This window comes from Coxiella endosymbiont of Dermacentor marginatus (assembly GCF_907164955.1).
Classification (GTDB): domain Bacteria; phylum Pseudomonadota; class Gammaproteobacteria; order Coxiellales; family Coxiellaceae; genus Coxiella.
Map to the genome: position 1 here is coordinate 692057 of NZ_OU015521.1, position 115343 is coordinate 807399.

The following is a 115343-nucleotide window of genomic DNA, read 5'->3' on the forward strand; positions in this document are numbered from 1 at the left end:
TGGTATTATTGATGATAATGGTTTATATCGCTTTTTTGTTATTAACATTCTTTACAGTGATTATTTTAGCTATCATGGGGCTTATCGATAGTTTTTATAATTTTCGAAAGCATTACACTTTATTGAAGAATTAACGAGGATTTAAATTGTGAATATGAGGGTTATTTTGCAGGAAAAAATAGAAAATTTAGGTAATATTGGTGATCAAATGTTCGTAAAGCCAGGCTATGCGCGTAATTTTTTATTTCCGTATGGGAAAGCTGTACCTGCGACGCTAGAAAATATCGCGGAATTTGAAAAAAACCGCGCAGAATTAGAGAAGTTAGCAGCAGAACAGTTAGAGAGAACTAAAGCACGTGCGAAAAAATTGGAGGGAAAAACTTTTCGCGTCATAGCAAAAGCCAGTGATGAAGGTAAGCTTTTTGGTTCAGTGGGGGTTCGTGAAATTGCTGCAGCAATTTCTAGCAAGGGTATTAATATTGAAAAACGTGAAATAAGCTTGCCAGAAGGACCTATTCGCCAAATTGGCGAATATGAAGTTCCAATTCATCTTCATGCTAACGTTACTGTTATGTTAAAAGTTGAAGTGGTTTCTGAATAATGAAAATAATTATACGTGAATAATCAGCTTAAGAAAATCATTCAGCCTTACTAAGGCTTGTCAAAGAATCCACTTTATTTTTCTATGTCTATATAATTTTCCATACTTAAATTGGGATACGTATTTAGAGAATATTATTCTAATTTCATTAACAGCTTAGGGTTTTTTTGGAATCGAGCTTTTATTAAGTAATAAGAATCTCTGCTGATCCTCTTAGCACGACCAGCAATTTCAATAATTTATAACGCATTAATCTGCACCGCAACAAAATTTACTTATCAGAGAGAAATTACAAACATTATCGTTATTTGGCCTACACTACTTGTTTTCTAGATATAGAAAAACGCGCTTTTTTGAGAAAGGGTCCGGTGGTGCCTTCCTGTTCTAAGGTCAGAATGTTAGACTAGTCCTTATGCCACCACGTCAGAAAGAAAAAGATCTACCCCCTAAAATTCCACCTCATTCACAAGAGGCGGAACAATCTGTACTCGGTGCCTTAATGTTGGATGATCGTGCCTGGGATCGTATTGCTGATCGGATCAGTATGAAAGACTTTTATCGATCCGATCACCGAGTAATTTTTGAAACGATGTCTCGCTTGATTGATCAACATAAACCTTTAGATGTATTGACTATATCAGAAGCTCTTAAAGCAAAGGATCGACTAAATGCGCCTGGAGAAGCCTATATCTATGAGTTGGCTAAAAACACACCTAGTGCTGCAAATATCGTGGCTTATGCAGATATCGTCCGGGAACGAGCTATTTTACGGCAACTAATTGAAGCTGGAACAGATATTGCGCGGGATGGCTTTAATCCTGACGGTCGTGATATTAAAGTATTACTTGATAAAGCAGAACAAAGAGTTTTTAATATTTCTGAAAGCCGTTCTCGAGGAGCTGGTCCTGTACCAATCAGCACCTTGTTGACTAAAGCAACGGATCGCATTGATATGCTCTATCATTCTAGTAAAGTCCTCACTGGGCTTTCTTCAGGTTTCACTGATTTAGATAGATTAACTTCTGGTTTACAACCAGCTGATTTATTCGTAATTGCAGGTCGTCCTTCCATGGGAAAAACCATATTAGCGATTAATATCGCTGAGCATGCAGCAATAAAGAGCAATGTTTTAGTACTCATTTTTAGTATGGAGATGCCTGCTGAAGCATTGGTTATGCGGATGATTTCATCTCTGGGGAGTATCGACCAGCATAAAGTGCGTACAGGTCAACTTAAAGATGATGATTGGCCTCGAATTACACGTGCTGTTGAAATGCTTTCAGAAACTAAATTATTTATTGATGATACTCCTGCTTTAACTCCCGGAGAGATTCGCTCACGGGCAAGGCGTTTAGCTCGTGAGCATGGAGTGCTAGGTTTAATTGCTGTGGATTATCTTCAATTGATGCATATCCCAAACAATCGGGAAAACCGCAGTATAGAAATATCTGAAATTTCTAGTTCTTTAAAAGCACTAGCAAAAGAATTAAATATTCCTATTATCGTCTTATCTCAGCTTAACCGCAGTTTGGAAGCTCGAACCGACAAACGTCCTGTGATGTCGGACTTACGGGAGTCAGGTGCAATTGAACAAGATGCCGATCTGATTGCTTTTATTTATCGTGATGAGGTTTATCATGAAGAATCTCCGGATAAGGGTAAAGCAGAGATTATTATTGCGAAGCATCGGAATGGTCCCATTGGAAAGGTGATACTTACATTTCGTGGACAATATACTCGTTTTGATAATTTCTCTCACGAGAATGTGCTACTACGATCGCCTTTTGGAGTGTGAGCATGGACCGAGCACTAGCTACTATTGATTTAAATGCACTCAAATATAATTTTTCTCGAGTAAAAGAAATTGCTCCTCAATCTTCTGTTTTAGCTATGATTAAAAGCGATGGTTATGGTCATGGATTAGTTCGAGTTGCTAAAGCACTTAAGAATGCATTTGGAGTGGCATGTATTGATGAAGCATTAATTTTACGGGAAAATGGAATTGTAACACCAATTGTGGTTATGCGTGGCTTTAGTAATAAGGCAGAATTAAACAAATTTATTCAACATAATTTGGTAGCAGTAATTCACCATCCTTATCAAGTAAATCTTTTGGAAAAAAATAACACTTCCTTATCCTTACAAGTTTGGTTAAAAGTTGACACTGGAATGCATCGATTAGGTTTTCCTCTAGAAGAGGTGGGCTCTGCTTATGATCGACTGTCCGCTTGCCTGTCTGTACAAAAACCAATTGGATTAATGAGTCATTTAGCTGATGCTGATAATAAAGATCGATCGTTTACTGAATGGCAAATTAAACAATTTATAGAAATTACTAAAAATAGGAATGTTCCTAAAAGTGTAGTAAATTCGGCAGGCTTATTAGCTTATCCTACTGCTTTTTTTGATTGGGTTCGTCCTGGAATTATACTATATGGTGTGTCCCCATTTTCTTATGAAGTTGGTATTAAGCGAAATTTAAAATCGGTAATGACTTTATCTGCGAAGATAATAGCAGTTAAAAATTGTCGTCCTGAAGACATGGTAGGCTATGGGTGTACGTGGCGTTCTTCAGAAAATACACTTATTGGTATTGTTGGTATTGGTTATGGTGATGGATATCCGCGTCACGCACCCAGCGGAACTCCAACACTATTACATGGAAAAATATGCCCGTTAATTGGTCGGGTATCTATGGATATGATAACCATCGACTTGCGCCATGAGCCAGATGCTAAAATTGGGGATGAGGTAATTTTGTGGGGAAATGGCTTGCCTGTCGAAAAAATAGCTGAACAGGCCGGTACTATTGGATACGAATTATTGTGCCAAATAACTCAACGGGTTCAATTTAGAGAGAAGTAAAGATGGATAAGTTTTTAGAGTTAAGAAAAATTAAATGGAAGTGTCGTCGAGGTATGCTGGAATTGGATATCCTTTTAGAGAAGTTTTATGAAAATCAATTTTTGACTTTGACATCTGAAGAAAAAAAATCATTTAATTGCCTTCTTGATGAGCCTGATCCTCTACTTTACGACTGGTTATTTGGTCACAAAATTTCCTCTGATCCTCAATTTCAAAGTTTAATCAAAAAGATATCAACCTCATTATAATCATAAAAAATTTTCAGATTCATTAATTTTTCATCATTCTCCTAATATAATTTAACTAATTAGAAATACTTTTTTGGATTAAAAAAGATTTACTTTTTATCTTTTAATTCTTTTAAAACGTATATAACTACATACATCGAATAACTACTATGAAGAGGCATAAGACTTCACTTTTCAAACTCAATTTTCTTAGTACTCATAGCTTTTTTAGTATAGTCTGGTCAAAATTTAACTGCAATCTGAATATTAAAATGAGTTCTTTTTAAGTAAATATAGTATTAACTGATCGTCTTTATTTCTTTCAATTGTAAACATTTGCTGTGATTGTTAGGGTATTTAAACTACATGACTTTTTTTAATTTTGAAAGAATTGATGGAGAAATGCATGATCTAAGAATCTTAATCTTAATTAATTTTTGGCTCTTTTTCAAAGAGCTATTACTAAATTTTTCCTGATAAGAGTCTTCGGAAGTTTTGCTATTGTCTGATCAAAATCTATAAAGATTAATTATCATGGTGTTATTTTTAACAACTTCTCCATACTTTAAATAAGATAATTAATGCGCCGTATCCACCACACGGCAAACTTATCGGAAAGTTAGATTAAGTAAAAAATCAAAACACTTGAGTTAACGAATGTATTTTGAGACAGTGACTCTTATTATAAATGCGTTATATCCTTTTTTCTAAGTAATCTTGCAAGTAGTTATCTTCATCGGATGATCTTTATCTTTCTAGACACTTTGCTTTATCTGGAATTAAACTATTGCACTTCAATAGTAGCTTTCTGAACATTAATGAAAAGTAGTGGAAAGTAGAAAATAAAATTCCAGCTTTTCCTTCAATATAGACAGATTCAAGTATTAATGCTATTAAAACATAATGTTTGGAAATACCTTTGGCAAACTATTTACTGTCACTACTGCTGGTGAAAGCTATGGTTTAGTATTAGTAGCTATTGTTGATGGTTGTCCACCTGGACTCGCCTTAAGCACAAAAGACATTCAAGCAGATATTGACCGACGTAAAACTGGCCGGTCTCGCTTTACTTCACAACGCCGAGAAGCTGACCAAATCAAAATACTATCGGGAGTTTTCGAGGGCAAAACCACAGGTACGCCCATTACATTATTGATTCAGAATACTGACCAGCGTTCTCGAGATTATTCGAAAATAAAAGCATTATTTCGTCCGGGTCATGGAGATTACACTTATTTTAGGAAATATGGATTTCGAGATTATCGAGGCGGGGGAAGAGCTTCTGCTCGAGAGACTGTTATGCGAGTTGCTGCTGGTGCTATCGCCAAAAAGTATTTGCGAGAAAAATTGCAAATTAACATTCAGGGGTATGTTGCTGCTATAGGACCTATCCGGGCAGAAAAAGTTGATTTTTCTGTTGTAGAACATAATCCTTTTTTCTTTCCTGATGAAAATAAAGTTCCAGAGCTTGAACGATTCATTATGGAATTGCGGCGCCAAGGCGATTCAATTGGTGCCCGAGTTAATGTAGTTGCAACAGGGACCTTTATAGGATTAGGAGAGCCTGTATTCGATAAATTAGATGCTGAAATTGCCTCAGCTATGATGGGGATTAACGCAGTAAAGGGAGTGGAAATTGGCGATGGATTTGCGGTAATTGAACAGAAAGGATCAGCGCATCGCGATGAAATGCAAAAAGAAGGATTTTTATCCAATCATGCTGGGGGAATATTAGCTGGTATTTCCTCAGGTCAAGATATTCTTGTAAGCCTAGCTTTTAAACCTACACCAAGCATTCGAATTCCAGGAAAAACTCTCGACGTGAAGGGAAAAGAAGTAGACGTAATCACTACCGGCCGTCATGATCCTTGCGTGGGGCTTCGTGCTACACCTATCGCCGAAGCTATGTTGGCGTTAGTTTTAATGGACCACTATCTGCGGCACAAGGCCCAAAATTTATAAATATTGTATGAAAGAGGAGGATAAAATGACTGTGGTTTATGATATTGCCGTGGTAGGAGCAACTGGTGTTGTTGGTGGCAAAATTCTCCAACTTCTCTTCGAGCGACAATTTCCCGTTGGGGAGATTTACCCAATTGCAAGCAAAAACTCAGAAGGGCAAAACGTACTTTTTGGCGGGAAACAAAAAAGAGTCCGTAGTTTAGAGAAATTCAATTTTTCCAAAGTCCAGTTTGCTTTTTTTTCAGCTGGAGCTGAACGTTCAGCCGAATATGCACTGTGTGCTGCAGAAGCTGGATGTATTGTAATCGATACTACTTCCTATTTTCGTTATGACGACGATATTCCGTTAGTAGTTCCAGAAGTAAATCCTTCTGCTTTAGAAAATTACTGCAATCATAATATCATTGCTAATCCTAATTGCTCCACTATCCAATTAGTGGTGGCTTTAAAACCTATCTATGATGCAGTAGGAATTACACGAGTAAACGTTGCTACTTATCAGTCCGTTTCAGGGGCAGGTCGGCGAGCTATTCAAGAGTTGGCAGAGCAAACAGCTCATTTATTGAATGGTGAGCCTATTGAAAAATCGACTATTTTTCCTTCGCAAATTGCCTTCAATGCTCTTCCTCATATTGATATTTTTTATGAAAATGGGTATACAAAGGAAGAAATGAAAATGGTTTGGGAGATACAAAAAATAATGGGAGATCCTAACTTATGGATTAATCCGACAGCCGTTCGTATTCCTGTATTTTTTGGTCATTCTGAAGCTGTGCATATCGAAACCCGCCATCCTATTAGTCTTGAAGAGGCAAGAGAATGCCTGTCCCAAGGACCTGGCGTTATTGTGGTGGATGAAAATAATTCTTATCCGACTGCGATTAGCCATGCTGTTAATGCTAACGCGGTTTTTGTTGGACGTATCCGAAAGGATATTTTCCATCCAAATGGATTAAATTTGTGGATAGTAGCCGATAATATTCGTAAAGGCGCTGCGCTTAATGCCATTCAGATAGCAGAGGTATTGATTGACAAAAACTTTTTTGCTGACGGTACATTTCATTAACAGTAAATCTCTTTTGTTCTAAAAAGACGAATGATTTATTACCTTGCAAAGAGGTACTTTTTTCTAATTGAATTGCTTCTTTAAAGATTATTAATAATATTTATGATAGGAAACATCCGAAATATTGCCATTGTTGCTCACGTAGATCATGGGAAAACTACTTTAGTAGACCGGTTACTCCAACAATCTGGGACTCTAAGCGATCGAACAGTGCTCTGTGAGCGGATGATGGATTTTAATGAGTTGGAACGAGAACGAGGTATTACCATTCTTGCGAAAAACACGGCTATTCATTGGAACAATTACCATATTAATATCGTTGATACTCCAGGGCATGCTGATTTTGGTGGTGAAGTGGAACGTATTTTATCAATGGTTGATTCTGTCTTACTACTAGTAGATGCAGTGGAAGGTCCGATGCCACAAACTGAATTTGTGGCTCGCAAATCTTTTGCATGGGGACTAAAACCAATTTTAGTAGTGAATAAAATAGATTGTCTGGAAGCACGTCCTGACTGGGTAGTAGAACGAGTTTTCGATCTATTTGTAAGCCTAAACGCAACTGATGAACAATTGGATTTTCCAGTTGTTTATGCATCAGCTTTAAAAGGTTATGCTACTTTAGATCCCAAACAGACTGCTTCGGATATGAAGCTACTTTTTGAAACAATTTTATCGAAGGTAGAACCGCCTAAGGTTGATTTGAATGGTCCTTTTCAAATGCAAATTTCCTCCTTAGATTATTCAAGTTATGTAGGGTCTATTGGTATTGGGCGGGTTCAACGCGGTACCGTCCTTCGAAATACGCCGGTGATTGTTATTGATCGTGAAGGTAAGAAACGTTCGGGCCGCATTTTGAAGTTGCTGGGTTTTTTAGGCTTACAAAAAATCGATATTGATATAGCTAATGCGGGAAATATTGTGGCCATAATGGGTATTGAAAATTTGAGAATTTCAGACACGCTTTGCGACCCACAATACCCAGAAGCTTTACTTCCTCTTATCGTAGACGAACCAATAGTTAGTATGACTTTTCAAATAAATAATTCACCTTTTACAGGTCGTGAAGGGAAATTTTTAACAAGTCGCCAAATTAAAGAACGACTGGAGAGAGAATTAATCGTTAATATCGCTCTACGAGTCACTTTTGGTTCCGATGTAAACAAATTTGTTGTCTGCGGAAGAGGAGAGCTTCATTTATCAATATTGATTGAAAATATGCGTCGCGAAGGTTACGAGTTTGCAGTTTCACGACCTGAAGTGATTAAAAAATTCGTTGATGGCATATTGTGTGAACCATTTGAAAATTTAATATTGGATATCAAAGAAGAACATCAAGGTAATATCATTCAAAATTTAGTAAAACGTAAAGGTGAGTTAAAAAATATGACTCTGGATGGTAAAGGGAGAGTACGCTTAGATTATTTAATCCCAACGCGGGGTTTAATTGGTTTACATGCTCAATTTTCGACCTTAACATCTGGATCTGGTACTATGTATCACATGTTTGATCATTATGGCCCATTAGTTCAGGAATCTTTGCAAACACGCACTCGCGGAGTGCTAATTTCTAACAGTCAGGGAATTGCTACTGCATATGCCCTCTGGAATTTGCAAGCTTGTGGGGATTTATTTATTAAGCCACGACAACCGGTTTATAAAGGAATGATTATCGGGAAATGTTTACGAGATAATAATCTGTTTGTGAATGCTTGTCGTGAAAAACAGCTTACTAATATTCGAGCTTCGGGTAGTGACGAAAGTATTATTTTAACCCAACCTGTTAAATTCAGTTTAGAACAGGCCCTACAATTTATTGTAGATGATGAATTAGTGGAAGTTACTCCGCAATCCATCCGCCTTCGTAAAAAAGCACTTAAAAAAAGATATAAGCGACATTAATCAGCGAAACAGAGTAAGTGAATTGATACTTTCTCGCTAAAATTTCCTTTTATCAGAGCAAAAAGATAAAGCTCCTTATAGGGGTAGTTTTATCTTCGATATAAAGCCTATTGTTACAAAAAGAAAGTTTTATTAGAAAGCTTTTACAAGCGTTAAAAATTAAATTCGTGTTATTACCAAAGACGAGGCCTCTCTTTTACTCACTAAGAGAATTAAGAAAAAAGGTTTGTTCACTAATTATCTGATCTTTAAGAGGTCGTTTTTTTGAATTAGCAAAACAAAATAACCACAGAGAAAAGAATTTTTCTCTAAACCATTGGATTATTCGATACTTTCTAAATGCATATCATATCCTTTGCAACTTATATATAAGGGCGCTATGATCGATTAGTATAAATTAATACTATATATTTTTTATAGAACTTCAAAGGTAATAAACATATTTGGATATGGCACTAAAATTGATTTGAATCTTTAAAAGTCCAGAAGGAGAAAAATCAAATTCACTAAGAAAAAAATTAGCTTTTTAAAAAGTTGAAATGATCTCAAACCTTGAGGTCTAAAAAACTTCTCCTTAATTAGAAGGATGATTTTCTATCAAAAAAATATCCGCTTTATTAAACAAACCTTGCTTAATAAGATTTTTCAAATGATTAGATTGAAAAGTTTTACATTATTATTAAACAGAGCTTTATGAGTATTTTATTTATCAGAAAGGAAGCTCGATTGAGTTATGAGGGGAGGGTAGGTACTCTCTACCTAAACTTAGATGAAAATACAAATTTATGTAAACATTGATTATGCACTCTTAAATCCTACATCCTCTTTTCAAACTTGCGTTGTATTTAAATTTTTATAGATAAAATTAAATACATAAGGAAATACTATCGTAGTACTCAAGTTTCAATTTCAACTGCTCATCTTAAGGAATATAATAATGTAAAAAATATTGATATTCTATCTACAAAGCAATTCTAAGTACATTAGAATCAACTGAAAGTAATTTCTAATGAAGACGTTGTTTATACCAATTGGTAAGATATATTTAAAAGAACAGACAAAATCTAAATTTAAAGTTAATCAAAAAGAGAAAACTAAAAATCTGTTAGAAATTGAAAAATCTCAGAGGGAGAAGCATTTACAATTTAAGCATGTCTGATTTGGTTTCATAAAGAGAAGAAAAATTAGAAAATCCAGATAAATATAAGTTAAATTAACACTAAGTTAGAAAATGAATAAAAATTATCCCTAAAGCTCTTGATAAATATCAGAGAGCAAGAGTATGCTGTTCCACTATTTATGCTAAGCAATAAAAAAATTCTTCTTGGTATTACAGGTGCTATCGCTGCTTATAAAAGCGTTGAGCTGGTACGTCAATTGAAAAAGCAAGGCGCGTTAGTTCGGGTAGTAATGACACCGGCAGCGAAAGCTTTTATCGCCCCATTAACTTTTCAGGCAGTTTCAGGAGCGCCTGTAGTATGTGAGTTATTTTCTTTAGGAGGAACTTCTGGGATGGAGCATATTGATTTAGCCCATTGGTGTGAGCAAGTCTTAGTTTCTCCCGCCAGTGCTGGCTTTATTGCGCGTTTAGCTTACGGTCAAGCAGATGATCTACTAACAACTCTTTGTTTAGCGACAGAAGCGCCTATCGCGGTGGCTCCTTCTATGAATCAACGAATGTGGTTTAATAAAATAACTCAAGTGAATATTAAGCGATTGCAAAAATACGGAATTGAAATATTTGGCCCCGGAATAGGTATTCAGGTGTGTGGAGATTATGGTCCGGGGCGATTATTGGAGCCTGAAGAATTAGTGAGTTGTTTGGAAAAACATGCTGTTGAAAAAATTCTTATAGGGAAGCGCGTACTTATAACAGCAGGCCCAACACATGAAGCTATCGATCCTGTCCGCTACCTAACCAACCGAAGTTCTGGAAAAATGGGCTACGCTTTAGCAGAAGCAGCTGCTGTAATGGGTGCTGAAGTTACTTTAATTAGTGGACCAACAAACTTATCCCTTTCTAAAAAAATTAATTGTATTAACGTTGTTAATGCACAAGAAATGTTTAAGGCGGTTATACAGAGAATTTCAAATTGTGACGTATTTATCAGTGTGGCAGCCATAAGTGATTATCGTTCTGCAATAGAATCAGCTACAAAGATAAAAAAATCTAAAATTAATTTATCTCTTAATTTAGTTAAAAATCCTGATGTTGTATCAATAGTAAGCGGATTATCTAAAAAACCTTTCATTGTGGGTTTTGCATTGGAAACTGAAAATCATTTGGAAAACGCAAAAATAAAATTACAACAGAAAAATATGGATATGATTATACTTAATTCGGAAAAAGCGTTTGAAAGTGATAAAAGTGCCGTTACTGTAATTAATCGATTAGGAGAAATAAAAGATCTTTCCTTAGATAAGAAATCTTCTCTAGCAATTGACTTGATAAAATTGATTGCTGCAAACTTAATCCGACCTTCGATCGATCAACCATCATAAAATAAAATCTTTGATAAAGAAAAAATAAAAAATCTAAGAGAACTAGTAGTAAGTACATCTAACTATTAACTATTTCTTGATTAAGAAATATTTAGAATAGGAGGAAATGCAGTAGCAATAAAAACCAACCAGGCAAAATACAGATTATAGATTTTCATTTTAATTTCTGTTGTGCATTTCTTTTTTAAAGGTTTGCAATCCTTTCATTGCAATAATAGGCGATAGTAATTGGGATCATGATTTTCTTGTAATGGTTAAAACTGTGATATAAAGTTTTTAAGTATGGTATTGATAAAATGTAGTTGCTGAGCTTTTATAAATTAGTTTAGGAAGATAAATCTCAAGAAAATTAGAGTAATCGAGCACCTCTCTTCTAATCTTTGATTTTTCTGGTTAATTTTGATAAAGGTATATAATAAAGTGAAAAGATAATTTCTATTCTCTTCTTAAGAGAAAGGTGTAGGGCAGTATTTTTTGTTGGAATAGAGCTTGGAAGAAGGAGAACATTCATTTATAGTTAGCGATCCTAATACGGAAGAAGTTTATGTGAAACCAAAGAAAATAAGATATTTGAGGAGGGTTCATTATACTCTTCTACTATTAGCTTGGATAGGGGTGAGTATGATTGTATGAGAAAGTTCAAAGCACCTCTCAGTCAAAATCAATTTGGATTGAACGTATCTTGATATAAGAAGATCATGAAGCGAAATGAAAAGGTTCTAAATAAAGTTATGCAAAACGAAAAAGTAGAGCAACAGAAGGAAATTAATGAGCTTTTGAAAGCCCCGCTTTTGTCAAGATTTAAATTATCATGACTGCCCGTATTGCTTTAGGTATCCGTTACGATGGATCTGCTTATCACGGCTGGCAAGTGCAAAAGGAACTTAGGACAGTTCAAGGAGAAGTAGAAAGAGCTTTATCTGCGGTAGCTGATCATACTGTTTCTGTGTTCTGTGCTGGCCGAACCGACGTTGGAGTACATGCGAGCGGGCAGGTAGTACATTTTGATACAACTTCTTATCGTAGTGAGCACGCATGGGTTTCTGGTACTAACAGCAATCTTCCTTTCGACATCAGTATCTTATGGGCTAAGGAAGTAAATAAGAATTTTCATGCTCGATTTTCTGCTCAAGCTAGACGATATCGCTATATAATTTATAATCATAAAATTCGGCCTGGCATTCTATGTAAGGCAGTGGGTTGGTACTACCAGCCCTTAGATGAAAATCAAATGAGGATTGCTGCACAATATTTCATAGGAGAGCATGATTTTCAGTCGTTTCAAGGAGCGGATTGCCAATCACAAACTTCGGTACGCACTATATTTCTAATTGAAATTTTTCGAATTCAGTGTATGGTAATCGTCGAAGTTCAAGGTAATGCCTTTCTGTTGCATATGGTTCGAAATATTGTCGGTGTGTTGATTGCCATCGGAAGTGGAAAGAAAAATCCGGAATGGGCAGAAATTATCTTGAAAACTAAAGACTACCACAAAAGAGGAGTGACGGCACCGTCGAATGGATTATATTTAGTAGAAGTGACCTATTCTCAAGAATTTAGTTTACCTAAGACCCCGCCGGGACCTTTCCCATAATTAACTAAGGTTAAGGTAGATGAATTGGTTTGCAAAATTATTGCCGCGAATCTCTACACCCACAAAAAAATGGGTTCCGGGAGGAATTTGGGATAAATGCCCTTCTTGTACAGAGGTTCTTTATCGTGCCGAGTTGGAGCGGAATCTAGAAGTTTGTCCTAAGTGTAATCATCATATTCGTATTAATGCTCGAAAACGATTAATGCAATTTTTAGATGAAGAGGGTCAAGAAGAAATAGGAGGAAATATCGCACCGGTAGACTGTCTTAAGTTTCGAGATTCAAAGAAATATAAAGATCGGCTTAATAGTGCTCAAAAGGCAGTAGGAGAAAAGGAAGCTCTTGTCGTGTATAAAGGAAATCTTTATACTATTCCAATTGTTGTTGCTGCGTTTGATTTTTCTTTTATCGGAGGCTCAATGGGAGTTGCTGTTGGGGAACGATTTGTAAGGGGCGCAGAGACAGCAATAGCTAAAGAGCAGCCGTTTGTTTGTTTTTCAGCGAGCGGGGGAGCTCGGATGCAGGAAGGTCTTTTTTCCTTGTTTCAAATGGCTAAGGCAAGCGCTGTGTTAGCACGGTTGGCAAAGCAAAAAATCCCATTTCTTTCGATATTAGCGGATCCTACTATGGGAGGAGTTTCTGCCAGCTTGGCTATGTTAGGTGATATTATCATTGCGGAACCTAATGCACTAATTGGATTTTCTGGTCCACGTGTGATTGAACAAACTATTCGGGAAATACTACCGAAAGGTTTTCAACGTAGTGAATTTTTATTAGAACATGGAGCTATTGATATGGTAGTGGATCGTCGTGAATTAAGAAGAACTGTGGTATCTCTCATCACTCAATTAACTCACCGGCCTCAACCGGATGTAGGACCTGTAAAGACAATTTAATCTAGCTTTCATTGGATTAATTATCAAAACTTATCTCAATCCTGATGGGACGTAATAAGTAGCTGGGATTCCAAAATAGGGGAGGCAAAATGATGGCTCTGCGAGGTATGAACGATTGGTTGGATTATATTAACACACTTCATTGTCGTGAAATTAATTTAGGTTTATCTCGGATTACAAACTTAGTAAAAAAATTAGGGCTGTCTGCTTTTTCGTGTCCCGTCATTACTGTAGCAGGAACAAATGGCAAGGGGTCTGTAGTTAAATCTCTTGAAAGCATTTACCTTTCTGCTGGTTATCAAGTGGCAGCTTATACATCGCCTCACTTATTATTCTTTAATGAGCGATTGTGTTTTAATGGCGAGCTAGTAATTGATAAAGATTTTATTGAAGCTTTTGAGTTTATTGAGAAAAATCGTGATCGGCAACCTCTCAGCTTTTTTGAGTTTACCACTTTAGCATGTCTGTATATTTGCAAAAAATTAGAATTAGATGTTTTACTGTTAGAAGTAGGATTGGGAGGACGTTTAGATGCTGTTAATGTTGTTGATTCAGATGTTTCGGTGATCACCACAATTGATATTGATCACATAGATTGGTTAGGAAACGATCGAGAATCTATTGGACGAGAAAAAGCAGGAATTTTTCGGGCATATCGCCCGGTGATTTGTGGTGATCCTAATCCACCAAAGAGCGTTCTTGAAGCAGCTCAATTACTACAAGCCCCTGTTTTTCAATTTATGAAAGACTTTTCAATAATCGAAAATGGAAAAACATGGAAGTGGCAATATCCTAATATTAATTACGATGCTTTACCTTTGCCTAAATTAAAAATCCAAAATGTAGCTACTAGCCTAATGGTGGTAACTCAGTTGCAAAATCAACTACCTGTAAAGGAATTAGCTATTGTAGCTGGTATCCAAAGAGCTACTTTACCTGGTCGTTTTGAGCAAGTAGAGCAGCCCGTTTCCATTATTTTTGATGTAGCACATAATTCGCAATCCACTCACTATCTGGCAGAGCAGCTTCGCCGTTCACCGTGTTCTGGAAGGACTTTTGCAGTAGTAGGAATGTTAAAAGATAAAGATATTTCAGGTACTTTCTCGCCTATACTTTCTTGTGTTGATCGTTGGTATGTAGGTAATTTGGCAGAAATACGAGGTGCTTTAGGTAGAAAACTAGTAAGTATTTTAAGAACAGAAGGCGTTAAAGATTGTTATAATTTTAGGTCGATTGATGAGGCTTTTGAGAAAGCAATTTCGCAGTGCGAAGCGCAGGATCGCATTTTGGTTTTTGGTTCATTTTATACGGTATCTATAGCTAAACAATTTCTTTTCCGAAATTTAGAGCTACGGAAATTAAAACTAAACAAAGAGTAATTGGAGCAGTAATCATGCTCGCTGTAGGAGCAATTTTTTTCCCGTTGTTTTTGTATAACCCTCATTCAGTCGTTAATTTATCAATGGTAACGACAGTTCCAAAAGCACCAGATAAACCTGAAGTGCAATTGCAATTTTCAGAGCCTTTAGATCTTAAAGAAAAATCTATTCTTTTGATCCCTAATCAGAGTTGATAGTGCAATCTCTTCTGTTCCATCTAGATTCCAGGTAAAAACTCGCCATTTATGCGTGCCCTCTCAAACAACTATTTCATCTACTCAATCGAAGGAGGAATTGAACATTACGAAGAGGGCTTCAGTAATTAAAACCAGTAAAAGTCACATACGTCAGTTAGGTTATTACTATTAATGGCTCCTAAGACTTGGATAATTCAAGTAGCTAGTTTTTTAGATCAAGATAATACAAAATTGTTTCTTAAAAAATTACAAGTGAGTAATTTTAACGCTTAGCTTGTATTTGTTAGATCAAAGAAAGATGATCAGTCGTATTTTTGTAGAAACTGTAGTTGATTACGATAAAATTGTTCAAATTCTTAATGAACCAAAACAAAAATTACATTTAAATGGTATTGTTAAAAGATATTAAATAAGTTAGAAATAGTTTTATAAAATAGGTAGATACAATGAACTTTAACATTGTTTCACATTTTAATTGGGTTGATTTCACTATTATTGGAATTGTTATTTGCTCAATCATTATTAGTTTTTTTCGTGGTTTCGTAAGAGAAGCTGTTTCATTAGTTACATGGATTTCTGCAGTTACTATTGCTTTTAAATTTACAGATCCTATTCAAAGTTATTTGAATATATGGATTAGTTCGGATTTTCTTAGGTATATAGTCGCTTTTAGCATTTTATTTTTAGCTGTTTTTATTTTTGGAATTTTTGTTAATTTGATTACGCGTATTTTAGTAAGAAAAACAGGTCTTACTATTATTGATCGCTTGCTTGGTGTTTTTTTTTGGAGCAGGACGTGGCTTACTTATCGTTGCCATTTTGCTTATGTTTTTTAACGTGTGCAATATAAAGGACGAAAGCGCAGTGGTTCAAGTAACGTGGTTAAATCAATTTTTATCATCACAGATTAGAAATATTTTGCAATGGTTAGCGGAGCCCACCTTAAATCGGGACTAATGGAGGTTAGTATGTAATGTGTGGAATTGTAGGTATTATTGCTCATAACCGTGTAAACCGAGCTATTTATGATGCATTAACCATCTTGCAACATCGTGGACAAGATGCAGCTGGTATCATGACAAGTGATGGTAAGCGAGTTTTTTTACGGAAATCTAGAGGATTAGTGTGTGACGCAATTCGCGAACCTCATATGCTTCGTCTTATGGGTAATATGGGAATAGGACATGTTCGTTATCTCACAACAGGTATAGGAAGTCCTACCGAGTCGCAGCCCTTTTATGTAAATTCTCCTTACGGTTTGAGTTTAGTTCATAATGGTAATTTAGTGAATGTTAAAGAATTAACGAATGATTTAATCCATAAGGATTTGCGCCACTTAAATACTACCTCAGACTCAGAAATTTTACTCAATGTAGTGGCCCGAGAATTAGAGCGTTCTGGGAGTATGCACCTTTCCCCTAAACAATTATTTAAAGCTATGAAGAAAGTGTATGAGCGGGTTGAAGGAGCGTTTTCAGCAGTCATGATTATTAATGGTTATGGTGTGGTGAGCTTTCGTGATCCGCATATCATTCGGCCGTTAGTTTATGGTAAGCGGGATAATGAAAGTGGCCCGGAATTCATGTTGGCTTCAGAAAGTATTGCTTTAGATGCGTTGGGTTTTGAGCTTTTGGGTGACGTTGGTCCCGGTGAAGTAATCTATTTTGATCGAGAGGGACAAATTTATCGAGAGCAATGCGCTAAAAAAGTTAGTCGCTCTCCGTGTATTTTTGAGTACACTTACTTAGCGCGTCCTGACTCTATCATGGATAACGTACCTGTATATCAGGCAAGGGCTGGTATGGGTAGAAGCTTGGCTGAAAAGATTTTACGAGAACGACCTGATCATGATATCGATGTGGTTATTCCAATTCCTGATACGAGTCGTAATGCTGCCCATGCTTTATCTCAGGTTTTAAGCATCCCTTATTCGGAAGGATTTATAAAAAATCGCTATATTGGGCGAACGTTTATTATGCAGGGACAAGCTCTACGTCAGAGTTCCGTTCGTTTAAAGTTGAATGCAATTAAATCTGAATTTGCTAGTAAAACTGTTTTATTAGTGGATGATTCAATAGTCAGAGGAACCACCTCAAAAGAGATTATTCAAATGGCTCGTGATGCAGGAGCAAAAAAAGTATATTTTGCTTCAGCAACTCCTGAAATTCGTTATCCTAATGTGTACGGAATTGATATGCCTATAGCGGCAGAATTAATTGCGTACGAAAGATCAGTTGACGATATTAGAAAATCAATTGGGGCAGACTGGTTAATATATCAAGATCTTACCGATGTTTATCGGGCAGTAAACAATGCAGTAATTTCAGGGAAGCCAAAAATTGAACGATTCGAAGATTCTGTTTTTACTGGTGACTATATCGCTGGTAAAGTTACTAGAGCGTATTTAGACGAATTAGCTAATTTACGACGTAATGCTATCGTGAAACAAAAAAATTTTTTATCAAACAATACGTTATGAAAGAATGACTGTATTCTGATATGAATGATTCTTATTCTTGAGTTTTTAATGTATTTATTAAATATTACGATTTTATGTATTCAAAAGGAAGATTCTTATTTTTATGTTTATAAAAATTTATTATCGAAAACGTCAAAACCTTTCAAATATGTTAATATATTCCCTTGGTCTTCATTTTTTAAGCATATTTTAAGCATAAAATTAAATAAAGTACCGAGGAAAGATACTGGCGTGTTACTTTGTATTATATTTTGTAATGGAAAGATATCTCCGGCAACGAATTTTATTTAGGACAACTCCCAAGAAATGCCAGCTGAATTGGATTTATGGATTATATCATCGAAATGTAATAATCGAATGTAATAAAAGCACCAATTCGTAGAAAGTAAATTTTTTTATCTAAAGCTTTCAATTGATTCTAAGAACGGCCAAAATATGACAATGTTTAATTGACATATTTTTATTTGCCTATGATAAAATTGCACTGATCGGTTAGTACAATTTTATCATTTGAGAAAGATTTCAGTTTTAGACTGCTTTTCCGTAAAGATTACGAAACAGGAAAAGCTGGAAGTCAAAAATGACTATTTTGTCTTATTAATGTTAGTTATTTCGCGTTTGGCGTATTTCTTACGGAATCGTTCAACGCGACCTGCTACATCAACAATTTTTTGTTGACCAGTATAAAAAGGATGACATTCCGAGCAGATTTCCAGATGAAGATCATGCTCTAAAGTGGAACCTACAGAAAAGATATTTCCGCAACTGCAGGTCACTTTAACTTCTTGATAGTTTGGATGAATCTCTTTTTTCATATTCTTCTTTATTTAGTATAAAACCTCAGAGTTATAGCTTAATTTGAAATAGATAACAAGTGGATACTTCCCTGTTCAGCAGCTACATTAAATAAGCTCGAGAATTATTGACTTCAGAGCAAAACGAAACACCCAAAACTCAAAGAAAGTCCATTTCTGTCTTCTTTAATTTAGGGGAGTCCTCCCTTTTTATACGTTTTTCGAACTTGAGAAAATTACATAATACGAATTTTCTGAACCGTTAAATTATCATCATTTTTATCACATTATCTTTCTTTCTATTTATAAGATACTGATTCATCGGCATATTATTTTCTTTGATCTTGGTACTCAAGGTTCTTTACTTGAATTTGTAAAGCATGGATATCCGTTTTCATTAAATCATCCAAGGCTTTATAAATCATGCGATGACACTCAACGGGGTTTTTATTTTTAAAAGCTTTCTCTGCTACAATAGAGACAAAAAAATGTCCTTTTTGCTCTTTAGAGCCAATATGGCCTGTGTGATGATGACTTTCATCAAGTACTGTTAGTTTTTCCGGATGAAAAACTTCAACGAGTCGTTTTTGAATCTGAATAATGCGTTCTTTTTGAAGAGACATAAGCTTATTATAGTATAATTTCTTCAGCTACACCAGGTTTTTATTATCTTTTCTTCCAACTGTTGTACATGAGTCGATCAAACATTTTGACAAGACGTTAAGTTTTATTCTTGTTTTTTTACAATAGATTACATGATAATAAATTAATTAAAAATTTTTGTTTTTATTTGTAAACACAGTTTAAACTTATTCAACAAATTTGTGTTGTAATAATATACGGCTATAGAATCTAATACGACCCCAGGATTTAAAATTTCTAAAAATCTCTATCTAAGAAAAAAAAGTAATCCAACTCAGATCTAAATGAAGATCACCCTCCCCCTATCAAGTAACTCGAGTTTTCTTTAAGAATTTAATGGATCAAGAGAATCTATAAGCAGTAACAAAAGCAACTAATTAAAAATAAGCTGAAAAGAATATGTATTTAAAGTCTAAAGTCAACTTCTAATTTTAGTAAAAGAAGATAACGATACTGCTATTATTAATCTATAGTGATGATACGAATAAATCCCGATAACCCATAGAGACCTCACTTAAGCAAGTAATGAGAATTCTTGAAGAAGACAGAGTAATTATTTATTCTGGCAAACATACTTTAAAGTATGTTTGCCAGAATAAATAAGCCTTTATAATATAATATTACCTAGAGGATAAAGAAAGAACGTATTTTTATTGATTAAGAATTATCATAGGCTTATTACTTCTATCACTAAATTCACTAAATTAATTGCAGCTTTAATTAGGCATTATTAGTCAATGAAAATTGATAAACGTCTTACCATAAGCTAATTTTAGGAGTACTTACTTCTTTTGGAAGACATATTGAATCAAGAAACATTATTAGCTTTTTACTAGAAACGCTTGCTTTCATTACCTGTCATCAACCTATTTTACGAGAAGAAATTGAGGCAATTTGTAGGGTTATGATAAGTTCGGATATTATGCAGCAATTATTAGATTAAGTGGATTAAAAATAGATAGATATTGAGATGTTTTAAGGATAGTTCGGTTTACATGTAACCACATAAGCTTTTTAGATTATTTTAATTTAAAAAGATAACCGACTTAACATTTAATTTAACACTTAAAAAAAGGTGGTGAATTTAGAAAAAAGAGTAGCGTATTCAGTGGAACAATTAGCATTATCAGCTACATCTTCTTCTAAATAAAAATGAAAAAAGAGAAAATAATGAAACACTTTGTTTTTATTAACGTGAAGTTTAAAAATTTAATCGATAATATGCATCCGTAATTTTTATTTTTAATGCTATTTTTGACTCATATTTGAGAACATATAAAAAATGATTTTTGATGTTTCCATCCATCTGGTCAATTTAAAATAACGTGTGATAAATAAGGTGAAGGGTTGAAGTTTCGTAGCTAAATAAGGCCAAGATAAGCAAGTGAAAGACTTGCAAAGCATGTGCTCATTGCTCTTATTTCACTTTATCCGTTAAAACTAAGCTTCTTTTAGTAGTATCATTTATGCAAGACAACCGTAGTTTGGTTCATTTCAAACTTAGATAAAAAACTATCATAGTAAGTGAGTAATGCAATCAAGACAGTCTGTCGTGTATAAATAAACATCACCTCATATTTTATATATAAACTCCTGATTAAGCAGCAGAATTTGACTTTCTTTAAGGAATTCGATTTACGTTTGTTTATTTAATGCAAAAAGAGATCAATATTCCTAATTTTTCTCAAGGACAGTGGTTTGAAAACAACCTCTTGGATTAAAAATCGATTGCTTATGATGTTTTAAATCGCAATTTTTTGGCTTTTGATCGTTTTTGCTTTTTGACTATCTTTAATAAAATAATTCACAAAACACCCCATCTGATAAGAGACTAAACAAGGATAAGATATTTCTTAGGGTATTTCTTTTGATGTTCAAATATTAACATATCATTGGTATACATTGAATCTTATTGATAAGATTGTGATTTTATTCAAATTCTATGTCCTTAAAGACTTCATAGAAGTGCTGGAGATACTTAAGATATATTGTTATGATTCTCTTAAATCTCTAGTTTATCTTCATCATGGAGTTATAGTGGATGTTAATAGTTATCCTCTAATTTATCGACTTGGATTGATATTAAAAGAAAAGGAAATGAAATTAGCGGTGGCAGAATCTTGTACAGGAGGGGGATTTTGTTGGGCTGTTACTTGTATTCCAGGAAGTTCTACTTGGTTTGAATGTGGGTTTATTACATACAGTGACAGTGCAAAAGAAGAACTTTTAGGCATAGATCCGAAATTAATAAAACAAGAAGGAGCTGTTAGTGAGGTGGTGGTGCGCGAAATGGCTGTAGGTGCTTTGAAACGAAGTCATGCGGATATCACTCTGAGTATTACAGGTATTGCTGGACCAAGTTGTGGGATGTTTAATAAAACCGCAGGAACTGTCTGGTTTGGAATTGCAAAAAAAATAGGCAAAGTACAATGTTACAAAGCTCATTTTGATAGCGGTCGTAAACACGTTCGAGATTCGGCAGTTGCTTGTGGATTAAAATATTTGCTTAAATCCATTGCAGTTTAAAGGAGTATAGAATATCAAAGCGATTTCTTACATAGAAAAAGTAGAATAATACCTTTAATAATTTTTCTGAAAAAATTCTATATTTATGAAGTAATTATTTTTAAATTTGATTTTAAGGAGTAAGAATGGACGATCGTAATAAAGCATTAAGCGCCACCTTATCTCAAATTGAGTGCCAATTTGGCAAGGGCTCAGTTATGCGTCTGGGCGATTCCAGCATTATTAAAGATATCGATGTAATTTCGACAGGTTCCTTGGGTTTAGATATTGTCTTGGGTGTAGGTGGCTTACCTCGAGGGCGTGTGATAGAAATTTATGGCCCAGAGGCTTCTGGAAAAACGACTTTAACGCTTCAAACGATTGTTTCTTGTCAGAAAATGGGAGGTATAGCAGCTTTTGTAGATGCTGAACATGCTTTGGATGCTATTTACGCTGAAAAATTGGGTGTTAATGTTAATGATTTGTTAATATCGCAACCTGATACTGGAGAACAAGCCTTAGAAATTACTGATATGTTGGTTCGCTCAGGCGCCATTGATGTTGTGGTGGTTGACTCTGTAGCTGCTTTGACACCTAAGGCTGAAATTGAAGGAGATATGGGCGATTCCCATATAGGACTTCAAGCACGATTAATGTCACAAGCATTGCGTAAACTTACTTCTAACATTAGGAAATCCAATACATTAGTAATATTTATTAATCAGATACGAATGAAAATCGGTGTCATTTTCGGTAGTCCCGAAATCACTACTGGTGGAAATGCACTCAAATTTTATTCCTCAGTACGGTTGGATATTCGTCGTGTTGGGTCAATTAAAAAAGGTGAAGAAATTATAGGTAGTGAAACACGAGTTAAAGTGGTTAAAAACAAGGTAGCACCACCTTTTCGTCAAGTGGAATTTGATATTTTATATGGGTTTGGGATTTCACGCGAAAGTGAATTAATTGAGCTTGGTGTTAAAAATGAGATCGTTGAAAAATCTGGTTCTTGGTATAGTTATAATGGTGAACGCATTGGGCAAGGAAAAGAAAATGTTCGCCAATTTTTAATTGAAAATCATGAAATTTCAAAAGAAATTGAAACTCGTTTACGAGAAAAATTATTTCCGAAACAAAAAAGTGGAGAAAAAATGGCTGAAGAGATTGTTGTGATAAAATGATAGATTTATATGAATGCGCTATTTCTTTATTGATAGAAAATTGCAGTAAAACATCATACGCAAGGATGATACAATTTCAACAATAGAAGCTTTAAATAAAATCATAGACATTACATTGAAGATCTTTCAAGACAAGTTATGCTGGAGTTTTTTTACATCAGCGCATCGACTGCAATTTTAATTCTTATCGTATCTTGGCAGAACTTAAACTAAGATACTGAATTCATTAGTCCAACAATATCCTCTAAGTAATGACCAAACATTTTGGTAGGAAGCACTGTCTTCTCTTTTGAAGAAGATAAAAAAGAGGAGATCATGAATAATATTTAAATTTAACTCAAAGAAAAGTTCTGCTTTTGATGTAACGAGAACTCGATTCAGAATATATCAATCATTGGATACAAAAATGTTAAATTATATGAATAGTGATCAATTGCGCCAAATTTTTGTTGAATATTTTAAAAAACTAGATCATAGAATTATTTCTAGTAGTTCGTTAGTTACTGAAAATGATCCAACCCTTTTATTTACAAATGCGGGGATGGTTCAATTCAAAAATATGTTTTTAGGTATTGACATGTGCTCTTACCAACGGGCCGTTTCTGTACAGAAATGTATACGAGTAGGCGGTAAGCACAACGATTTGAAAAACGTAGGCTACACATCCTACCATCACACTTTTTTTGAAATGCTAGGGAATTTTAGTTTTGGGGATTATTTTAAGCGCGAAGCTATTAATTATGCTTGGTTCTTTTTAACAGAAGTTCTAGAGTTACCGAAAGAACGTTTGTGGGTTACTGTTTTTCAAAATGATTTTGAAAGTGAAGCTATTTGGCTTAAAGAAATAAAAATTGATTCGAAGCGTTTTTTTCGTTGCGGAGAAAAAGAGAATTTTTGGCAGATGGGAGATAGCGGACCGTGTGGCCCTTGCACAGAAATATTTTACGATCACGGATCCGCAGTAACTAGTGGGCCACCAGGAGGTATTCACACGAATGGGGATCGTCGTATAGAAATTTGGAATTTAGTATTTATGGAATATAACCGGGACTTGTATGGTAAATTACATCCTCTAGATAAACCTTCTGTTGATACTGGGATGGGGTTTGAACGTATTGCTGCAGTAGTACAAGGTGTTCATGATAATTACGATATCGAATTATTCCAATATCTTTTAAAAGCTTTGGGGTTATTAATTGGTAATAAGGATTTTCGTAATACTTCCATGCGAGTAATTGTGGACCACATTCGTTCGGCTACTTTTCTTATTAATGATGGCGTTATCCCTTCTAATGAAGGAAGAGGTTATGTTTTGCGCCGTATTATTCGTCGCGCTGTGCGTTATGGATATAAACTAGGGCAACAGGAAGCCTTTTTCTATCAATTAGTAACTCCGCTAATAAAATCAATGGGGAATGCCTATCCAGAACTCTATAAAACTCAATTCATTATTGAAAAAGTTCTTCGACAGGAAGAAATGCAATTTTCTCAAACCTTATCTAAGGGACTCAATATTTTGAATCAGAAAATGGCAGAGTTGCCTCATCGGAAAATTCCAGGCGATTTGGTTTTTCAATTATATGACACTTACGGTTTTCCCCCAGACTTAACAGCAGATATTGCTAAAGAACATAATTTTACAGTAGATTATGCAGGGTTTGATAAAGCAATGGAGTGGCAGCGTAAACAATCTCAACAAGCACAGCGGTTTACTATTGATCGTACCCAAAAAGTATACATTGGTGGTGAAACCGAATTTGTTGGTTATGAAACTTTGAATACAAAAGCTTCTGTCACTGCACTTTTAGAAGCCAATAAGCCAGTAACTATCTTAAATAAAGGGACAAAAGGAGCAGTAGTCCTTGATCGCACTTCCTTTTATGCTGAATCTGGAGGGCAAGTTGGAGATCAGGGTTATTTATTTTTTGAATCTGGAAGTTTTCGTGTTAGGAATACCAAAAAACAGAACACCGTTTATTTACATGTCGGTGAGATGATCAAGGGAACTTTACATGTTACAGATAAAGTAGAGGCAAAGGTAGATAGCTCACGTTTCGATATTATGCGAAATCACTCAGCTACCCATTTGTTACATAAAGCTTTATGTCGTATATTAGGTGAGCACGTCGTACAAAAAGGTTCTCTAGTTGAAGCCAAACGTCTGCGATTCGACTTTTCACATCTACGATCCATGACTGAGAAAGAATTGCATGCTGTGGAGAAATTAGTGAACCAACAAATTCAAGCTAATTTGACTGCTACTGTGCATATCATGACACTTAATAAAGCAAAGGAACTAGGAGCATTAGCCCTCTTTGATGAACGGTATGGAAAGAGGGTTCGTGTTTTAAAAATAGGTGATTTTTCTACCGAAATTTGTGGCGGAACTCACATTGAACGAACTGGAGAAATTGGTTTATTCAAAATTATTTCTGAATCAGCCTGTGCCTCGGGTGTTCGTCGTATTGAAGCAGTTACTGGTCAAGCAGCATTAGCTCATGTTGCATCGGAGGAAGAGCAGTTAGAAATCTTAAGTAATTTATTAAAAACGAATAATAACGGATTGATTTTAAAAGTAAATAAATTATTGAAAGACTATCGTAACTTAGAAAAAGAGTTAATGAAATTAAAACAACAAATAGCCTCGCAGCAGATTTCACATTTGATAAATAAAGCAGTTGATATTCAGGGAATAAAAATTTTAATATCAAAAATAGAGACAGTGAATCGCAGTGCTTTACGCAGTATGGTAGATAAATTAAAGCAAAAACTCGGGAAAGCAGCTATCATACTTGCTATAGTAGAAAAAGATCAGGTTCAATTAATTTCTGGGGTAACAAAAAATTGTTTAGATTATTTTAGTGCTACGGAATTATTAATGTCTGTAGCTATTCACATTGGGGGACACAGTGGTGGTCGCCCAGACATGGCACAAGGAGGAGGCAATTCTCCAGAGCGGTTAGATGAAGCTTTGAAATCGGTGTACGAATGGATAAAAGCGAAATTAACAGCAACAGCTAAACATTAGAAGAGAAGTTCGTTGGGAACTCTACTAAAATTAAATTGGAGTCCTCGAACATGGCTTTAATCGTTCAAAAATTTGGGGGTAGTTCTGTTGCAGACATCGATAGAATACAGAATGTCGCTCGTATTGTTTCGGAAGCACGGCGGCAAGGACATGCAGTGGTGGTGGTGGTTTCAGCAATGTATGGTGAAACTGATCGACTTATTAAACTAGCACGTTCCATTTCCGATACTAATCTTAGAGAGTATGATGTTTTGATATCAACAGGCGAACAAATGTCTGCTGCTTTGCTTAGTATGGCATTAGAAGCCAGAAATTGTCCTGCTCATTCTTATACTGCTGCACAAATCCATTTACGAACTACTAACGAACATCAAAAAGCTCGAATTATTGATGTTGATCCTCAGATTTTGTTGGCCGATTTAAAAGAAGGATGTACTCCTGTGGTAACTGGATTCCAAGGAATTAACGAAATTAGTGAGATCACCACTTTAGGCCGAGGAGGATCTGATCTTACTGCGGTTGTTTTAGCTGCTGCTTTAAAAGCGGAGGAATGTCAAATTTTTACTGATGTCGATGGAGTTTATACCAGTGATCCAAAGGGTGTTCCTACCGCTAGGCGCATTTCAAAGATTACCTTCGATGAAGTAATAGAAATGTCTAGCTTAGGGGCTAAAGTACTCCAAAATCGATGTCTCGAATTTGCTGGGAAATATCAGGTTCCTATTCGCGTATTATCCAGTCTTCGAAAAGGACCAGGAACTTTAATTAGTTACGAACGAGATTGCATTGAGCAACCACTTGTATCAGGTATTGCTTTTGAAAGATATCAAGCAAAACTAACTCTCCAAGGAATTCCTGAAAGACTAGGAATAGCTAGCTACATTCTTGGACCTATTAGTAAAGCAGATATTGAAGTGGATATGATCGTTCAAAATGTCCTTGCTTTGAATACTAAGATCGATTTTAGCTTCACTGTACAACGGGATGATTACTTAAAAGTATATCCAATCATACAAATGGTAGCGGAAGAGCTTGGTGCCCAATCAGTATCGGGCAATAGCGAGGTTTCTAAGATTTCCTTAGTAGGTGTAGGGATGCGTTCCCATGCAGGTATTGCCTCTCAGATGTTTAGTGCTCTGGGGCAAGAAGGAATTCATATACATTTGATAACTGCTACTGAGGTTAAAATCTCAGCTGTGATTGATGAGAAGTACCTGGAATTAGGCGCTCGAACACTTCACTCAGTCTTTAATCTTGATCGAGATATAAAAATTTCTTGATTTATCATTGAATTCCGATATTATCTTAAAGTCTTTCAAAGATCGAAGAGCTTAGTGCCCTCGATTTTGCTAAAATTAAAAATAAGGAATTTTCGCCTTACTAAAGGCTCTTGCAGGTAAGGATTCCTTCAATGAAGGAGAGGAAGATGTTAATACTAACAAGACGTATTAGTGAATCGGTGATTATCGGAGACGAAGTCAAGGTGACTGTTCTTGGTATGAAAGGCAACCAAATCCGTATTGGTATTGAGGCACCAAAAGAGATTTCTGTTCATCGTGAAGAAATTTATGAGCGGATTCAAAAGGAAAAACTATTAAAACCGAAAGTTGAAGTTGACGCTGAAAAAGTATGTCTAAATTCTGAATGATCTCTACCTAATCCTTATTTTCTGTTTTAAATTTGAAGTATAGAAGATGGTTTATTTTACTTCTGCCAAAGGAATGTTATTATTCCTGCCACAAGAATGTAAAGGTATGTTACTTGGAAATTATTGTCTTTCTGATAACAAAAGAAGCTTGAACGCAAGTAAGCAATTGATTTTTAGATAGTATTGCTATTGATGGAGAGATGGCCGAGCTGGCTGAAGGCGCTCCCCTGCTAAGGGAGTATGGGGCGAAAGCTGCATCGAGGGTTCGAATCCCTCTCTCTCCACCAACCCAGATAACATGGAATAGAAAAACTCAGCTGTATCATAAAACATACAAATTAATTAATTAAGTTAATAATATTTAAGTGCGGCATCTGTTATTATCTTAAGAGTATAAGAGGGGTCTCTTAAATGTTTTCAAAGAATATTTTCATATTTAAAGTCATTAGTTAGATTAATTAAGAAACCAGAATTACTAAGAGGGATTGAAATTAGTAAAAAGCGTATAACTTTCTAGGAATTTTTCTTTTGCAGATTATTTTTAAAGGTGGTGTTATTTTGTTCACGTAATGGATATAACTCTGGATAAGGTTTTAATTTCTTTAGTAAAGCAAATAGACGTAAGTTGCTTATAATTTAGGGATATCTTAAAAGATAAATTGTATAAGTATTATACGTAAATATGACTATGAGACCAGGTTTTGATAATATACCGCCTTGGAAAAAATAGTTTGTATTCAGAAAGATAGATACGGAATAAAAATAAATCTATTTTTATCAAAGGTCATCTTGTTAGATTTAAGATCTTGTTAGATTTAAGTTAATAATGCAACACTATACATTCTGTATAGTGCAGTTCTTCTTGCCAAAATAATAAAACGTGGCACTCTTTATTTTGAGATAATCGAGATACAATACTTATTTAGACTTAATCACCATAATAAAGATAAGCAGTCTTTTTTTAGTAAGATTTGATTAAAAGTTCGAAAAAACTGGCATTCGGGCTTAAAGTGATAAGTTATTCAATTTGAGTATTAATGTGCTTTATTAACTGATTTTATTAACAATTTCATAACTATTCGTATCTTTTAAATTAAAGTGGAATAATGAAGCATGAGAAGATATTTTTATCTTGTATAGTATTGGAATCTTATCTTCTTTCTTATTCTAAGAAAGAAGATAAGAAATAAAGTTATATAAAGATAGCGAAAAAACCTAGTTTGAGTATAGTAATAAACTCCCTTCGACAAATTATATTTACTATTTATTGGAAAAGTTTGACTGATAAGGGAAAGTATATAAAAGGTTATTTATAGACGTTAAGTCAAAATGGGAATAAAAACATCCGATATAAATTAAAAGGCATCCAAAAAATAAAATATTAAGCTAGAGAGATTAAATAAAAGGGAACCTTGTAGGGAGATTGTTTAGATACTTTTATATTCTAGGTAAGCGGTTCCAGAAACTAACGAATACTACTCAAAAGATCAATAACTAACACGAAAAGGCCTATAATAGTGACTACAATTTGCCAGGTAGATTCAAATCTGTTACTTTATATGAAATTTAAAGAGCCAAATATTATATTATAGGAAGAACGGGACGACGGGGAGCGTGTCCCACCTATCACCCCTTATGTCCATAGTGTACTTGACTCATTGGGTATCAATGTTTCTTGCCACATTTGTAACGTCAGCTAAGTTAATATAGAGTTCTGAATGATAAAATGATAGATAGGAACTAGACCTAAACATAAACCCAGCGAGCGAGGATGAGGTATAACATTGTATATATCTATCATTTTTATATATGTTAGACCTTGTCTGATAATATTAACAATATATTATCTCATAATAAGACAGTATCTCTACTAGATAAAAACTAATTAAATAGTAATCCATGGAAGTTACGATGATTGATAAAAACGCAAAAATTTGTAACTTTTTGAAAAAATTATTAAATTTTTCATTATTCGGCTTAATCATCTTAAGTACGATTACTTTGGTAGGTTGCCGCGCAATGATGACTGGCATTCTGAATCCTAAAGGGATTATTACCTATGAAGAAAAGCAGTTACTTTTTGATTCGCTCGCTTTAATGTTAGTCGTAATAATACCGGTTTTTATCATGAGCTTTACTTTTATCATTCGCTATCATGAAAGCCATAAGACCTCAGATTACCAACCAAATTGGGGTCATAGCATCTTTCTAGAAACGATTTGGTGGAGTATTCCACTGATCATTATCTTCGTTCTTGGCATTATGACTTGGACGATGAGTCACAAATTAGATCCTTATCACCCTATAGGGGGTAAATGGGCAGAAAGACCAATGGTAATACAAGCAATAGCTTTACCTTGGAAATGGCTCTTTATTTATCCGGAACAAGATATTGCTACGCTAAACTACTTAGAAATTGCTAAAGGGCAACAAGTGAAATTTATGTTCACTAATGATAATGTTCCAATGAGTGCTTTCTTTATTCCACAATTAGGAAGTCAAATGTATACTATGGCGGGTATGAGGACGAAATTACATTTAATTGCTTCAAAAGAAGGTAGTTATAAAGGGTTTGATAGCCAATATAATGGGAAGGGGTTTTCAGATATGTATTTCGATGTGAAAGTAGTAAAACCGAATGAATTGCAAAGTTGGTTTGATAAAGTTAAGCAGTCTGATGAAAAATTAACACCTGCCGTGTATCAGAGGCTGATTCAACCTTCTATCAAAGTACCAGTACATTATTATTCTTCAGTAGTACCAAATTTGTTTTCACAGACTTGTTTAAAGTATCTGTAAGCAAACGGAATGCGCTTACGCAAGAAAACATAAGTGTGATCCCCTTTTAATTTTAAATTTTTAATAATAAAAGGATTAGAAATGTTAAGAGAACTTTTTTTAGGTAAATTAACACTCGATGCTATCCATCTTCATTCCCCAATTATTATGGGTGCTGATGTTTTCATGGCTGTAGTTTTTTTTGGGGTTATAGTATTCATTACCATTACTAGAAAATGGTCTTATATTTGGCATGAGTGGGTGACTTCAGTAGATCACAAAAAAATTGGTATCATGTACGTTCTTTTGGCAGGGGTAATGCTGCTGCGAGGTTTTTCGGACGTTGTGTTGATGCGTTTGCAACAAGCTGTCGCAGCAGGCGCGAATATAGGTTTCTTACCTCCTGAGCATTATAATCAAATTTTTACAGCCCACGGTGTTATTATGATTTTCTTTGTAGCCATGCCATTAGTGTTTGGCTTGGCTAATATTGTTTTACCATTGCAAATTGGTGCCCGAGACGTCGCTTTTCCTTATCTTAATTCCCTCAGCTTTTGGATGACTTTTTTTGGAGCGATGTTATGTAACATTTCTCTTGTTATAGGTGATTTTGCAGCAACAGGTTGGTTGGCTTACCCCCCGCTTTCTGAATTATATTATAGCCCAACAGTAGGAGTGGACTATTTTATCTGGTTATTACAAATTGCAGGAGTAGGAAGTCTGCTAGCAAGTATCAATTTCATCGTCACTGTGTTTAAGATGCGCGCTCCAGGCATGACTTTCATGAAAATGCCTATCTTCGTTTGGACGATATTCAGTTCAATGATTTTAGTTGCCCTTGCATTTCCAATTTTAACAGTTAGCTTGTTTTTATTAATGCTTGATCGACTTTTAGGAATGCACTTTTTTAGCCAGTACGCCGGTGGGAATATGATGATGTACATCAATTTAATTTGGGCTTGGGGGCACCCAGAAGTTTACATCTTGATTTTACCTGCTTTTGGTGTGTTTTCAGAAGTTGTAGCTACATTTAGTCAGAAGAAATTATTTGGTTATATGACGATGGTATATGCTACTCTTGTTATTACCTTGTTATCTTTTATTGTTTGGGTACATCACTTTTTTACTATGGGTAGCGGAGGGGATGTGAATGCTATTTTTGGGATTGCGACAATGATTATCGCTATACCTACTGGGGTAAAGATTTTTAATTGGCTCTTTACTATGTACAAAGGTAAAATCATCATGCGCACTCCTATGCTTTGGGTATGCGCTTTCTTTATTACTTTTTCTATTGGAGGAATTACAGGTGTGTTAATGGCTGTGCCGCCCATTGATTTTCAGGTGCATAATAGTCTGTTTTTAGTCGCGCATTTTCATAATGTGATCATTGGTGGTGTTCTTTTTGGATTTTTCTCCGGATTAATTTACTGGTTCCCGAAAGCTTTTGGTTTTCAACTTGATGAGCGCTTAGGTAAATGGTCTTTTGTTTTTTGGGTAGTAGGTTTCTATGCTGCATTTATGCCTCTTTATCTCTTAGGACTAATGGGGGTGATGCGCCGGCTTAATCATTATGTGGATGTTACTTTACAACCTTATTTCTTAGTTGCAGCTAGTGGAGCTGCATTAATTATGATTGGTATCCTACTACAAATTACTCAAGTTATCGTAAGCATCAAGAATCGTCATAAATTACGTGATAATACTGGGGACCCATGGAATGGTCGAACTTTAGAATGGTCTGTGGCCTCACCGGCGCCTTTTTATAATTTTGCTTTTATCCCGAAAGTGAAAGAAAGGGATCAATTCTGGATTGATAAACAAAGAGCGAAAAAACGAGGCCATTGTTGGTGGGCTGCTAATCCAAAAGATATGCAATATAGAGATATTCATATGCCAAAAAATACTTCGGCCGGTTTTTTTATTGCTATGTTTTCTGGAGTTTTTGGATTTGCCATTATTTGGAAAATGTGGATCCCTGCTATTATCGGATTAATTGGTGTGATTGCTATAATAATTGCTCGGACTTTCAGTAGGGATATCAATTATTATGTTAAGGCTGAAACAGTAAAGAAAACTGAATTACGTCATTATGAGGAAGCATTATCATGAATGCGCACGCGTTGACTACCTACAACAATCATCATAATTCAGACGCAATGGATATTTTTGGTTTCTGGCTTTACATCATGACTGACTGTATTTTATTTGCTTCGTTATTTTCTACCTTTTTGGTATTACACCATCCAGGAGCAGTAGGTCCTCCATTAAAACCATTAATTAATTTGCCTTATGTTTTGATTGAAACCCTATTTTTATTGATGAGTAACTTTACTTATTGTCTATCTATAATATTTGGAATTAATAAAAATGAATTACCTATTGTCATATTCTGGTTAATATTAACTTTTATGTTGGGTGCTGGATTTATTATTATGGAAACGAGAGAATTTATCCATTTAAGTATTGAAGGCTATACTTGGAATTTGAGCGGTGCAGCTTCCGCTTTTTTTACTCTTGTAGGAACACACGGTTTACACGTAATTGTAGGCTTGTTGTGGATATTAATCATGATTATTCAATTGTCAATTTTTAAAATTAACCAAGACGTATCAAGACGAATGGTTTATCTCGGTTTGTTTTGGAATTTCTTGGATATTGTTTGGATTTTTCTCTTCACGATCGTCTATTTAATGGGAGTTATCTTATGAGTGAAACACTCTGTGAACAGATGATATATGACACTAATAAGAAAAAGTTAGGGATTTATGTAATTGGAATGATCTTATGCCTTATTCTTACTTTAATTTCATTTATGACAGTGCTGGTAATGTATACGCTGTTTTCTAAAACAGCGATGTTAGCTATTATCTTTGTATCCGCTTCTATTCAATTTATGGTTCAGGTTATCTTCTTTTTACAATTAAATGCGAAAAACGAACAAAGCAGAATGAATTTAATATCTTTTGCATTTACCACAGTGATATTAATCGTATTAGTTGGATGTTCTTTATGGATTTTATGGAGCTTACATTATCGAATGATGAACTAAAATTATAATCTGCAACGAAGATGTACCTCAGGCTAGGTTAAGCTTTGGGTACTATAGCACTTGTGGTAAGATAAGATTGGTTATTATTCCTAGGGACTGAATTACGCGCCCGTAGCTCAGTTGGATAGAGTACCTGGCTACGAACCAGGCGGTCGGCGGTTCGAATCCGTCCGGGCGCACATAAATATCAATAAGTTAAAAATAAGTACACTCCCTGTTTATTCCCAAAATTAACTAGCTACTCAGCTGTTTATTACAAGCTTCTATTGAAACAAGCACAAATGACTCTAAATTCTCTAAATTAAGATGTATAGATTTTATGAACGAAGCGAGGTAATTTCTCGCTTCGTTCACAGTGATAATTAGAATCGAGCTCGTCGGCTTCCTCCACTACCACTAAAGCTTTCTCTTCGACGACCACCGTCGCTGTTATTATCCCGTGCAATGTTGACTCGGATTTTACGACCTTGTAGTTCAAGACCGTTGGCAACCAAGGCAGCTTGTGCTCCATTTTGATTCGTATAGGTGATAAAAGCGAATCCTTTAGAACGACCTGTTTCGCGGTCCGTAATTAATCTGGTTTCTTCGATATCACCATATTGTCCAAAAAAGGATTGAAGATCATCAGTTGTCACATCGTATGACAAGCTTCCCACATAGACTTTATTTTGACTCATCGTCATTTTTCCTTCGGTTATAGAAATAGAAACGCTTCTGCAAGAATGTTAGAAGCTTATCACATAAAGAGAAGCTCAAACAAATCTAAACTCAGCTTTAGTATTGTATAACATAATCTTAAAAAAAGATATGAATATCGTGTTCTTAAAATATTTCTTATTAAGAATCGATCATATTTTAATGGAAATTTAAGGTAGATTAGATCTAATTAGAAGCAATTATTTATTTAGATTTATCAAAAGAGGCTAGAGCGTTTAAGAGTTATTTTCTTGATCGAGACTTAGTGTGCACACCGTTTATTTTAAGGTAGAGGGATAATAGACATATTGGACTCTATAATATTCAGCATTAACTGTGCGTTAAAATGTCAGAAGTTTGAAGTTAGGAACTTTGTTTAAGGATTACAAAAGGATCACGATAAACATATTATAGAATGGCCTGATGATAGAAGGATTTGATGGTATGCCAGCGCACCCGCACAGCGTTTTAACTCAAACAAGCCCGCCTCACCCGATTAAGGCATACATTTATCTTTTGGAACATCGTACAAATGTACGAACAGCAAATTTTGCCCGTCAAGTGATTTTACATGATTTATGTTTTACATGATTTATGTTTGGATAAAAATGAGGTCAGAAAATTCTAACCTCAAATATTCCACAAATATTTCTTATAAAAATAAGAAACGCAATCAACCCTTTAATTATCTTCAATTGAGAGGAAGAGGGTAAAGTAAAATCTCTTAATTGCTTTTACTCACTATCCTCTTCTTCAATGCGTATCTTTTGACTTCCAGGACGCTCTACTTTAGGAATAGTAATTTCCAATACACCATGCTTGCTTTTTGCCTTAATTTTTTCAGGGTTGACGGATTCTGGAAGACTAAAGCGACGCATAAACGTACCTTTACTACGTTCAACTCTTAAAAAATCCTCTTTCTTCTCTTCGGTCTTGGTTTCTTTTTCTCCTTTTATTGTCAAGACATTATTTTCCATTGAAATTTCAATCTCTTTAGGGTTCACACCTGGGATATCCGCGCGGATTGCATAATGGTTATCCACATCTTTAATATCAATTCGGGGAGACCATTCTGCTAAAAAAGCGTCCCATAGCTCATTTTCTGTGGACCATCCAAAAGGTTCAAATAAATGATTAATATCTTGCTGCAAATGACTTAAAAGGCTACGTGGATATTTTTGGATATTTTTTGCCATGATTAATCTCCTGTTAATGTTTATTCCAAGCATACCTATGTATAGTATAGGGTTTAAAAGTTTAAATTTCAAGATCATACTTTTTCACACCTCTTCTTAAGAAGTTGTGATAAGATACTACCTCCCAAGCGCCCGTAGCTCAGTTGGATAGAGTAACCGGCTTCGAACCGGTTGGTCGGGGGTTCGAATCCCTCCGGGCGCGTGAAATTAATTGGGTTTTTCCTGTTTTTGAAGCATTTTTTAGGTTTCACAATATCAGACCCATTAGTGTTGCTGTTCCTATTCTACAGCGGTCAAACTTGAGTAACAGAATGTAAAGGTTTTTCAAATTTCATTCTTTTTATATGACACTGAAACGACATTCTTCATTTACTTACGATAGCTACTTCTATTTTTCCAAAACTAACACCCCACAAATAAGATGATTTATACTGCGCGTAGAAGTCATATTGTTAAGAATATTTGGTAGTTATCCTTTAATATATTTCGTTATTTTCTCCTGTTTTACCCCTTGTTTATTTCAATTTTTTATAACGGAGTACGTTCAGAATTTTTTCTTGAATGGTAGATGATTAAATGTAACAAAGAAACGAGTGTATAGATTTTTTCATGCAGTATATTGAAAGATTTAAAGTAACAAAATTACTGATCAATTGCTGCGTATACAAAATAAGTTTTAATGGCACAATAGCACCCCATAGGCAGTGAATTTTATGATACAGAGGTTATATCCAATTTCTTCAGACCTAAGATGATAATTTTTTTAATTGATAATCTAAGTAATCACTTTATTTGAGTAATGAAATGCTTTTTGATTTTATATATCCACACCGTATTTTAATTTCTTGGTAAACGGTATAAGGGAGACCACTATCTTCTTAAGGTTTATGTTTTTCAGAAAGTTATGCATGATCACCTTTCAATAATACCCCCACCCAGACATTGATTTTCTAAATAAAAAACTACAGATTGACCAGACGTTATTGCCCATTGCGGCTTTTCAAACTCTACTCGACATTGATCCGTCTCAAGTAGTGAAACGATACATGACTGATCTTCTTGACGGTAACGCGTTTTAGCCTTACAGGTCAAAGGTAGTAAAGGTGGAGTACCTTGAATCCAATGCAAATTGGAACAAATGAGCTCTTTAGTGTAGAGTAAAGGATGATTGCGATCTTGACTAACAATTAGTGCATTACACTTAATATTTTTATCAATAACGTACCAAGGCTTTTCGTTACTATCAGAACGACCACCGATATGAAGGCCTCTACGCTGTCCGCGAGTATAAAACATGACACCATGATGCTTACCGACAATCTTACCTTCGGGTGTTTTCATATTTCCTGGTTGTGCTAATAAAAATTCATTGAGAAATTCTTTAAATCTACGCTTACCAATAAAGCAAATGCCTGTGCTATCTTTTTTTGCGTGAGTAATTAAACCAGCATCTCTTGCTATTGCTCGAACGTCAGGCTTTTGATAATTACTTAATGGAAAAAGACTGTGAGCTAATTGATATTGATTGAGAAGATATAAAAAGTAAGTTTGATCTTTATTCTTGTCATGAGCCTTTAATAATTTAAAATAGCCATGTTCTTTTTGCAAACTCGCATAGTGTCCTGTAGCAAGAGAATCTGCACCCAGTTTTTTAGCGTATTCGAGTAGAGACTTGAATTTAATTTCTCGATTACACCAAACGTCGGGGTTAGGTGTTCGTCCCTTAATGAATTCATCTAAACAGTGTTGAAAAACATTACTCCAGTATTCTTTACTAAAATTAACCGTGTATAAAGGAATACCAATGTGATCCGCAACGGCTTTGGCATCGCTTAAATCTTGCTCAGCTGTACAAAACGGATCCTCTTTGTCAAATTCCCAATTTTGCATAAAGAGACCAAAGACTTTATATCCAGCTTTTTTCAAGATGAACGCAGCTACTGAAGAATCTACACCACCCGAAAGACCTACGGCAATCACCTAATCTCGTTCAAAATTAACATAGCATTAATGTAAAAGATAACAGAAAAAAGTCAAGAATACTTAGCTTGTAGTAAATTTGCGTCTTAACGTTGAAAACGGTACATTAGGCATTTCTAGCGAGTTCAGGTGCCTAAATCGCGAGGAGTAACTATGAATTTTTTAAATCTATTAGATATTGATACAGCTTATGCTACACCAGTTGTCGTCCAACAACCCCTACATCATGGAAATTTTTGGTCGATGTTATGGCTTCCACTCTTATTAGTTCTAATCTTTTATCTTCTGTTAACAAGACCTCAGATTAAGCGAGCGAAAGAACATAGACAGTTATTGGAAAATATTTCTCTTGGAGATGAGATCATGACGACCGGTGGCATTGCAGGAACAATAACACGATTAAAAAATAATTTTATAGTGCTTGAAATAGCAAAAGGGACAGAAATTACTGTAAAAAAAGGATCGATTGCTTCAATATTACCTAAAGGTACTATTAATTCGATTTAAATTTTGCTTAAGACAAGCATGAATCGACATTTGCTATGGCGCTATATTTTACTTACCTTTCTCATACTAGTAGGTGTGATTTATGCGTTGCCTAATTTGTATGGTGAGGATCCAGCCGTTCAAATTTCAGCAAAAGAAGAGGTACCTATTACAACTGAGCTAGAAAAACGGATTGCATCAAATCTAACGCATCGAAATATTTCTTTTCAATCTTTTCAACGGACTGCAAACGCAATTTTGGTGCGCTTTCCTGATACAGAAGATCAAATCAAAGCAAAATATGTTATCCAGGAGACTATCGGTGCAGATTACTCAGTCGCGTTAAATTTAGCGCCCTGTACTCCAAAATGGCTCCAAGCGATTGGTGCTAAACCAATGAGATTAGGACTGGATTTGCAAGGCGGCATTCACTTTTTATTAGATGTTGATGTTGATGCGATAATTAAAAATCAAGAAAGTGGAGATGCTCATAGTATGGTTACTGCTCTTCGTTCAGCACAATTTCAACATACTAGTATGATCAGTGGTCCAAAAATGATTATCATTCATTTCCGTAATATACAAGCGTGTGAACGAGGAATAAATCTGTTAAAAAAACAATTTAGGAATTACCAATTTGAAGCTCAAGGACTTTCTGTTCGAGGGATTATTTCAAAGGAAACCTTACATCAAATCCAACAAAATGCTGTCGATCAGATCATTGCCATTCTTCAAACGCGAGTTAATGAGCTTGGTGTTTCTGAACCAGTAATTCAACAGCAAGGGAAAAGTCAAATCAGTGTTGATCTACCAGGTATTGAGGATACTGCTCGGGCTAAAGACATTATTGGTAAAGTAGCTACTATCTTTTTACAGTTAGTTGATGTAGAGCATGATGCTCAAATGGCTGCGAGAACCGGGATCGTGCCTGTCAATTCAAAATTATACACCTACGGAAATGAACCTATCTTATTAAAGCAAAAAGTGGTCTTAAATGGAACTTCAATTATTAATGCCTCGAGTGTTATCGGAGAAGATGGTCATCCAGATGTACAAATCCGAATAAGTGGCGGTGAAGTATCCTCTTTTAATCAAATTACCAAAGAAAACGTGGGAAAACTACTAGCAGTAGTGTATGTGGAAACTAAAACCACTCATCACAACGGTAAAGCAGTTACGCGGTATCGTCAAGAACGGATAATTAATATCGCAACTATTCAGACAGCCTTAGGAAACAATTTTCAAATTACTAATCTTCCCACTATGGAATACGCTAAGAATTTAGCACTACTGCTACGTTCTGGCACCTATCCTGTTCCAGTAGATTTCGTTCAGGAGCGGGTGGTTGGTCCTAGCCTTGGTCAAGAAAATATTCATATGGGCATCTTCTCTGCCAAAATTAGCGTCTTACTAATAATTTTGTTTATGGCGTTTTATTATCGCTTGTTTGGAATTATTGCAGATATTGCATTGATATTAAATGTCATTTTTATTATCGCAGTATTATCAATTTTGGGTGCAACACTAACATTACCTAGTATCGCTGGAATTGTTTTGATCATGGGTATGGCTGTGGATGCCAATGTATTAATTAACGAGCGAATCCGTGAAGAGCTTCGAAATGGTGTTATGTCATCTCAAGCAAGCATTAAAGTGGGTTATGATTGTGCCTTTTCTACCATTGTGGATGCTAATGTGACAACATTAATTGTAATGATCGTTTTATTTACCTTAGGACCGGCTGGTGGGCCTGTCCAAGGTTTTGCAGTAACTACCATGATTGGAATTCTTTCCTCCATGTTAACAGCAATTTTCTTTACTCGTACAGTTGTGAATTTGATTTACGGACGAAGAAGTGTTTCTCGATTATCTATTGGCATTAGATCTAAATTTTTCAAAAGTAAGTGATAATGGAATTTTTTAAAGCTAACACCAAAATTTCATTCATGCGCCAACGTAGATTGGCAGGTATCTTTTCAGTTGGTATTTTTCTTACCGCTATTATTTCTCTTTCTATTTACGGATTAAATTTGGGATTAGATTTTATAGGAGGAACCCAGGTTGAAGTAAGTTTTACGCAACCGGTTAATATAACTGAAATTCGTAAAAATTTAGCAAATCAAGGTTTCCCTCAAGCGATAGTTCGAGTTTATGATGTCCATCATATTTCAGTGCGTGTGGTACCGCATAAAGAATTAGCACAAGAGCTACTCAAAAAAAAGCTAATGGCGATCATACCAGGTGGTACTATTAGATCATTGGATTATATTGGGCCGCAAGTAAACCAGAAATTAATGACAAATGGAATGTTAGCTGTTACTGTAGTCTTAATTGCTACGATGAGTTACATCACTTTACGTTTTGGATTTCGTTTTGCTTTAAGTGCTGCTATTGCTTTAATTCATGATCCAATATTAATTTTAGGAATTTTCTCTTTTTTCCGTTTAGAATTTAATTTAATTGTGTTAGCAGCAATCTTAACGGTTATTGGTTATTCTCTTAATGATACCATCGTAGTTTACGATCGAATTCGTGAAAATTTCCGTAAGGTTCGCCACAGTACTTCAACAAAAATTATAGATTTATCTATTAATCAAACCTTATCTCGAACTATTATGACATCAGGTTTAACGCTACTTGTCGTTATGGTGCTATTTTTTTTTGGTGGGAACACCTTGCGACCTTTTGCTTTGGCTTTAATTATTGGAATTATTATTGGTACTTACTCTTCTATCTACATAGCTGGTTCCTTATCTGTTACTTTCGGTCTGAATCACAAAAATCTCATTGGCTCTACTAAAAAAGTTGACGATAATTTTCCTTAGTTTTTAAATTTTTATTCTAATTCCTTAAATCGGAAATAAAAATTTTAGTGAAGAGCTACAGGAAAGATAATAATCACACGTTTGGCACACCCTGAAGTTTATCGACTTGACTAACCTTTTTTGAAGAATGGCCTCAATACTACTTGATTAATGGGATAGGAACTATGTAACAATCCTAATTTTGAGTGCATCAAGATTTAAAAAAGGGGAGGGTAATTTAACAAAATTTTTTTCCGGACAAAAATCGACCATTCTGATTGTGTTTATTTTATTTCAGCAAGATACCAAATAAATGATTAAAATGAGCATTTGATACATCGAAAATCAATAATAGCTTTCAATAAAATAGCTTCAATTTAATATCAAATGGATTAATGATTAGAGCACTCAAGCAAAATACTTTGTTAAGAGAAATGATTTCTTGAATTTTAAAATAATTGACTTATAAATAATTGTTTAATGTATGTGAATTTTTATGCACTTAGTTTAAAGACGATAATCGAGGAAATGATTGGACTATTGAAATAAAAATGTTAATTTTTCTAACAGGTAGAACACTTATTAAACCTTCTTATATTATTATTTTTATCTTCATCGGCTTTTATAGGAAATAACCTGTTTTTGGGAGATTATTTTAATTATTTTAGATGATTACTATAGAGGAAATTGAAAATCCATTGCAAACGGATTGAAATAACAATCTCTAAAAAAAGAAAGATGGTACGTTTTTCTATTTGACAGCAGTATGCATAAACGGGTTATAGCGTTGGGAAGAATTTTTCTAAGAGATTGCATGAATAATTAAGTCTACCGACTAAAAAGGTGTATCTGCCCAATTAGATTTGGGAAATTATTGCTTTAGCAAACAAAAAAATTAGACAGTACTTTTTCTTAGTTCAGAAAAGTGGCTGATTTTTGAAATTCTGATGTTTAATTATTTGTTAATAGCCACGATATGTTAAAAAATAAGGATCTAGAAAGAAAATAAATTATCTGGAAAAGTTAAAAATAATATCCTACTGACGAAGTAGGAATTAGTAAAGATTTTTACCTAAAAACATTCGAGTGATATGAGCGAATGTGAAGAACCCAGCTTTATTTTGAGGATGAATATTTAAAATTTGCTAGTTAATATTTATTTATAATGAAAGTGAAGATACGAAAAATATAAGATATGGAGAGGTGCTAGGCAATTAAAAACTTTCCAAAATAGTAATAACTTATCTTAATTTAGTAATCAGAAAATGGAGGTAGAACAGAGAATTTTCAAAACGATAACATTCATTATACCCAGTTAATCATAAATAAGTTAAATGCTGGAAAAATTGATCTGTTATATTCTTGCATAAGATATTAAAAATACTACCGAAATAGATCGAGTTTTAACTCTATTAAAAGAATTTTTTTATGTTATTCCTGTCTTTTGGTTATGATTAATGTTGTGATTGATTATCATCAATTATCGCTTTCGAAATTAATTCTAATAGGATCTTATAAGTCTTAGCGTTTCCAGCGATTAAGTTACCATTTTCCATATAATTATTCTTTCCTTGAAAATTATTTACAAAACCACCTGCTTCCGTAATAAGTAAAATACCTGCGGCTATATCCCATGGTTTCAAACCCATTTCCCAAAAACCATCTAAACGTCCAGCGGCTACATAGGCTAATTCTAAAGCTGCTGCACCTGCACAGCGAACGCCAGTAGTTTGAGGAGAAATAGTTTCAAAAATTTTGAGATATGTTTGAAAAAGTGCTTTTCCTTTAAGAGGAAATCCCGTGCCAATAAGCATTTCACTTATTTTTGTGCGAGTACTAACTCTGATTTTACGATTATTTAATTGAGCGCCACCACCTTGAACAGCTGTAAATAATTCTTGACCTAGAGGATCATATACGACAGCTACACTTAATTTATCACGATACTTTAAAGCAACGGATATCGCTATTTTTGGAAAACCATGAATAAAATTAGTAGTGCCATCTAATGGGTCAATAATCCAAATAAAGTCATTTTTGGATTTATGTAGACCTGATTCTTCAGATAAGATAGTATGATCTGGATATGCTTTATGAATAGTTTGAATAATTTCTTGTTCGGAAAGTTGATCCACTTGAGTGACGAAATCATTTTGATTTTTTTCTCTAATATCCACGACATCGAGTCTATCTATAAAACGAATAATAATGCGTGCAGCATTGCTGGCGGCTCGGATAGCAATATTAAGCATCGGATACATAAAATATTCCTCGAGATCATAGAGTTCAAAATGATAACATGTGAATCATGTCTGCAAAAGTAATCCGTATTTTACCCAACGATCTTTGTTTTTTCATCTAGCTTGGAGGTTGAAAACTCATTTTTACCTAGCAGATTAATTTTATGATTCCTCAATGCGTACCGTATCCCAATGATTTTAGTCAATCCTAGTTATCCTGGAAATATTGATGTTATCCGACGATCTGTAGAAGAACATGTGGTGTTTCGATCTCTATTTGATTTAACCAGGATTTTCTTCACAAGCAGGCTATAAGTGCCACGGACAGCAAGAAAAGCAGGTAACATATTGGCAGCAATTGTAGTTGATAATTTAAATACGACTTTATAAAGATTGCATTGATTTAGCCTTTGAAAGCTAACTAAGAATGTGACAACAATTGGTTACTCCCCAGTTGAATGAAATAGTAGCTGTATTTGAAGAAGAACTTGCTTATTGTTAATATCATGTAACAATATCAAAAAAAGGGTTTCAATTCTTTAAATTTAGAATAAGTTGTGTAAATTATTGTGTACGAAATTCATATAGTTCCGTTAAAGAGGGGAAAAAAGCAATGGCAATAATATCTATATTATGATTACTCGGAAAAACGTTAATAGCGATTAAATTTATAGATCTTAAAAGCAGTCCAAAATGCTTATAAAAAGTTGAAGCGCCTTTTTAATCATGCAAAATTGATGAAACAGAGTTGAACATTTTATAAGGCGTTTTTTATACTATTCATAGATGAAATAACTACTGTTAAAATTTTATTTCTATTTCAAGTTGAGTTCGAGTTAGGGAAATATCAGTGAATGATTTTAATAGAGAAAAAGCACCATTAATTCCAGCCCCCGTTCAACTACATGAATTTACTTTTAAAGCCATTATACTATCTATTCTCCTTGCTATTATTTTATCAGCGGCTAATGCTTATCTTGCTTTAAAAATTGGAACTACCATTTCCGCCTCTATACCCGCATCAGTATTCGCATTAGGAATTTTAAGACTTTTTAAAACACATAATGTTTTAGAAAGTAATTTAATTCAAACAGCAGCTTCTGCAGGAGAAGGTGTTGCAGCTGCTATAGCCTTCGTGTTACCAGCTATGATTTTTCTCCATATTTGGAAAGGTTTTCCCTATTGGGAAACAGCTATTATCACTTTATTAGGAGGACTTTTAGGAGTTTTATTCGCTGTTCCTTTGCGTCGGATCATGCTTAACCTCCCTGCTTTACATTTTCCTGAGGGAACAGCTATCGGTAATGTCCTCAGAGTAAGTACACAAAGAAAAGCTGGTTTGAAATTATTGGCTCGAGGCGGCTTAGCTGGTGGGCTTGTAGCTTTTACACAAACTGGTTTAAAAGTGGCCGTTGATAGTTTGCAAATGTGGACATTTATGGGGAGAACTATTTTTGGTTTTTCGATAGGTTTTACTCCTGCTACCTTAGCTGCAGGATTTATTGTTGGTTTTGAAGTAGCAGTAAGCTTATTTATCGGAGCTCTTGCGGGTTGGTTAATCTTGTTGCCTTTTATTGGGCTGTATTATGGATTACCCGCTAATATCACTTCGGCTTATGATGTGGCTCTCCAACTGTGGGATACACATTTACGTTTTGTCGGCGTAGGAACAATGCTTGTTAGCGGCATATGGACATTATTTCGATTATTGACGCTTATTGCAAAAAGAATTCGATTTTCTTTTATCGATTTTCGAGAAGCCTTAAAAAAGGATTTCTCATCAGGAAATCGCTTACGAATCGAAACGGACATGCCTCTATCCTGGTTTATTCTTGGTGTTTTAGTCCTTGCTGCTTTATTGTTTTTCTACACTTTCTATTATCTATACCGAGCTCATATTGCGGCAACTGTTAATTATTTATGGATTGTAGCTTTTATTTCAGTTATTTATATAATGATCATTGGCTTCCTTTTAGCGACTATATCAAGTTATTTTTGTGGATTAGTAGGATCAAGTAATAATCCTTTATCAGGTCTTTTAATTACTGCCATTTTGCCGCTCTCATTTCTATTTTTAATAGTATTTCGTGTTCGCGAGACGATACAAGCACATTATATTACTTCTGTGGTTATTGTTATCGCTACTGTTCTTGCTGGTATTGGTTCAATTACGGGAGAAAATATCCAAGATCTTAAGGCAGGTAAAATGTTAGGAGCTACACCCTGGCGACAACAATTAATGATGGCCATTGGCGTTGGTGTTTCAGCTTTCGTTATCGGTCCAGTGCTTCAGCTTTTATTTGATGCTTATGGCATGGGCGGTGTTTATCCGCGTCCTGGCATGGATCCTTCTCAGATGTTGGCTGCACCCCAAGCAAGCTTAATGACTGCAGTTTCCCAGGGGGTATTAACTCATCATCTTAATTGGGACATGATTATTATTGGTGGGATATTGGCTGTAGTTATTATCACAATTGATGAATTTTTAAACAGATATAATTTTCGGTTGCCTGCTTTAGCAGTCGGTTTAGGTATTTATTTACCTCCGGAGGTAATTACTCCTGTAGTTATTGGTGGCTTGATAAGTTTTTTAGTTAAAAAACACTGGCAGATAAAAAAACACTCAGTAGAAGAAGAAGTTAGAATAACTGAAGCTCATCAAAATGGAGTATTAATGGCTTGCGGTATGGTAGCTGGTAGTGCTCTAATGGGAGTAGTTTTAGCAATTCCATTCGTTATAATGGGAAGTGCTAATGCGTTAGCATTGGTAGGTCCAGGATCTACTTCGATAGCAACGAGTGTACTTGGAATTATTATATTTTTATTATTATGTGCGTGGTTTTATCGTATTGGCGTTAGGTAATGATGATATTGCTACCTATTTATTTGGATTATATGGCAACAACCCCTGTCGATCCTGTTGTAGTACAGGAAATGATGACCTGTTTAACTAAAGAGGGGATGTTTGGGAATCCAGCTTCAGAAAGTCATTCTTATGGGTGGGGTGCGCGAGAATTAATTAATAAGGCACGTAAGTCTGTTGCACAGTTAGTGAATGCGGATCCTAAGGAAATTATCTGGACTTCTGGTGCAACGGAATCAAATAATCTAGCCATTAAGGGTGCTGTTTCTTTTTATTATCGTAAAGGTAAACATATCATTACAATAAGTACGGAACATAAAGCTGTATTAGATACGTGTGCTTATCTGTCTTCAAAAGGTTTTGAAGTTACGTATTTAGATCCTCAACATGATGGCTTATTAAATTTGGTCGAATTCGAAGGCGCTATTCGTCCAGACACAATTTTAGCCTCCTTTATGCACGTTAATAATGAAACTGGTGTTATTCAAGATATTGCTGCTATTGGTGAAATTACGCGTCGATATGGTGTCCTCTTTCATGTAGATGCAGCACAAAGTGCAGGTAAAGTTCCTATTGATTTAAACTGTATGCAAATCGATTTAATGTCTTTTTCGGCCCATAAACTTTACGGACCAAAAGGTGTTGGAGCTTTATATGTGCGCCGTACTCCCCGTGTTCGCTTAGAACCTTTAATTCATGGTGGTAGCCATGAAAATGGTCTACGTTCAGGAACATTAGCTACACACCAGATTGTGGGTATGGGTAAAGCTTTTGCCTTAGCTCAAGAACGTATGGCTGATGATATGAAAAATATTATTCAATTACGTGATCGCTTATGGTTTGGGCTATCTAAATTAGGTGGTGTTCACTTAAATGCAGAAACAACTCCGCGTATTCCTGGATGTCTGAATGTTCGATTTGATGAAGTAGAAGGCGAATCGTTAGTGATAAGATTGCAAAAAGTAGCAATTTCAAGTGGTTCAGCGTGTAATTCCGCAAACTCTAATCCATCCCATGTATTATTGGCAATGGGGTTAAGTCGTGAGGAAGCGAATAATTCTATTCGAATTAGCTTGGGGCGATTCACTACAGAAGAAGAAGTTGATAGCGCAGTTACCCACATTACGGAACAAGTGAATCACTTACGTCAAATGTCTCCTCTTTGGGAGAACGTTAAGAAAAAATTGATTCATTAGATTATATTATGCGTTATTCTAAAGAAGTTTTAAATTATTTTTTTAATACACAACATACCGGGGTATTGAGGAAGGAAGATCCCAAAGTAAGGCATGGGGAAACAGGAACTCGCGAACAAGGGTATTTATTTAGATTTTACGTTCGTTATGATCACAATAAAATAAAAGAAGCTAAATTTCAAGCTTATGGGTCTGTTTCAGCTACCGCAGCTTTTGAATACACTTGTCATTGGATCGAAAATAAGACTTTTGAAAAAGCTAGACAATTAACTGCAATTCAAATACAAAAGGCTCTAAATTTGCCGGTATTCGAAATGCATACTGCGTTTTTAGTTGAAAGTTTGTTTAAAAAAACACTGAAAGGTGATATTTAATTTAAAAAATCGAACTGATTAGTTTCGTACACTTATAAACTTTCTAGTTTTCTTTGATAATTTTCTTTGATTTTTATATAGATTATTAATAATAAGATTAAATGAATTTACTTATGTAAAAATCGTTTTGTTTCTAGCATAAGATATTAAGCTTCATAAGCTTCAGATGTATTTCTCATTTTCTGTGTTCTCGATTTGATAGCAGTTAAGCTACTTAAATAATTAGTTGGTATATTATAGGATACTGTAGGCGAAACCATGCATACTTGCAAAAATTAAGTTATTCAAAATGCGAAGAATTTATATTGATTAATGTTTCTCATAAGCTCTAATGATTCAAAAAGAAGTCAGTAAATAATTTTCATACAGAAAAATAAATAAAAGAAGGTGATCACTTGAGTGAAACTCGATTGGTTAGTAAAAAGAGTAACTACTAAAATCATCATCCGTAATGATGAAGCATATTTATCAAAACACATTGATATAAATAATTGTTAACACATATTGATCTCCTGATGGGTTGTCCCAGGGGCCCAGCCTTACCCTGTCAAATGAAGTGTTTTACCTGTTTGAGAAAGCCTAGGGGGCAAGGTTAAGTTAACAAAGCTCTAAAGTAGGAACTTGTGCATTTTGTGCATTTTTAAGATAAGTGTTTGGATTGTGCTATGCAAAGCTTCTTCTGCACTAATCTCTATGAGACTGTATTGATCTTAATCCCGTTGATTAAATTTCGCTTGATTCATTTTCTGCCTAGATGATCTGTCTACTATCTCCCAATAAGAGTTTCAAAAATCACTGAAATTGTTTTGCTGAAATGCTTGATAACTGGAATGAAATTCCCATTCTGAGGGAGGAGTGAAATCCCATTCTTTTTTTTATCCTGCGCCTATTGCATCGTAATCTTCGCGTTTTTTAGGATCTTTGGGAACTTCGTAAGCTGTTTATTTGTTTAAATTTCCTCTCCCTATTTAGTTTTTTACTGACATCAGGATAGTATTTTCTGTTTAATTGTCGATACCGCTTTTTAATTTCGTTTACTATTATACTGCGTGAAATGCCTAAATTATTTTAATAAATAAATAAAGGCATTATGATAAAATTTAATATGACAAGATTTAAAAAGAAGAGAAAGGATAATAGCAGTGTGATGAATTGGAATATGTTAATAATGAAACGTCTAAAGCGCTTTACTACATATAACAGACTGATTTACGATAGAATAAATGAGATCTAGTAAACAAAGATTTTAAAGCAGGCCTTATATTCTATACTGTTAAAAGTTCTTTATAACTTCATGAATGCTTGATATCATCCGGACATTTTTTTTAATTCCTAACCGGGTTGAAAATTTTTTCTTGAAGGGTTGCATGCTCTTAAATTCCTGATTTATAGTAGGATGGAGTACTTTGAATTTTTTCTACATTAAAAATCTGTCTAGATAAACAATTAGTATTCTTTTCGAAAAAATAATTTTGAGAATAGACTATCATTCCTACTCATTTGAGATACGTTCCTACAGCCTATCCTTTAATATCCTTATAATGACTATAACAAAGGTAAGAAAAGAAATATTGCACAATTCTTTGTTTAATCGTCTTCATTGAAAATTTATTGAAAATCAGGAAATTTATCGCAAAAAAGCTCGGAAAAATATTTACGCCTTAGTTTTCTATTTGTTTATTTCATCGTTTATATAAATTCCATGGGTTTACATCATTATTTTTATTTTTCATAATCTTTAGTCTTGAAATTAATAAATTTTTTTGTTGATATGCTTTTTTCTAAAATAGCAAATGTGTTTTTCTATTGAGCAAAATAGATTGCAGCACGTTTAACCCGGAAGAACTAGGAGAGCGCCCACGATTAATACATCAAATGTCATTGATTCTCATTATGAATTTCCTTTTTTAGAGTAAAAAGTGTGAGAATGTATAGGATTAAAAAAATAGTGTACTATCCCGCACTATTATTTTTGATATGAATCTGGATTATATTCTAAGGTTTAGCTATGATTTTTTAAATAAAATGAGGATTATAATGATGCATACTCAGACGATTGATTATCGGGATGGTGACACTGTATTCCAAGCTTATTTAGCTTATGCACACGAAAATTCAGAAAAGCAAAAACGGCCTTTGGTTCTTATTGCTCATGCATGGCGTGGCCGAGATGATTTTGTTGAAGAAAAAGCACGTCATTTAGCTAAAATAGGATATGTTGGATTTGCAATGGATGTTTATGGTAAAGGGGTATTAGGTGATGAGCCAGAAACTAACCGAAGATTGATGCAACCTCTTATGGAAGATCGTAAGATGTTACTTCGACGACTGACAAAAGGATTAAAGACGGCTAAGCAAGTAAAAGTTGTCGATAGAACTAAAATTGCTGCCATGGGATATTGTTTTGGAGGACTTTGCGTGCTTGATTTAGCAAGAAGTGGTGCTAGTTTGAAAGGGGTTGTGAGTTTTCATGGATTATTACAAGCACCAAAAGAGATTTTGACAAAAAACATAAAATCGAAAATTTTAGTTTTGCATGGTCATGAAGATCCTATGGTTCCTCCAAACATTGTACTTGAATTCGAAAAAGAAATGACAGATGCAAAAGTGGATTGGCAATTGCATATTTTTGGAAGAACTATGCATGCTTTTACTAATCCAGAGGCTAATGATTTTAATATGGGTACCATTTACAATCCACAAGCGGAAAAGCGTTCTTGGTTTGAAGCGACTCAATTTTTTAAGGAGATTTTTAAATGAGAGGTTTTGGTTTTCATAGTTAAATAAGTTATCATATCAACAGTAAAAATCCAGGCAAAGGATAGATAACAACTTGAGAATTAAAAATTTTTGAGAAAAAATGGTAGCGAAACTTATTTGATGAAATTACCGTAGGAAGAGAAGCTATTCGCTTATCAAAGATAATAGATTAATTAGTTCGAGAAATGATGACGATTTCTACTGAAACTCGGTGGGATATTATAAAAATACAAACTTGCGATTGGGGGGTATCGATAGCTTATTTTAAAAATAACCATAGGGACCCCCTTCGATTTATGTTTTAAAACTCCTCAATAATGACACTATCTAAAATAATCTTATGAAAACAAAAGCAAACTTCAAAGACTTTAATTCTAGAAAGCACACCGTGAACTGCTTTCTTATTTTTATCTTATGATTTTAAGAATCTTAAAGGTTAGACACCCTCTGGAAAAAATTTCGGAATTATTTAGAACAAATAATATTAATGCATTACTAAATTTTTCTAGAAATAATAATACTAAATTACTTATTAATCTTAAATGAGTTTTAGTTGTTTTCCTGATAAAATTCCCAGGAAAAATATTTTGCTTTGATTAATAAGGAGTTGAATATTTCTTAATTTATTGATTCATAGTGATCTTAAATAGAAAGCCCTATAAGGGCTTATTTGGAAACGAAATTTCTACTATCCTAATTTAAGGATACTATTCACTCATTTATTAAGCTTAAAGCGTTTTGATCTATAAATTAAATAAAAATCAGCATTGATTGAGAAAATTGAATTTATGGAAAAATAGTTTCCTTATTTTTATTAGCTAAGACATCACATAAAAGATCAATTCGAGTTATAGCTTTAGTATAGATTGTAATTTCCGGAGGACGTAGATCAAAAAATAGGGAAGATTTTGAACAGTTATTAAAAATTGCCGATTAATTGGGATCTATAGAAGAATCTTCTTGAGCTACGATTAATACTAGCTTTTCATCTAATGATTTTAATTGTTTAAACAAGGGCAACTTATGGCTCAAAGCTTTATTTCACTTTAATATGGATGTCTCTGGAGCCATATAGCATTTTAACAGGCACGAGCAACAGAAAAATTTCGTGGTAATTAATTGAGTCATTCTACGGTAAAACAGTGCTTTCTGAAATTGTTTATTAAACTGTTAACCTCTTTATAAATAAAGAGAAATGACTGTTGCAGTGAAAGACTAAAATCAAGAAAGTATCCTTTTATAAAAAAAATGTTATTTAATTTAGTGCCTAATTCTAAACAAGCAAAAGTATTGATAAAATTAAACTGTATCACCGTATATATGAAACGGTCACTTCCAAATAAATGGAATGCTGATTTTGTCATCTATAAGAACAAGTGGTGTTATGATAATTTAGATGCAATTACTCATTGTTTGGAAATCTAAACTAAAGGAGAAGGTTATTTTTTCAGTGGGATAAGGAGAATAGATTGTTAGCTGCCAATTACATTACTAAAATACTAAGCAATGTTTTGCTATCGTATACTCTTCTCCCCCCCCTATCTCCTCCAGATTTTTAAATTAAAAATTATTACCGTATTCAATAGTCCGACCTGATGAAAGTGGTTTCTTTTGCTTTTGTCGCTTCTGTTGTACTACTTTTAGTTGAATAAAGGCAATGATAAAAAGTATTAGGCTAATAACAGTGCCAATGATTAAAAGATACGAAAAAAGAAAGATCCCTATAATAAATAGAATGACAAAAAAAATCATGCTTATAACAGGCATGACGTCTCTCCACAATTGTCGTAGAACGTTCAGCATTTTCATCCACCTTGTTCTCTTAGATATATTACAGGCATGCATAGAATGTTTGGTAGCGCGATCAGAATTAAAGAATTTAGTAGAAAGGCTACATTGGTACAATCAGAGCACATCATAACATCGTTCTTGATGGATTTTAATACTCATTTAGATCTGGACAGGTATAAGGAAAGAATTCAAAAGAGTAAAGAGGAGAACTTATTTAAATGGTCTTTTTATTCTATTGATCATTAACAAGATAATGAGTGATATCTACCTATATTCGTTTATGTAATCAATCACTATATGCTTGCTGAATTTACACTTTATAAATGCTCTTGAGGCTATTATGCTTTTACCTATTCAGTTATGGGGAGAAGAATCAGATTCATGTTAGATGATGTTGATGGGCCACACAAATGTTCAGTTTAAGATTTGAGATCAATTTGAGATATGTATAGTGCACCGGCGTGGTAAGTGTGGTAGTCACTTAATCTGCTTTAATTATTTATCTTTTTCAAGAATGGATATTTTTTATGATTAGGTTACTATGGCCGCTTATGTTTCGAGTTTAATTGGCAGTGTTTAAGTGACTCTCGATAATAATATAACTAAAGTTTGTCTTGTATTCCTGATCGTCCTTATTCTTTAATATTTTAATATAAAGAATAAATTCCAAATTGATCTTAGTATGACTGCGTAGTTAGCTATGGCTCGCTAGGGGTGATTCATCAATTAATCTTTGTTACCCTCTTTTTAAGACTATAAAACCCATCTGGTCTTATGCGTTATTAGTCCTTTCCTTAATGAAGAGTGAAATCTTTATTGAGAGAAATTAGAAGCTTTAGTTTGAAAATAACAGATTACTGAAATACCTCCAAGCACGGGCACGAATAGAAAAGATCCTGCTAAGTATCACTCACATTTATCAAGCTTATATAGCCTTTTAAAAGCGACTACTTCAAAAAAGGCTATATAAGCAATTGATGATTACCTTTACTCGATCGAGATCCAATTACTCCACCTTTTTCTATGATAGGTATTTCTAAACAATCGTAGGATGAAGGAAATCTTAAAGAAATTATCTAGATAAATTTAAAATAACTCCTAACTTCTTGGATTTATTGAGACCGCATGATAAGGTGAACCATTAAAGTTTAAAAGTGTGAGGATGGCATTGGATTCAGATGTTACAAAGCGCACTGTTGTTGCTACTACAATTGCTTTAGTTTTAGTGATTGCTGTTTATTTATCGGTTCCGCCACTTAAGCTTGCCCCTCAGGGCATTTTTTTACCAATCACTGCTACACCTGTTTTTCACAAACCCTTGGATCAGGTAAATTTTTATAATCTAGTTACAGTTCCGCACACATATAAACAGTTAGGTTATATTAATGTTGAGTATTCTTCGAAAGAAACTAGTTTAGAAGGAGAGACGCGAATTCAGGGATATATAAAACAGATGGCGTTACAAGAAATGGCTAACGGAGTTGTTGTGATTCTGTTTGGTCATACTATTCCCGGGGCTGTAAAAGGAGGATTATCTTCCTATATTTTTCGTGGTATTGCTATTTATAGCATCTTTAACATTTAAGAGAATTTAACTAAATGATTCTTGATTTTCTTAATATTTTGTCCTTATTAGCCATTTTTACCGGAGTAATTTACTTAGTTGATATTATCTGGTGTCGTATAAAAAAAATAACCATGCAAAAAAATAGCGAATATCCAATGATCATCGGTTATGCACGTTCTCTTTTCCCTATTCTATTAACTGTATTGATTGTTCGCTCATTATTATTTCAATCCTACCTGGTTCCAACCGGATCTTTAGAACCAACAATTATGCCAGGGGACTTCATTTTAGTTAACCAATATGATTATGGATTGTATTTACCATTATGGAATAAGAAATTTGTTAATATTGGTAAGCCTCAGAGAGGACAAATCGCTTTAATTCGTTGGCCGGTTAATCCGGCTGTCATCTTTGTCAAACGTGTTATTGGACTTCCTGGAGATCGTATTAGTTATCAAAATAAAGTTCTTTATATTAACGACAAAAAAGTTCCTCAGACTTTTATCAAAGATACATTAGAAGTTGGTGAAAATGATAAAACTTGGAAAGCAAAAGAATATCGGGAAAACTTGGATGGAATTAAGTATTCAGTTCTACATCGTGCAGACTGTTCTACTCAAAATTTTAAAGATCTTATAGTACCTAAAAGTAGGTATTTTATGATGGGTGACAATCGAGATGACAGTGATGACAGCCGATCATGGGGGTTTGTTTCAGCTAATAACTTTATTGGACGTGCTTTATTTGTTTGGATGAGTTGGAATCCTCACACCCATCACGTCCGTTGGTATCGCATTGGTAATAGATTATAAAAAATTTTAAAGTCCCACCATTTTCTTAGGATCAACAGCTTTCTCAAATTCTTCAGCAGTCAAATAATTTAATCGTAATGCAGCCTCTTTAAGAGTAAGACCTTCTCTATAAGCTTTTTTAGCAATTTCGGATGCTCTATCGTAACCAATAATTTGATTTAAGGCAGTGACGAGCATTAGGGAACTTCGAAGATAAGCATCAATTTTTTCTCTATGCGGTTTGATGCCAATGGCACAATGGTCATTGAAAGAATAGCAACTATCTGCCAATAAATAAATAGATTGAATTAAATTGTATGCCATTACTGGTTTAAAAACAGTTAATTCAAAATTACCCTGAGATCCTGCAATCGTAATGGTTGTATCGTTTCCCATCACCTGTACACATACCATTGTTAGAGCCTCAGATTGGGTCGGATTTACTTTTCCTGGCATAATTGAGGAGCCAGGCTCATTTTCCGGAATAAAAATTTCTCCAATACCGCAGCGAGGTCCTGATGATAACCATCTTATATCATTGGCAATTTTCATTAAAGAGCACGCGAAAGTTTTTAAAACACCACTTACAAGTACAATTTCATCGTGTGCTGCTAGTGCAGCAAATTTATTAGGAGCAGAGTAAAAAGGCAATTTTGTCAATTTTGAGATGTGTTCTACCACTGTCTCAGCGAATCGAGGTGGCGTATTTAGCCCTGTGCCCACAGCGGTTCCTCCTAATGCTAAACGATAGAGAACAGGTAAAACGTTAATAATTGCCTCTAGATCATGATCTAATTGCGCCACATAACCTGAAAACTCCTGTCCTAAAGTGAGAGGAACAGCATCTTGTAAATGGGTTCGCCCCACCTTAATAATTTGGGAAAAAGCGCTAGATTTTTTTCTCAAAGTATTGCGTAGGGTTTTTACAGATGGTATAAATCGGTGAGCAATCATTTCTGCGCAAGAAATATGCATAGCTGTTGAGAATGCATCGTTTGATGATTGAGATTTATTCACATCATCATTAGGGTGGATAGGGCTTTTGCTTCCGATTTTTCCGCCTGCTAGTTCAATAGCTCGGTTGCTAATAACTTCGTTAATATTCATATTAGTTTGGGTGCCACTGCCGGTTTGCCATATTTTTAGTGGGAAATGAGCATTTAGTTTACCCTCGATAACTTCATCGGCTGCTTGGATAATATAAGTTGATTTTTCTGAAGAGAGATTGCCTAGATCCTTATTAGTCAGGGCGGCTGCCTTCTTTAAAATTCCAAAAGCTCGAATAAGCTCCGATGGCATAGTTTCGCGTCCGATATTAAAATTAATTAACGAACGCTGAGATTGTGCTCCATAATATTTGTCAGCAGGAACCTCAATTTCACCTATACTGTCATTTTCGATTCGTATTGCCATAATTACCTCTATTTTTAACGGATGCCCCGGACAGGATTCGAACCTGTAACCTGTCCCTTAGGAGGGGACTGCGCTATCCAACTGCGCCACCGGAGCCTTTTATTAGCAAAATTTCAGTGGATAATAATACCATAGGATCATTTTATTAGCGGAAAGCGTTTCAAAATAACAGTATAAATAAAAAATAGCTTTTATAAAGTAAGTGTAATTTCATAAAGTGCTGTGATAAGAATTGATAAACTTATAGTATAATAAAGCGTAAGTTAACGATTTTCTAGTTTTTCTAGTCAGTTAAGAGGATATTCGACCCTGTTTTTTCAGGAATATCGGCATTTAATAGATATTTAGGATAATATAATCAGCATGGGAAGTGCTGATTAATTTACGGTCGCTTTTTCCTTTACGTATAAATTTTTCTTTGTTAAACAACAATATTTAAAAGATTTATCACTAAACCAAAAAATTTTACTGGAAAGTAAAAGCTAAGGAACTCACAACATTAGTGTTTAAATAACTACTCTTAACTAAAGATATTATTCTTACTTTTTTAGGAAAAGCGTATAATACTGAGCTACAAACGGCTGTGACTTATTTTGTGATGATATTTTTTGTGAAATCAGGTACAAAAGATGTAATAGAGTAATTTTATGTTGATTGCATTGATAATAACATTTGTGCTAAAGCACTGGAAATATAACTTGGCATAGGATTAGTGTGAAAACTTAACGATAAATCCGTATGGGTAGTAAATGGTTGTGAGTAGATGAAAATAGCCCATTATAATCAGCACTTTACTTATCCCGGTGAATTTATTCATAAACAAAGGGGGGTTTTATTAAAATTTAAATGTTGATTACCAAAACAGTGCTACTAAGTACTAATTACATAACCTCTAAAAAAAGGATACCAATTACTAGAACCACCAACATTTATTGAATCTAATTTTTATTTCAACGTTACTTTTACCAATACCGAAGTTATTGAATAACACTGCTGAAACGAAAAGTAATTTTCCAAAGAATCTATTGTTTATTATTCAGAACTAACAGAAACTCAAATGGATTAAATATATGTATTAAATGTATATTAGTCCTAATTAGCAATTAAAAGAATGGATAGTGTTCATCATACAATTACATACAATCTATATAAAGAGGCTTAAGAAACTTGTTTTATTTGTCTTTCTATGACGTTAATAATTACAAAATTTTATACTCTAATTTTGGATAGGTGATGTGATTGACTAAAGCTCTCTTGAATTTTGAATGCAATATTTACATTTAACCTGAAAATGGTTGAATTTTGAGTGCCGATTGTGACTGTGTTTTGTACATCCGAGAAAAATAAGCAAAAAGAAAACAGTTCCTTTTCTTCTTCATTAATAGTTATAGATGAGTTATCATTCAACTTACAAGTTGTTATTTAATTCACAAAAATCAATGAAGGTGAAGCGGTTGTTAGACCTTATAGAAAGGTAAAATGGTGGTTAAATCTTATAGAAAAAAAGATCCTTACTATAAGCAAGAAGCGTCTTTATATGAGAATCCTGTTTCCAGCAGAGAACTTATTATCCAATATTTAAAGGAAATCAATCGGCCGGTTAGTTTAAAAAATTTAATAACAGCTTTTGAGTTGAAAAAATCAGAAGAAAAAGAAGGCTTACATCGGCGCTTATTAGCAATGATTCGAGATGGCCAGCTTATAACAAATCGATGTGGTAGTTATGTTTTAATTCAAGAAATGGAGTTAATTCGAGGACGGATTCAAGCTCATCGAAATGGTTTTGGATTTTTAATTCCTGATAACGGTTCTGGAGATATTTTTTTACCAGTCCGAGAAATGCGCATAGCATTTCCCAATGATGTGGTTTTGGTACGTCTTGCTAATCGAGGAGAACGAAGGCGTGAAGGGATTATCGTTGAAGTGTTGGAGCGCAATACTCACCAGATTGTAGGACGTTACTTTGAAAAAAATGGTATTGCTTTTGTTGATCCGGACAATAAATTAATTACTCAGGATATTTTAATTCCTGATGGACAGCAAGGAAAAGCTCAAATAGGCCAATTTGTTGTAGTTGAAATAACAGTACAACCAAGCAAAAGACAACAAGCGTTAGGACGAGTGATAGAAATTCTTGGCAATCATTTAACGCCAGGTATGGAGGTAGAACTTGCTATCCGTAACCATGAGCTCCCTAATCGATGGCCAAGGGAAATCCTTCGAGAAGCAAAAAAATTACCCTTTGAAGTATTAGAGCATGATAAAGAAGGACGAAATGATTTACGCCATTTGGCCTTAATAACTATCGATGGAGAAGATGCTAGAGATTTCGATGATGCTGTTTATTGTGAATCAACTAAGAATGGTTTTGTGCTGTACGTAGCTATTGCTGATGTTTCATATTATGTGAACTTAGGTAGTGCCTTAGATCGTGAAGCTGAAGCACGTGGTGGTTCTGTTTACTTTCCCGCAAAAGTTATCCCTATGTTACCGGAAGTGCTGTCTGATAATCTCTGTTCGCTTCGCCCTTACCAAGATCGTCTAGCCATCGTTTGCGAAATGCATATTTCCCCAGAAGGGGAAGTAAAACACTATCAATTTTATCGTGCGGTTATTTATTCTCATGCTCGATTAACCTACAACCAAGTAGCACTCATGTTACGTGATGAAAAAACTAAAGATCAAGAGATAATTCCTCACGTAAAAAATTTATATAGGTTATATCAAAAATTATTAAAACAACGTATGAAACGAGGAGCTATCGAATTCAATACTACGGAGACACGTATTAAATTTGATCAAAAAGGTAAAATTAAACGGATCGTTCCAGTAGTGCGTAACAAAGCACATCGAATTATCGAAGAATGTATGTTAGTTGCCAATGTCTCAGCTTCACATTTTTTGCAAGACGGGAATACTCCAACGTTATATCGAGTGCATGAAGGACCAGATGAACAAAAACTATACGATCTCAGGAAATTTCTACGCACGTTTGGACTCCGATTGACTGGAGGAGATCAACCAACACCTATGGATTATACAAAATTATTGCTGCAAATTAAAAAACGTCCCGATGCACAATTGTTACAAACCGTCATGTTACGATCACTACGTCAAGCAATTTATACCCCTGAAAACTCAGGTCATTTCGGTTTGTCCTATAATCGTTATTGTCATTTTACTTCTCCTATTAGACGTTATCCGGACTTAATTGTTCATCGTGGGATTTGTCATCGTTTACAAAAAAGATCAGTGAAGAAATTTCCTTATGATGAACAAAAGCTAACGATTTTAGGTGCACATTGTTCTATGTCGGAACGACGAGCTGACCGAGCTACTCGAGATGCAATAGATTGGCTGAAGTGTGAATATATGTCGAATAAAGTAGGGCAAGTATTTGATGGGCATATTATAGATATTACTGGATTTGGTGTATTTGTGGAGTTAGACAAAATTTACGTGGAAGGTTTAGTTCATGTAACTACGTTAGAGAATGATTACTATCATTATGATTCAGTTCATCATTTATTGCGAGGAAAACGCAATGGTCGGATTTACCGTTTGGGAGACCCTCTTTTGGTTATTGTGGCTAGGGTGGACCTTGATGAACGCAAAATCGACTTTGTGGTTAAAGAAGGAAATTAGTTAAATTAGTGCTAGAAATAGAAATACGTATACCTTAACTTGAGGTATAGATGGTAACACTTTATCAAGATCAGCAAATCCGTGAATTAGAACAATTAGCAGCTAAAGCAGGCATCGATGCGTATGAGCTCATGCTTCGAGCCGGGGAGGCCGCTTTTAAAAGTCTGATGAAACGTTGGCCAGCCATTAAAGAAATCACAGTTTGTTGTGGAAAGGGAAAAAACAGTGGTGATGGATTAGTCATTGCCTGTTTAGCGCATAAGCAGGGTATAAAGGTTACTGTTTACTCCCTAGCTCAAAATATCGATTATCGTGGTCCTGCGGCTCAAGCAGCTAGAGATTGCGAAAAGCAAGGCCTTTTAATTCAACCTTTTCCAGCTCCCATCTGTTTCAAGGGAGATCTGATCGTGGATGCTCTTTTAGGAAGGAGCTTTAAAAATGAAATTAAATCACCTTATGATAAAATTATAACAGCGATTAATGAGGCTAAACAGCCAGTTCTGGCTGTTGATGCCCCTTCAGGTATTAACGTCGACACCGGAGAAGTAAAAGCAACAGCTGTAAGAGCTGATTTAACAGTTACCTTTATTGGATTGAAACAAGGATTATATACCGCTCGGGCACCAGCTTATTGTGGAGAACTTGTATGGGCTTCTTTAGGACTTCCCGGTTATTTATTTTCGCAAATAAAAACGCATACCCGTTTATTGGATTGGTCTCAGATACAATATCTACTCTCTCCGAGACGTGAACGCGATTCCTATAAGGGAAATTATGGCCATGTGTTGGTAATTGGAGGTGATTATGGAATGGGAGGGGCAGTCCGTATGGCAGCTGAAACAGCTGCTCGAGTGGGGGCAGGACTCGTAACTGTAGCAACTCGGCCTGAACATGTACCAATTGTAAGTGGATCGCGTCCTGAATTAATGTGTTATCAAGTATCTGAAGCAGATGATCTAGACAACCTTCTTAGATTGGCTACAGTGGTAGTAATTGGTCCAGGATTAGGGAAATCAGATTGGGCAAAATCTTTATTAAATAGAGTATTATATACAAAAATTCCTAAGGTACTTGATGCTGATAGCTTGAATTTATTAGCCGAAAGTCCTATTCAGAGGGAAGATTGGGTATTAACTCCTCATCCTGGGGAGGCTTCACGGTTATTGCATGTATCTTGTCAAGAGATTCAGAGAGATCGATTCAAGGCGATCCGGCAACTGGCTCGGCGTTATCGAGGAGTGGTGATTTTGAAAGGGGCAGGCACTTTAATAAAAGGAGGAAAAGAGGAGATTTCGGTTTGTCCTGCTGGAAATCCTGGCATGGCTACTGGTGGTATGGGTGATATTTTGAGCGGCGTTATCGGCGGTTTATTAGCTCAAAAATTAAGTTTAGTGGCAGCTGCACAGGTTGGGGTTTTGATTCACTCACTAGCTGCAGATCGTGCTGCGGAGGAAGAGGGAGAGCGAGGATTATTGGCTACTGATTTGTTTCCTCATTTACGTGCTTTAGTAAATCCTAAGTGAATCCTAGCGGAAGTCAGTACTTTTGATTATTCCTTTTGCTTCTAAAATTATTTCGACTGAGAAAGCTATGCTCTCATTAGGCGAGGAAATAGCAAATTATTGCTCAGAGAGAGCTATTATTTATTTATTAGGTGAGCTTGGTGCTGGGAAAACAACATTAGTACGCGGATTTTTACGAGGACTTGGATATACGGGATTTGTTAAAAGCCCTACTTATACCTTAATAGAAACTTATGAATTATCAACCATAGAAGTTATCCATATAGATCTATATCGACTGACAGAATCGGAAGATTATTTGAATTTAGGTTTAAGTGATTATTTAAAAAATAATTCTATTTTATTGATAGAATGGCCTAAAAAATTTATTTTCCCACCCACTTTACGGATTAAAATTGATATCAAAGGTAAAAAGCGCATTGTTAATTTTACCAATTAATTTTTTTCTTAATTTTGATTAATTTTAAAAAGATCATCATCGATAGTTGTTATCTGTTGTAAAAACTCGCCTCTTACCAAAGAGGTATCAGCATTGTTGAGTTCATTTATTTAAAAATATTGACTACTTTTATTTACTTTGCTTGTTTTTCAAGTGGATGCAAAAATAATTGAATGAGGAGTTACATATCTATTCTTAAGGTTTGTTAAATTGTCGTTTTTCAAATTAGACTGATTTTTCATTACTATTATTTTTAACTATCTCACGCCTATATGATTAAGTTTTTTGACCAATATTCATTATTCTTTAATAAGAATAATGAATATTATAAAAAATTCTTGATGCTATTCGTAAAAAAAATGAATGATATACAAAGTTTTTGTATATCATTCAATTCCACTTGAAGAAAGAAGAAAAAGATAATTATTTGAAAAACCTTATACTCGTAAAACAAAAAGTCATTGATAATCCTTTATATTCTAAATCAGATTCTAATTTTAGAATGAATGCTCTCGTAGTCAGATAATTTAATTAATTAAAAATTTCTAAATTTGATATTAGAACAGATAAAATAATGGAAAAATCAATAATCACGAAAGGTGACCCTCGTTAAAGTTCTTAAAACGGCTTACTCATATAGGTGAATTTATTAAATTAACGACCTGATTCTAGCAAATTCTCAAAATTCTTTAGACTTCATTTGAGTACTGCGTCAGATTAATTTTGATTATGCATATTTATCAACTAGTCATCAAACTGCTAAATATAGATTTGTTTCTTTTACACTAAAAAAGAAACAAGAAAACAATGTGAGAAATAGTGACTAAATTATTTCTTGTCTTCCATATTTTACTTTAGACCTTCAATACATAGCGCTATGTTACGGATTATCACTTATTTTTAGAACTTGAGTTCGAAATTGGATTCCAATAAAGTTATCTTACATTGCTATCCTGCTTTAATTAATAAACAAGCTACTATTGAAAAATTAATTCGCGATGTACCTGCTAATCTTTGTTTATATGATTATTTTGTGCAGAAAGAAACAATTAATACCATATTTGTACTTTTACTTATCATTTATTTAGGGTATGTTCCTCATTCCTTACGCCTCTTAATTAACTCTAGAAAAAATAGAAGTTTTTAAGCAATATAAGAAAACATATATAAAGAGATTTGCAATCATCAACTTGCTTAAAATTATCTAAAAATCAATTTGAAGTTATAAATTAGATCAATTATTTTTACGCAGGCCAATAAGATGAAAAAATACGTTGTTTGTTTAATGGGTCCCACGGCCAGTGGTAAAACTCGATTGGCTATTGCATTAACGCAATTACAACCTTTTGAAATTATTAGTGTGGATTCAGCAATGGTATATCGCGGCCTTAATATTGGTGTAGCAAAACCAACTTTACAGGAATTAAAGATCGCTCCCCATCATTTAATTGATATTTGTGACTTTACAGTTCCTTATTCTGCTGGTCAATTTTATAAAGATGCTTTGAAGAAAATTGAGCTTATTCATTCAAAAAATCGCATTCCTTTGTTAGTAGGTGGAACAATGTTTTATTTTTACGTATTACAGCATGGATTTTCCAATTTGCCTGTTGCTCAACCAATGATTAGAAAAAAAATTATGAAAGAAGCAGAGCAAAAAGGTTGGCTAAGTTTATATGAGAAATTAAAAAAAATTGATCTAAAATCTGCAATACAGATTAATCAAAATGACACTCAGCGTATCCAGCGGGCATTAGAGGTGTATGAAACAACAGGGCAATCTTTATCGGATCATCAAAACTTAGAAAAATTTAGGGTTTTGCCTTATCAATTTATTAACATCATTGTGAATCCTGCTAATCGTAAAGATTTACATCAGCATATTAAAAAACGTTTTGATCGGATGTTACAAAATGGTTTTTTAGAAGAAGTTGAACAACTGTACCAAAGAAATTTAAATCCTGCTTTGCCAGCACTGCGTGCGGTAGGTTATCGCCAAGCATGGCAGCATTTGGAAGGTTACTATGACCACGAAACAATGCGTTATAAAACGATTGCCGCTACTTGTCAGTTAGCTAAACGTCAGGTGACTTGGCTTCGACGATGGTCGCAGGCAAAATGGTTTGATAGTAACGCAGAAAATCTGGCGACCAAATGTATTATAAACTATTTGAAAAATAGCGTCCTATAGAAAAATTTTTCAAGACTTATCTTATTTTAAATCAATTGCGCGATGTTTACCGAGATTTATTCAAAGCATTTTCAGGATGATTATAACTTAGGTAAATAATACCCCGGCATAATATAATGCCAGAGTATCAAAAAGACCATAAATTGAGTCTCATGTTGCATAAAAAACCTTATATTATCAAAAATTTCTGTGCATAAATACAAAATGTTATATAAATTAACAACGCTACCAAAAATCTGATTCATTTATGAAAGTTTTTTAAATTTGTCAGCATCATTATAATATCATTTCGATGTTTTTGGCGGAGTTTCCTTAAACGTAATGCTATTTTGGAACGAGATTCTATTCCTGAAGAAATGACATACTTAAATAAGATAAAATGGTTTTGAGGTAACGATGGAAGAAAAGAAAAGAATTTATAGAGTTATTTTTAGTCAAGATGAAAAAGTTTACGAAATTTATGCTAGATATATTTCCGAAGAAAGTTTAATGGGCTTTATTGAAATGGAGGAGTTAGTTTTTAATGATAATTCATCAGTGATCGTCAATCCTGGAGAGAAATTAAAAACTGAATTTCAAGAAGTAAAGCGAACTTATATTCCAATGCACATGATTTTACGGATTGACGAAATGGAAAAAAAAGACTCTGCTAAGATTAAAAGTCTCAAAATAAAGGGGAATGTGCATCATTTTCCAGGCATATTTAATAATAATCTAATGAAAGATAAGGAATAAGTAATTTAACATTTGTCATCATTAATCGTGGTAATATCAAAACTTCTTTAAGATTAGAAGTTATTTCAACATCTTAATGACTAGAATAGTTCTATTTTTACATAATTACGAGAACCTCACAAACAGTTACGTTACCTCATTTCTAAAGTTACAAAGAATTAGCGCCATTGTCTATTGAAGTGGATCAAGAAGAGCGCGTTGCCATATTCAACCAATTTCATGAAAATTTACAGACTTTGCTTAAGCATCCGCTTATCTCGACTAGATGTAAAAAAATAATATATAATTACGATACTTAGCAATTATCAATCAGAAATAATGATATACACGGTAAGCTAGCTATCACTTTTTAAGAGCTAAAGAATAGGTAGGAATTAAGATGGATCTGATCTTTAAATAGTAGATGGTGGATTAGAGGAGTTAGATGAGATTGCAGAACAAAGTTTCAGCTTCATCTTTTTTTAGTTAAAGCGTTATTAACGTTATTATCAAGAATCTTCACGACCTACTATATGACTTAGAAAGTACTTCCTAAGTCATTGACGGGAAAGAGATGACTAAAAATTCTTATTATTCTTTATCATTATTCGTTTCTGTTTTCTATAATCAGGTTTTTTAATGATACACTCATAAGATTTTTCTTCGTCTGTGTAGTTTAAGATCAATTGAGAAAAGCATTAGAAATGCGATTTAATAATTATTTAAATAACAACTTATTCAGGAAGTGATAGTGATTGTAGGTACTTTCCAAATAAATTAAAATTAGCTCTTTTACCTTAATCTTCTTCCTTAATTTGTTAATTCTTATATTTCCTATTTAGATGGAGAGAGAGATAGAGAAATATTCGAAAAATACTTTAATTTGTTATACTATCTTAAGCTCACGAATGAAAGAACTGAGCTGAATTTCATATGCAGAATTTAATCATTAAAATCACTTTATTGATTTCCTTAGGAAGTGGAGCAAGCTTTCTGGAATGGATGCTTTTCCAAAGCCTTATATCTCATTTTAAGCAGAGAAAGCGTGTTTTTCAGTGTTTCTTTTTGCAATCCTTACATCAACCTTTACAAATTTATATTTTTGTAATTACTTTAACTTTTATTATTTCTACTATCACTCAATTATTTGTCTTTGATAATGATTTTTCAGATTTTACAAATATTTCATTCTCAGTGCGCTTTATTTTTACCCTAATCATTATTTTCTGGTTTGCGATACGCTTTCTTCGACACTTAGAAGATAATTTAATCACTCGAGTACGCCAAGGCGTTTGTAAAGTGGGCGATGAAACGAGTATACACGCTTTAGCGCAATTAATACGTATCGTCATTATTGTATTTATTTTATTGATTCTCCTTCAAACTATTGGCATTAAAATGTCTGCTTTATTAGCGTTTAGTGGAGTAGGAGTAGCAGTAATTGGTTTCTCTGCTAAGGATATCTTGGGCAATTTTTTTGGGGGAGTAATGATTTATTGGGACCGACCTTTTTCAGTAGGTGATTGGATTAGTTCTCCAGATCGCCAAATTGATGGCACAGTAGAATATATTGGCTGGCGTTTAACGCGCATCCGAACGTTTGATAAACGTCCACTTTATATACCTAATGGCATTTTATCTAACATTTCTATTGAAAATCCTTCTCGAATGACAAATCGACATCTCAAAATTAAGGTAGGTGTGTGTTATTCCGATGTTATGAAAATTCCCGATTTAGTTAAAGCTATTGAAAATATGTTACGAAAGAATCCCGCTATTGATACTGCCCAAACTTTGTTTGTGAATCTCTTTGAAATTGACCATTCCTCACTGAATATGTTGGTTTGTGCTTTCACAAAAACGACGAAATGGATGAAGTATCAGGCTACTCAGCAGAACGTAATTTTAGAAATTATAAATATTATTTCTCAATTTGGGGCAAATTGTACTTTTTCTGCTCAAATGGTTGATTATCCGGAAGGGATATTTTAAAACAGTGAAAGGAGCAATTGACAATGAACGTGACGATCGAGGGAGCATTAGAAAAAGAGGATGCCACAATGATTCTACCTGAGCATATTCGTGAAGTATTCGCAAAATCCACTTGTCTTTATTTTAAAGCGGAAGTAGAGGCTGCCTTGGATATGATGGCTATAGAAATTAGCTCAGTTTTGTCTTCTTCTAATCCTATTTTTTTATGTGTAGTAGTGGGTGGGATTGTTCCTCTTGGAAATCTATTACCTCGGTTAGATTTTCCTTTAGAAGTGGATTACATCCATGCAACGCGTTATCGAGGTAATACGAAGAGTAAAAATTTGGAATGGAAAGTCAAACCAACTTGCAATATGAAAGGTCGCATCGTGGTAGTAGTTGATGACATTTTAGATGGTGGCATTACTTTATGTACCATCAGTAATCTTTGTAAAGAACGAGGAGCACAATCGGTCTATTCTGCTGTTTTGGTAGATAAATACGATGCACGCTTTCCAGGTGGTCCTGCATCTGCAGATTTTAGCGGATTGAAAGTAGGAAATCATTATGTATTCGGGTATGGTATGGATTATAAAGGATATCTTCGCAATGCTCCTGGAATTTATCAAGTGGCTCCTGAACATGAGTAAGTTTAATTGAGATCGACCTAACCAACGAACAGCCTCAGGCAAAAATGATCCTAATTGAGATCACACACAAATAATAGGGAAAATCAAGAAATTCAACTTTTGATTTTCTCGTTGTTTTTTTTGGATGAGTTATGAAGTAGAGGAAGTGGCTCCTATTTTGCCTCTCACTGAGAAAATTAAAGTCAAAAAGTGATGGATAAGAATTCTTGCATTCTCCATCACAAGAATTCTTAGGGTTTTATATAACATAAAGTCATATTGGTTTTTTAATTTGTATCCATCTATCTCGCAAAATAGTGTAGCTATTTTCCATCTTAATAGTGTTGTAGTGACCATGATAAGAAATTCCACGGCAAGCGTTATAGTTTTACCCATTAGTCGTCTAGTCAATACTTCTATTTTTTAAATATGCAAAGCTAATAATTTCTTGGAGAGTAGTAATTTTGGTGATCCGAAAAAACATCAGCCTTCTTCAACTGCTGTCTACAAAAAATGGGGTGTATTGAGAATACTTGTGTGGTCAAGTCTCTCAAATAAGTGGATGCTCAAACTATCCAATTTCTAGGAGATATTCTTTTGAAGTTAGTAGAAATTAAAAAATACATTTCTTCCCCCTAAGAGGGTGGGGGTAGGATTATGTTTGTTTATTTGAAAAATTAAAATAAATTTAATCAACTATTTGATAGACTACTCTCAGGATGATACAAAATCATCATGATACTTGATTAAAATGTTAAAATTTCAGTGAATAGAATATATTAAAATTGAAGTTTGTTCTCTTCAGTAGAGAGATAGATGACTAAGATAAAAACATTTTTGAGAGTAAATTTTCGTATGAGTATGGAGAAAAGTTTAATTTCAGTTAAAAAATTTCACTTACCTCTTCTTGAATGTAAGGTCAGAAAATAACTTATTGTAGGGCCTCTATACATAAATCAATTTGTTACCAGTTTTTAAACTGACAACTGCTGAATCCTTCTGTTCGCTTTAATATTCTTTTCATCAGATTTCTACATCCATTTGGTTAATGCATCTATAAATTTTTTGCTTGTTTGTTGGTAGAGATAGTAAATTTTGAGTGCTGTTTAAATTCACATCCGCGTCTTTGATAGCGGCCAATGGTGTAACTTACAGGATTATAGGATTTTTTTGATTGGTTCCAAGTTTGGATTTTATAGAGAATAGTGTGCACCCCACAGCTCCTTTTGTCAAAATGATCTTGATTAAGCCTCTTTGAGTGTTACTACGCCTCTTCAATACATTCGACCATTAAATCATTAATCGTTTTCACCACGACTATCTTCCCTCACTTTAACCTTTAACTCATTGATATACTTTTGCTTTGAAGGGTTGTCAAGTATATTTCTCCGACAGTTATCAACGAAAAAAAAAGTATTGAGGTGTGTATAGCGGTTTCCTTATTTAGACTTATTGAATTAACTTATGCATACGGATCTCTTCTAAGTATTAAAAGGAAATGCTAGCATTTCCTTTTAATTTAAGATTTAGAATTTTCTAGCTTAAGAAATTCTTTTGTTATTTTTAGAATGCCTTGACACGAGAACAGACTCGCTTTATTGCATTGATAGTAATGTCTCGCAACTCTTCTATTAAAGAGCATTCAATATTAAGTGGCGGTAACCAGTAAATTGTATTCCCTAAAGGACGTAGCAAAGCACCTAATTTTACAGCTTCTCTATAGATTTCATAGCCTAATCGAGGATAAACAGGATCATGCTGCAAATCAGCTGCTACTATAGCGCCAATATTTCTGATATTCACTAATTGACCTGTTTTTTCAGAAACGATGCTCATATTTTTATACAAAATTTTACTAAGTGCAGTGGCTTTTTCGCAAAGATTTTCTTTATCAATAGTCTGTAATGTAGCAAGAGCAACGCTAGCTCCTAATGCATTTCCTGAATAAGTATGAGAATGAAGAAAAGCTTTGTTTGTTTCATAAACATCATAAAAATAATTATATATTTCCTCATGGGTCAGAACCGTACTGAAAGGTAGCCAGCCTGAAGTAAGGCCCTTTGAAAGACAAACAAAATCAGGAATAATCTGGGCGTGTTCACACGCCAGCATTTTTCCGGTTCGTCCTATGCCTGTCATTATCTCATCCGCGATTAAATGGATATTGTGCATTTTAGTCCATTTTGATAGTCGGGATAAAAAATCTTGACTATAAATTTTCATTCCAGCTGCCCCTTGGACGATGGGCTCTAAAATAACAGCTGTAGCGATTTCAGCATAGGGTTCAAGTGAACATTCAATTACTTTCCACTGGTGAGCACAATTATGCCATAGGTCAACACTACTATTGGAAACATAAGGAATTTCACTAATAAAAAAAGGTTCAAATAATATTGCCGTATATGGAGATCGATAGAGTCCAAGATCACTCACACTGAGAGCACCTGCGGTTTCTCCATGATAACTATTTTTTAAAGCAATAAATTTTGTTCGTTTTTTATCACCAGTAATGATCCTTGAATGCAGGCTCATTTTCATTGCAACTTCAACAGCACAAGAGCCATCTCCTGCATAAAATACTTTATTTAAAGGGGGCATCAACGTAGATAATTGACGAGAAAGTTCAACAATTACTTCATGAGTCGTATTGGCTAAAATAGCATGTTCAAATTTTTCTAATTGTTGTTTTAAAGCTATTTTTAGTGATGGATGATTATGTCCTAATGATTTACACCACCAACTAGAAATAGCGTCAATTAATTTTTTACCGTTTTGGAGTTCAATATGACTTCCTAAAGCGCTCTTAATCACCAGTGGTTTGAATTTTTCATAGTCTTTCATTTGTGAACAAGGATGCCAGATATGTTTAAGATCTAATAACTCAATAGATTCCATTTCTTTAACTCATCATTTTATTTGGTTGACTGATCAAAAGGACTATTATAGACTTTTAACTCCGGCTATGAAAAGGGGGTTTTTGTTATGGAAGGTAAGACTTGGAGTCAAACGTCTGTTTCTCGTTTATTTGATTTACCATTTTTCGAACTGATTTTCAAAGCGTACGGCACACATCGAGTAAATTTTGATATTACAGCAATGGAATTTTGTACATTATCAAGTATAAAGACTGGAACTTGCCCAGAAGACTGTGCCTATTGTACTCAAAGTGGACATTATAAAACCGGCCTTAAGCGAGAGAAATTGATTGATGTTGACTCAATTATCGAGCAAGCCAAAATTGCTAAAAAAAATGGTGCTAAACGATTTTGCATGGGTGCAGCTTGGCGGAGTCCACCTAAAAAAGAATTTCCAAAAGTTCTTGAAATGATTAAGGCAGTTAAAGAGCTTGGCTTGGAAGCTTGTGTAACTTTGGGGATGCTTGATAAAGAGCAAGCTCATGACTTAAAGCAAGCGGGATTAGACTTTTATAATCATAACTTAGATACTTCTCCTGATTTTTACCAAAAAATTGTTACTACTCGGACCTACCAAGATCGGATCGATACACTAAAAAATGTAAGGGATTCTGGTATTAATGTTTGTTGCGGTGGTATTTTTGGAATGGGTGAATCTCGAGAAGATCGGATTGAATTGTTATTACAACTTAATCAAATGCCAGTACGTGTTAGCTTTTTAACATGTCCTTCTCCACGTACTTGCTTATAGATTTTTGGCCGAAATTAAAGATTCTATATCCTTTAAAGTCATGATATTTATTTAAGTATCCTTGAGAACTAAGGGACAGCGAGATAGCAGATGTTTCGATAGGAATAGACTCTTCAATACTGATACACAGTAAATAAACTTATTTTTTAGAACCCAAACGGTTCCCTGACGATTAACACGGGTTGTTTATTATGACATGGAAATCTAAAGATATGTGTAGTTATTGTAGAGCAGCAGTTTAAGATGAATACGCTTTTCATTATTATATAGATGTTAGTTATCTGGCGTATAGGCCCTAATCGTATCTAAATAAATTTCGTCAAAGATAATAAAGATAGCGTTTGATTTTAAGTTTGCCTCCAATAATATCTAAACTTATTTTATGGATGATTTTTTGATTAAAGAAAGAAAATCTCCTATTTTTTCCTTGTTTTTTATGAAAATAATACGACGGATGATTTACGGAGTTTTTGATAAGCACGACTTTGAGAAAGTTATAATGATTTATAAATCTTGGTTATATTGTTACTTTCAATGAAGAGTTGATAAATGGTAGAAATAAGGTGATAGATGATAAACTCAAAAGTGTTTAAAAGGCTATTTTATTATATGAGAGATTTCAATAGAACATTCGATTGGCTTATCTATGCTAATATAAAAATCAAAATGTAGCGTTAAATCATTTTTGACAGAGAGTGAACGGTGTGGTATTTAGTACTTAAATTGCCCCGTTGACTATATAAAATTTGCGAGAGTGGCGAAATTGGTAGACGCGCCGGATTTAGGTTCCGTGGGGTTTGAACCCCTGTGAGAGTTCGAATCTCTCCTCTCGCATCACTTAATTAAAATTATCTTGATGGATAGAAAGTGATTTTTAAAAGTTTGAAGCTTTATCTCTTCTGTCTCTTCATAGTGGAATCTTCATATTAGAATTTCAAGATAGACTTAAAAAGAAATGGGGTAGGGTGTAGTTATTAATAGCGCAGAGTATGGAGTAAAAATAGATTCTAATAGCCATATTCTCAGAGTAGGAAATTGGAAGAGCCTTTAAAAATCGGCTTAAAAAGGTTATCTGGATAAAAAAGCTTAATTTTCAGCTCAGGACATCCCATGCTGAAACAGCTGAATAATACTTCGAGCAAGGCTCTTTTTCAAGAGGTAATTGGTGAGTTTTTAAAGCTACTCTTACAAGACGGGAGTTGAAGAGAACCATTATAATATTGTTGGAATTTTTAAATAGTAGAGCTCAGACAAATATTTCGAGGATAGTTCATGCTTGAAGATAAAATTTTACGTGTAAGCGTCAATAAAATGTAGTTCACGTGTTTAAATTCCTGCATATTCAATATTATACATCGATGGAAGAAAGAAGCGAATTGAATAGTAAAATTGGCAATCATATCGTCATTGATTTTGAAAGAGTTCTTGATAGAAAAGTTTTTGGCAGCAGAAGTGCTGAAGAAAGAGTTGAAGAAATGAAGTCGAGCAAATGCACAAACCTTCGACGTCGCTTTTTTGACAGGATACTCTACCAGTGAAGCGTTTTCTGGCGAGGGAATTATTATAATAATATAATAAAAGGCGCGTAGAGTTTTTAGACTTGGAATTTCCTTTTTTACTAAATAATGATGAGTTGTCGCGAAGCTCTATATCGAATAAAAAGACATAGAAACCTTACAAACCAAGACAAAGGGAGATATAGAAAAAAGTTTATTGCTATGTAGCAAATAATCTGAAAGTAATTCATTTAGGTAAATTAATTAGGTAGAATCTTATCAAAGTACCTGAGCCTTTGGAAAGTATGGAAATTAAATATACCCAAGATATGACTCATCAATAAGTCGCAAGCCAAACGGGTAAGATTAACGAAGATAATAAGTTAAAACTGCCATGAGGGACTCTAACCTTGAACAGGCAAAAAACACGTCGTATTAGATTTGTTACTTTCTGAAATAATTAAACAGCACGCCCAGGAAAAATCTGAAAAAATTAAGGAAATAGTGGCTGCTATCCAAAACCCGAAAAAGTGGTTTCCTGGTATTATGGTAATAGAAAAATGTTTATTAAAGTTGAATCGTTAGTTCTTGAAGACCAAGTAAGTAAATAGTGTTATTGAACGAGCTTGAAATTTATTGAACCAGCTTGAAACTAAGGAATAAAAGAAGAAACAGCCCAATAAGAAAAACAAAAAGGGTAGTCGATAATGAGTATCTTAATTCCCATGGTAGTTGAGCAGACCTCAAGAGGTGAACGCGCTTACGATATCTATTCGCGTCTTCTGAAGGAGCGCATTATTTTTCTCATTGGCCAGATTGAAGATCATATGGCCAATTTGGCTATCGCGCAAATACTTTTTTTGGAATCGGAGAATCCTTCGAAGGAAATTAATCTTTATATAAATTCTCCCGGAGGATCTGTGAGTTCGGCAATGGCAATTTATGACACTATGCAATTTGTAAAGCCTGATGTACGTACTTTATGCTTTGGACAAGCCGCTAGTGCTGGTGCTTTACTGCTTGCAGCAGGAACTCATGGCAAAAGACAATGTCTTCTACATTCTACAGTGATGATTCACCAGGTATTAGGAGGGTATCAAGGCCAGAGTACTGACATTCAAATTCATGCCAAACAAACAAAGCAAGTAAGTGATCAGCTGACGAAAATTTTGGCAAAACATACGGGAAAAAGTTTCGAGCAAGTTGAAAGAGACACCAATCGTGATTATTTCTTAACGCCGGAAGAAGCTTTGGAATACGGTTTAATTGATTCGATAATTACGGAACGAACCTAACATTGAAATAAGTAATTTTGATCCCCATTCTCAAAATGGGGGGTAGTGAGGTAAGTAAATGAGTGAAGAAAAACTGCAAGTTTTGTATTGTTCGTTCTGTGGTAAAAGTCAGCATCAAGTGCGCAAGTTAATTGCAGGTCCAGGTGTTTTTGTATGTAACGAATGCGTAGATTTATGTAATGATATTATTCGTGAAGAAGAAATTACTCGAGCTGTTGAGGTTCAAAAAAAACTTCCAACACCGTCGGAAATTGATCAATTATTGAATGAATACGTCATTGGTCAAGACTTTGCCAAGAAAGTGTTATCTGTCGCTGTGTATAATCATTACAAACGATTGGGATCACATAATAAAAAGAACGATGGTGTTGAAATTAGTAAAAGCAATATTCTTTTAATTGGTCCAACAGGCTCAGGAAAGACCTTATTAGCGCAAACATTAGCTAAAATATTAGACGTCCCATTTGCTATTGCGGATGCAACTACATTGACAGAAGCAGGATATGTTGGTGAAGACGTCGAAAATATTGTTCAAAAATTATTGCAAAAATGCAATTATGATGTTGAAAAAGTAAAAACCGGGATCATCTATATTGATGAAATCGACAAAATTTCTCGTAAAACAGACAGCCCGTCATTGACCCGTGATGTTTCAGGTGAAGGAGTTCAGCAAGCTTTATTGAAATTAATCGAAGGTACGATTGCTTCAATTCCTCCCCAAGGCGGACGAAAACATCCACAGCAAGAATATTTACAAGTGGATACATCCGACATTTTGTTTATTTGTGGTGGGGCATTTGCTGATTTGCATAAAATTATTCAGTATCGCACTGATAAGAGTGGTGTTGGTTTTTCTGCGGAGGTGCATTCTAAAGATGTTTCTGTAACTGCCTCAGAATTAATCAAAAAAACAGAACCGGAAGATTTAATTAAATTTGGCTTAATTCCAGAATTTGTTGGGCGGTTGCCCGTTATCGCTACTTTGGAGGAATTAGATGAAGATGCCTTGATGCGCATTTTAACAGAACCGAAAAACGCATTAGCTAAGCAGTATCGTAAATTATTTGAATTAGAAGGCGTAGAAATTGATTTTCAGGAAGATGCGTTATGTCAGATTGCCAAGCGAGCAATTCAACGAAAGACAGGGGCGCGTGGATTGCGCTCCATTGTTGAGCACACTTTAATGGATTTAATGTATGAACTTCCGACCATCGTTGGTTTGAAAAAAGTAGTAATCGATGCAGGTGTTATTAATCAAACTTCACCACCATTATTTATTTATGACTATGATAAGGAAAGCATTTCTCGTAAGGTAGCTCAAGAATAATAAATAAATGAGGATATTGTAAAATGACAGAAACACACAAAAAATTGGAATTACCATTACTACCATTACGAGATGTGGTGGTATTCCCATATATGGTAATTCCTTTATTTGTAGGTCGATCTGAATCAGTCAAAGCACTAGAAATAGCCATGTCACAAGATAAGCAAGTTTTTCTCGTCGCGCAAAAAGATGCTAATAATGATCTACCAGGAAAAAAAGATCTTTATGAAATTGGGACCATCGCTACTGTTTTACAATTATTACGATTGCCGGATGGCACTGTTAAAGTATTAGTGGAAGGCTTAGCGCGAGCTAAACTAATTCATCTAGAAAAAAAAGAAAATTATCTGCAAGCAGAAATTGAACTCTTACAGGAAGAAGAAAGAGGAGATAAAACTGAGGTGCAAGTGTTAGTTCGCTCTGTTCTTGATCAATTTGAGAAATTGGTAAAAATAAATAAAAGAATTCCATCGGAGCTTTTACCCTCTTTAGCGAGTATTGATGATCCTGGACGTTTAGCTGATAGCGTTGCAGCCCATATGACAATTAAATTAGATTCCCGTCAAAAGATTCTTATAATCGTCCCTATTAAGGAACGATTAGAGGTTTTACAAAAAATTTTGGCGCAAGAAGTAGATTTAGTTGAGGTTGAAAAACGAGTTCAAGGTCGGATTCATCAACAGGTAGAAAAAAGTCAGCGTCAGTATTATCTAAGTGAAAAAATGAAAGCTATTCAACAAGAGTTAGGTGAATTAGAAGAAGGTGGCCCTATTGATGAGCAACATCAATTACTCAAAAAAATCGAAAAAGCTGGTATGCCTTTAGAAGCTAAAGAAAAGGCATTGGCTGAATTGAATAAATTAAAAATGATGCCGCCAATGTCAGCAGAAGCAACGGTTAGCCGCAATTATTTAGACTGGCTGCTCCAGGTTCCCTGGAAAAAGCGCGTTAAAATCAGTAAAGATCTGAAGCTTGCTGAAGAAATTTTAGAAGTAGATCATTATGGGTTAGAAGAAGTAAAACAACGAATTTTGGAATATTTAGCGGTACAACAACGCGTACGAAAATTAAAAGGACCTATTTTGTGCTTGGTAGGGCCGCCTGGAGTAGGAAAAACCTCGTTAGGACAATCAATTGCGAATGTGACAGGACGAAAATTTGTTCGTATTTCCTTAGGGGGTATTCGGGATGAAGCTGAAATCCGAGGTCATCGTCGAACTTATATTGGTGCTCTTCCTGGAAAAATTATTCAAAAGATGGCAAAAGCCAGTGTTCGTAATCCACTCTTTATGCTAGATGAGGTTGACAAAATGGCAGCAGATTTTAGAGGTGATCCCGCTGCAGCTCTTTTAGAAGCGTTGGATCCAGAACAAAACCATTCCTTCAACGATCATTACTTAGAAGTAGATTATGATCTTTCTGATGTTATGTTCATTGCTACAGCAAATTCTCTTAATATTCCCATACCGTTATTAGACAGAATGGAAGTTATTCGATTGGCCGGCTATACAGAAGAAGAAAAATTGAATATTGCTAAACGCTATTTGATTCCACGTCAGTTTAATTTAAATGGATTAAAAGAAAAAGAAATACTTATTTCTAATGATGTGATTTATGAAATTATTCGTTATTATACACGAGAAGCCGGAGTTCGATCTCTGGAAAGAGAAATCGCAAAATTGTGTCGAAAAGTTGTTAAAGAAATTTTAACAGCGAAAGAAAAAATAAAACGGGTTAAGAAAGAAAAGTCGACTAAGCAGCATCAAATAACTGTCCATAATTTAGAAAAGTATTTAGGCGTAAAACGTTATCGTTTTGGACTAGCCGAAGAGAAAGATCAAATTGGGCAAGTAACGGGTTTAGCCTGGACGGAAGTCGGAGGTGAGCTTTTAACAATTGAGGCTCAAGTAATGCCTGGAAAAGGTAAATTCCTACATACTGGGTGCTTAGGAAATATCATGCAAGAATCAATTCATGCAGCTACTACAGTGGTACGTAGTCGCTCGACAGGGTTGAGTATTTCAGATGATTATTTTCAACTACATGATTTTCACATTCACGTTCCCCAAGGCGCCACGCCAAAAGATGGTCCAAGTGCTGGTATTGGAATGTGTACGGCTTTAGTTTCAGCAATTACGCGAATTCCCGTGCGAGCCGATATCGCTATGACGGGTGAGATTACTTTACGTGGTGAAGTACTTCCGATTGGGGGTCTAAAAGAAAAATTGTTAGCTGCATTACGAGGCAATATAAAAGATGTGATCATTCCTAAGGACAATAAACGAGATTTGAAAGAGATCCCAGCAATTGTTACCAATGGTCTAAAAATTCATCCTGTAAAATGGATTGATCAAGTATTTGAATTAGCCTTGACCCATATGCCAGAAGCAGAAGCTCCTATTAGAGCTTCTGCGTTAAAAACATCAAGCAAACCCCGCAAGGAAGATCGCTGGACTCGAACGCATTAATTATTATTTAGTTCTATGAAAAATAATCGGGAAAAATTAAAATCTAACGTCCTACATCTTTTAGATCGCGCAAGAAAGCAAGTGAATCAAATCGAAATTAGTGTCGATGTAGAAACGGGTTTTTCAGCAGGAGTTCGTTTAGGGGCTATGGAAACTATTAAGCATCACCATGAGAACTCTCTAAATATTACAGTTTATCATCAACAACGCACCGGCAGCGCAAGCACTTCCGATTTATCTTATGAAGCGATGAAAACAGCTTTTGAGAAAGCTTATACTATTTCTCGGTTTACTCAAGAAGACCCTTGTGCCGGATTAGCAGATGCATCAGAAATAGCGATTGATTATCCTGATTTAGAACTTTTCCATCCATGGTCTATTACCATTCAAGAGGCTATCAGGCTTGCTATAGAATGTGAAACGTCTGCTCGAAAATATGATCCGCGAATCAAAAATTCTGATGGTGCTACAGTAAACACATATAGTTCTTTTAAAATTTATGCAAATTCTCAAGGATTTTTAGGCTACTATCCTTCCACAATCCATAGTATAAGCTGTAGTTTGGTTGCTGAGCAAAACGACCAAATGCAAAGTGATCATGATTATACTGTGGCGCGTAGTCCAAAAAAATTACTGCCAATTGATCTTATTGCTCAACAAGTAGCAGAAAAGACAATTTGTCGATTAGGGGCTAAAAAAATAACAACACGTCGTTGTCCTGTTGTTTTTCATGCACCAGTGGCAAGAGGATTATTGCAGTCATTTGTGTATGCTATTCAAGGTAATAATCTGTACCGTGATGCTTCTTTTTTATGTAACCATTTGCATCAACAAGTCTTTCCTAAATTTACTACTATTTATCAGAAACCAAATTTGCTAGGCGAAATTGGCAGCGCACCTTTTGATGCAAAAGGCGTTAGAACTCAAAAAATAAATTATATAGAAAATGGGATATTAACTAATTATATCTTAAGTACATACTCTGCAAGAAAATTAGGAATGAAAACTACAGGAAATACAGGTGGTGTTTTTAATTTATTTATAACCACTAGTAATAATAAGAACTTAATTGATCTATTTAAAGAAATGCAAACAGGCTTATTTGTTACTGAGTTAATAGGTCAAGGTGTTAATTTATTAACGGGAGATTATTCTAGAGGTGCTTTTGGCTATTGGATTGAAAACGGTGAAATACAATATCCAGTCGAAGAAATTACAATTTCAGGTAATTTGAAAGAAATATTTAAACAAGTCCAGGTCGTGGCTAACGATATTGATTTTCGTAGTAATATCAAGACTGGATCGATATTAATAAAGCAAATGATGGTTGCAGGTGAGTAACAACAAGAAATTTTTAGATAAACTCATAGACTCTCCCTTTTAAGAGAAAAATAGTCAGGATAAGGGCAGACTTTACTCTTCTTCACTGAATTTATTATGAATTAATTCTTCAATTGCTGCTACAGCTTCTTTCTCATCATCACCAGTGACGATGAGCTCGATTTCGGAATCACAGTTAACAGCAAGAACCATGAGACACATAAGGCTTTTAGCGTTTACTTCGCTGTTTTTATAACGTACTAAGATTTCGCTTTGGTAGCGAGAGGCAAGATTAGTGAGTTTTATGGCTGCCCGAGCATGTAAGCCTAATTTATTAGTAATTTTTAGCTTTTTTCGAATCATTTAATTTTTCTCGTTTTTTGAAACGCTTCCTTTTTCAACATTTGGTTGCGTATGAGTGTTTCGACTAGAAGAGGCAAATTTCTTCCTACATAAACAGGAAATATGATTTTAGGAATAATTATTCCTAAAATCATATCTTCTTGGAAGGTAGGATTAAGAGGGTCTATAGTCACAAGTTTTTTCTCACATTTAATTAATTTAATTATTAAACTAATTTCATATTGAGCAACAACAGCGTCAAATCCAAAGAGTTTAGGTACATTGACCATTCCAATATCCGAAATTAAAATATACCCATAAGCAACATCTGGGCATCTACCAATTAATTGATTGTTTTTACAGGTAATATCAACTACATCATCACAAACCATTTGATATCCTCGATCTAGCAAAGCAAGGGTTAATTCGCTTTTTCCAATAGATGGCTCACCCATAATCAAGACACCTAATTTTTCAATAATGAGAAAATTAGCATGCAAGGTGATATTCGGTTGGAAAGTCCAAAAGTTATTTTCGGTCTTAGATAGGGGTAACATTATCAGTGGCCACCTTTTTAATTTTATATTTTGCCGTTTGTGTTTAAAACTAAAGATTCACAGTTTATACACATTCTGAGCGTTGATCGTATTGCCCAATAGTTGGAGGTTATCGGTCTGCAATTTGGCAAATTTTGTTTACATGATGAAGAGTATTAACCATTTCATCAAAATAGGAATTGTAAGCGTTTTAATCTTTCACATAAAGCAGATAAAACATCTAATCCTTCATTCATTTGTCATTTGAATCCTCATAATGTTTTTCTTTTTCTTATATATTTAATATCTTAATTTTTTTAAAATTTATTAGGATGCTTGGATCACTCTTTCTATAAAGCGAATTCATTTCCTAAATAAACCTCGCGTACATTTTGGTTGCTCAATATTTCCTTAGACGTCCCCGTAGCGATAATATTTCCCTCATTAAGAATATAGGCACGCTCGCAAATATCCAGAGTTTCACGAACGTTATGATCCGTAATTAAAATCCCAATCCCTCGTTTTCGCAAATGAATAATAATTCTTTTAATATCAATAATTGAAATTGGATCAATACCAGCGAAAGGTTCGTCAAGTAAAATAAATTTAGGATCCATAGTTAAAGCACGCGCGATTTCTACACGACGTTTTTCTCCACCCGATAATCTATATCCCGGAATATATCGTAAATGATCGATATGGAATTCTTGGAGCAAAGAATTACATTTTTCCTTGCATTGCTGTTTTGATAAATCTTTGCGCAGCTCGAGTATAGCCATGATATTATTAACTACGGACAATTTTCTGAATATAGAAGTTTCTTGAGGTAAATAACCGATTCCTAATCGAGCACGTTTATGCATAGGATAGAGACTAATATTTTTCTGATCTAAGAAAACCTCTCCGCTATCCGGAGTAACTAAGCCTACCATCATATAAAAACTGGTCGTTTTACCTGCCCCATTTGGACCTAAAAGTCCTACAATCTCGTGACTAATGGATAGTGAAACATTTTTTACTACCTGGCGAGATTTGTATTTTTTTTGTAATTGTTTGGCACTTAAAGTTGGCATTGTTGTTGTGAGTTTAATCCCATCTTTGTTATAATGCTTTTTTACTCAGATTCTTAGAAATCACAGCTTATTTTTTAATATCATATCAGATATACAGGCTGGTTAAGATATCTTAGTTTTAAGCCATGTGAGTTGAATGTTTAAGTAAAAAATGAATCAAGAGTATATTAACTTCTCCATAGAATCGAGATGTATCTGTATCGAAACAGCCATGGTAAAAATCCGCTAGTTTAAAATAATATGTCGGTATTTAATTACTCGACGGAATTCTACACGTTTTAGATCAAATGCAAGACCAAAGAGAGATAATGAATAAATCATCCACTTGGTAGGATCAAAATGAAAAAAGCGAATTCCATTGCGATAATCAATTGGAAACTGGTGATGAAAATTATGAAAACCTTCTCCAAAAGTAACTAGAAAAAAGTATTATGTTTTATCAAGGGTTAAAGATCATTCAATACATTTCGTTGCTTGGTGTGAATCTATAAAATCGCATATTGTTCAAGTACCCACTTATGCCTTCAAAACTACCTGTATAATATTTAGATCGTTGGATAGCATCCTCTGGTGATTATATTTGGAAGCGGTTCACTTAGCAGATTTGAAGAGCTGCTTACTCGACATTTGAAAAAAATAGAAAAGATTATTTGGACTTCTAGTAACCTTTTTTTATGGTTGGAAATCTTGTTAATCCACTAATTTAAAATTAATATTAAGAAGAAAATCAAATTGTCTGTTTCCTATATAAAAGTAAATAATTAGCTTTTGATGGAGTCCTTATTATCTAGTATCTATTTTATCTCTTTAAAAAGAGAAGATCTAAAACCGTATAGGAATGTAATTCTTATCATCAAGATTATATACAGTTGTAGCTCCAATAAAAACTTGTCTGCTAGATCTTGGAGATAGATATTTACCCTATTAGACAAGTAACTGTCAGTATACTAGTCAATAGTGATTATGTTTTTCATAGTTATGTGAGCATTTCACCGCCGATTCTACACTTTTCTTTGTAATATTAAATTGATACGTAGTTAATCTAATGCTGACTAACATGGTATTGAATTGATATATTATTTTAATAATTATTTACTAGTTTTAGTATTGTTAACATACACTTTTTCATAGAGATCATAGTTGCATTAATATTTTTTGGATTTTATCAATATCATTGTTATTTCTGTAGGTTAACTAAACTGCACCGATTACTTGCGATTTTTTTATTAAAAACTTTTTCTACGTTTTTGTCTAACTAACCCTTTGATCGTTTCAATTACTTCTTATTGGGATCGAATAAGAATTCGCTAATTTTAATGATGATATTAGAAATTTATGTAGAAATATCTCTTATTGAAACGTAATAAGAAACTTTTAACTACAATAAATTAGTTTCAATTCCGATTACTAGTCAGTTTAGAAGTCTCTTAACTAGATTGTAATATTTGGTTATGGTTCTTCTTATTTCCATCTAAGCATGCGTTTGCGCGCCCTATCTACATTAATTCACGAGCTCATTTTCCCTTTATTTTTTCAGTTTCTTTAGTATTAATATTAAAATTTTAGTCAAAAAAAGCTTTTTTAGTAAAACTTAATTAAAATAAACAAATTACAACATACTAGTATTTCTGATATTATTAGCATTATTTATAGATAGATATTGCAAGATAACTATTAAAGTACTTGGAGTTAGATTCCTAGCAGGTCTTCCTGAATTACAACACGCACTTACTATGTTAACAAAAATAATAAAAATGCCCATCAATGAAAAGCTAAAGAAAGAATTTTATAAGCTAGTTTAGCAGCTAAAAAATTACAGCTGTGAAAACCAGAAATAGGTGATAGCTCATTAATATCAGCACCTACAATAGTACCTACTTCACTTGCTGCAGAAATAATTTCGATCGCATCATTCCAAGATAATCCCCCTGGTTCAGGAGTACCGGTAGCAGGCATTAAACTGGCATCAAATCCATCTACATCAAATGTTAGATAAATGAGGCGGTTTTTTAAAAGATCGACAATTTTTTTAATATCCCAACTTTTTTTATCTTTCGCCCAATAAATATGAATTCGACTTTTATTGGCTTCAAAAAAAGAAATTTCCTCCATAGAAATATTTCGAATACCAACCGAAACAACTTCAATATTTGAGTGATCTAAACAACGTCGAATTACCGAGGCATGAGAAAAATGTTCCCCGTGATACCCATTACGCAAATCTGCATGCGCATCGAAATGCAGAACTGCTAAATTAGAATATCTTTTAACAAAAGGGCGGATAGAACCAGCGGTAATAGAATGTTCTCCCCCAAAAACAAAAGGGAATTTTTTATCTTCCATAACACGTTCTACTAATTCCTCTAATTGCTGCAACGCTTTCAGTATGTTATTTCTAATCTTGGGTTCTTTTAGAGTCACAATACCAATATCACGATAAGGTTCGCACCAAAGAGTTTCGTCAAATAATTCAACTTCGTGCGAAGCTTGAATCATAGCAGCAGGTCCTTTAGAAGTACCTCCAACATAACTCACAGAATGCTCAAGTCCAAATGGGATTATCACAGCTTTCGCGTTTTCATAATTCGCAGCATCCTTTGGCTTCAGACCTAAAAAAGCTTCTTTAGGGAAAAGGCACTTCATTACTTTACCCTGGTCCTTGATAAACAACGAGCGTATTGTCGGCGCGATCGATCTTTCCAAAAACCCCGATGATACGCATCGCTTGCTAATAACGGTAATACGGACGTAGCTTCTGCATAAACCATTTGCTCATGGGCAGTATCTACCTTGCCCCACGAACAGGCTTCTTTAAGCGTTGAACTGGAACAGGATCCATCACGCATATCTGCTACGGTGATTTGAATAGCATATTTATGTGCATCTACTGATTTTCCAATAATCTTTGCACAAACTACCGTATCCTGAACGAAATTTTTTGGAACTCCCCCACCGATCATCAATAATCCCGTTATCCCGGCTTGAATTTTAATTTCTGTTAACTCACGAAAATCACAAATAGAATCGATAGTTAAATGTTTAGTGGGACTCTTTATTTGGTGGAGTACCAACCCAAAACCTGCTGAAGAATCAGTAAAAGCGGGGCAAAAGATAGGTACATCATGTTCATGTGCTAGCTGGACTAATGAATCTTCTTTTTTGCTATTTTCTTCTCGTAAAAAAGCCCCCATAGCTTGAATAAATTCACGCGAGCTATAGGGGCGTGGCTCAAGACTATTAGCAATTTTAAAAATGGTACGATCACATTGTTGTAGATCTTCTTCGTCTATATAAGTATCGTAAATTCGATCGATGTATAAATCGCGCAATTGCCAATCACTCACTACTGATGTACCCTGGTAATGGTGAAAACCTAAAGCTTCAAAAAAATCCATATCTACAATGCTAGCACCAGTTGCTACAATGACGTCTACCATATTATATTTCACCAAATCAGCATATAATTTCATACAACCTCCAGCCGAGGTTGATCCAGAAATAGTTAAAATAATGGTGCATTCTTTATCTTGAAGCATTCGATTGAAAATCTGCGTTGCCCTTGCAAGATCACGGGAAGTAAATGACATACGATCCATGGCATCAATAATTGGACAAGCATCAAATTGGGTAATATCAATGTGCTCAATTGCTTGTTGTAACAATTTTTTTTTCAAAGAAGACGTGGGTAAGGTTTGATTTTTCATTAAAGTTTCCTCATGAGTTAATGAAAGTTAAGCAGCAATAACTTCAAGGGGTTCTTGTGTGATATAGTCGTCAGAATACATTGTCATAAGGGGTTCATCCGAAACTATGACAACGCCTTCTTTTTGCTTAAATCCATTAAATTTAGTAGATAAAGTTTGTCCGTAAGCACCCATCTGACCGATTTCAATGTAATCACCTTCTCGGATGTCATTAGGAAGATAGAAAGGACCTTTCATGTAATCCAAGGAATCACAGGTTGGGCCATAAAAACTAAAGGGTAAAAGATCTTCGTCCATAGAAAGATCTTTGCTCGTAGAACGATTTGAGCGTAGTAAATGCACAGGAAAAATAAAATGTGGAATACCAGCATCAAAAAGACTTCCATAAGTACCATCATTAATGTAAAGTGTATTATCTTTTCGTAGCTCGACATTTACCACTACAGATGTACTTTCTGCTACTAATGACCGACCTGGCTCGCAAAGCAGTTCCATATGGGGTTGTTTTTTGGTTATTTTCTCAAATTCGGTATGGATCACCTCGAAGTAGATATGTAACATTGGTGGAATCATACCTGGGTAAATAGAAGGAAAACCTCCACCTACGTCGAAATATTCAATTGCTACACACGCTTCATTGATCACTTTATCAGCCATTCTAATGGCAATTCGATAAGCATCAGGGTGCATACATTGTGAACCCACATGAAATGTAACACCTAATTTATGAGCTACTTTTCGTATAGTTTTTAGTAGGTTAGGAGCTTCATGTAGATTAATTCCAAATTTTTCTGCTAAATTAAATTCAGCAAACGTATTCGGAATAGCAAGACGTAAATGTAAGCAAAGGTCTTGAGCATTTTTAGTACAATGTAAGATCTTAGTTAGCTCGTCTAAGCAATCAAGGGAAAAATGACGAACACCATAATTAAAATAAGCTTCGCAAATTGCATAAGGCGATTTCACAGGATGCATAAAATACAATTCCGCCGATGGTACATATTCTTTGATGATACGAATTTCTTCATAAGAAGCTACATCGAACGCAGTTATACCATGAGTATAAATCGATTGGATCACATGTTTTTCAGGGTTTGTTTTTACCGCATATAAGATTTGTCCTTTAAATTGTGTGCGGAAGAAATCAACCGCGCGCCCTAGAGTAGCGGGCCTAAAAGCAAAAACAGGCTGTACTGGCCTGCTTTCAGAAATGGAAGCAATAGTTTGAAATCTCATTTCTGCATATAAAACTTATTCTATTAATTATCCCAATATTTTCCGCCTATCAATATATCAGATTAATCACAATGTCAAATAAAATATCCCTTGCTTTATGGATTTTCTCTAATGTCTGGTTTAGTAATTTTAGGGCAACCAAAAGATTCCATGACGGAAAAGATTGACTAAGGAATAGAAAAATCATTTCATACAAGACCGCTTTGAGAATTGTTAAGTCAGTTCTTACTTTCATCTTATTATCTTAATCAGTATGGTTTATTTATTCAGAGAGAAACATACGGTTTTGATTGCAGAAGTTTTTATTAACACTTGATTAGCTAAGATCCTTTTAATTCATATCCTAGTTTTGGACAGGTATTCTCTCACCTTCTAATCTTTATTTAATCATGTAAATGAAAAAAACAAAGCAAGATATTTTTCATGGTATTGGTTTTAACCGTAGATAAAAACAACGCATTCGTGAGGCATTAGCTTTTGTCAGACATTTAGCAATAAAAGTAACGTTGAAGTTAACATAGAGAAAATACTGTAGCGAAAGTTCGAGAATTAAAATCCAAATCACTTTTTTGAACTTTACATCTACTAAGTACAAGGTGGTTTATACGTCTAAGGCAGGATAAAAGAGATTAAATATAAGTCGTTAAAACGTCTCTTTTAATAATATCTAAAACAACTTCTCAATTGCCTGGTTGATATTTTGCAATTCTTTCAAATCTGAAAATTACAGTCCTCTTTCATATATTATTTAAGTTTCATATATTACAAAGAAACTCAACTATTGAATCAAGATATTCAAGAAATTAGAGGTGAACAATAATGCTGAACCGTTATTGTTAATAATATACCGCGGATCGTTTTGGATGTTCAAAATACAAGTTTGAACATCCAAAAAAGATGGGCCGTCACGGATTCGAACCGTGGACCTACTGATTAAGAGTCAGCTGCTCTACCAACTGAGCTAACGGCCCAATTTTCACATTAAAATCAAAAAATTAAAGAAACTACTGCTTCATTCTCATCTTCCTTATCTTTCTCATCTTATCTGAGGAACTTTAACCATAGCGCTACTCTTAATTAACGTCAAGGTTAGTTTACATTCAAAAGGCTTTAGAAAAAGATGCATATATAAAGTTTAGTTCTTATCTCTATTGACCATCAAAGTTATTCAGTATGAGTGAGAATAAAATAAAAAGAATTAGAAAATACTATCAAGAATAATTATCCAAAAATAGATGTTTTAATAATCAGAAACTTTACTAAACATGAAAAATATGATTTTTAAAATTGGTTCAAAGGTTGTTAACCTACTACTCTAGCCTATCGGCAAAGACCAGTTTGCTCTACTTTCAATCATTGAAATAATTATTAAAAAACTACCAGAAAATCTATACCTATTTAAAATAGTGGGTTATTTTTTGCATGTTAAAAATTTTTTTAGACAAATTTATTTTCTAAAAATAAAAAAAATTGATTCCATGTTTAGACCGAAAAGTTTTCCAAATCAAATTTTTTATTTAGATTCAAACCATTTATGACAAACAAAAATGCGAATGGTCATTTTAATAATTTTAGTATTCACTGATTTGGATCCCAGTATTTTACTCAAGTTAAGTATTCTATATTTTATGCCAATAGACCATAGAAAATTAAGTTCAGCACTTATTATCTGAAAATTCCTAATTTTATGTAGTTTTTCTGATGTATAGTTCGATGGTAAAATATAAGATTCTCAATCTTTTTAAAATGTAGGATTAAAAAGTGTAGGCTTAATTCTAATCTTCCATTTATATTATTAATTGCCAAATGAGATAGGTTAGTGTAACTTCTTAAAAATTCTAGACAACGTTTTGATTATTATCAAAACAACAATTGTTAACTCCATTATTATTTTGCTAATAGGTAGGGATAATTAGCCAAAACGGTACAGAAATGCGCGTCTTCATCTATAAAAAAAGAAACAAAGCCCGTTTTGATATAAAGATAATACTAAATCCTATCACTTCTAATTAAAAGTAGATCTCAATTAGATAGGGTTAAATCAATCCTCAAAGATTTTAAAGAAAAAACTTAACAAAAATTGATAAAATACTGATTCAGTTTAGTACTAACTTATTTGAAAATTTAAATTAATAATCAATAACAGATTCTCTATTAAATAATTGTTAGCATGTAATTTAAATGGAAATATGAATATAAAGCAAAAAAATAAATATTAACTCATGGATCATTAAAAATGATTTCAGATAAAATAACAATTTTAAAATAAAACAAAAACTAATTGACAAAAGCTAGTCTGAGCCTTATAAATTTAACTAATAATATTGATTAAAAGCTAGCAGTAGCAGTAGCTACATGTGAAAATAGATTAAGAAAATCAATTAAAGTATCTATCCTCATGAGAAGCGCGTTTAGTTTGCCCAGCATCGAGGTTAATAAAATTTAGTAACATAAAATATTAACTAACGAAATTAAGAAGAAAGTGAAATCACATGCAATGGATTCCCAACAATTTGCATGGGCGGTATTGCGTTGGTTTAAACGCTATGGCCGTCATAGTCTTCCTTGGCAAAGAAAGATAACTCCTTATCGAGTTTGGGTTTCCGAGATCATGTTGCAACAAACACAAGTTGCGACAGTGATCCCTTACTTTGAGCGTTTTATGCAGCGATTTCCAACCCTTAAAGTTTTAGCTTTAGCAAACATTGATGAGGTTCTCATTTATTGGTCAGGTTTGGGATACTATGCTCGTGCTCGCAACCTTCATCGTACTGCTCAAATCATTTACGAGAGATATCAAGGACAATTTCCTGAAACAATAGAAAGTTTGGTAACATTACCTGGAATTGGTCAATCGACGGCAGGTGCTATTTTATCATTTGGTATGCATCAATGCGCGGTGATTCTAGATGGTAATGTAAAACGAGTCTTAGCTCGTTACCATACCTTAAAAACTCCAATTAATCAATTAGCTGGGATAAATTTACTATGGGATTTAGCAAAAAAATATACCCCTCGAAATAACTGTTGGCATTATAATCAAGCCATGATGGATATTGGTGCCATGATTTGTACTCGTGTGAAACCTAAGTGTCCCATTTGCCCTTTAAAAAATGCTTGTTCTGCTTATCAACAGGCTTGCCAAACCGAATTTCCTATCAAAAAAATAAAAAAAAACTGGTCACGTAGAAGCACTTACTTGATTTTATTACAAAATCCTAAAGGTCATATTCTTCTTGAGAAACGGCCGCCAGTGGGTATATGGGGGGGATTATGGAGTTTTCCCGAATGTCCAATTAATGTAAATGTTGAACACTGGTGTTGGATAAAATTCAATATTGGTGATATTATTAAGCTCGAACATTGGAACTCTTTTTTTCATAAATTTAGTCACTTTGAGTTAGAAATCAAACCAATTTTATTACAGGCTCATACGAAAGCTTTGCAACTTATAGAAGGCGGATCTCAAATTTGGTATAAAGAGAATTCTCTTATACCAGGAGGGATTGCTGCACCGGTAGCGTGGTTACTTAAACAATTGAAAAACGATTAAGTAATATGATTCGCCGTATCTTCTGTCAAAAATTAGGTAAAGAGGCTGATGCTCTAAATTACCAACCTTATCCTGGAGAATTGGGGAAGCGTATTTACAATCAAATTTCTGCACAAGCTTGGCAAGTATGGCTTTCTCATCAAACTATGTTGATTAATGAATATCGCTTGAACCTCATTGATCCAAAAGCTCGTCGTTTTCTTGAAAAAGAAATGGAAAAATTTCTCTTTGGAACAGGGAGTGAGAAACCGCCCGGTTACTCCGCTGAAGAAGATTAATCTTAAAGAAATGAAAGTTGGTCTACTATTTACAGCAGATTAAACTGATGTAAATAGTAGACCAATGATGAGAATAGAAAGAAAGTTAAGAATCTAGGAGAATCACAAACTTGAAATTGAGAAATAATATTGACTTAAAATGCGGGCTCGAGCACTATTAAGGGCATTAAGGGCACGCCCCTTCATCCGGCCAGATAGCTCAGTCGGTAGAGCAGAGGACTGAAAATCCTTGTGTCGGCAGTTCGATTCTGCCTCTGGCCAACATAAATAATGATATAATGATACATCATAAAAATAAAAAAATTCAATATAAGAGTTATTGGAGCTGTTTAGGTGGCTTTATATAATGGAAAAATGTCAACTCTAATTTATTAAATTCTAAAACAACTGTATAAAAACCCATGTCATCAAAAAAGCTAAAGTCAATCTCAAACCATTCTATTCTGCTGTTATTTAACTAGTAAATGATTATTTAATTAATAAATCTATGATTCTGAATAGGCTATTTTCTCGTTTATTAAAGCTACTTTATTATCTCTGACGGCAACTTTGTGAAACTATTTTCCGCTTATAAAACAATTATCAGCTATAGCAAAGCTATATGCACAACCTAGATCCATTGACAGTTAATTTATATTCAGGATCACAGTTAACAGAATCTCTAAACATTCTTGACTAAAATTCCCTGTATTTTAAAGACTTAAAGACTTTTGGAGTGATAAAGCTCATATTACTACTCACTTAGTGAACTAACAATTAATTTAATAAGCCTCGGTCCTTCGTAAATCAAACCTGTATAAATTTGAATTAAGCAAGCTCCTGATTTTAAAAAAGCTTCAGCGTCTTCAGGAGAAAAAATTCCTCCTACACCAATAATTGGAACAGCATCTTGCACTAGCGTGTGGAACTGTTTAATAATAGCAAGTGTTTTAGGGAAAAGTGGTTTGCCACTAAGCCCGCCTCTTATACTTGTATACATCGATTCTTCTATCTCCTGAAGATTGTTAGTCGTATTCGTAGCAATTACGCCTTCTAGATGATGTTCTACAGATAAAAATGCAATAACTTTCAATTGTTTTGGAGTTAAATCCGGTGATATTTTTAAAAAAAATGGCACATGTCTTTGATATCGATCTTCCAATCGACACTGTTCCTCTTTAAGCCGATTTAGTAACTTTCCAAGGTATTGTTCAGATTGTAGTTCTCGTAAGTTAAGTGTATTAGGGGAAGACACATTTATCGTAACATAATCCACATAAGGATATGTTTTCTCAAAACAATATCGATAATCCTCATAAGAATTCTCTAAAGAAGTTGTTAAATTTTTACCAATATTTACTCCAATAACACCATTTACTTTTCGCTTTTTAAGTTGTTCTACGAAATAATCTACACCTAAATTATTAAAACCTAAACAGTTAATTAATGCTTTGGCTTTTGATAAGCGCAATAAGCGAGGTTTTGGATTGCCTAATTGAGGCTTTGGAGTGACAGCACCTATTTCTATAAAACCAAAGCCAAGTCCAAGTAATGCATCGACGTAATCACCATTTTTATCCAAGCCTGCCGCAAGTCCAACTGGGTTTGGAAATTGCAAGCCAAATGCTGAGACTGGTCTTTTTGGAAAATGTTGTAGATATCGTTTGATCATCCAGGGGCGATAAAATGTTTTCAAAGCAGTTAAAGTCAAATAATGTGCTTGTTCGGGATCGAATTGAAATAATAAAAATTGTAAATATTTATAAATCATATGGTTAATTCTTTTATCCATATCCGTATCGCATTATTTCTTTTTTCAGCTTATATACAGGAAACTCTCGTACTTTAATTCCGTAATTTTGTTCCTATGGAACTTATAACTGTGATTTGAGCGAAGTCGAAACTTCTTCCTTGCTCTTCAGGAAATCTGAAATATACGTACTTCCTAGAGGAAACTCAACAAAGCTTTGCTAATAAAATTAAAAATACATTTCATAGATTTATAATCAACAAGATAATAAACTTAATTAAGAATTAATGAGCATCTTTTGAAATTTTCATTATTATTATCCTCTATACTGAATGGTTAGAACAACAGATCAGGAACTTTCAGATATGTGATTTGAATATCTGTTTAAAACGGATCTAGTTTCCAGTTTGATAATACCGTTACGTATTACGTCAGCAGTTTAATAATTTTCTGAACAAAAAATTTCCTTAGAGCAAGTAAAACAGATATGACGAATTAATTGCCCTGTGACCTTTAGTCAAAATTGGATGAATTAGGTTTCTTTGGAATTATTATCGATGAAAAATTTATAGAAGCGTCTACATGTAGGATATTTTATTCATATGGTTGCTATAGAAGAAATTAGTCGTGCTTCGGCTCCTGTTGGATTAACTAATTGACAAAAATGTGATTACCTTCCTATATTTGGAATCTATAGAAATGGAGCATAAACTCCCTACTTCTAAGGATAGGATAACATAACCTCTATATATAAATCTAGTGAATTAGTGGAAGATACACAACTTTAAAACTAAACTAGAATAAAAGATTATACTACCTTTATGGTAATCTAGGTTAATATACAGATGGTTTTTCCTGAACTGAAGCAAGTGGGTAAAGTCGTGTAATTTGGTACGAGACTGGTTATACTGTAGAAATCCAAGAGGATTCTAGCTTAGTGATTTTAGCATGTTATGCAGTTGAAAAAATTCTTGTTAATTTAGTGACAAAATGATAGAGGAGGAAATAATCAAGATGTATGCTTTTTCTCTTTTTTTATTTTTAGTTTAGCGCTTAAGGGCACCGTATGTCTGTTTTTTCTCCAAATTCGCTATAATCGCTTAATAAAAGACTTTACTTAAACTAAAAATAAAAGACTTTTAAGATCAAAGCCATGCAAAAAACAGATAACTTAAGAATAAAAACCGTACGGCCTTTAATGCTTCCCGCGCTTCTTATTGAAGAATTACCTTTAACTGACACAATGGCCTATAGAATAAATCAAGCGCGAATAGCTACAAAGAGGATTATCCACGCAGAAGATGATCGACTGCTGGTCGTGGTTGGCCCTTGTTCTATACACGATCCTCAGGCTGCCCTGAAATACGCCTCTCGACTTAAAAACTGTATTTCTAAATATTCAAGAGAATTATTTATTATTATGCGAGTCTATTTCGAAAAACCTCGTACTACTATTGGATGGAAAGGTTTAATAAATGATCCTCACTTAGATGGCAGTTTTCAAATTAATCAAGGCCTACGGATCGCGCGACGTTTACTACTAGACATTAACCGGTTAGGGGTACCAACCGGTAGCGAATTTTTAGATACTATTATTCCTCAATATATCTCTGATTTAACAACCTGGTCAGCCGTCGGAGCCAGAACTACCGAAAGTCAAATCCATCGAGAACTTGCCTCAGGGCTCTCTATGCCTATTGGCTTTAAAAATGGCACGACAGGAAACATTCAGGTAGCTATTGATGCTATCCTCGCCGCTCATCACCCTCATCATTTTCTGAGTGTATCTGAACAAGGTATCGCTGCTATTATCAGCACAATGGGTAATCAAGACAGTCATATTATCTTGCGTGGTTCCAATCAAGGCACCAACTATGATCCGTTAATAATTAGCAAAACCATAAAGAGATTAAAATCGGTTCGTTTACCTCCATCACTAATGATCGATTGCAGCCATGGTAATAGTGGTAAAGATCATAAAAAACAAATGCAAGTTATAGATTCAATTTGTGATCAGATTCATCAAGGAAGCTTTTCAATTTTTGGTACTATGATTGAAAGTAATTTAGTTGAAGGCAAACAAACTCTAGAATTTGGTAAAATATTAAAGTACGGGCAAAGTATCACCGATGCTTGTATTTCCTGGGATACTACAAAGACAGCATTCAGCAAATTAGCTGAAGCCGTTATTGACCGACGGCGGCACACCCCTGCCTACCTAGAGTGAGAAGAAGAAAGTGCCCAAAAATAAATATCAACATTGTAACAAATGGTAAGAAAGACATAAGCACTAGAACTGACAGTTCGATCGTAGTACTAAACTTTAAAATAATTTCTCTTTCGGAAATTAAAATGGAAGAATTAAAAAATCAAGGCTCTTTATAGAACTAGAACTAAGGAATCATTTTGTCGATTTTACTACTACTTAAAATTTTGAAAATTATTTCTATTTAAAAGTTTATTAAAAATTCACAGTGCTTTTAGTCATCAATAGAGTGAAGAGTAACCACACAAGCTTAGATATTCAGTGATAGCGAATCTAAAAAGATCCACCGGAAAAAAATGCAAATGATTAAAAATCAATTGGTTAAAAAAGAAATCACCATCTATGAATTACTTTTATCTGATGACTTGATTGATAAGCATCCGTTGTCGTTCGACTTCGTATAAGCAAATTCCACATGCTACAGAAACATTTAAACTTTCTATCCTACCTTGCAAAGGAATTTGTGCTAAAAAATCACAGCGTTCCTTAGTTAAAGGACGCATTCCTTTGCCTTCGCTTCCCATAATAATAGCCACATCTCCAGTTAGATCAATATCCTGAAGATGCGAACTTGCGTCAACCGCAGTTCCAATGATCCAAATTCCTTGCTCTTGAAGCCAACGAATGGTACGTGATAGATTCGTTACTCGAATGAATGGTAGAATCTCAACTGCACCGCACGCTACTTTATGGACAACAGGTGTGATTCCAACTGCTCGATCTTTAGGTACGATCACAGCCTGAGCACCTAAGGCTTCTGCGCTTCGAAAGCAAGCACCTAAATTATGCGGATCTTTCACTCCGTCGAGAATTAATAATAATGCTGGAGTCTCTCGGTTCTCTATCATAGTTTGCAATGTATTTTCATCAAAATTTTCGAAATCTTTATATTCGGCAACTATTCCTTGATGATTTTCTCCAGTTAAAACATTTAATTCCCTACTAAAAGTATATTTAATGGTTACACCCGATTTTTCTGCTATTTTGATAAGAGCTTGAATCCGTTGTTGATCTTCTCGGTTTTTTTGCACATACAAAGTAATAATAGTATGGGCTGCAGTGTCGAGAAGAATTTGCACAGCATGAATTCCATAAACAATTTCTTTTTTGCTCATATTTTAATTATTTTTATTGCAGAATATTTAAACTTCGTTAGGATATATTGAAATTAAGTATAACAATTTATATTCGAAAACCGAAGGATCGTAATTTCCATGAAGCCCTTCATGAAGCTCTTTTTATTTCGTTCTGGTACTATATTTCTTATTAGCACGTTACTTATTCTTTTTTCAGGCTGCACTTCTCAAATAAAAGATGGACCACCTCGATATTATGTGGATGTTAGTAAAATCCCGAATGCAAAACCTAAACTTCTCCCGCGAAGCAAATATGGAAACCCTTCCTCTTATGTGGTTAATGGAAAATGCTATCGTGTTTTAAAATCTACGAATGGGTATATACAACGCGGTATTGCCTCGTGGTATGGAACTAAATTTCACGGACAATTAACTTCAACACGTGAACCTTATGATATGTTAGCAATGACTGGAGCAAGCCCCATTTTGCCTATTCCTTGTTTTGTACAGGTAACTAACTTGAGTAACGGACGTTCTATCATTGTTAAAATAAATGACCGAGGTCCATTTGCTCCTCATCGCATTATTGATTTATCCTATGCAGCAGCTAAAAAATTGGGTTATGTAGATAAAGGCACTACATTTGTAGAAGTCAAAACAATCGATATTTATCACCACACTCCTAATCGATCACTAATGTTCATAAAATTGCCAAATCATATGTCGCATTCCCTTCATTTCTCGAATTTACTGTTACTTTTGCAATTATGGACTTTTCGGAAGACGACTATTTATACTGAACGCTTAAAAAGAGAATTAAGCGCTTATATTAAAAAACCCATTCTTATTTTAAAAATAATTTACGATCAATTTCCTATTTATCGAGTACAAATTAGATCACTAGTCAGAATTAGTTATTCTCATTTTCCTCTATAAAAAAATTAAGAAATCGAACTTTGGAAAGCCTATAATTATCATTAATCAGAAGTTAATCAAAAATTATTATGACTAAAACGATTACTTGGAAAACTGTTCTGAGCAAAGAAAAGCAAAAACCCTATTTTCAAATTGTCTTAAATTTCATTAAAGAAGAACGCAAAGCTGGAAAAGTTATTTATCCTTTTCAAAAGGATATTTTTAATGCATTGAAATTCACACCCTATGAGGCAGTGAAAGTAGTTATTTTAGGGCAAGACCCCTACCATGGACCTAATCAAGCACATGGGCTAGCTTTCTCTGTACGACCTGGTGTCGTTTTTCCACCTTCTCTCCAAAACATTTTCAAAGAACTACACTCATGTTTAAATATTCCTATCCCTTCTCAAGGGAACTTAGAAAAATGGGCTAAACAAGGTGTCCTTTTATTAAATACAGCTCTAACCGTTGAAGCAGACAAACCTCAATCCCATGCCCACATTGGATGGCATCGCTTTACAAACTGTGTTATTGCTAGTTTAAATGATCACCCTAAAGGGATCGTGTTTCTTTTGTGGGGATTGTATGCACAACAAAGATCTATCTTGATTACCAATATCCGTCATCGAATCTTAAAAGCCGCTCACCCTTCCCCATTTTCAGCGAATCGAGGTTTTTTCGGCTGCCAACATTTTTCCAAAGCTAACAAATTATTGTATAAAATGGGACGTGGGGAAATTGACTGGTCAATCGAGAACTAAATAATCTAAGTTTCATCTAAATATGTTTGAGTAAAATAACTATAACCTAAAGCTCTTGTGTTTCTAGTTCCGATTCTTAAGGAGAATAAGTTTTTTATATTTCTCAAAATATTTACCTAATTTGACATTTTTTAACCTGGCAGATAGAGTTTTAAGTCGAATGCCGAGGTGGTGGAATTGGTAGACACGCAAGTTTCAGGTGTTTGTGGAGGTAAACTCCGTGGAGGTTCAAATCCTCTCCTCGGTAAATCTATAAGGTACTAGCATGCTCAAAATTTTACAGTATCCCAATACACGATTAAGAACTGCAGCACAACGAGTTGAAACTTTTGATGATAAATTGCAAAAAATCATTAATGAATTGTTCTTAACTCATTACAACACTGAAAATTGTGCAGCTCTGGCTGCCACACAGCTAAATTTGAAGAATCCTCAGCATATCACTGTTATTGATTTCTCTTCGAAGAAAAATCAACCTTTATGTCTCGTTAACGCAGAAATTATTGAGCGTATAGGAAAGCATACAGAAGAAGAAGGTTGTATGTCTGTCGGTGGTGGTACTTATGAAAAAGTCACTCGTGCTGCTAAAATTAAAGTACGTGCACAAGATCGTTATGGAAACTCACTAGAGTTTGAAACAGATGGGTTTATGGCGAAATGTATTCAACACGAATTGGATCATTTAAATGGAATCATCTTTCTAGACTATTTATCGTCACTAAAACGAAGACGAATTGACAAAAGATTAAAAAAACTGCAAAGACATTATAAATTATCTAAAAATATGGACTCATAGTGAAATCACATACTACCATTGTTCCGTTTACTCAAAATAATGCTACTTGGCGAGATTATCTTCAGTTGTGTAAGCCACGCGTCGTTATCTTAATGATATTAACCGCCGTAGTTGGTATGTGTCTAGCAAGTCCTGGTATCGTGTCGTGGCGTACCTTATTGTTCGGTAATTTAGGGATTGCGCTCGCCGCCTCTTCTTCAGCTGCACTAAACCAAATTCTAGAACATCATCTTGATAGATTGATGTACCGAACAAGTCGTCGTCCTATTGTGCAAGGTAAAATTAGCCGTCGAAATGCAATGATTTTTGCTAACATTTTATGTGTTCTGTCTATGATAATTTTGATAAGTTTCACTAATCTATTTGCATCAGTCTTAACCTTAGCTACCCTTATTGGCTATGTGGGTATTTACACACTTTATTTAAAACACATTACCCCGCAAAATATTGTTATCGGAGGATTAGCAGGTGCCGCCCCTCCTTTGTTAGGATGGGTAGCTGTTACAGGGCACATTAATCTTCCTAGTTTAATTCTTCTTATGATTGTTTTCATTTGGACTCCCCCACATTTTTGGGCACTTGCCATCTATCGTATTGACGATTATGCTAAAGCGGATATTCCCATGCTACCTAATACCAATGGTATTCCATATACTAAAATAAATATTCTAATTTATACACTATTACTTACCATAATTAGTTCACTACCTTTTATTATTGGAATGTCTGGATGGATCTATTTTTCCAATGCTTGCCTTTTAAATGTAGGTTTTATTTATTGGGTGGTTCGTTTGTATATGAGCAGTAACCAAAAAATACCTATGCGCGTTTTTCGGTACAGTATTTTTTATTTGATACTTTTATTTTCAGCACTACTTACCGACCATTATCTTAATTTACTAACAAATTAATTTTATAAAAATTTAGAGTGAAGAAATTTTTATTTTTTCTTATATTACGTTATCTTAAAATCCTTTAAAAGAAGAGGGAAACGCAGAAAGGGATTCGCTTACCTGAAAAATTTTTTACGTATAATGGTATGTTTACGCTCTGGACCTGTAGAAATCATAGTAACAGAGATCCCTAATAATGCTTCAATACGTGCAATATAGTTACAAGCTTCTTTAGGCATTTGCTTATAATTAGTAAGCCCATAAGTGGGTGTTTGCCATCCAGACATTTCTTCATAAATAGGCTCGCAAGTTTCTAACAGTGATTGATCGAATGGTGACTCATCGAGCACTTCTCCATTGCAGCGATAACCTATACATAATCGAATAATTTTAAACCCATCTAGAACATCCAATTTTGTCAACGCTATACTTGTCAAGCTATTTATTTGAATGGATCGACGCATAATAATTACGTCAAACCAACCACAACGTCTGGGTCGACCAGTCACCGAGCCGAATTCATTTCCCCGTTTTGCCATTTTTTCTCCATCTGCATCTTTTAATTCTGTAGGAAAAGGTCCAGCACCGACTCGAGTCACATAAGCTTTAGTAATTCCTAATATCTGATCAAAATAAAGAGGACCAAAGCCGCTACCTGTAGCAGCCGCTCCTGCTGTAGTATTTGAAGAAGTCACATAAGGATAAGTCCCAAGATCAATATCCAACAACGAACCTTGCGCTCCTTCAAAAATAATATTCTTTTTCTCTCGACGTAATTTAAATAATAAAGCAGTTACATCTCCGATTAGAAACCTTATTTTATCTCTGATTTCCATCAGTTGATCGTAGATAAGAATATAATCAAGAGGTTTTTGTGAATAATATTCTAACTGAAAATTATAATAAGCAGTTGTTTTTTTTACCTTTTCTAGCAAAACATCAGCATGCAATAAATCCATTGCACGAATACCTCGACGGGCTACCTTATCCTCATAGGCAGGGCCAATTCCTCGACCAGTTGTCCCGATAGCTTTATTTCCTAATGCAGTCTCACGCGCCTTATCGAGTGTGATATGATAGGGCAGTAACAAATTACAAGATGAACTAATTCTAAGCCGATCCGTTACTGGAATTCCTTTAGATTCTAGTTCTTGGATTTCTTCCACAAATGCTGGTGGAGATAAAACAACCCCATTTCCGATCAAACAAAGTACGTCTTTCCGTAAAATTCCAGAGGGAATTAAATGCAATACAGTCTTTTCACCATTTATAATTAAGGTATGCCCTGCGTTATGACCACCTTGAAAACGAATAACTGCCGCGACTTTTTCCGTAAGCATATCGACAATCTTACCCTTGCCTTCATCTCCCCATTGAGTTCCAAGCATTACTACGTTCATCAATTAATTCTCCGTTAACTTGTCAACAATCCTAAATAATTGTTGGTAATCCTTATGCTGTATTTTCAAAGTTAAAGTTAAGTAAAGATGATCCTTTGGATAACTCTTTTCATTCTTTACAACATCTATCTTGTATAAGATTAAGCGCAATTTATCTCTTCTATGTTACAAACATAACATTACAGGTGATATAACGGTGCCAGCTAATAATTCAACCACTGCCTAATCTAATAAATCAAGCCTTTTTCTCTGCAGTGCAGACAACCACGCATAATAAGGTTTTTCTCTTTCATTATAGCCAATTTAAGAAATTACATTCCCTGTAAATCAATTTTTTTATAAGAACAGATAGGCACGGCTTTCAATGCAATAATGTCTAAACCTTTTATATCTCATCAATTATATCTAATAAATCTGATGAATAGAGAGAGTCAATTGTATGAAGCAATAAGCCCGCTGTCGTGTCTCTTCAAGCACAACATGAAAGGCAACAATTAGTTTATGAGTTAAATCATGGGGTAAATTTACATATCGACGAGGATAACTCCCTTACTGTTCGCTAAATCAATTTTGCGAACAGTAAAATCTAATACGGCAAGTTGATCGACAACATAGAGCATTCGCTTTAGTAATGATATTAAACAAATTGGATTTTCCAATGTAATGTTTAGCATAACTTATTAGTGAAACCGCTGGTATAGCTGCTTATTTTCAAGTACGATTTCCCACTCACCTTGACATATTTACTTTATCTAAGCGCTTATTTTGATCATTTTTATGAAAATCCTAAAAGCTTGTTAAATTTTTTGAGCTTTATCAGTACACAAAAAGTATTTTAATGCTGGAGTAGTTAATAAATTGAAGAATTGATTCTTTAAACTCATTTAATGTATCTGAATACACTAAGGAAAAAAGGAAAATTACTATATACTAAATAGCACATCCGTCGTCCTCACAACGATCGATAAGGTAATAATTAGACTTCTTTAATTATTTCTCTTTTTAATATAGAGTTTGCCTTTTTCTAATAAAAATATTCGATCCATCTTTTCAGTTAAAAGACGATTATGTGTTACAATGATGAGGCTTATATTGAGAGAACGATTTAGTTGTAAAGCTAAATTAGTTACTTGCTCGGCAGTTTCTTCATCTAAATTACCTGTTGGTTCATCGGCAAGTACGCAACGAGGTTCCGTTACCAAAGCTCGTGCAATAGCGATTCGTTGCTTTTCTCCTCCCGATAATTCTCCAACTCGATACTTTTGTCGATGAATTAATCCAACTTTTTCAATATAAAAAATTGCTTTTTCCTTTGCAAGCTTAGGCTTCATCCCTCGAATTAGTAAAGGAATACAAACATTCTCCAATACATTAAATTCAGGTAATAAATGATGAAATTGGTAAACAAATCCTAGATACCGATTACGTAATAAACCTTTTTCTCGCTCCGTAAGGTGATTAATATCTTTGTTATCAATCCATATTTTCCCAGCCGTTGGTTTATCTAAACCTCCTAATAAATGTAAAAGAGTAGATTTTCCTGATCCTGAAGTACCAACGATTGTCACACGCTCCCCTAGTGCAATAGAAAAATTAACTTCATTCAAAATAGAGCAATGAAATTTTCCTTCAACATAGAACTTACTTAATTTATCACAGCGAATAATAGATGTTTCTTTATTCATATCGTAGTACCTCTGCTGGCTCTGTTCGTAAAGTAATAAGAGCCGGGTAAATAGTTGCAATCAAACTTAATAATAAAGCAATAACAGAGATATCTAAAACATCTAACCATTGTAATTTAGAAGGAAGAAAATTAACAAAAAAGACTGAACTCTTAAGAAATTGCACATGAAAAAGATTTTGAATAAAATTAACAATAGCTGTTGCGTTCAACGCTAAAATAACTCCACTAATCACGCCAATCAGCGTACCAATTAAGCCGATGATGACTCCTTGAATAATAAAAATAAGCATAATAGTATGAGGACTTGCTCCTAACGTTCGAAGAATAGCGATATCTGCCCGTTTTTCATTCACAACCATCACAAGTGTTGAAACTAAATTGAATACAGCTACTGTAATAATCAATAACAAAATAACAAATGTAATTGTCTTTTCCATAGCAACAGCATCAAAAAATGAACTAAATTGCTCCATCCAGTTTGTTACCATAAATCCATTAGAAAATACATTTTTTAATTCCCTAGATACGATTCCGGCTTGATAAATATTTTTTATTTTAACATGTAATCCGCTTGTTCCTTGAGGAAATAGTTTCATGCCATCAAACATATTAATGTAAGCAATTCCTGTATCAAAACTGAACCCTCCTTTCACACTAAAAATCCCATTAACAGTAAAACGGTGAAATTGAGGAAATACTCCTAAAGAAGTTTTTATAGCTTGAGGAGTGAATAAGTTGACCTTATCTCCGATAGATAAGCCTAATTGATCTACTAATTTTTGTCCTAATATAATATTGTAATTCCCTGCAATTAAGGTATTTAAGTGCCCTTTTACCATTTTTTGATCAAGCTTAGATATCTGCATCTCCTGCGATGGTAGTATTCCCAAAACATTCACCCCACTAACAGCTCCCTGATTACTTAATATCCCCATACCAGTAATAAAAGGAGCTGAGGCAATAACATCAGGATTGATATCAACGATCTTTTGCAAAGCTGGCCAAATTTGAGAAATATTTTGACTTGATAGAACTGTTACTTCAGGTGCGATCGTAAGAAATTGAGTTCGAATCTGATAATCAAATCCGTTCATTACAGATAAAACTATAATCAATACTGAGACTCCTAAAGCAATTCCCAGGATAGAAACAAGCGAAATAAATGAGATAAAATGATTGAGACACTTAGCACGCATATAGCGCAAGCCAACATAGAGGGAAATAGGTCTTAGCATAGTGTGGGCCACTATACTAAAAAAATAGCCGATGGGATAGCCTTGATAAGGCTTAACTTGAAGGATATCATATTAAATCATGAGATATTTAAACAAGGAGTTAATAAAAATCATCGATTTGTTAAGCGATGGAAAATTGCACAGTGATACCACTATTGAGCAACAGTTAAATATTGATCAAGCTGCTATATGGAAAGCCATTAAAAAACTAAAAAGCTATCAAATTCCAATAAAATCTCTAAAAAATAATGGCTATTGTTTAACTCAGCCGTTTATCTTATTAGACAAACAAAAAATAATTGTTAGCGCTCTAAAAAAAAAATCAATTCAGCTTGAGTTATTGGAGCAAATAGGTTCTACAAACGATCACTTAAAAATAGTACCTCATCAGAATAAGCTGGTGATTTGTATCGCAGAGATGCAAATAAAAGGTAAGGGTCGCTTTTATCGATCTTGGCATTCGCCCTTTGGACAAAATATTTATTTATCTTTAAGATATTCTTTTGATAAGAATATCAGTGAGCTAACAGGTTTAAGCTTAGTGTGTGGACTCGCTGTATGCTGTACCATTGAAAAAACCTGTCGTTTGTCTTTACCTATTTTTATTAAATGGCCTAACGATATTATATATGAGAATAAGAAATTGGCCGGTATTTTGATTGAAATGCAATCTGGAACTCATGGATTTTGTTTGGCCATTATTGGAGTCGGTCTTAATGTAAACATGCAAAGTGATATCAAAAAAAAAATTGATCAAGATTGGACATCTTTAATAAATGTAACTAAAACTTATCAAGATAGAAATGAACTCTGCACAGAATTAATTAAAAATTTAATAAGTTATTTGGAAGATTTTGAAAAACATGGTCTTATTTTCTTTCAAAATCTCTGGAAAGAAAAAGACTATCTCTTCAATAAATCCTTATATCTGATTACATCAAATCAAAAAGAATTTCATGGCATCGGATCTGGAATTAATGAACAAGGGAATTTAATACTCAAATTAACTGGCGGATTACAAAAAGCATTTTCTTCCGGCAAAGTTACCTTAATGAAATAGTTAGTGACCAACTTCATTAGGTAATAAGATTGAATGTATATAAACTTTTTTCGAAAAATCTAATATCGGTTGAAGATTAAGGTGCTCCAGCGGGTCTTCTCCGTAACGAACAACACCCATACAAGGAGCTTCTATCCATGCTTCTAAGGTTTTAATATTTTCATCAATTGCTCTCATCTGAGGTTCTATACAATTTGCCACCCATCCTAAAAACGAAATTTTCATTTGATTGATCGTATGAACTGTCAACATAGTATGATTTAAGCAACCTAATTTAATTCCTACCACTAAAATAACTGGAACATTTAACAATCTCACAAGATCTGCCATCGATTCTTCATTATTTAAAGGGACAAACCAACCACCTGCTCCCTCAATAATAAAAATATCGCTAGAAATTGAAAGAGATTTATTTATTTTTTCTATTAATATACTAGTTGTTAAATGTAGACCTTCTAACTGAGCAGAAATATGTGGTGCAATCGGTGATTCTAAAGCTACCTGATTAACAAATCCATAACTCTTTTTAATTGAAGATGCCTTTTGTAAAGCAAGCGCATCTTCGTTACGCAGTTTACCATTAATACGATGACATCCTGAAGCGATAGGCTTTATGCCAAAAGTAGAAAATCCTATGCTATTAAATTTTCGCAACAATGCCGTACTTATATAAGTTTTTCCAACGTTTGTATCTGTTCCAGTTACAAAAAATTTTATGGCCATTTCTTTAAACCTTTCTACAAATAAAAAATCCAATTCGATAAGTTAACTCAACTATTTTTTTATTCGTAAATGATGATTTCAAAATTGGCTTAGCTGATAAATCAGTTTTTCTCCTTTGAACTAAACAGTTTGCCCCGATATATTTGATAGAATGAATTGCTTCTTGTATGGTTTTAAACTCATCGGTAAAATTTATTTCGTGATAAGAAAGAATCAAAAAACCATTTTTCATTAATAGGTTAGTAACACAATCAGGCTGATAAAATTGATTCCGAGATTTTTTATCTAACTCATTAAAAGTTCCTTCTAGAGGAATTGAAAAGGCCATTATACCTGAGTGAACTAATTGATAAGCACAGACTTTAAAAGTATTGCTTAAATCCAAAGACCATTGTAGCCCCATGTTACAAAAAATGAGATGAAGTGAATTTTCAAAAAACAAAAAATCATCAAAATCAGCCAAAATGAACACAATATTAGAATTTTCAAATTTTTTTCTGGCTTTATTTAAAAGATTACTACAAAAATCGATCGCATATAAACTTTTGTATGAAAATGCCAAGCTAATTTCTTGAGTACTAATTCCCGTTCCACAAGCAAAATCACCAATAATTTCGTAATTAAATTCTATTCTTTTCAACTGACTCAATAGTTCTTTACAAATTTTTATCAGCATATAGCTATAATCATCATAAGTTTTAAATGCTCTATTGAAAGAACGTTGTATGCGTATTTTTTCATTAAGCATGATTAATAAAATTTGCTAACTGATTATAATAACTTTTTTCATGGATTAAAAAAGCCAAATGTCCAGATTCTGGAATAACATGAATTACGGCCCTTGGATTTAAATCATAAAGCGCTTTCGGATTTAACTGTATAATAGGGTCTTGTTCTCCAAAAACATGAAAGAGAGGTATTTTAATCCTTTTGTAAGCCTCTCTAACATCAGATTCAAACAAAATTTTTAGATACTTAAGTAATAAATCATGATATTCGAAAAAATTTAGAGAGTTATTAATTAACAAACGTTTATAATAAACTGTCCTATTAGGATAGTTAACTAGAGCGAGAAAATAATTAAATAAATTAGAAAAACTTCTCTTAGCTAGATTAATGAATTTATTAACTTCTAATAAGGAAATTCCTGGCCACTTCCCTTTTTGAACAAATCGAGGTGAACTTGATAACAAAATTAATTTCTTTACTTTCTTAGGAAAGTGAGCAGCTAGTAGAATTCCAATCAATCCTCCAAAAGACCATCCTATTACTGTTGTATCATCAGGTATTAAATAAGACAAATTGTAGACAACCCTTTCTAATGTTAATTCCTCGATATCAGGCAAATCGATTAAAAGAGATCCTCTGAAATACAAACTACTCTCTTTAAAAAGAGAAGATTTAAATCCCCATCCTGAAATAAATGCTACTGAAGACTTAATCAACATAAGAAGGAAGTGAGATAATAAAGAAGTTGAATAATTTGTTCTTTAGTGTGCAAGCAATTTAAGGAAATGCGAATTCTAGCTGTATCCTTAGGTACGCTTGGTGGACGAATACAAGAAATGAAAAAACCTTTCTCCAACATTTTCTCTTGAATCCGTTGAATTCTTTTATTATCTGCAACAAGGAGACACTTAATAGGTGTTTCATCACGAGATATTAGCTGCAGACCTCTACTCTCTGTTTGTTCAATAAAAAAATTAATTAATTCATTGAGTCGTTCTCTTCGCCAATATTCCGTTTGAATAATTTCTACCGATTTTAAAGCAGCCATACAAATAGCCGGAGGTAAAGCAGTAGTAGTTCGATAACTTCTCGAAAATTGTAAAATAGCTTCTATAAAATCTTTTCTACCAGAAACAATAGCGCCAGCACAGCCAAAAGCTTTTCCCAAAGAAGTTATTAAGCATGGAATTTCTAATTGAGTTAATCCCCACTTTTCACAACTTCCTCTTCCGTTTTTTCCTAAAATCCCAATACCATGAGCATCATCTACTATAAATAAAATATTTTTTCCGATAATATGATGATTAATAGCCGACAATGGCGAAAAATCACCTTCCATACTAAAAACACCTTCTGTAATTACTATATTAGGTTTTTTTAAATTTAATAAATAGTGAAAATGTTCCAGATTATTATGTCTAAAACGATAGTTCTGAGCTTTTGATAATTGAATTGCGTCAAGTAATGATGCATGGCAAAATTTATCCGAAAGAATAATATCTTTGTTCCTGCTTAAAGAAGTGATAACTCCTAAATTTGCCATATATCCTGAATTAAAAAAAATTGCTTGATCTCGAAGCAAAAATTCAGAAAATTTTACTTCTAATTGTTGCTGTGGTTTAAAATGCCCTGATACCAAAGCTGAAGACCCGCTACCCACCCCATAAGTTTGAATCCCTTGGACAAAAGCTTCTTTTACTGCTGGATGATTAGCTAAACCCAAATAATCATTATTACAAAAATTAATGCAAGACTGCCCGTTGACTCCAATCAAATTATTACTTCCACGATCTGTAATAACAAAACGCCTTCTCAAAAGTGAATTTTGTGCACACCGATCTAGCTTACTTTTAATTTTAGCAACCAGCATGAAAAACTCTAAATTTTCACCGATCTAGCTTACTTTTAATTTTAGCAACCAGCATGAAAAACTCTAAATTTTCATTGAAAGAGGAGTTTTAAGGCCTAATCGATTTAATAAATTAAAATCCCGATCTTGTGCTGGATTCTTTGCTGTTAATAATTTATCTCCATAAAAGATCGAATTTGCTCCTGCCATGAAACACCACGCTTGTAACTCATCAGTCATTCCTTCACGTCCTGCGGATAAACGAACCATAGATTTGGGAAACATAATTCGAGTTACTGCAACAGTTTTCACAAATTCAAAGGGATCTAGAGACTTTGTATTTTCTAACGGTGTACCTTTCATAGGAATGAGTTGATTAATCGGGATACTCATTGGTGGTACTGGCATTTGATTAAGTTGTAATAACAATTCAATCCGATCTTCTCGAGATTCATACTGGCATTTGATTAAGTTGTAATAACAATTCAATCCGATCTTCTCGAGATTCAAATTCAAAATATAAATCTACATATGGTGCCCGGGGTCGGACTCGAACCGGCACGAGTTATTCACTCGAGGGATTTTAAGTCCCTTGCGTCTACCAATTTCGCCACCCGGGCTTTAAGATTAGATAAAACAAGCAAGGCTGGAGTCGGGATCGAACCGACGTAGACGGCTTTGCAGGCCGTTGCATAACCACTCTGCCACCCAGCCAGATTAAGAGCCTGTAATGTTAACTCACTCTGGTATCCGACTCAACCAATAATTCATGCGATATACGGATGCTTGATAAGAGCAAGCTCGTGACTTAAAGCAAGCAGGGTTAGACTTTTATAATCATAACTTAGATACTTTTCTTGAAACATTACAGTACAGTTACACAACGCCAAATGAGCAACTGCAACAAAAACAGTTACAATGAGATGTCACAATTAAGATAATGATATCAAAATGCATTCAAAATATTATAAGGGGTGGGATTATTTTGTTGAAATTGATCTCAAAAGAAAGTCTAAAAGTTACTACTCTTATAGGATTTTTGGAGCGGGAAACGAGATTCGAACTCGCGACCTCAACCTTGGCAAGGTTGCACTCTACCAGCTGAGCTATTCCCGCTCATTTAACTCAGTTAATTTCTCATCTTGCAAATAGTAGAATATCCTTTTTAAGTCAAACGGCTATTATTAGCTTTCATAAGAAGTTGTCAAGTCTTGCCATGCTATCCTTAAATAAATAATCATCGTCCAAACTGTTAAAAGAGCTGCAACCCATAACAAAGTTACCCCGCTTATTAATATCCACAATTGTGCTTCCGGGGCATACCAAATTAATAAAACTAAGGCTATAAATTGGAGGGCGGTTTTAATCTTTGATAGAAAAGTTACGGCCACGCTAGTGCGTTTGCCCAATTCCGCCATCCATTCTCGTAAAGCAGAGATAATTATTTCGCGGCAAATGATAATTGCTCCAGGAATTGCTAAATAATCTACATAGCATTCACCGGCTACCAAAACCAATGCTGCCCCTACCAATAACTTATCAACTACAGGATCCAAAAATGCACCCAAATCTGTTGTTTGTGAAAGACTGCGAGCCACATAACCGTCCAGCCAATCCGTTATTCCTGCAAATACGAAAATGATAGCAGCAACTGGATGGGTCCATCGAAAAGGTAAATAATAAAAAAGACCGAAAATAGGAATGGAAGATAGTCTAATTAGGGTTAGGAAAATTGCAATATTCATATTGAAATTCTACGGTGATTACTTAAGAGGTCAAGTTAATTAGAAGAACTGTGAAAGATTAGTAGACTAATTAAACTAATTTTAATAACTCTGCACCTTAGCAATTTCTTCCACATTTATCTTTTGAAATTCCTGTAATTCTCCAAAATGTCTCAAAAATTGATGACGATGTGTAAATCGACTTCCTTATACTTGCTGAAAAAGAGATTCTACCTTAAATTTAGCTCGTTTAGCAAAATGTGCTATAGTGAGAAAAAGTTATCTTTAGAGAGACTAATTTTTTCTTGACCCAAAACATATATTTTTCTTCAGATTCTCAAAATAAACCATTATCCATAACTCGTAACGCTTCTAACAATTCTTTAGTGGATTATTTTCAGATTTGAAGCGCACTTCCTCTTTTTGCAAATGTATGTAATGACGAGCAAGAAATTATTTTATAATCCAACAATCATTTTCTACTTTGAAAAGGGCTTATCTGGCTTTTGCACCGCGCCATCTATTTGTCCACTTGTTACTTAAATAGAGTACATGCTTTTGATTGGTAATAACTAATTTATTATAAAAAGGCTTGAAAATTATTACAGAACGAAATTTGTTAACACTGTCAGCATCATTATCTTCTTAGGCGTATTGGAAAAAGATTTTGCGTCCAAATAATGTTGTCGTTCGAATAAATAAAATCGCAAGTCTAATAGCCTATTTTTTCAATGCATAATGAATGTCTACTTTTAAAGCGCTGGCCAGCTGACACATCTGATTACGATAATAAAGCACTTCTTCAACGTTTAATTCTTCAATATATCTTGAATAATTTTTGGCGCAACGCTAAATTTTCACAAACGAACTAGTCCTATTTATGGATAAGCTCTAATAACTTAGAGCTTTTGAGATCCACGATAAAATCCGATCAGAGAAATTTTTTCTAAAGTAGCTAGAAAAGGTAAAAATAAAATTTATCATCTCAGTAATGGCATATAATTTGTATGAAATTAGAAAGACTGTAAAAAAAAGTTCTAACTATAAAAAAATTCTAATGGTTGAAATAACATAAACTTGTACCATCATTATTCGAATTTACTTTTACTATCTAAACCAAAGTGAAAGTAATTACTGATCCGGTCTTGTACTACCTCTTGCTCGATTTTCTACATATGGGAGATTTTCCTTACTTGGAGTCTTCTGGGTGGAGTTTTCTTTGGTATATGCCTAAACTCTGTTAGAAGTGTTTCTAAATAGGCTTTAGAATCAAAAAAGCTCGATGTTTACAGTTGTTGGAGAGACAGGGATTCGAACCCTGGGAGGAATATCCCCTCAACGGTTTTCAAGACCGTCGCATTCAACCACTCTGCCATCTCTCCAAGTTAATACATCTCCCTAGAGTTTTATATTGACACAAAAGAGAATATCGTCCCTAGAACAATTCCACTCCCTTCAAGATTATTTGAAGTAAAGGAATTCCCTATCTCTTCCCCATTTTTGAGCTTTAAGGGATAGAGAATGTTCTTATCTGTCTAGTTGATTATCTATCCCGCTGCATTCATTATACGGTAATCTTCGTATAAGCACACATATAAAGTTAAAGTAATTACCAATGTTGATAGAAACTGAGGAGTTATTATTTTAGGATATTATGATCCATGGATTGGGAGAAAAAAGGGTCCCGGCGGCTGCTTCCTACTCAATGAAGATTAAAATCGGAAGAGGATTTAATTAGAAACTGATAAATAATTTATCCCGCCCATATAAGGCTTCAATACCTCTGGCACGTAAATGCGACCATCCGCTTTCTGGTAATTTTCCATTATGGCAACTAAAGTACGCCCTACAGCAAGACCCGAACCATTGAGCGTATGAAGTAATTCAGGCTTTTTTGTCTCAGTATTTCGCCAACGCGCCTGTATTCGACGAGCTTGAAAGGTCTCACAATTGCTACACGAAGAAACTTCACGATAGCGTTTTTGGGTTGGTAACCAAACTTCTAAATCATAAGTCTTAGTGGCAGAAAAGCCCAAATTACCGGCACATAGCTCCATCACTCGATAGGGAAGCTTTAAAAACTGTAATACCTTTTCGGCCTGTCTGGTTAATTCTTCTAAGGCCTTGTAAGAATTTTTTGGCTTTACTAATTGAACAAGTTCTACTTTTTGAAATTGATGCTGGCGGATCATTCCACGGACATCCTTTCCATAAGAACCCGCCTCACTTCGAAAACATGGCGTTTGAGCTACCCATTTTTTAGGCAGTTGATCACTTTCAAAAATTTTATCTCGCGCCAAATTAATTAAAGGAACTTCTGCTGTTGGGATTAAAAAAAAGTTCCATTCTCCTGCTATTTTGAATTGATCTTCCCGAAATTTAGGTAATTGTCCTGTACCGTATAAACATTTCTCATGAACTAAATAAGGAACATATGTCTCTTGATAGCCATGGTTCTCAATGTGCAAATCCAACATAAATTGCGCTAAAGCGCGCTGCATGCGGGCTAATCCACCATGTAAAACAACAAATCGAGTGCCTGATAATTTAGCTGCAGATTTGAAATCTAATTGACTTTCTCCTAAAGAGGTATGGTCTTTAAGAGAAAAATTGAAAGAAGGCAGATCACCCCATTTGCGAATTTCTCTATTATCGTTTTCACTTTTTCCTTCAGGAACAGAATCGTGAGGTAAATTAGGAAGCAATAATTGAAATTCTAATAGTTCTTTTTTAATAGTATCAAGTAAAATTTCGTATCGATTTAATTGATCTCTCAACTGAGAAACATTAGCCATTAAAAGCACAACGTCCTCACCTTTCAACTTAGCCATTCCAATCATTTTTGATAATTGATTACGTTGAGTCTGTAACAACTGGGTTTCTGTTTGATAAGCTTTTCGTCTCTCTTCAAGCTCTAAAAATTTTTTTTTATCAAATTCAAAACCGCGGAGATGTAATTTTTCTATTACTTCATCTAAATTTTGGCGTAACAATTTAGGATCTAGCACGATAAGTTCCTCAGAAAATAACTGCTTAGCCTAATCAAAAATCAAAAATCTCAAGCAGTCGCTGTGTAGATGACAATACCAAAGAAGTGCCGATATTAGCAAGAGCAACATTACATTGTAAGTATGCGATTGAAACAAAAAGATAACACTAAAGATAACATCAGAGAAAAAAATAGACAACTATAATTCTATAAAAACATTTGCTTGACAAAGCAAGACAACCAACTAAGCAAAAACATATTACTAATCGATACAGTGGAACTTACAAACTATCTTCCCATATGGGATATATCCGTATCTTCATCACTAGTTAAACTTATTACAATAAGATTTTTAAATTATTTAAATTATTTACAGAACCGGATAACAAAACGCAGGACTAATATTTATTTTGCTAATGTTTAGTGTGTTGATTAAGTAGCTTAAGATAAATCTTTATTATAAATCCATAAAGTTTTCCTCTATCAGTGAGGATAAATTTGATTAGTGCAGTTGCATTTTCCACTAAAAACGTCCCGGTTTTTTGGTTATTTTTTTACTATAACTTTTATCTCAATAGCACCTCTGGTTAATATGAAAATTGAATAACAATTGACTTAGTTGAAGTTAGATTATTTTTATAATGTGTATCGTATTAATTTAAATAATTTTAAAAGCTGATTTTTTTTGCAAACTCATTAAAATTAGAACCTTTAAAAACATTCTAAATTATTTTCATTCCTGTGATGATACAAGCACTTCGCGAGTTCCATTATTTCTCATGGGGCTGACTATACCAGCTATTTCCATAGCTTCAATGATTTTAGTAGCTCGATTATACCCAATCTTAAAGCGACGTTGAATACTCGATACAGAAGCCCTCTGAAACTGAATAACCGACTCTACAGCTTTGTTGTAAAGAGGATCCTGCGCTTCTTTTGTAGGTCTGTTCTTCAAAGAAGCTTCTGTAAATCCGCTTAGATCCTCAACTGTTATTTCATCAAGAATTTTTTCTATATAATTAGTTTCACTGCTATTTTTCAAATACTCCGCTACACGATGCACCTCTTCATCCTTAACATAAGGACCATGGACCCGCATCGGGACTCCTGTCCCTGGCGCCAAGTAAAGTAAATCTCCATGGCCTAATAGTTGTTCTGCACCTTGTCGATCCAAGATAGTACGCGAATCAATTTTAGAAGAAACTTGAAAAGCAACCCGGGCGGGAATATTAGCTTTTATTAATCCAGTAATCACATCTACTGAAGGTCGCTGAGTTGCAAAAATTAAATGAATTCCTGCTGCCCGAGCTTTTTGCGCCAGACGAACAATGAAAGTTTCAACTTTTTTTCCAACCACTGCCATCATATCAGCAAATTCGTCCGCAATTACTACAATCTGAGGCCATTCTTGGAGCTTTAGCTCATCCTCCTCAGTGATTTGCAGAGGATCTAACAAAAGCGCTCTTGTTTCGCTTGTCTCCCCTTTGATTACTTTGGTATTATAACTAAGGATATCACGTACCCTTAACGAAGCCATAAGGCGATAACGCCGCTCCATTTCGGCTACACACCACCGCAATACCGAAACAGCATCTTTCATATCGGTTACTACTGGGGTGAGTAAGTGTGGAATACCTTCATAAATAGAAAGCTCTAACATCTTAGGGTCAATAAGAATTAATCGCAGTTGTTTCGGAGTGGCCTTATAAAGAAGGCTTAACAACATGGCATGCAAACTAACAGACTTACCAGAGCCTGTTGTGCCCGCTACTAATAAGTGGGGCATTTTTGCTAAATCAACAATAACCGGATGACCAGCAATATCTTTCCCCAATGCCAACGTTAAACTAGATCGCGCATGTTGGTACTGTTTAGAAGACAAAACTTCATATAATGTAACTATCTCCCGAACTTTGTTAGGAAGTTCAATACCAATAGCTGATTTACCTAGAATAACTTCAACCACTCGTACGCTAATCACTGATAAAGAACGAGCCAAATCTTTCGCTAAGTTCGTTACCCGATTTACCTTTGTTCCAGCAGCTAGTTCTAATTCAAAACGAGTTACCACAGGTCCAGGATGCACAGCCACCACCTGAGCCTGAACTCCAAAATCTGCCAAGCGCAATTCTAGCTCTCTAGATCTTTGCTGTAATGCTTCTGTAGAATAAGAAGTCTCATCATCTTTGATAGATTTTTCTAGTAAAGAAAGATCTGGAATAATAGAAGAACCTTTAAAACAAGGTATTTTAAAATCTGTATACATAATTTCTAATGTAGGACATTTAGTAATCTTAGTAATTTTTGGTTTAGCATTTATTTCCTGTGGCTTTGGAATAATGGCAGATTTTACCAATTTGATTTGTGGAATAGTAACCGCCAACTTATTATTTCTAAGTGATACCTTAGAAAATAGATGATCCCTCCACGAAATTACTTGTAGCCTTTCTTTTGTTAGCTTTATTATCTTCATTAAACTTTTACCCAAAAATCCCAAAAATTGAAACCAAGATAAGCCAGTAAATAAAGTGATTCCAATCATTAGAGAGGTGAATAGAATTAATTTAGTCCCTACCCTATTGCATACAGGTAGCAGAAACTCTGTTATCCATGTCCCAAGCATTCCTCCTGCATTAAAAGGAATATGAGAGAGCGGTGAGCAAGGAAAATGAATATTAACTAGTGCAGAGCCTGCTAGTAATAACAATAAAAAACCAAAGGAACGCAAAAAAACTAAAGACCATATTACAATAGACTTAGGCTGTTTTTTATGCTGATCTTGAAAGAAAATCCATCCAGAAAAAGAAAACATAAAAGGAAACAGATAGGCTAAATATCCAGATGTGCATAAAAGAAAATCAGAAATCCACGCCCCCACTTTTCCTGTGACATTATTAGCCGCTTTTTTAATCGCCACGCTATGTGACCAACTAGGATCTGACGGATGATAACTTAAAAGAGCAAGAAGGAGAAAAACGGAAAAAGCGAATATCAAAATAAAACATCCTTCGCGTAAACGATAACGTAAATGCATCCGCGAGCTAGATTCTATTTTCTTCTTAGGTGTTTTACACTCTTTATCTCTCTTCATCGGAACTCCTTCACCTAAATCGATGACAGATAGATAAAACCGTAAAATATCTGCTTCATCTACTGTTTGTATAAGGGATAAATCCCACCGTTCTAATCACGCTTGTTGTTAAATAAATGCTAGCGCTATTGATTCATTGCGATTAGTATTATCTTTTGAATAATTTTATAGTTCGAATAATTCGATAGCAAATATCTAAAAAATGAAATCAATGAATGGACAACAATATCATTCCCTTATCATTCTAGGCTCAGGCCCAGCTGGCTATACTGCAGCGATATATGCAGCTCGTGCTAATCTGAAACCCATCATAATTACTGGGATTGAACAGGGTGGGCAATTAATAAATACCACGGACGTAGATAATTGGCCAGGTGAAGCACCAGGACTGCAAGGTCCACAGCTTATGAAAAGAATGCAACAGCATGCGGAACGTATTGGTACCAAAGTCATTTTTGACCACATTCATGAAGCTAACTTAAAAGAACGTCCTTTTATTCTCACTGGTAGTAATGATATTTATACATGTGATGTTTTAATCATAGCTACAGGAGCCTCCGCCCACTATTTGGGATTGCCTTCTGAAAAAGTTTATATAGGTAAGGGTATTTCAGCATGTGCCACCTGCGATAGTTTTTTTTATCAAGGGAAAAAAGTAGCTATCGTAGGAGGAGGAAATACAGCTGTAGAGGAAACTCTTTACCTCTCTCGTATTGTCTCCCATGTGACACTCATTCATCGACGCAATAAATTACGTGCTGAAAAAATGCTTACTGCCCAATTGATGAAAAAAGTAGAAGAAGGAAATATTTTCATTAAGTGGAATCATGTGGTCGATGAAATTCTCGGAAATAATCAAGGCGTCACTGGTGTTCGTCTTAAAAATGTTCTAGATGGAAGAACTCATGAAATCCCCATTGATGGCTTATTTATTGCTATTGGTCATGATCCAAATACAAAAATTTTTAAGGGCCAACTAGATATGGATGAATCTGGCTATCTACGTGTTAAATCAGGCTTAGAGGGCAGCGCAACTGCTACTAACATTCTCGGTGTATTTGCTGCAGGCGACGTAACTGACCACGTGTATCGCCAAGCCATCACTGCCGCTGGGACAGGTTGCATGGCTGCCTTAGACGCTGAACGCTATTTAGATAGTCTTTCTATAGAGACATGAAATCCTTCCTTTGAATCCTTCTTTTGAACTCTACATTTGTCTTTTCATCTATATACAGTCGCTATGTTTCTTGTTGTTTGAAGTTTATATTTAGAGGTAATCGATGTTTATCAACGCTAGTGTTTTTATATGAACTAAATCTCTCTCTTTCACGATCTAATACATTTCTTTTTTCTTCTCTGACCAATTTATATCTCGTAGATAGAGATCCTCGAATGTTCTCTTCTATCAGAGTTACTTTTCGCTAATAGCATCAAAAAAAGAAACCATTCTATCAAAGTTCGAAAATAGATCTCTCAATCAACATATTTTAATACTTTCGTGAAGATTATTGATTTTATCAGCCGATATGCCAATTCTTTCGGCATGCTTTGATTCAAATA

At 34.4% G+C, this 115343-nt stretch carries 85 protein-coding genes, 12 tRNA genes and 3 pseudogenes (1 of these 100 cut by a window edge); 63 read left to right on the plus strand and 37 right to left on the minus strand.

From position 1 onward, the window contains the following. The 15 genes from ONG85_RS02695 to purF form a co-directional block, all read left to right on the plus strand. Positions 1-134: the end of a hypothetical protein gene (locus tag ONG85_RS02695; RefSeq protein WP_264435402.1), read on the plus strand. Its footprint begins 766 nt before the window's first position; 134 of the gene's 900 nt are visible here — the last part of the coding sequence; its start codon lies off the left edge, out of view; its stop codon occupies positions 132-134. A 20-nt stretch (positions 135-154) separates the two neighbouring features. After that, complete coding sequence (gene rplI, locus ONG85_RS02700; RefSeq protein WP_264435403.1) at positions 155-601, plus strand: 50S ribosomal protein L9; 447 nt, start codon at positions 155-157, stop codon at positions 599-601. 412 nt (positions 602-1013) lie between these two features. After that, complete coding sequence (dnaB, locus tag ONG85_RS02705) at positions 1014-2396, plus strand: replicative DNA helicase (RefSeq protein WP_264435404.1); 1383 nt, start codon at positions 1014-1016, stop codon at positions 2394-2396. A 2-nt stretch (positions 2397-2398) separates the two neighbouring features. Next, the gene (alr, locus tag ONG85_RS02710) at positions 2399-3466 is read left to right on the plus strand and encodes an alanine racemase (RefSeq protein ID WP_264435405.1); all 1068 of its coding nucleotides are present in this window, start codon (positions 2399-2401) and stop codon (positions 3464-3466) included. 2 nt (positions 3467-3468) lie between these two features. After that, entirely contained in the window at positions 3469-3714 is a 246-nt protein-coding gene (locus ONG85_RS02715; protein ID WP_264435407.1) for an FAD assembly factor SdhE, read from the plus strand. An 882-nt stretch (positions 3715-4596) separates the two neighbouring features. Then, the gene (aroC, locus tag ONG85_RS02720) at positions 4597-5655 is read left to right on the plus strand and encodes a chorismate synthase (protein ID WP_264435408.1); all 1059 of its coding nucleotides are present in this window, start codon (positions 4597-4599) and stop codon (positions 5653-5655) included. Positions 5656-5680: 25 nt separating this feature from the next. Continuing rightward, a complete protein-coding gene (locus ONG85_RS02725; RefSeq protein WP_264435409.1) occupies positions 5681-6721 on the plus strand; it encodes an aspartate-semialdehyde dehydrogenase in 1041 nt (346 codons plus the stop codon). A gap of 102 nt (positions 6722-6823) precedes the next feature. After that, a complete protein-coding gene (gene typA, locus ONG85_RS02730; protein ID WP_264435410.1) occupies positions 6824-8623 on the plus strand; it encodes a translational GTPase TypA in 1800 nt (599 codons plus the stop codon). Between the two features lie 1257 nt (positions 8624-9880). Then, complete coding sequence (gene coaBC, locus ONG85_RS02735; protein ID WP_264435411.1) at positions 9881-11125, plus strand: bifunctional phosphopantothenoylcysteine decarboxylase/phosphopantothenate--cysteine ligase CoaBC; 1245 nt, start codon at positions 9881-9883, stop codon at positions 11123-11125. A gap of 811 nt (positions 11126-11936) precedes the next feature. Then, positions 11937-12719 (plus strand): tRNA pseudouridine(38-40) synthase TruA, encoded by a 783-nt coding sequence (gene truA / locus ONG85_RS02740; protein WP_264435412.1) that lies wholly within the window; start codon positions 11937-11939, stop codon positions 12717-12719. Positions 12720-12738: 19 nt separating this feature from the next. Then, positions 12739-13614: an acetyl-CoA carboxylase, carboxyltransferase subunit beta gene (accD, locus tag ONG85_RS02745; protein ID WP_264435413.1), complete on the plus strand. Its 876-nt coding sequence runs from the start codon at positions 12739-12741 to the stop codon at positions 13612-13614. An 89-nt stretch (positions 13615-13703) separates the two neighbouring features. Then, positions 13704-14993 carry a bifunctional tetrahydrofolate synthase/dihydrofolate synthase gene (gene folC / locus ONG85_RS02750; protein WP_264435414.1) on the plus strand — a complete coding sequence of 430 codons (1290 nt, stop codon included), beginning with the start codon at positions 13704-13706 and terminating at the stop codon, positions 14991-14993. Between the two features lie 14 nt (positions 14994-15007). Beyond that, positions 15008-15187 carry a hypothetical protein gene (locus tag ONG85_RS02755; protein WP_264435416.1) on the plus strand — a complete coding sequence of 60 codons (180 nt, stop codon included), beginning with the start codon at positions 15008-15010 and terminating at the stop codon, positions 15185-15187. Positions 15188-15636: 449 nt separating this feature from the next. Next, positions 15637-16026: a CvpA family protein gene (locus ONG85_RS02760; protein ID WP_264435417.1), complete on the plus strand. Its 390-nt coding sequence runs from the start codon at positions 15637-15639 to the stop codon at positions 16024-16026. 137 nt (positions 16027-16163) lie between these two features. Next, a complete protein-coding gene (purF, locus tag ONG85_RS02765) occupies positions 16164-17669 on the plus strand; it encodes an amidophosphoribosyltransferase (RefSeq protein ID WP_264435418.1) in 1506 nt (501 codons plus the stop codon). 584 nt (positions 17670-18253) lie between these two features. On the opposite strand, the gene rpmE is transcribed toward purF, so the two are convergent. Beyond that, positions 18254-18484, minus strand: a complete 231-nt coding sequence (gene rpmE / locus ONG85_RS02770) for a 50S ribosomal protein L31 (RefSeq protein WP_264435419.1) — start codon at positions 18482-18484, stop codon at positions 18254-18256. 308 nt (positions 18485-18792) lie between these two features. Continuing rightward, positions 18793-19086: a BolA family protein gene (locus ONG85_RS02775; protein WP_264435420.1), complete on the minus strand. Its 294-nt coding sequence runs from the start codon at positions 19084-19086 to the stop codon at positions 18793-18795. 839 nt (positions 19087-19925) lie between these two features. On the opposite strand from ONG85_RS02775, the gene ONG85_RS03530 reads away from it, so the two are divergent. The 12 genes from ONG85_RS03530 (at position 19926) to ONG85_RS02830 (ending at position 33476) form a co-directional block, all read left to right on the plus strand. After that, positions 19926-20048 carry an SMC-Scp complex subunit ScpB gene (locus tag ONG85_RS03530; RefSeq protein WP_406566724.1) on the plus strand — a complete coding sequence of 41 codons (123 nt, stop codon included), beginning with the start codon at positions 19926-19928 and terminating at the stop codon, positions 20046-20048. Positions 20049-21142: 1094 nt separating this feature from the next. Beyond that, a complete protein-coding gene (locus tag ONG85_RS02780) occupies positions 21143-21631 on the plus strand; it encodes a CinA family protein (protein WP_264435421.1) in 489 nt (162 codons plus the stop codon). A gap of 125 nt (positions 21632-21756) precedes the next feature. Continuing rightward, positions 21757-22791, plus strand: coding sequence for a recombinase RecA (gene recA, locus ONG85_RS02785; protein WP_264435422.1), 1035 nt, complete (start codon positions 21757-21759; stop codon positions 22789-22791). A 418-nt stretch (positions 22792-23209) separates the two neighbouring features. Beyond that, positions 23210-25819, plus strand: a complete 2610-nt coding sequence (gene alaS, locus ONG85_RS02790) for an alanine--tRNA ligase (protein WP_264435889.1) — start codon at positions 23210-23212, stop codon at positions 25817-25819. A 50-nt stretch (positions 25820-25869) separates the two neighbouring features. After that, a complete protein-coding gene (locus ONG85_RS02795) occupies positions 25870-27099 on the plus strand; it encodes an aspartate kinase (RefSeq protein WP_264435423.1) in 1230 nt (409 codons plus the stop codon). 146 nt (positions 27100-27245) lie between these two features. Next, a complete protein-coding gene (gene csrA, locus ONG85_RS02800; protein WP_264435424.1) occupies positions 27246-27467 on the plus strand; it encodes a carbon storage regulator CsrA in 222 nt (73 codons plus the stop codon). A gap of 194 nt (positions 27468-27661) precedes the next feature. Further along, positions 27662-27754: transfer RNA gene (locus tag ONG85_RS02805), tRNA-Ser, on the plus strand. Between the two features lie 1624 nt (positions 27755-29378). Continuing rightward, positions 29379-30266: a COX aromatic rich motif-containing protein gene (locus tag ONG85_RS02810; RefSeq protein ID WP_264435425.1), complete on the plus strand. Its 888-nt coding sequence runs from the start codon at positions 29379-29381 to the stop codon at positions 30264-30266. 81 nt (positions 30267-30347) lie between these two features. Further along, positions 30348-32357, plus strand: coding sequence for a cytochrome o ubiquinol oxidase subunit I (gene cyoB, locus ONG85_RS02815; protein ID WP_264435426.1), 2010 nt, complete (start codon positions 30348-30350; stop codon positions 32355-32357). Continuing rightward, positions 32354-32956, plus strand: coding sequence for a cytochrome o ubiquinol oxidase subunit III (gene cyoC / locus ONG85_RS02820; protein WP_264435427.1), 603 nt, complete (start codon positions 32354-32356; stop codon positions 32954-32956). Before cyoB ends, cyoC begins: the two co-directional genes overlap by 4 nt. Beyond that, positions 32953-33297 carry a cytochrome o ubiquinol oxidase subunit IV gene (cyoD, locus tag ONG85_RS02825; RefSeq protein ID WP_264435428.1) on the plus strand — a complete coding sequence of 115 codons (345 nt, stop codon included), beginning with the start codon at positions 32953-32955 and terminating at the stop codon, positions 33295-33297. Before cyoC ends, cyoD begins: the two co-directional genes overlap by 4 nt. A gap of 105 nt (positions 33298-33402) precedes the next feature. Next, positions 33403-33476 (plus strand) — tRNA-Arg (locus tag ONG85_RS02830). A gap of 183 nt (positions 33477-33659) precedes the next feature. On the opposite strand, the gene ONG85_RS02835 is transcribed toward ONG85_RS02830, so the two are convergent. Next, positions 33660-33974, minus strand: a complete 315-nt coding sequence (locus ONG85_RS02835) for an RNA recognition motif domain-containing protein (protein ID WP_406566707.1) — start codon at positions 33972-33974, stop codon at positions 33660-33662. 442 nt (positions 33975-34416) lie between these two features. Here ONG85_RS02835 and ONG85_RS02840 point away from each other — a divergent pair, with 442 nt between their 5' ends. After that, entirely contained in the window at positions 34417-34584 is a 168-nt protein-coding gene (locus ONG85_RS02840; RefSeq protein ID WP_264435429.1) for a hypothetical protein, read from the plus strand. 143 nt (positions 34585-34727) lie between these two features. On the opposite strand, the gene ONG85_RS02845 is transcribed toward ONG85_RS02840, so the two are convergent. Continuing rightward, positions 34728-35189 carry an Hsp20/alpha crystallin family protein gene (locus tag ONG85_RS02845; protein ID WP_264435430.1) on the minus strand — a complete coding sequence of 154 codons (462 nt, stop codon included), beginning with the start codon at positions 35187-35189 and terminating at the stop codon, positions 34728-34730. A gap of 128 nt (positions 35190-35317) precedes the next feature. Between ONG85_RS02845 and ONG85_RS02850 the strand changes: the two genes are divergently transcribed. Then, a tRNA-Arg gene (locus ONG85_RS02850) sits at positions 35318-35391 on the plus strand. A gap of 710 nt (positions 35392-36101) precedes the next feature. Here ONG85_RS02850 and mnmA read toward each other — a convergent pair. Beyond that, positions 36102-37169, minus strand: coding sequence for a tRNA 2-thiouridine(34) synthase MnmA (gene mnmA, locus ONG85_RS02855; protein WP_264435431.1), 1068 nt, complete (start codon positions 37167-37169; stop codon positions 36102-36104). A 153-nt stretch (positions 37170-37322) separates the two neighbouring features. Between mnmA and yajC the strand changes: the two genes are divergently transcribed. The 3 genes from yajC to secF are packed head-to-tail and all read left to right on the plus strand — an operon-like array spanning position 37323 to position 40480. Then, on the plus strand, positions 37323-37676 hold the full coding sequence (gene yajC, locus ONG85_RS02860) for a preprotein translocase subunit YajC (RefSeq protein WP_264435432.1): 354 nt from the start codon (positions 37323-37325) through the stop codon (positions 37674-37676). Positions 37677-37694: 18 nt separating this feature from the next. After that, on the plus strand, positions 37695-39563 hold the full coding sequence (gene secD, locus ONG85_RS02865; RefSeq protein WP_264435434.1) for a protein translocase subunit SecD: 1869 nt from the start codon (positions 37695-37697) through the stop codon (positions 39561-39563). A gap of 2 nt (positions 39564-39565) precedes the next feature. Beyond that, the gene (secF, locus tag ONG85_RS02870; RefSeq protein ID WP_264435435.1) at positions 39566-40480 is read left to right on the plus strand and encodes a protein translocase subunit SecF; all 915 of its coding nucleotides are present in this window, start codon (positions 39566-39568) and stop codon (positions 40478-40480) included. A gap of 1433 nt (positions 40481-41913) precedes the next feature. Here secF and ONG85_RS02875 read toward each other — a convergent pair. After that, positions 41914-42720: an inositol monophosphatase family protein gene (locus ONG85_RS02875; RefSeq protein ID WP_264435437.1), complete on the minus strand. Its 807-nt coding sequence runs from the start codon at positions 42718-42720 to the stop codon at positions 41914-41916. Positions 42721-43549: 829 nt separating this feature from the next. Between ONG85_RS02875 and ONG85_RS02880 the strand changes: the two genes are divergently transcribed. The 3 genes from ONG85_RS02880 to ONG85_RS02890 are packed head-to-tail and all read left to right on the plus strand — an operon-like array spanning position 43550 to position 47132. Further along, positions 43550-45562 carry an OPT family oligopeptide transporter gene (locus tag ONG85_RS02880; protein WP_264435438.1) on the plus strand — a complete coding sequence of 671 codons (2013 nt, stop codon included), beginning with the start codon at positions 43550-43552 and terminating at the stop codon, positions 45560-45562. A gap of 2 nt (positions 45563-45564) precedes the next feature. Further along, entirely contained in the window at positions 45565-46758 is a 1194-nt protein-coding gene (locus tag ONG85_RS02885; RefSeq protein ID WP_454706807.1) for an IscS subfamily cysteine desulfurase, read from the plus strand. Positions 46759-46766: 8 nt separating this feature from the next. Then, positions 46767-47132 (plus strand): iron-sulfur cluster assembly scaffold protein, encoded by a 366-nt coding sequence (locus ONG85_RS02890; RefSeq protein WP_264435439.1) that lies wholly within the window; start codon positions 46767-46769, stop codon positions 47130-47132. A 912-nt stretch (positions 47133-48044) separates the two neighbouring features. Here ONG85_RS02890 and ONG85_RS03535 read toward each other — a convergent pair. After that, positions 48045-48188 carry a DnaJ domain-containing protein gene (locus ONG85_RS03535; protein WP_406566725.1) on the minus strand — a complete coding sequence of 48 codons (144 nt, stop codon included), beginning with the start codon at positions 48186-48188 and terminating at the stop codon, positions 48045-48047. 984 nt (positions 48189-49172) lie between these two features. On the opposite strand from ONG85_RS03535, the gene ONG85_RS02895 reads away from it, so the two are divergent. After that, a complete protein-coding gene (locus ONG85_RS02895; protein WP_264435440.1) occupies positions 49173-49892 on the plus strand; it encodes a dienelactone hydrolase family protein in 720 nt (239 codons plus the stop codon). Between the two features lie 1560 nt (positions 49893-51452). Here ONG85_RS02895 and ONG85_RS02900 read toward each other — a convergent pair. Next, positions 51453-51695 (minus strand): hypothetical protein, encoded by a 243-nt coding sequence (locus ONG85_RS02900; RefSeq protein WP_264435441.1) that lies wholly within the window; start codon positions 51693-51695, stop codon positions 51453-51455. A 1150-nt stretch (positions 51696-52845) separates the two neighbouring features. Between ONG85_RS02900 and ONG85_RS02905 the strand changes: the two genes are divergently transcribed. Both ONG85_RS02905 and lepB read left to right on the plus strand, forming a co-directional pair. Next, positions 52846-53268, plus strand: coding sequence for a hypothetical protein (locus ONG85_RS02905; RefSeq protein WP_264435442.1), 423 nt, complete (start codon positions 52846-52848; stop codon positions 53266-53268). A 14-nt stretch (positions 53269-53282) separates the two neighbouring features. Then, the gene (lepB, locus tag ONG85_RS02910) at positions 53283-54062 is read left to right on the plus strand and encodes a signal peptidase I (protein ID WP_264435443.1); all 780 of its coding nucleotides are present in this window, start codon (positions 53283-53285) and stop codon (positions 54060-54062) included. A gap of 6 nt (positions 54063-54068) precedes the next feature. Here lepB and fumC read toward each other — a convergent pair whose 3' ends face one another. Further along, positions 54069-55448 (minus strand): class II fumarate hydratase, encoded by a 1380-nt coding sequence (fumC, locus tag ONG85_RS02915; protein WP_264435891.1) that lies wholly within the window; start codon positions 55446-55448, stop codon positions 54069-54071. A gap of 28 nt (positions 55449-55476) precedes the next feature. After that, a tRNA-Arg gene (locus ONG85_RS02920) sits at positions 55477-55550 on the minus strand. 1383 nt (positions 55551-56933) lie between these two features. Between ONG85_RS02920 and rnr the strand changes: the two genes are divergently transcribed. The 8 genes from rnr (at position 56934) to ONG85_RS02960 (ending at position 66587) form a co-directional block, all read left to right on the plus strand. Continuing rightward, positions 56934-59099 (plus strand): ribonuclease R, encoded by a 2166-nt coding sequence (gene rnr, locus ONG85_RS02925; RefSeq protein ID WP_264435444.1) that lies wholly within the window; start codon positions 56934-56936, stop codon positions 59097-59099. A 50-nt stretch (positions 59100-59149) separates the two neighbouring features. Next, positions 59150-60622, plus strand: coding sequence for an NAD(P)H-hydrate dehydratase (locus ONG85_RS02930; RefSeq protein ID WP_264435445.1), 1473 nt, complete (start codon positions 59150-59152; stop codon positions 60620-60622). 22 nt (positions 60623-60644) lie between these two features. Then, positions 60645-61061, plus strand: a complete 417-nt coding sequence (tsaE, locus tag ONG85_RS02935; RefSeq protein WP_264435446.1) for a tRNA (adenosine(37)-N6)-threonylcarbamoyltransferase complex ATPase subunit type 1 TsaE — start codon at positions 60645-60647, stop codon at positions 61059-61061. A 919-nt stretch (positions 61062-61980) separates the two neighbouring features. Beyond that, positions 61981-62208, plus strand: coding sequence for a hypothetical protein (locus ONG85_RS02940; protein WP_264435447.1), 228 nt, complete (start codon positions 61981-61983; stop codon positions 62206-62208). Positions 62209-62346: 138 nt separating this feature from the next. Beyond that, positions 62347-63252 (plus strand): tRNA (adenosine(37)-N6)-dimethylallyltransferase MiaA, encoded by a 906-nt coding sequence (gene miaA, locus ONG85_RS02945; RefSeq protein WP_406566726.1) that lies wholly within the window; start codon positions 62347-62349, stop codon positions 63250-63252. A 396-nt stretch (positions 63253-63648) separates the two neighbouring features. Next, positions 63649-63987, plus strand: a complete 339-nt coding sequence (locus ONG85_RS02950) for a DUF1820 family protein (protein ID WP_264435449.1) — start codon at positions 63649-63651, stop codon at positions 63985-63987. A gap of 912 nt (positions 63988-64899) precedes the next feature. Further along, on the plus strand, positions 64900-65958 hold the full coding sequence (locus ONG85_RS02955; RefSeq protein ID WP_264435450.1) for a mechanosensitive ion channel family protein: 1059 nt from the start codon (positions 64900-64902) through the stop codon (positions 65956-65958). A gap of 68 nt (positions 65959-66026) precedes the next feature. Continuing rightward, positions 66027-66587 carry a hypoxanthine-guanine phosphoribosyltransferase gene (locus ONG85_RS02960; RefSeq protein ID WP_264435892.1) on the plus strand — a complete coding sequence of 187 codons (561 nt, stop codon included), beginning with the start codon at positions 66027-66029 and terminating at the stop codon, positions 66585-66587. Between the two features lie 1033 nt (positions 66588-67620). Here ONG85_RS02960 and ONG85_RS02965 read toward each other — a convergent pair. Beyond that, positions 67621-67779, minus strand: coding sequence for a hypothetical protein (locus tag ONG85_RS02965; protein ID WP_264435451.1), 159 nt, complete (start codon positions 67777-67779; stop codon positions 67621-67623). 350 nt (positions 67780-68129) lie between these two features. Then, positions 68130-69461, minus strand: coding sequence for an adenosylmethionine--8-amino-7-oxononanoate transaminase (bioA, locus tag ONG85_RS02970; protein ID WP_264435452.1), 1332 nt, complete (start codon positions 69459-69461; stop codon positions 68130-68132). An 87-nt stretch (positions 69462-69548) separates the two neighbouring features. On the opposite strand from bioA, the pseudogene bioB reads away from it, so the two are divergent. The 6 genes and pseudogenes from bioB to pmbA form a co-directional block, all read left to right on the plus strand. Then, positions 69549-70184: pseudogene (gene bioB, locus ONG85_RS02975) on the plus strand (biotin synthase BioB); the annotation flags it as partial. 796 nt (positions 70185-70980) lie between these two features. After that, a tRNA-Leu gene (locus ONG85_RS02980) sits at positions 70981-71066 on the plus strand. Positions 71067-72435: 1369 nt separating this feature from the next. Then, positions 72436-73023, plus strand: coding sequence for an ATP-dependent Clp endopeptidase proteolytic subunit ClpP (clpP, locus tag ONG85_RS02985; RefSeq protein ID WP_264435453.1), 588 nt, complete (start codon positions 72436-72438; stop codon positions 73021-73023). A 58-nt stretch (positions 73024-73081) separates the two neighbouring features. After that, entirely contained in the window at positions 73082-74350 is a 1269-nt protein-coding gene (gene clpX, locus ONG85_RS02990) for an ATP-dependent Clp protease ATP-binding subunit ClpX (RefSeq protein ID WP_264435454.1), read from the plus strand. A 23-nt stretch (positions 74351-74373) separates the two neighbouring features. After that, a complete protein-coding gene (gene lon / locus ONG85_RS02995) occupies positions 74374-76818 on the plus strand; it encodes an endopeptidase La (RefSeq protein ID WP_264435455.1) in 2445 nt (814 codons plus the stop codon). Between the two features lie 15 nt (positions 76819-76833). Continuing rightward, positions 76834-78159, plus strand: a complete 1326-nt coding sequence (gene pmbA / locus ONG85_RS03000; RefSeq protein WP_264435456.1) for a metalloprotease PmbA — start codon at positions 76834-76836, stop codon at positions 78157-78159. A 72-nt stretch (positions 78160-78231) separates the two neighbouring features. Here pmbA and ONG85_RS03005 read toward each other — a convergent pair whose 3' ends face one another. The 8 genes and pseudogenes from ONG85_RS03005 to ONG85_RS03040 all read right to left on the minus strand — a co-directional run bounded on the left by ONG85_RS03005 (position 78232) and on the right by ONG85_RS03040 (position 86000). Continuing rightward, entirely contained in the window at positions 78232-78501 is a 270-nt protein-coding gene (locus ONG85_RS03005; protein WP_264435457.1) for an HPr family phosphocarrier protein, read from the minus strand. Continuing rightward, on the minus strand, positions 78498-79037 hold the full coding sequence (locus tag ONG85_RS03010) for an HPr kinase/phosphatase C-terminal domain-containing protein (RefSeq protein ID WP_264435458.1): 540 nt from the start codon (positions 79035-79037) through the stop codon (positions 78498-78500). The genes ONG85_RS03005 and ONG85_RS03010 overlap by 4 nt, the downstream gene beginning before the upstream one ends. Before the next feature lie 329 nt (positions 79038-79366). Then, positions 79367-80089 (minus strand): LPS export ABC transporter ATP-binding protein, encoded by a 723-nt coding sequence (lptB, locus tag ONG85_RS03015; protein WP_264435459.1) that lies wholly within the window; start codon positions 80087-80089, stop codon positions 79367-79369. Positions 80090-80332: 243 nt separating this feature from the next. Continuing rightward, a pseudogene (locus ONG85_RS03020) lies at positions 80333-80509 on the minus strand (fatty acid desaturase); the annotation flags it as partial. A gap of 1341 nt (positions 80510-81850) precedes the next feature. Next, positions 81851-82732 carry an agmatinase gene (gene speB / locus ONG85_RS03025; RefSeq protein ID WP_264435460.1) on the minus strand — a complete coding sequence of 294 codons (882 nt, stop codon included), beginning with the start codon at positions 82730-82732 and terminating at the stop codon, positions 81851-81853. Continuing rightward, positions 82732-83793, minus strand: coding sequence for a 1,9-bis(guanidino)-5-aza-nonane synthase (locus tag ONG85_RS03030; protein ID WP_264435461.1), 1062 nt, complete (start codon positions 83791-83793; stop codon positions 82732-82734). The genes speB and ONG85_RS03030 overlap by 1 nt, the downstream gene beginning before the upstream one ends. Positions 83794-83820: 27 nt before the next feature. Further along, positions 83821-85029: a type III PLP-dependent enzyme gene (locus ONG85_RS03035; protein ID WP_264435462.1), complete on the minus strand. Its 1209-nt coding sequence runs from the start codon at positions 85027-85029 to the stop codon at positions 83821-83823. A gap of 898 nt (positions 85030-85927) precedes the next feature. After that, positions 85928-86000, minus strand: a tRNA-Lys gene (locus tag ONG85_RS03040). Between the two features lie 1526 nt (positions 86001-87526). On the opposite strand from ONG85_RS03040, the gene mutY reads away from it, so the two are divergent. From mutY to ONG85_RS03055, 3 genes are all read left to right on the plus strand, one after another. After that, complete coding sequence (mutY, locus tag ONG85_RS03045) at positions 87527-88582, plus strand: A/G-specific adenine glycosylase (RefSeq protein WP_454706808.1); 1056 nt, start codon at positions 87527-87529, stop codon at positions 88580-88582. Between the two features lie 5 nt (positions 88583-88587). Further along, positions 88588-88860 carry an oxidative damage protection protein gene (locus ONG85_RS03050; RefSeq protein ID WP_264435465.1) on the plus strand — a complete coding sequence of 91 codons (273 nt, stop codon included), beginning with the start codon at positions 88588-88590 and terminating at the stop codon, positions 88858-88860. A gap of 188 nt (positions 88861-89048) precedes the next feature. After that, a tRNA-Phe gene (locus ONG85_RS03055) sits at positions 89049-89121 on the plus strand. Between the two features lie 472 nt (positions 89122-89593). Here ONG85_RS03055 and ONG85_RS03060 read toward each other — a convergent pair. Next, positions 89594-90610 carry a quinone-dependent dihydroorotate dehydrogenase gene (locus tag ONG85_RS03060; RefSeq protein ID WP_264435893.1) on the minus strand — a complete coding sequence of 339 codons (1017 nt, stop codon included), beginning with the start codon at positions 90608-90610 and terminating at the stop codon, positions 89594-89596. Positions 90611-91742: 1132 nt separating this feature from the next. Here ONG85_RS03060 and ONG85_RS03065 point away from each other — a divergent pair. Next, positions 91743-92816, plus strand: coding sequence for a 3-deoxy-7-phosphoheptulonate synthase (locus ONG85_RS03065; protein WP_264435466.1), 1074 nt, complete (start codon positions 91743-91745; stop codon positions 92814-92816). A 392-nt stretch (positions 92817-93208) separates the two neighbouring features. On the opposite strand, the gene rlmB is transcribed toward ONG85_RS03065, so the two are convergent. Then, positions 93209-93970 carry a 23S rRNA (guanosine(2251)-2'-O)-methyltransferase RlmB gene (rlmB, locus tag ONG85_RS03070; RefSeq protein WP_264435467.1) on the minus strand — a complete coding sequence of 254 codons (762 nt, stop codon included), beginning with the start codon at positions 93968-93970 and terminating at the stop codon, positions 93209-93211. Between the two features lie 111 nt (positions 93971-94081). Here rlmB and ONG85_RS03075 point away from each other — a divergent pair, with 111 nt between their 5' ends. From ONG85_RS03075 to cyoE, 5 genes are all read left to right on the plus strand, one after another. After that, positions 94082-94867: a septal ring lytic transglycosylase RlpA family protein gene (locus ONG85_RS03075; protein WP_264435468.1), complete on the plus strand. Its 786-nt coding sequence runs from the start codon at positions 94082-94084 to the stop codon at positions 94865-94867. A 68-nt stretch (positions 94868-94935) separates the two neighbouring features. Then, positions 94936-95607, plus strand: a complete 672-nt coding sequence (ung, locus tag ONG85_RS03080; protein WP_264435469.1) for a uracil-DNA glycosylase — start codon at positions 94936-94938, stop codon at positions 95605-95607. Between the two features lie 162 nt (positions 95608-95769). Beyond that, positions 95770-95854: transfer RNA gene (locus ONG85_RS03085), tRNA-Leu, on the plus strand. A gap of 18 nt (positions 95855-95872) precedes the next feature. Continuing rightward, positions 95873-96403, plus strand: a complete 531-nt coding sequence (gene def / locus ONG85_RS03090) for a peptide deformylase (protein ID WP_264435470.1) — start codon at positions 95873-95875, stop codon at positions 96401-96403. Beyond that, positions 96403-97314, plus strand: coding sequence for a heme o synthase (gene cyoE / locus ONG85_RS03095; RefSeq protein ID WP_264435472.1), 912 nt, complete (start codon positions 96403-96405; stop codon positions 97312-97314). The genes def and cyoE overlap by 1 nt, the downstream gene beginning before the upstream one ends. Before the next feature lie 98 nt (positions 97315-97412). Here the strand turns inward: cyoE and ONG85_RS03100 are convergent, their stop codons facing one another. From ONG85_RS03100 to ONG85_RS03110, 3 genes are all read right to left on the minus strand, one after another. Beyond that, positions 97413-98696, minus strand: coding sequence for an adenylosuccinate synthase (locus ONG85_RS03100; protein WP_264435473.1), 1284 nt, complete (start codon positions 98694-98696; stop codon positions 97413-97415). Between the two features lie 986 nt (positions 98697-99682). Then, positions 99683-100381, minus strand: a complete 699-nt coding sequence (locus ONG85_RS03105) for an ABC transporter ATP-binding protein (RefSeq protein WP_264435475.1) — start codon at positions 100379-100381, stop codon at positions 99683-99685. Continuing rightward, positions 100374-101618 carry a lipoprotein-releasing ABC transporter permease subunit gene (locus ONG85_RS03110; RefSeq protein ID WP_264435476.1) on the minus strand — a complete coding sequence of 415 codons (1245 nt, stop codon included), beginning with the start codon at positions 101616-101618 and terminating at the stop codon, positions 100374-100376. The genes ONG85_RS03105 and ONG85_RS03110 overlap by 8 nt, the downstream gene beginning before the upstream one ends. Positions 101619-101697: 79 nt before the next feature. On the opposite strand from ONG85_RS03110, the gene ONG85_RS03115 reads away from it, so the two are divergent. Beyond that, a complete protein-coding gene (locus ONG85_RS03115; RefSeq protein ID WP_264435477.1) occupies positions 101698-102678 on the plus strand; it encodes a biotin--[acetyl-CoA-carboxylase] ligase in 981 nt (326 codons plus the stop codon). On the opposite strand, the gene bioD is transcribed toward ONG85_RS03115, so the two are convergent. The 12 genes and pseudogenes from bioD to ONG85_RS03175 form a co-directional block, all read right to left on the minus strand. Beyond that, positions 102679-103401, minus strand: coding sequence for a dethiobiotin synthase (gene bioD, locus ONG85_RS03120; RefSeq protein WP_264435478.1), 723 nt, complete (start codon positions 103399-103401; stop codon positions 102679-102681). It lies immediately after the preceding gene. 4 nt (positions 103402-103405) lie between these two features. Further along, positions 103406-104149 carry a methyltransferase domain-containing protein gene (locus ONG85_RS03125; RefSeq protein ID WP_264435479.1) on the minus strand — a complete coding sequence of 248 codons (744 nt, stop codon included), beginning with the start codon at positions 104147-104149 and terminating at the stop codon, positions 103406-103408. Then, positions 104142-104849 carry an alpha/beta hydrolase gene (locus ONG85_RS03130; RefSeq protein WP_264435480.1) on the minus strand — a complete coding sequence of 236 codons (708 nt, stop codon included), beginning with the start codon at positions 104847-104849 and terminating at the stop codon, positions 104142-104144. The genes ONG85_RS03125 and ONG85_RS03130 overlap by 8 nt, the downstream gene beginning before the upstream one ends. Next, entirely contained in the window at positions 104843-106000 is a 1158-nt protein-coding gene (locus ONG85_RS03135; protein WP_264435481.1) for an aminotransferase class I/II-fold pyridoxal phosphate-dependent enzyme, read from the minus strand. Before ONG85_RS03135 ends, ONG85_RS03130 begins: the two co-directional genes overlap by 7 nt. A 63-nt stretch (positions 106001-106063) precedes the next feature. Next, positions 106064-106438, minus strand: a pseudogene (locus ONG85_RS03140) (biotin synthase BioB); the annotation flags it as partial. 73 nt (positions 106439-106511) lie between these two features. Continuing rightward, positions 106512-106599: transfer RNA gene (locus ONG85_RS03145), tRNA-Leu, on the minus strand. Between the two features lie 23 nt (positions 106600-106622). Continuing rightward, positions 106623-106693 (minus strand) — tRNA-Cys (locus ONG85_RS03150). A 326-nt stretch (positions 106694-107019) separates the two neighbouring features. Beyond that, positions 107020-107095, minus strand: a tRNA-Gly gene (locus tag ONG85_RS03155). Positions 107096-107163: 68 nt separating this feature from the next. Continuing rightward, positions 107164-107724 (minus strand): CDP-diacylglycerol--glycerol-3-phosphate 3-phosphatidyltransferase, encoded by a 561-nt coding sequence (gene pgsA, locus ONG85_RS03160; RefSeq protein WP_406566708.1) that lies wholly within the window; start codon positions 107722-107724, stop codon positions 107164-107166. 1275 nt (positions 107725-108999) lie between these two features. Further along, a tRNA-Ser gene (locus tag ONG85_RS03165) sits at positions 109000-109085 on the minus strand. A 348-nt stretch (positions 109086-109433) separates the two neighbouring features. Beyond that, on the minus strand, positions 109434-110711 hold the full coding sequence (gene serS / locus ONG85_RS03170) for a serine--tRNA ligase (protein WP_264435482.1): 1278 nt from the start codon (positions 110709-110711) through the stop codon (positions 109434-109436). Between the two features lie 714 nt (positions 110712-111425). Continuing rightward, entirely contained in the window at positions 111426-113783 is a 2358-nt protein-coding gene (locus tag ONG85_RS03175) for a DNA translocase FtsK (protein ID WP_264435483.1), read from the minus strand. A gap of 211 nt (positions 113784-113994) precedes the next feature. Between ONG85_RS03175 and trxB the strand changes: the two genes are divergently transcribed. After that, positions 113995-114960, plus strand: coding sequence for a thioredoxin-disulfide reductase (gene trxB, locus ONG85_RS03180; protein ID WP_264435484.1), 966 nt, complete (start codon positions 113995-113997; stop codon positions 114958-114960). The last annotated feature ends 383 nt before the right edge of the window (positions 114961-115343 follow it).

Excerpts from the sequence above, each read along its gene's own strand:
- rplI (WP_264435403.1), top strand. The coding sequence starts at position 155 with ATGAGGGTTATTTTGCAGGAAAAAATAGAAAATTTAGGTAATATTGGT.
- dnaB (WP_264435404.1), top strand. The coding sequence starts at position 1,014 with ATGCCACCACGTCAGAAAGAAAAAGATCTACCCCCTAAAATTCCACCT.
- alr (WP_264435405.1), top strand. The coding sequence starts at position 2,399 with ATGGACCGAGCACTAGCTACTATTGATTTAAATGCACTCAAATATAAT.
- ONG85_RS02715 (WP_264435407.1), top strand. The coding sequence starts at position 3,469 with ATGGATAAGTTTTTAGAGTTAAGAAAAATTAAATGGAAGTGTCGTCGA.
- aroC (WP_264435408.1), top strand. The coding sequence starts at position 4,597 with ATGTTTGGAAATACCTTTGGCAAACTATTTACTGTCACTACTGCTGGT.
- ONG85_RS02725 (WP_264435409.1), top strand. The coding sequence starts at position 5,681 with ATGACTGTGGTTTATGATATTGCCGTGGTAGGAGCAACTGGTGTTGTT.
- typA (WP_264435410.1), top strand. The coding sequence starts at position 6,824 with ATGATAGGAAACATCCGAAATATTGCCATTGTTGCTCACGTAGATCAT.
- truA (WP_264435412.1), top strand. The coding sequence starts at position 11,937 with ATGACTGCCCGTATTGCTTTAGGTATCCGTTACGATGGATCTGCTTAT.
- accD (WP_264435413.1), top strand. The coding sequence starts at position 12,739 with ATGAATTGGTTTGCAAAATTATTGCCGCGAATCTCTACACCCACAAAA.
- folC (WP_264435414.1), top strand. The coding sequence starts at position 13,704 with ATGATGGCTCTGCGAGGTATGAACGATTGGTTGGATTATATTAACACA.
- ONG85_RS02755 (WP_264435416.1), top strand. The coding sequence starts at position 15,008 with ATGCTCGCTGTAGGAGCAATTTTTTTCCCGTTGTTTTTGTATAACCCT.
- ONG85_RS02760 (WP_264435417.1), top strand. The coding sequence starts at position 15,637 with ATGAACTTTAACATTGTTTCACATTTTAATTGGGTTGATTTCACTATT.
- purF (WP_264435418.1), top strand. The coding sequence starts at position 16,164 with ATGTGTGGAATTGTAGGTATTATTGCTCATAACCGTGTAAACCGAGCT.
- rpmE (WP_264435419.1), bottom strand. The coding sequence starts at position 18,484 with ATGAAAAAAGAGATTCATCCAAACTATCAAGAAGTTAAAGTGACCTGC.
- ONG85_RS02775 (WP_264435420.1), bottom strand. The coding sequence starts at position 19,086 with ATGTCTCTTCAAAAAGAACGCATTATTCAGATTCAAAAACGACTCGTT.
- recA (WP_264435422.1), top strand. The coding sequence starts at position 21,757 with ATGGACGATCGTAATAAAGCATTAAGCGCCACCTTATCTCAAATTGAG.
- alaS (WP_264435889.1), top strand. The coding sequence starts at position 23,210 with ATGAATAGTGATCAATTGCGCCAAATTTTTGTTGAATATTTTAAAAAA.
- ONG85_RS02795 (WP_264435423.1), top strand. The coding sequence starts at position 25,870 with ATGGCTTTAATCGTTCAAAAATTTGGGGGTAGTTCTGTTGCAGACATC.
- csrA (WP_264435424.1), top strand. The coding sequence starts at position 27,246 with ATGTTAATACTAACAAGACGTATTAGTGAATCGGTGATTATCGGAGAC.
- ONG85_RS02810 (WP_264435425.1), top strand. The coding sequence starts at position 29,379 with ATGATTGATAAAAACGCAAAAATTTGTAACTTTTTGAAAAAATTATTA.
- cyoB (WP_264435426.1), top strand. The coding sequence starts at position 30,348 with ATGTTAAGAGAACTTTTTTTAGGTAAATTAACACTCGATGCTATCCAT.
- cyoC (WP_264435427.1), top strand. The coding sequence starts at position 32,354 with ATGAATGCGCACGCGTTGACTACCTACAACAATCATCATAATTCAGAC.
- cyoD (WP_264435428.1), top strand. The coding sequence starts at position 32,953 with ATGAGTGAAACACTCTGTGAACAGATGATATATGACACTAATAAGAAA.
- ONG85_RS02835 (WP_406566707.1), bottom strand. The coding sequence starts at position 33,974 with ATGAGTCAAAATAAAGTCTATGTGGGAAGCTTGTCATACGATGTGACA.
- ONG85_RS02840 (WP_264435429.1), top strand. The coding sequence starts at position 34,417 with ATGATAGAAGGATTTGATGGTATGCCAGCGCACCCGCACAGCGTTTTA.
- ONG85_RS02845 (WP_264435430.1), bottom strand. The coding sequence starts at position 35,189 with ATGGCAAAAAATATCCAAAAATATCCACGTAGCCTTTTAAGTCATTTG.
- yajC (WP_264435432.1), top strand. The coding sequence starts at position 37,323 with ATGAATTTTTTAAATCTATTAGATATTGATACAGCTTATGCTACACCA.
- secD (WP_264435434.1), top strand. The coding sequence starts at position 37,695 with ATGAATCGACATTTGCTATGGCGCTATATTTTACTTACCTTTCTCATA.
- secF (WP_264435435.1), top strand. The coding sequence starts at position 39,566 with ATGGAATTTTTTAAAGCTAACACCAAAATTTCATTCATGCGCCAACGT.
- ONG85_RS02875 (WP_264435437.1), bottom strand. The coding sequence starts at position 42,720 with ATGTATCCGATGCTTAATATTGCTATCCGAGCCGCCAGCAATGCTGCA.
- ONG85_RS02885 (WP_454706807.1), top strand. The coding sequence starts at position 45,565 with ATGATATTGCTACCTATTTATTTGGATTATATGGCAACAACCCCTGTC.
- ONG85_RS02890 (WP_264435439.1), top strand. The coding sequence starts at position 46,767 with ATGCGTTATTCTAAAGAAGTTTTAAATTATTTTTTTAATACACAACAT.
- ONG85_RS02895 (WP_264435440.1), top strand. The coding sequence starts at position 49,173 with ATGCATACTCAGACGATTGATTATCGGGATGGTGACACTGTATTCCAA.
- ONG85_RS02900 (WP_264435441.1), bottom strand. The coding sequence starts at position 51,695 with ATGCTGAACGTTCTACGACAATTGTGGAGAGACGTCATGCCTGTTATA.
- ONG85_RS02905 (WP_264435442.1), top strand. The coding sequence starts at position 52,846 with ATGGCATTGGATTCAGATGTTACAAAGCGCACTGTTGTTGCTACTACA.
- lepB (WP_264435443.1), top strand. The coding sequence starts at position 53,283 with ATGATTCTTGATTTTCTTAATATTTTGTCCTTATTAGCCATTTTTACC.
- rnr (WP_264435444.1), top strand. The coding sequence starts at position 56,934 with ATGGTGGTTAAATCTTATAGAAAAAAAGATCCTTACTATAAGCAAGAA.
- ONG85_RS02930 (WP_264435445.1), top strand. The coding sequence starts at position 59,150 with ATGGTAACACTTTATCAAGATCAGCAAATCCGTGAATTAGAACAATTA.
- miaA (WP_406566726.1), top strand. The coding sequence starts at position 62,347 with ATGGGTCCCACGGCCAGTGGTAAAACTCGATTGGCTATTGCATTAACG.
- ONG85_RS02950 (WP_264435449.1), top strand. The coding sequence starts at position 63,649 with ATGGAAGAAAAGAAAAGAATTTATAGAGTTATTTTTAGTCAAGATGAA.
- ONG85_RS02955 (WP_264435450.1), top strand. The coding sequence starts at position 64,900 with ATGCAGAATTTAATCATTAAAATCACTTTATTGATTTCCTTAGGAAGT.
- ONG85_RS02960 (WP_264435892.1), top strand. The coding sequence starts at position 66,027 with ATGATTCTACCTGAGCATATTCGTGAAGTATTCGCAAAATCCACTTGT.
- bioA (WP_264435452.1), bottom strand. The coding sequence starts at position 69,461 with ATGGAATCTATTGAGTTATTAGATCTTAAACATATCTGGCATCCTTGT.
- clpP (WP_264435453.1), top strand. The coding sequence starts at position 72,436 with ATGAGTATCTTAATTCCCATGGTAGTTGAGCAGACCTCAAGAGGTGAA.
- clpX (WP_264435454.1), top strand. The coding sequence starts at position 73,082 with ATGAGTGAAGAAAAACTGCAAGTTTTGTATTGTTCGTTCTGTGGTAAA.
- lon (WP_264435455.1), top strand. The coding sequence starts at position 74,374 with ATGACAGAAACACACAAAAAATTGGAATTACCATTACTACCATTACGA.
- pmbA (WP_264435456.1), top strand. The coding sequence starts at position 76,834 with ATGAAAAATAATCGGGAAAAATTAAAATCTAACGTCCTACATCTTTTA.
- ONG85_RS03005 (WP_264435457.1), bottom strand. The coding sequence starts at position 78,501 with ATGATTCGAAAAAAGCTAAAAATTACTAATAAATTAGGCTTACATGCT.
- ONG85_RS03010 (WP_264435458.1), bottom strand. The coding sequence starts at position 79,037 with ATGTTACCCCTATCTAAGACCGAAAATAACTTTTGGACTTTCCAACCG.
- lptB (WP_264435459.1), bottom strand. The coding sequence starts at position 80,089 with ATGCCAACTTTAAGTGCCAAACAATTACAAAAAAAATACAAATCTCGC.
- speB (WP_264435460.1), bottom strand. The coding sequence starts at position 82,732 with ATGAAGTGCCTTTTCCCTAAAGAAGCTTTTTTAGGTCTGAAGCCAAAG.
- ONG85_RS03030 (WP_264435461.1), bottom strand. The coding sequence starts at position 83,793 with ATGAAAAATCAAACCTTACCCACGTCTTCTTTGAAAAAAAAATTGTTA.
- ONG85_RS03035 (WP_264435462.1), bottom strand. The coding sequence starts at position 85,029 with ATGAGATTTCAAACTATTGCTTCCATTTCTGAAAGCAGGCCAGTACAG.
- mutY (WP_454706808.1), top strand. The coding sequence starts at position 87,527 with ATGGATTCCCAACAATTTGCATGGGCGGTATTGCGTTGGTTTAAACGC.
- ONG85_RS03050 (WP_264435465.1), top strand. The coding sequence starts at position 88,588 with ATGATTCGCCGTATCTTCTGTCAAAAATTAGGTAAAGAGGCTGATGCT.
- ONG85_RS03060 (WP_264435893.1), bottom strand. The coding sequence starts at position 90,610 with ATGATTTATAAATATTTACAATTTTTATTATTTCAATTCGATCCCGAA.
- ONG85_RS03065 (WP_264435466.1), top strand. The coding sequence starts at position 91,743 with ATGCAAAAAACAGATAACTTAAGAATAAAAACCGTACGGCCTTTAATG.
- rlmB (WP_264435467.1), bottom strand. The coding sequence starts at position 93,970 with ATGAGCAAAAAAGAAATTGTTTATGGAATTCATGCTGTGCAAATTCTT.
- ONG85_RS03075 (WP_264435468.1), top strand. The coding sequence starts at position 94,082 with ATGAAGCTCTTTTTATTTCGTTCTGGTACTATATTTCTTATTAGCACG.
- ung (WP_264435469.1), top strand. The coding sequence starts at position 94,936 with ATGACTAAAACGATTACTTGGAAAACTGTTCTGAGCAAAGAAAAGCAA.
- def (WP_264435470.1), top strand. The coding sequence starts at position 95,873 with ATGCTCAAAATTTTACAGTATCCCAATACACGATTAAGAACTGCAGCA.
- ONG85_RS03100 (WP_264435473.1), bottom strand. The coding sequence starts at position 98,696 with ATGAACGTAGTAATGCTTGGAACTCAATGGGGAGATGAAGGCAAGGGT.
- ONG85_RS03105 (WP_264435475.1), bottom strand. The coding sequence starts at position 100,381 with ATGAATAAAGAAACATCTATTATTCGCTGTGATAAATTAAGTAAGTTC.
- ONG85_RS03110 (WP_264435476.1), bottom strand. The coding sequence starts at position 101,618 with ATGCTAAGACCTATTTCCCTCTATGTTGGCTTGCGCTATATGCGTGCT.
- ONG85_RS03115 (WP_264435477.1), top strand. The coding sequence starts at position 101,698 with ATGAGATATTTAAACAAGGAGTTAATAAAAATCATCGATTTGTTAAGC.
- bioD (WP_264435478.1), bottom strand. The coding sequence starts at position 103,401 with ATGGCCATAAAATTTTTTGTAACTGGAACAGATACAAACGTTGGAAAA.
- ONG85_RS03125 (WP_264435479.1), bottom strand. The coding sequence starts at position 104,149 with ATGCTTAATGAAAAAATACGCATACAACGTTCTTTCAATAGAGCATTT.
- ONG85_RS03130 (WP_264435480.1), bottom strand. The coding sequence starts at position 104,849 with ATGTTGATTAAGTCTTCAGTAGCATTTATTTCAGGATGGGGATTTAAA.
- ONG85_RS03135 (WP_264435481.1), bottom strand. The coding sequence starts at position 106,000 with ATGCTGGTTGCTAAAATTAAAAGTAAGCTAGATCGGTGTGCACAAAAT.
- pgsA (WP_406566708.1), bottom strand. The coding sequence starts at position 107,724 with ATGAATATTGCAATTTTCCTAACCCTAATTAGACTATCTTCCATTCCT.
- ONG85_RS03175 (WP_264435483.1), bottom strand. The coding sequence starts at position 113,783 with ATGAAGAGAGATAAAGAGTGTAAAACACCTAAGAAGAAAATAGAATCT.
- trxB (WP_264435484.1), top strand. The coding sequence starts at position 113,995 with ATGAATGGACAACAATATCATTCCCTTATCATTCTAGGCTCAGGCCCA.